The organism is Paraburkholderia jirisanensis (genome assembly GCF_054782355.1).
The window spans coordinates 596324-711666 of record NZ_BAAGSQ010000025.1 but is presented as its reverse complement, the minus strand read 5'-3'; the positions used below and the strand labels follow the sequence as shown (position 1 = coordinate 711666).

The following is a 115343-nucleotide window of genomic DNA, read 5'->3' as shown; positions in this document are numbered from 1 at the left end:
CACGCGCGGCTTCAGCACAATCTTCACATCGCGTTCAACCCACTCGAGGAGCCCCTGATGTCGCCTGTGACCGTTGTCCCTGCCGCAGACAGTGCAGCTGCGCTTGCGCATTTTGCCGCGTCGCTATCGTTCGAAACGGACTGCTCGGACGTGCATGCGGCGTTGACCGCCAACGGCTCGCCGCATACCGCCGGCTTCGTGCTGCTCGATGTGCGCAGCCCGGCGCTTTACGACGCGGGTCACGTGCCGGGCGCGGTGAATCTGCCGCACGGCAAGATCGTCGCATCGAAACTGGAGGCCTACTCGGGCGACACGCTGTTCGTCACGTATTGCGCCGGGCCGCATTGCAATGGCGCGACGCGCGGGGCGATCCGTCTCGCCCAGCTCGGGCGGCCAGTGAAGGTGATGATCGGCGGCGTCACCGGGTGGCTCGACGAAGGCTTCGAGCTCGAACGAGGTGCGACAGCCCAACAACGCGATGGCTGAATGCGCTGCTTTATTGGCTTGTTCCTTCTGGTCATTTCACATGCTGCCGGGCAACCCCGGCAGCTCGCACCACTTGTTTGCCGCAAACGTTTGCCCGCGCGCCGCGTTGGCGCATGCGGGCACCGCGCTGGTGCATCTGAAATCATTCGTTAAAGTGCGCTTATGATGCGCCGTTATGCAGTTGATCCGGCTTTCGCGTTCGTGGAATACGGGAAGCGGATAAGTGTTATAGGTCATATCGGCGCGAGAATCCGCACTACTACATGAAACGTCATCTTATCTTTCGTCTGCTCGCGCGCCTTCGGGTCGGCCGGAAGCTACTGCTGATCTATCTGCTGGATCTGACGGCAGTGGTTTACATCAGCGGCATCCTGATTCACGAGAAGTACATAGCGATCGATTTCTCGAACAAGGAAATCGTCGGCAATGTCTATCTGCGCACCGTGCGCGATGCGCTCATCGAAGTTGCGCAGACCGGTGCGGGCGCACGCCCCACGCCGCAAACCCTGCAGCAGACGGCGCTCGCGCTCGCCGACGCCGAACAGCGCTACGGCGCCGGCATCGAAAGCGCGGAGCTCAACGCGCGGGTGCGCGATGCGCTGGGCGTGCTCGCGCGCGACAAAGAGCCGGACGCCGCTGAAGTCAACCATGCAATGGACGTGGTGCGCGCGCTCATCACGCGGGTGGGCAACCAGTCGAACCTGATTCTCGACCCGGACCTCGACAGCTATTACTCGATGTCGCTGTCGGTGCTGCGCTATCCGGCGCTGCTCGAAGCGGTGAACCAGATCGGTGGCGGGTTGCGCATCGACCGCGAGCCGGCCACCGCCGACGTGATGCGCACCCGCTATCTGGTGCGCGAAGGTCAGCTCGACGCGGTGCTGCAGGGCTTGCGCACCGACTTCGCGGAAGCGGTGGCGGCCAATCACGAGCTCGATCGCGCGCTCGGGCCGTCGATCCAGCGGATGAACCGTTCGATCGAAGACTATCGCAGCGCCGCGCGCGCGATCGTCGATAGCGGCGGCGGCGGCGATGCCGGCCTGATCGCCGCGGCCGACGCCGCCGAGCGGCGCGTGGTGGCCGACGTCGACGGCCTGTCGCGCGACACCGGCTTCCAGCTAGACCGCCTGCTGCACGAGCGCGTGCGCGCGCTGTTCGCGCGCATGTGGCTGCATCTGGGCACCGCGCTGTTCCTGCTGTGCGGCATTCTGAGCATGGTCTACTTCGTTGCGCAGCAGATCTCGCGGCCGCTGCGCCAGCTCGCGCGCGTGATGGATACCGTGCGCCGCACCGGCGACCACTCGCTGCGCGCGCGCTGGCACAGCCAGGACGAGATCGGCGTACTGGTGAACGGCTTCAACGAGATGCTCGAGCAGCTAGACCGCGAGCGCGACGTGCAGAAGGAACTGGCCGCGACCGCGCGCGCGTCGGCCGCGCAGCACGCGCTGGTCGAAGCGACGCCGGTGCCGATGGTGGTGACCGCGGTGCCAAGCCACGAGGTGCTGCATGCCAATCGCCCCGCGCTGTTCTGGCTGAACGGCTGCGTGATCGATCCGTGGGCGCGCGGCCTCGATTCGGGCACGCGTGCGCGCTTTTTCCAGCAGCTGTCGGACCGCGAAGCCGTCGACGAATTCGAAGTGCACTGGAAGGCCACCGAAGAATCGACATGGGCCATGCTGTCCGCGCGGCGCCTGACCTTCCAGGGGCAGGACGCGATCCTGACCGCGTTCACGCCGATCAACCAGATCAAGCTGATGGAGCAGCGCCTCGAACTATGGGGCCGCGTGTTCGAGGCTTCGTCCGAGGCGATCCTGATTCTCGACGAACAGCATCGGCTGCTGACTGCCAACGCGGCGTTCTACCGCACCACCGGCTACCGGACCGAAGACGTGATCGGCCGCGCGCCGGGCTTTATCGTCGACGGTCTGGCGGGCGATGGCGGTTTTGCGATGCTGGCGCGCCTCGTCGATCAGTCGAGCACGTGGAACGGCGAAGCGCAGGTGCGCCGCCGCCATGGCGGCGATTATCCGGCGTGGCTGATGGTGAGCGTGGTGCGCGACCAGAAGAGCCACGTCACGCACTACATCTGCACGCTGATCGACATCAGCGACCGCAAGAAGAGCGAAGCGCGCATCCAGTTCCTGGCCGACCACGATTTCCTGACCGAGCTGCCGAACCGCGCGCTGTTCAAGAAGCGCCTCGCGGTCGCGCTCGGTACCGCGCAGCGCACCGGCAGGCGCGTCGCGGTGCTGTTTATCGACCTCGACCGTTTCAAGGACATCAACGATTCACTCGGCCATCACGTCGGCGACGCGCTGTTGCGCTCGGTCGCCGCGCGCCTCGTGCGTTCGGTGCGGCACGACGACACGGTGAGCCGGCTCGGCGGCGACGAGTTCACGGTGATCCTGAACGGCGCGGCCAATGCGGCCGACGTCGCGCGCACCATCGAGGAACGGATGATTCCGCTGATCGGCGAAGCGCACGAGGTGAACGGCGTGCCGATCCAGGTGTCGTGCAGCGTCGGTATCGCGATGTATCCGGAAGACGGCGCCGATCTCGATACGCTGATGCAGAATGCCGACCTCGCGATGTACCAGGCGAAGGCCGCCGGCCGCAATCTGGCGAAGTTCTTCTCGGCGGACATGATCGAGCACAGCCGCATGCGGCTCGCGCTCGAAGCGTGTCTGCGCACCGCGATCGAACGCGATGAACTGTGGCTCGCATACCAGCCATGCATCGACGCGAAGAGCGGCGCGCTGATCGGTGTCGAGGCGCTGCTGCGCTGGGACAGCGCGGAACTCGGGCGGATGTCGCCCGCGCAGTTCATTCCGCTTGCCGAGGAAACGCGCCTGATCGTGCCGATCGGTGCGTGGGTGATCGACCAGGCTTGCCGACAGATTGCTGCATGGCGCGACACCGAACTGGCGGGGCTGACGCTGTCGATCAATCTGTCTGCGGTGCAGTTGCGCGACGACGGGCTGGTCGATCTGATCCGGCAGAGCCTTGCGAAACATCGCGTGGCGCCCGGCCTGCTCGAACTCGAGATCACCGAATCGGTGCTGCTCGACAGCGCGGAGCGCAACATCGCAACGATCCGCGCGATTCGCGCGCTCGGCGTGCGCATTTCACTCGACGATTTCGGCACCGGCTATTCGAGCCTGAGCTATCTGAACCGTTTCCCGCTCGATCGGCTAAAGATCGACCGCACGTTTGTGCACAACAAGCTCGACAAGCCGACCGATCTCGGCATCGTCGAAGCGATCGTCGGCCTCGGACATATGCTGGGCTTGAGCGTGGTGGCCGAAGGCGTGGAGAGCGAGCGCGAGGCGGGGTTGTTGCGCAGCATCGGCTGCGACGAACTGCAAGGGTTCTGGATTGCACGGCCGCTGTCGGCCGCGCAGCTCGATGAATGGCTGCGCGAGCGTCGCGCGGCAGCGCGCAGCGCGGGGCCGGTGGAGGCGTAGCGGGGGGCAAAGGCGGGGCGGTAAAGCCGCGCTGATGTAGCCGCGGTCGATGCGTATCAGCGGCGTATTCGAACATCGAAACCGGAAACCCGAAAATTCGCTACGCCGCCGTACGCGTCAGTCCCGCTTCATTACGCCAGATTCAGCGTGTTGGTCAGATCGCCGAGCGGCGCGAGCCCGTTTTGCACAAACGCGCGGTCGCGCGACTGCACGCCGTCGAGCGGCGCGAGGCCGTGCACGCGGCTGATAAAACGCAGGATCGAGTTGGTGTCGTACACGCTGTGATCGACGAAGCCCTGCTTGGCGAGCGGCGATACGACGATCGCGGGAATGCGCGAGCCCGGACCCCAGCGGTCGCCCTTCGGCGGCGCGACCGGATCCCACCAGCCGCCGTTTTCGTCAACCGTGACGATCACCACCGTGTTGCGCCACTGTGGCCCGCGCTGGATGCGCTCGATGACCGTCGCGATGTGGCGGTCGCCGGATTCGACGTCCGCATAGCCGGCGTGCATGTTCAGGTTGCCCTGCGGCTTGTAGAACGTGACGGCCGGCAGCCGGCCCGCGTCGATGTCGGCGATCAGCCGGTTGGTCGACGGGTCTTCGCCGGTGCCGGCGTCGCGCAGGTGGCGCGTGCGCGCCGTGGTGCCCGGCGCGTAATTGACGAAGTAGTTGAACGGCTGATGGTGATACTGGAAGTCCGGCACCATGCCGGTGTCGCGATGATCGAGCGCGTATTGCCACGCGCCTGCATACCACGCCCAGTCGACCCCTTTATCCGACAGACGGTCGCCGATCGTCGCGTAGTTCTGCGGCGGCAGCACCTTCGGGTCGGCCGGATTGGCGAGCGCCGGGTTGCCGTCCGGCGCCGGACGCACGAAGCTTGGCTGATACGGCGGCGCCATTGTATTGACGGCGTAGCCGTCCGGCGTGAACAGGCCGTCGTTGACGAACTTCGGCGGGCCGTCGAGCGCGGAAGCGGGCGAATCCGGCGCAGCCTTCAGCCGCGTGCCGAGCGGGTCGTCGCCTTCGACCACCGACACCAGCTTTTTAGCCGGGCTGTTCTGGATGTTCGGGTAGAACGGCGCCTGCGCGGAAATCAGATAGATGTGGTTGAGCCACGAACCGCCGAAGGCGGCCATAAAGAAGTTGTCGCACAGCGTGTACTGCTGCGCGAGGGTCCACATCTTCAGCGATTGCGGGTTGCTGCGATAGTGGCCCATCACGAGCCCGCCGGAATCGGCCCACGCAGCGAACTGGTTATTGCGCCCCGCGTTGATCTGCATCTGGTTCTGATAGAAGCGATGCCACAGGTCGCGGGTGATCACGCTGTTCGGCAGCGGCGCGCCCTGCGCGTCGGTCAGATGGAACGGCTGGTTGGCGAGGCCGGTGATCGCGTTTTCGTTGATCGCATAGCGTTTGCCGTCGATTTCCTGCGCCTGCGGCACGAGTCCGCCCCAGAATTTCGGTAGTGTGGCGAGCGGCGTTTTGCCGTCGCGGTCGAACTGCAGATAGGCTTCGCGCGGCACGTTGTCGAGCGGGTGCAACAGGCCCGGGAAATTGCCGAATAGATTCGCGAAGCTGCGGTTCTCCGCGTAGATCACGACGATGTTCTTCACCTGGTCGGACAGCGCAGCGTCGAGGCGCGCATCGGCGGCGCTGCGCGGCGCGCCGCCTGCCGCGGAACTCTGCGCGGTGGATTGGCAGCCGGCCAGCATCAGCCCCGCACCGACCGCGGCAAGGCCGGTTAGCACACGGCGGCGGTCGGGGTCGTCGGGCAGGTCGGTGGCGGCGTCGGTGGGCGGAAGCGGATCGTGGTCGTTCATCGGCAATTCTCCTTGGCGCGTGGCGCGAGCGGTCGGTAACGGCAGGGATATCCGGTGACCCGCATGGTCGCATTGTTTGCGTCGCGCGCGAAGCATAAAGCAGAAAAGGCGGCGCAAATTGCGTTGCGCTGTCACATGGCGCGTCGCGTTGCGCCCGCCTCGGGTTCGCTCGCGCCGGCTGCGTGAGCCCCGGCTGCGCCGGGCGCCGCCGGATGCGGCGCGGTATGCGGCAGCGCCAGCTCATACGCAGTGCTGCGCCCGCCGCCGTCGGCGCGCCGCAACACGCCGCGCGCGATCAGTTCGTTGATGTCGCGCAACGCGGTATCGGCCGAGCATTTCGCAATCGCCGCCCATTTGCTGCTGGTGAGCTTGCCGTCGAAACCGTCGAGCAGCCGGTTGAGCAGTCTGGTCTGCCGTTCGTTCAGCGGCACGCCAGCCATCTGCCGCCAGAAGCGCGATTTGGCGAGCACCGCGTCGAGTGTCTGTTGCGCCGCTTCGAGTGCGCGTTGCAGGGTCTGGAGGAACCACGTCAGCCAGGCGGTGACCTCCAGCGTGCCTTTCTGCGTGCGCTCGAGAATCTCGTAATAGTTGCGCCGCTCGCGCTGGATCTGTGCCGACAGGCTGTAAAAGCGCTGGTCGCCATGATCGAACTGCGCGAGCAGCATGTCGCCCACGGCGCGCGCGATGCGGCCGTTGCCGTCGTCGAACGGATGCAGCGTGACGAACCACAAATGGGCGAGGCCGGCCTTCAACACCGGATGGTGATCGTAGTTGTTGTTGAACCAGTCGATAAAGCGCGCCATGCCGTCTTCGATGCGTTCCGCGGGGGGCGCCTCGAAGTGCACGCGCTGCCGGCCGATCGGTCCGGACACGACTTGCATCGGGCCGCGCGCGTCGTCGCGAAAAGCGCCGACGCGGATCGGCGTGAGACCGCTGTAGCCGGTAGGAAAGAGCGCCGCGTGCCAGCCGAACAACCGCTCGCGCGTGAGTAGCGCGTTGCAGTGCGTGGTGGCGTCGAGCACCATCTCGACGACGCCTTCGACGTGACGGTCGACCGGCGCCAGCGCGCCGATATCGACGCCCAGCCGACGCGCGATCGACGAGCGCACCGAACGGGCGTCGAGTGCTTCGCCTTCGATCTCACTGGTTTTCAGCACGTCGGCCGTGAGCGCGGCCAGGTTCGCCTCGCCACGCTGCGCGATGCCGACGTCCATCAGACGGCCGAGCAGCAGCCCTTGCGCGCCGGTGACCGCGGCGAGCAACGGGGCCAGCGAGGCAAGGTCGTAGCGCCACTGCGGCCAGTCTGGCGCTGACCAGATGTACAGGTAATCTCCGCTCATGATGCGGAGATTATCGCGGGTATTCACCGCATCCGCAAGTTATTCGCCGCACAAGATGCGGAGAATCGGCACCGATTCTCCGCATGGACGCGGCCGGGCGTACGCCATTAGCCCGACTAAAGCGCATTACTGTGCCGCCGCTAAATCCACAAAGCGCTAAATAGTAGGACTATATCGAGCGTTATGCGTAATCGCACCAGATAGTGGAAAAATCGCCGGCAGGCGTCGCGAAGGCGCCGTGCAGTTGTCGCCCAGTTGTTGAAACGGCAACCCTGGCGCGAGCTATGCAGGCAGGATGCAGCGCTTCCACAAGCGTTGGAAGGCTCGGGAAAACACCAATCACTCGCTGTTCGGCAGGTGGATATAGTTTGGCTATTCAGCGGTCCGCTTCCGGGAGGGCGTGCAGCAGCGCGCACAGGTGGACGGCTGGCGGCGAGAGTCGCATCAGACGTTTCGAGTTGGGCTGTTCAACGATCGAGCAGTGTGGTGAGAGGTGGCGCCGGCATCCGCCGTCACGTCGTACATGCAGGCACGCCGGTAAGCGGTGTCGCGCGCCGAAAATTAAATGAAATAAATCGGAGACAGTAAATGGATCACACGAGACGCCTGACACTTGCCGCGCTGGCCGGCGCGGCGCTGCTGTTCGGGGCCAGCATCAACGGCCACGCCGAAGGCAAGCAGATCACGCTCGGCTTCGCGCAGGTTGGCGCCGAAAGCGCGTGGCGCACCGCCAACACGGTGTCGGTCAAACAGGCCGCGAAAGACGCCGGGGTCAACCTGAAGTTTTCCGATGCGCAGCAAAAGCAGGAAAACCAGATCAAGGCGATTCGCTCGTATATCGCGCAGAAGGTGGACGTGATTGCCTTCTCGCCGGTGGTCGAGTCCGGCTGGGAGCCGGTGCTGACCGAAGCGAAGGCCGCGAAGATTCCGGTGATCCTGACCGACCGCAACATCGACGTGAAAGACACGTCGCTGTACGCCACGATGATCGGCTCGGACTTCCTCGAAGAAGGGCGTCGCGGCGGCCGCTGGCTCGAAGAGCGTTACAAGAACGAAAAAGGTCCGATCAACATCGTCGAACTGCAGGGCACGGTGGGCTCGGCGCCCGCTAACGACCGGCACGGCGGCCTGATGGAAGTGATCAAGAACGATCCGAAGTTCAAGATCATCGCGTCGCAAAGCGGCGACTTCACGCTGGCCGGCGGCAAGCAGGTGATGGAAGCGTTCGCGAAGACCTACGGCAAGCAGATCAACGTGGTCTACGCGCACAACGACGACATGGCGCTCGGCGCGATCCAGGCGATGGAAGAAGCGGGCCTGAAGCCGGGCAAGGACATCAGCGTGGTGTCGTTCGACGCGACCAAGGGCGGCTTCGAAGCGATGATCGCCGGCAAGATCAATGTCGACGTCGAATGCAGCCCGCTGCTCGGACCGCAACTGATGACCGCCGCGAAGGATCTGGTGGCCGGCAAGACGCTGCCCAAGCGCATCACCACCGAAGAAACGGTGTTCCCGATGAGCGTCGCCGCGCAGATTCTGCCGCAGCGCAAGTACTGAGCATTGCACGCAAGTCCGGCGCCGGCCGCGGTTGCGGCGCGCCGGACTTTTCTTTAGTGCCGGTCTTTTTCTCTCCGCTACGCTCATGAGCGCTTCACCGATTCTCGAGACTATCGGCATCAGCAAAACGTTTCCTGGCGTCAAGGCGTTGCAAGGCGTCGATTTCCGGCTGTTCCCCGGCGAGATCCATACGCTGATGGGCCAGAACGGCGCAGGCAAGTCGACGCTGATCAACGTGCTGACCGGCGTGCATGCCTACGATGCCGGCGAAATCCGCCTCGCCGGCACGCCGGTGCAGTTCGATATGCCGCTTGAGGCCGAAGCCGCCGGCATTCGCACGCTGTACCAGGAAGTGAATTTGTGCCCGAACCTGTCGGTCGCGGAAAACATTTTTGCCGGCCGGCATCTGAAGCGGCGTGGCGCGATCGACTGGAAAAGCATTCACACGCAAGCCGAAGCAGCGCTCGCGGAACTGAACGTTTCGCTCGACGTAACGCGCTCGCTCGACGCGTATCCGATCGCCGTGCAGCAGATGGTGGCGATCGCGCGCGCGGTGTCGGTCGATGCGCGCGTGCTGATTCTCGACGAGCCGACCTCGAGTCTCGACGACGGCGAAGTCGCGCGGCTGTTCGACGTGTTGCGCAAGCTGAAGCAGTCGGGCATCGGCATCCTGTTCGTCACGCACTTTCTGGAGCAGACCTACGCGGTGTCGGATCGCATCACGGTGATGCGCAACGGCGAGCGCGAGGGCGAATATCTGGCGAAGGATCTGCCGGTCGAAGAGCTGGTCGCGAAGATGGTCGGCCATGCGCGCATGACCGAGCGGTTAAAGCGCGCGGCCACCGAAGCGCCCGCGCCGGTCGACGCGGCGGCGCCGCTGTTCGAGATGCGCGGCGTCGGGCGGCGCGGCTTGCTGAACCCGATCGACCTCGACGTGCGGCCGGGGCAGATTCTCGGCTTGGCCGGTCTGCTCGGCTCGGGGCGCACGGAGACCGCCAAACTGCTGTTCGGCGCGGAAAAATCCGATGAAGGCACGATGCTCGCGAATAACAAGCGCGTGAAGATGCGCTCGCCGCACGACGCGGTGCGTCACGGCATCGGCTATTGCCCGGAAGACCGCAAGAAGGAAGGCATCGTCGCGGATCTGTCGATTCGCGAAAACATCGTGTTCGCGCTGCAGGCGCGGCGCGGCTGGTGGCGTGCGATCAGCAAGACAAAGCAGCGCGAAATGGCCGACGAATACATCAAGATGCTCGGCATCAAGGCACGCGACGCGGAAATGCCGCTTGGCCAGCTGTCGGGCGGCAACCAGCAGAAGGTGCTGCTCGCGCGCTGGCTCGCGACCGAACCGAAGATGCTGATTCTCGACGAACCCACGCGCGGCATCGACGTCGCCGCCAAATTCGAAATCATGGACCGTGTGCTGGCGCTGTGCGCGAAGGGGCTCGGGATGTTGTTCATCTCATCCGAAGTGAGCGAGGTGGTGCGCGTGAGCCACCGCATCGCGGTGTTGCGCGACCGGCGCAAGGTGGCGGAGGTGGCCGGCAATGCGGTGACCGAAGATCAGGTCTATCAGCTGATTGCAGGGGGCGAACAATGAAGGCAATCAAGGCCGCGTTGCAGCATTCGCTGGTATGGCCGGCGTTGACGCTGGTGCTGCTGATTCTGCTCGACGTTGCGCACCGTGCCGATTTTCTGGCGATCACGATGCTCGACGGTCATCTGTTCGGCGCGCCGATCGACATCCTGAATCGCGCCGCGCCGCTGGTGATCGTGTCGCTCGGCATGACGCTGGTGATCGCGACGCGCGGTATCGATATCTCGGTGGGCGCGGTGGTGGCGATCGCCGGCGCGGCGGCGGCGACGATTCTGGCCGATGCGCCTTCGCAGGTGCCGCTCGCCGTGATCGCGGCGCTGGTGGTGGGGCTTGCGGCAGGGGTGTGGAACGGCTTGCTGGTCGCCTACGTCGGCATGCAGCCGATCATCGCGACACTGATTCTGATGGTGGCGGGCCGCGGCGTCGCGCAGTTGCTGACCGGCGGCCAGATCATTCCGATCGGGGCGCCAGGCTATCTGGTGCTCGGCGGCGGCTATCTCGCGCACGTGCCGTGCTCGGTGTGGGCCGCGATCGGCGTGACCGCCGCGATCGCGATCCTGATGAGCCGCACCGCGCTCGGCCTGTTTATCCGCGCGATCGGCGTGAACCCGGTGGCGACGCGTCTGGTCGGGCTGCGCGCCAGTGCGATCGTCTTCAGCGCGTATGTGTTTTCGGGGTTGACGGCGGCGATTGCCGGCGTGCTGATGAGTTCGAATGTGCGCAGCGCGGACGGCAACAACGCGGGGCTGTTGCTCGAACTCGATGCGATTCTGGCGGTGACGCTGGGTGGCACCTCGCTGACCGGCGGCAAATTCAGCCTCGCCGGCACCGTGCTCGGTGCGCTGATCATCCAGACGCTGACGTACACCACGTATTCGATCGGCGTGCCGCCGGAAGCGACGCTAGTGGTGAAAGCGATTGTCGTGCTGCTGGTCAGCGTGATCCAGTCGGCCACCGCGCGCACGTTCGTGGTCAGACATGTGCGGCGCGCATTCCTGTTCGCGCAATCCAAACCGGTCAGCGAGGCTGCAAAATGAAAAAATTCATGGCCCGTCTGCTCGACCCTCGCACGCTGCCGATCGTCGTGACGATCGTGTTGTTCTGCGTGCTGTTCGGCTTCGGCTCGGTGATGTACACCGGCTTCTTCTCGCTGCAGGTGCTGTTGGGCCTGCTGGTCGACAACGCGTTCCTGCTGATCGTCGCGCTCGGCATGACTTTTGTGATCGTGTCCGGCGGCATCGACTTGTCGGTCGGTTCGGTGGTCGCCTTGACGACCATCCTGTGCGCGGTCGCCGCGCAGTGGTGGCACTGGCCGATCTGGGTGATCGTGCCGCTGGTGCTGCTGTTCGGCGCGCTGTTCGGCGCCGCAATGGGTGCATTGATTCACTTCTTCAAGCTGCAGCCGTTTATCGTCACGCTGGCCGGGATGTTTCTCGCGCGCGGCGCGTGCTTTCTGATCACGACGCAGTCGATCACGATCAATGAGCCGACCTTTCATGCGGTTGCGTCGTTCAGTGTGCCGGTGGGCAGCGGCACGCTCAATTCGGGCGCGCTGATCGGCATCGTTGCGCTGCTGGTGGCGATTTATATCGCGCATTACACGCGCTTTGGCCGCAACGTCTATGCGATCGGCGGCAACGAGCGCTCGGCGCTGCTGATGGGCTTGCCGGTGGCGCGCACGAAAGTGCTGGTGTACGCATTGAGCGGTTTCTGCTCGGCACTCGGCGGTGTGGTGTTCACGCTGTATCTGCTGTCGGGTTACGGGCTGCAGGGGCAGGGCATGGAGCTCGATGCGATCGCCGCAACGGTGATCGGCGGCACGCTGCTGACCGGTGGCGTCGGCTATGTGTTCGGCTCGGTGTTCGGGGTCGGCATTCTCGGCACGATCCAGACGCTGATCACCTTCGATGGCACGCTGAGCTCGTGGTGGACGCGGATCGTGATCGGCACGCTGCTGTGCGCATTCTGCCTGCTGCAACGTGTGATCGAGCGGCATGCGGCGCGCCGCAAGTCGAACGGGACGGGCCTGCATGCGCGCGCGAAAACGGGCCGCGATGCGGAGAACGCGCCGGCTGCCGATACGAAGGACAAGCCGGGGCTGGCCGCGATGATCACGCGGCGGACGTGATCGCGGTGTGAAGAGCGGTTGGTGCTAGCGGTGCGCGGCGCACCACGGGCGGTGCGTGTAGCGCCGGTGCCTGGGTTGTGCTGGCGTTTGCATTGCCGGCGCGCGCATAGTTAGTGCGCGGTTGCCGGTGCGTGCATCGCCAATGCCCGTGCGCCGTTACTGCGCGCTTTGCGTGGCATCGCTCTCGCCGTCGCTGTCGCTGTCGGTCGCGATACCGAGTTCCGCGGCCATCCGCCCGACCAGCGCTTCGAGCCGCGCGAACTTGCCGGCCAATTCGGCGTAGTCCGCGCGTAGCGCATCCAGTTCGTCGCTCGCCGCGCGGCTATCGGTAGCGCCGTACGACGGCGCAGCCGCGCCTCCATGCGTTTCGCCGACATGCACGTCGCCGCACAGCAGATGCACCCAGCGGCTCTCGCGCTCGCCCGGTGTGCGCGGCAATTTCAGCACATATGGCGCATCGCGCGTCGCCAGTTCGTCGAGAAACGCTTCGACCGACGACGTATCCGCGAACGAGTGCAGACGGGTGGTGCCAAGGCGCAATTCCGCCGCGGTCTGCGGGCCGCGCAGCAGCAGGGCGGTCAACAGCGCCGCCGACTGACGCGGAATGCCGAGCACGCGTTCAAGATTGTGCTCGAAGCGCGGCACACGGCTGCTGCTGCCTTCGAACACGAGACTCAGCCGTTTCAGGCTTTCCAGCGCACTCAGCACTTCGGCTTCGCTGGCATTCATGACCGGCGAACGTGAGGTTTTCTGGTTGCAGCCGAGGGTCAGCGCATTCAGCGACAGCGGGTAGGTATCGGGCACCGTGTGCTGCTTTTCGAACAGCACGCCGAGCACGCGCGCTTCGAGCGGGGTCAGCTCGCGCAGTGCCGGGCGCGGTGAATCGTCGACGGTGGAGTTCATCTGATATCGGGTTGGTTGGGGCGGGCAACCGCGATTGTCCGTCAAAACCCGGTCCGGCTTCAAATTCCGGCGCACGGCGAAGCGCAGGCGCGGTCGATCCGCGCCCGCGGCCAGGCAGACCGCGGGCGCGGTGAGCAGCGCTTCGACGCCGCTTTCAGGCAGATGCCGACGGCTTGATGTTCTGGTTAGTGCGGAACAGATTGCCCGGATCGTAGCGATCCTTCACCGCGACGAGCCGCTCGTAGTTCGGCCCGTACGCCGCGCCGACGCGGTCGGTCTCTTCCTCGGTCAGGAAATTCACATACACGCTGCCGAGCGCGAACGGCGCCGCAGCCTCGAAGAACGCACGCGCCCAGGCGATGCACTGCGCGTCGTCGGCCGCGTCGCTCCAGCGGCCATGCACGTTCATCACGTACTGCGCGTCCCGGCTCGAATACGACGTGGCATCCGCGGCGACGCGCATGGTCGCGCCGCCGACCTGGCCAAAGAAAATCTCGCATTGCGGCGACGGCAGTTTGCCGAGCGAATCGAGCAGCGCATCGATCAGGCCGTCGGGTATCTCGGCCAGATTGTGCGACTTCCAGTAGTTGCGTTCCCCCGGCGTCAGCAGCGGATCGAAAGCCTGCTGCCACGCCGCGTACGGCATCGGCCCGAGGTGCTCGCCCCATGGCGTGCCGAAGCGGCGCACCAGTTCGGTTGCGCGCGGGCCGTCCGCGAGCGGACCGGTGTAGCACACGGCGAAGGCGATCATCGGTTTGCCGTGCACGTCGGCCGGCAGGAACGGCAGCGGCGGTGCGAGCCGCAGCACGCTCCATACCGTCAGCTCATCCGGCATCGACGCGACCGCCTCGCGATATTTGACCAGCGCGCTGCGCGCTTCGTCGAGCGGCAGCACCACCAGACCGCCGAATACTTCGGGGCCCACCGGATGCAGCTGAAATTCGAATAGCGTGACCACGCCGAAGTTGCCACCGCCGCCGCGAATCGCCCAGAACAGATCCGGGTGCGAGTCTGCGCTGCAGTGCAAGAGTTCGCCGTCGGCCGTGACGATGTCGGCCGACAGCAGGTTGTCCACCGACATGCCGTAGCGGCGGCTCAGCCAGCCGAAACCGCCGCCGAGCGTCAGTCCGGCGACGCCCGTGGTCGAGTTGATGCCGAGCGGCACGGCCAGCCCGAAGGCCTGCGCTTCATGATCGAAGTCGTGCAGCGTGCAACCGGGTTCGACATACGCGCGGCGCGCTGCCGGGTCGATGCGCGCCGACTTCATCGCAGACAGATCGATCACCAGGCCGTCGTCGCAGATCGCGCTGCCGGCGATGTTGTGGCCGCCGCCGCGCATCGCGAGCAGCAAGCCGTTGTCGCGTGCGAAGCCCACCGCGTAGCGCACGTCGGCTACGCCCGCGCAGCGCACGATCGCCGCCGGACGCCGGTCGATCATCGCGTTCCAGATGCTGCGCGCTTCGTCGTAGCCTGTGTCGCCGGGCACGTAGAGTTGACCACGCAACGTGGCCTTCATTTCATCGACAGCGCTCTTCGACAGATTCGGCATCGCATCTCTCCTGATCGGTGGGTCATTATTCAGACGCTTCCCTGTCACGAACATGGTTCGGAAGCCTGAACGCTTTCAGATCAGTAAACGAGTGCGGTATGCCGGACACAAACTAAGGTTAACCCGCGAGGTGGCGCGCAACCGCGTGCGAGCGGCAGTGGACGCGCGCGAGCGGGTACGTGAAATGCGCCGCGAGCCGTTCTGCATGGCCGGGCGACGGATGGAATGCTTCGGGAAAACAGGGAAAAGTGAATCAACGGTGCGTAGGCCTGCGCCAGCTATGCGCAAGAGCGCCATAGCGATCGCGGCGCGTATCGAACGTACGCGCCGGCGATCGTCACATGCCGCACGTCAGTGGAAAATCAGATAAAGAATCACCAGCACAATCACCGGTACACCTAGCATCCAACCGATCAGGTAAGGCATTTTCTCTCTCCTCCTGCGACTGCCGAAGCCCGACTGGCTTCGCGAACGCAGCGCGTACAGGGCAAGTCGCAAGGCGCGTACCTGCGTCCGGCGCTGGTCTGCACAATGGCGTTTGCCGGCGGGATGAACACAACCTTCATGGCGGCGCGGTGCTCTGGTATGTTGTCGAAGTACCGCCGACAAGGCGGCAAAAAGGAGACGACGATGCCTACAGACGGGTTACCGCAACCAGCATCATCACCGGAATGGTTTCGCGCAGACGGCTGCTCGCTCGCCGATTTCACCACGCAGATCGCCGCTGCCAAAACCGCGCAGCGTGTGGAATTTGCGCAGGCGGTGGCGCACGACATTCCGCTCTACGATTGCCGCAGCCTACGCAGCACACTCGACGACGCGCCAGCACAAGCAGCCTTGTTGACGGAGTGGAGCGCGGTGCTGCGCGACGGCGCGGGCGTGCTGGTGCTGCAGCACGCGTATGAAGATACCGCGCCAATCGACGCCGCCTCTGCGTGCTTCGATGCGATCATCGCCGACGAGCGCGCCGGCGGAGGCAGCGGCGGCGACCACTTCGCAAAGGCCGGCGCCAACGACCGTATCTGGAACGCGCTGGAAAAGCTTTGTCTGCGCGAGCCCGCCACCTTCGTGCGCTACTACGCGAACCGGTTCGTCGCGGCGGCCGCCGACGCCTGGCTCGGCCCGCACTGGCAGATGACCTCGCAGGTTAACGTGGTACGTCCCGGCGGTGCCGCGCAGCAGGCGCACCGCGACTATCACCTCGGCTTTCAAAGCGCGGCCGACGCCGCGCGTTATCCGGCGCATGTGCATGGGATGTCGCCGTTTCTCACCTTGCAAGGCGCGCTGGCGCACTGCGACATGCCGGTCGAAAGCGGACCGACCAAGCTGCTGCCCGGTTCGCAACGCTACGCGCCAGGTTACCTCGCATGGCGGCGCGACGACTTCCGCGGCTATTTCGAAGCGCACTGCGTGCAACTGCCGCTCGCGAAGGGCGACGCACTGTTTTTCAACCCGGCGCTGTTTCATGCGGCCGGCACCAATCGCACGCAGCACATCGCGCGCATGGCGAACCTGCTGCAGATTTCATCGGCCTACGGGCGCGCGATGGAGACGGTCGACCGCGTGCAGATGTGCGAGGCGATCTACCCGGTGCTCGCCGAACATCGCGCGCGCGCCAGCCTCGACGCGGCGCATCTGAATGCGGCGATTGCCTGTTGCGCCGAAGGCTATCCGTTTCCGACCAATCTCGATCGCGACCCGCCGCTCGACGGACTCGCGCCGCCGAGCCAGCAGATGCTGTTGCAAGAAGCGCTGGCGGGCGCATGGTCGCATCAGCAGTTCGTCGCCGCACTGCATCGGCAGCAGTGGCGTCGCAGCAGCGGCGACGTGCGCGAGCAGGTTGCATCGTGATGTTGCAACGCGCGGCAACAAGGTTTTTTCTGCAGTCCACTCTCCCGTCCAACCCACGGTTCCACTCCTAACGTCTATGCAAACCCTCTCTGCTTCAGCCTGTTTACCCGACGATCTCGAACATGCACTGCTGATTGGCCGCGTCTGGCGGCGCGACGGCGCACACGAAGGGCCGTGTGTGATCGCCGTGCGCGGCGGCCAGGTATTCGACATCACGCAAACCGTCTCGACCACCGCCGATCTGTTCGATCGCGACGATGCCGCGCAAGTCGCGCGCGAGGCGCCCGGCGTAGCGCTCGGCCCGGTGCAGGCGCTGGTCGAAGCGAACTTCGCCGCGCCGGCGGCGGACGTGTCCAGCGTGCCGCGGCTGCTCGCACCCTGCGACGTGCAGGCCATCAAGGCCGCCGGCGTCACCTTTGCGGTGAGCCTGCTAGAGCGCGTGATCGAAGAGCAGGCCGGCGGCGATCCGGCCAAGGCGAGAGAAGTGCGCGAGACCATCACCGCACTGATCGGCACCGATCTGTCGAAGGTCAAGCCGGGCTCGGAAGCGGCCACGCAGCTGAAGGCCGAACTCGAACGGCGCGGCGCATGGTCGCAATACATGGAGGTGGGCATCGGGCCGGATGCTGAGGTGTTTTCCAAATCGCAGCCGATGTCGTCGGTCGGCTTCGGCGCGGATATCGGCTTGCTGGCGGCTTCGGTATGGAACAATCCGGAGCCGGAAATCGTGCTGGCCGTCAACGGCGCGGGACGCATCGTCGGCGCGACGCTTGGCAACGACGTCAATCTGCGCGATATCGAAGGGCGTTCCGCGTTGCTGCTCGGCAAGTGCAAGGACAATAACGGCTCATGCTCGATCGGGCCGTTCGTGCGCCTGTTCGACCGGCACTTCACGCTCGACACGGTGCGCGCGGCCAGCCTGTCGCTGCGCGTCGAGGGTGCGGACGACGGCTTCGTGCTGGAAGGCGTCAGCCATATGCGCGAAATCAGCCGCGATCCGCAAGACCTCGTCGAGCAGACCTGCGGCCGGCACCATCAGTACCCGGACGGCTTCATGTTGTTCCTCGGCACGATGTTCTCGCCGATCAAGGACCGCGATGCGCCTGGCGGCGGGTTTACGCATCATCTGGGCGACGTCGTGACGATCTCGACGCCGTCGCTCGGTGCGCTCGTGAATACCGTGCGGCTGTGCACGGAAATCGAGCCGTGGACATTCGGCGTGCGTGCGCTTTATCGGAGTCTCGCCGAACGCGGGCTGCTTCACGCGCGCTGATTCTGCGTTCTGGTCTGGTTTTTAGCGCACTGCTGCGGTCTAGCCTAACCGCAGCGGTGCTGTGAAACGTCGCGGAGGTCTTGCTGCCTGAATCGCGCGTGCTCGACGTTTCGCGTCATACATGGCTTGTTTCCTGATCCCCGCGTTTACCCCTCCATTTGTGCCGCAACCAGGCGGGCGCGTGCCACGCGCCCGTACGCCGCGCATCGTTCAATGCGGTCGAATGCGGCGTCTCTTTCCGATAAGCTAACTTGTGTCTTTCGATATTCATCCTGCATTGCGTGATGCGTAAGGCATATGGATGTTATGTGTTTCAAGTTTGTATGGTTAACCCCGATTTAAACGTAAACGAACAAAAGGGACATTCTCAATGTTGTTTTGATTTCATTTTTGAACATTAGCCGGCGATCGACCGCGACGCACGCCACGCACTGGCAGGACAAAAGCAGCACCTGACAAGCATTAAAAAAAGGAGAGCGATTTGGTCTTGGAACTGGAACGGGTCACCGTTGTGGCAGGCGGTGTGACGCATCTGTATGGCGTCGATCTGCGGCTCGTCCCGGGTGCGATCAACGTGCTGCTCGGGCCGACCCAGGCGGGCAAGACCACGCTGATGCGTGTGATGGCCGGGCTCGACCGGCCGAACAGCGGCCGCGTGCTGGTCGACGGCCGCGATGTGACCGGCGTCAGCGTGCGCGAGCGCAATCTCGCGATGGTGTATCAACAGTTCATCAATTACCCGGCGATGACGGTGTTCGACAACATCGCGTCGCCGCTGAAGCTGCAAAAGACCGAACCCGCCGAAATCCGCCGCCGTGTGCAGGAAGTGGCGGCGCGCCTGCATATCGAACATCTGCTCGAACGGCGCCCCGGCGAGCTGTCGGGTGGCCAGCAGCAGCGTTGCGCGCTGGCCCGTGCGCTGGCCAAACGCACGTCGCTGGTATTGCTCGACGAACCGCTCGTCAACCTCGATTACAAGCTGCGGGAAGAGCTGCGCGCGGAACTCGGCACGCTGTTCACGGGTAGCCAGACGACGGTTGTGTACGCAACCACCGACCCGCTCGAAGCGTTGCTGCTGGGCGGCTATACGGCGATCGTCGACAAGGGCCGCGTGCTGCAATTCGGGCCGACGCTCGACGTGTATAACGCACCGGTCAGCGTCGATGCGGCCGCCGTGTTCAACGATCCGCCGATGAACATGCTGCAAAGCGAATTGACCGGCGACGGCCGCGTGCGGCTGCCGATCGGCATCGAGGTGCCGGTGCGCACCGGGCAGGGCGCACACGGTGCGTGCCGGATCGGCATTCGCCCCGGACATCTGCGCCTTGCGCCGAACCGCGCGCAGGCTGTTGCAGTGCCATGCCGCCTCGAGCTGGCCGAACTGAGCGGCTCCGAAACCTATCTGCATCTGCACACGATGACCGGCGACATCGATCTGGTGGCGCAATTGCAGGGTGTGCATCAGATCGGACTCGGCACGCAGCTGGACGTGTACGTCGATCCGGACGAGCTGTTCATATTCGGCGCGGACACCAAGCTGGTTTCCAGCCCGGAGGCGGCTTATGGCGCGCATTGAATTTCAGAACCTCGCGCACGCATACCGGCCGAACCCCGCTTCGCTCGACGACTACGCGCTGCAGCCGATGAGCATGGTGTGGGACGACGGCGGCGCTTATGCGCTGCTCGGCCCATCCGGCTGCGGCAAGACCACGCTGCTCAATATCGTGTCGGGGCTCATTACGCCATCCGAAGGCAAGGTGCTGTTCAACGGGCGCGACGTGACTACGCAAGGTGCGCGCGAACGCAATATCGCGCAGGTGTTCCAGTTTCCGGTGATCTACGACACGATGAGCGTGTTCGACAATCTTGCGTTTCCGCTGCGCAACCGTCATGTGCCGGCGGCGGAGGTGACGCAGCGCGTGCATGAAGTCGCCGAGATTCTCGACATGACGCGCGATCTGCCGCGCAAGGCGAGCAACCTCGCCGCCGATGCGAAGCAGAAGATTTCGCTAGGACGCGGGCTGGTGCGCAAGGACGTCGCGGCGATTCTGTTCGACGAGCCGCTCACGGTGATCGATCCACATATGAAGTGGATCTTGCGCCGCCAGCTAAAGAAGATTCACCAGCAGCTCAAGCTCACGCTGATCTACGTCACGCACGATCAGGTCGAGGCGCTGACCTTCGCGGACGAAGTGGTGGTGATGACCAACGGCCGGGTCGTGCAGAAAGGCGGCCCGGAGGCGCTGTTTTTGCGGCCTGACCACGCGTTCGTCGGGTATTTCATCGGCAGCCCGGGTATGAACCTGTGTCCGGTCGAACTCGATGCGGATGGCCTGAAAATCGGCGCGCAGCGCGTCGCGCTCGACGCCGATCTGTGCGCCGCGCTCAAATCGGCCAGCGGGCCGTTGCAGCTCGGCATCCGGCCTGAATTCGTGCGGCTCGCGCACGAAGGCGAGGCGGGCGCGGTCCGCGCGCAATTGTTGCGCGCGCAACAGCTCGGCAACTATCAGCTGGTTGCCGCGCAATGCGACGGCCAGCTGTTCAACGCGAAAATCGAACCGCATCTGCGGGTACCCGACGGCGCGCTGTGGCTGAAAGTCGTGGCGCCCGAAACGGTGTTCTTCAGCAGCGACGAACGCATTCCGATTCACCTCGCCGAGAGGGCCGCCCGATGAACAAGCCGATCAACCAGAAGGCCTGGCTGCTGGTCGTGCCGGTGTTTATCTGCGTCGCGTTTTCGGCGATCCTGCCGCTGATGACGGTGGTCAACTATTCGGTGCAGGACATCATCAGCCCGACGCAGCACGTGTTCGTCGGCACCGAGTGGTTCCGCAACACGATGACGGACCCCGATCTGCGCGGCGCGCTCGGCAGGCAGATCATCTTTTCGGTGTGTGTGCTGCTGTTCGAGATTCCGTTAGGCGTCGCGCTTGCGCTGGCGATGCCTGCGTCGGGGTGGCGCGCATCGGCCTCGCTGGTGATTCTGGCGATGCCGCTGCTGATTCCATGGAACGTGGTCGGCACGATCTGGCAGATTTTCGGGCGGCCCGACATCGGCTTGCTCGGCTATTGGCTCAATCACATCGGCTTCGACTACAACTACACGGCCAGCCCGACCGCCGCGTGGCTCACGGTGCTGGTGATGGACATCTGGCACTGGACGCCGCTGGTCGCATTGCTGTGCTACGCCGGTTTGCGCGCGATTCCCGATGCGTTCTATCAGGCCGCGGAAATCGACGGCGCGAGCCGCTTTGCGGTGTTTCGCTACATCGAACTGCCGAAGATGCGCGGCGTGCTGATGATCGCGGTGCTGCTGCGCTTTATGGACAGTTTCATGATCTATACCGAGCCGTTCGTGCTGACCGGCGGCGGCCCCGGCGATTCGACCACGTTCCTGAGCCAGTACCTGACGCAGAAGGCGGTAGGCCAGTTCGACCTTGGCCCGGCGGCGGCGTTTTCGCTGATCTACTTCCTGATCATCCTGCTGCTGTGCTTCATTCTGTACAACTGGATGAGCCGCGTCGGCAAGGGCGGGCCAGCCGCGCAAGGGGACGATCATGCGTAAGGAAGCGCAAAAAAGACGCTGGATACGCGCGCTGGTACTGATCGTCTACATGCTGTTCGCGCTGATTCCGCTGTACTGGATGCTGTCGATCTCGCTGCGCACCAACGAAGAAACGATGTCGGCGTTCTCGACGATCCCGCAGCACATCACCTTCGAAAACTACAAGGTGATCTTTGTCGATCCGTCGTGGTACTGGGGCTATATCAACTCGATCATCTACGTGCTGATGAACACGGTGATGTCGGTGCTGGTCGCGCTGCCGGCCGCGTACGCGTTTTCGCGCTATCGCTTTCTCGGCGACAAGCACATGTTCTTCTGGCTGCTGACCAACCGGATGACGCCGCCCGCGGTGTTTCTGCTGCCGTTTTTCCAGCTGTATTCGAGCCTCGGCCTGCAGGACACGTATATCGCGGTCGCGCTTGCGCACATGCTGTTCAACGTGCCGCTCGCGGTGTGGATTCTCGAAGGCTTCATGTCCGGCGTATCGCGTGAAATCGACGAAACCGCTTATATCGACGGTTATTCGTTTCCGGCCTTCTTCGTGAAGATCTTCCTGCCGCTGATCAAATCGGGCGTCGGTGTCACGGCGTTTTTCTGCTTTATGTTCAGCTGGGTCGAACTGCTGCTGGCGCGCACGCTGACCACCGTCAACGCGAAGCCGATCGCAGCGGTGATGACGCGCACGGTGTCGGCCGCCGGGATGGATTGGGGCGTGCTGTCGGCCGCGGGCGTGCTGACCATCGTGCCGGGCGCGCTGGTCATCTACTTCGTGCGCAACTACATCGCGAAGGGCTTCGCAATGGGGAGAGTGTGATGCTCACATGGATGTACTGGACACCGGAAGTCGCCACTTTCTTCATCTGCGTGGTGGTGATGCTGGCGGGCATGACGGTGTGGGAGTTGCGTGTGCCTACCTCCGAGCGCAAAGGCTTTCTGCCGATCGCAACCACGCGCGGCGACCGCCTGTTTATCGGCTTGCTGGCAGCGGCCTACGTGAATCTCGGCTGGGTGGCGGTGACCAGCGAAGGCGCCAGTTCGTGGCCGGGCTTTGCGCTATCGGTCGTGGTGTTGCTGATCGTGATGTGGAAGGGATAGCAGGGTTAGTCCGCTTCGAAGACCGGTCCCGTTGATGCCCCGTGCGGCCGCCGGCGGAATGCCAAGGGGTGTGGAGACACAGGAGAAGACCATGCAACACAGCAGACGGATCGTCGCGCTCGCGGTGGCAGGCGCCGTTGCAGGCGGCCTGGCGAGCCATGCCGCGCAGGCGGGCACGGCCGAAGCGCAGAAGTGGGTCGACAGCGAGTTTCAGCCCAGCACGCTGACCAAGCAGCAGCAGATGGACGAGATGAAATGGTTCATCGACACCGCTGCCAAGCTCAAGTCGCAAGGCGTGAAGGAAGTCCATGTGGTATCCGAAACGATCGACACGCATATCTACGAGTCGAAGACGCTCGCCAAGGCGTTCACGGAAATCACCGGCATTCCGGTCAAGCACGACATCATCCAGGAGGGGGACGTAGTCGAGAAGCTGCAGACGTCGATGCAGTCGGGCCAAAGCATCTACGACGGCTGGATTTCCGATTCGGACCTGATCGGCACGCACTATCGCTATGGCGTGATCGTCCCGCTGTCCGACTATATGGCGGGCGAGGGCAAGCAATACACGAACCCTGGGCTCGACATCAAGGATTTCATCGGCACGAGCTTTACCACCGCACCGGATAAAAAACTTTATCAGCTGCCCGACCAGCAGTTTGCCAACCTGTACTGGTTCCGTGCCGACTGGTTCGGGCGCAAGGACCTGCAGGACAAGTTCAAGGCCAAATACGGTTATGACCTCGGCGTGCCGGTCAACTGGTCCGCGTACGAGGACATCGCCGAATTCTTCACCAACGACGTGAAGACCGTCGATGGCGAGAAAGTCTATGGGCATATGGACTACGGCAAGAAAGACCCGTCGCTCGGCTGGCGCTTCACGGATGCATGGCTGTCGATGGCGGGCGAAGCGGACAAGGGCATTCCGAACGGCATGCCAGTCGACGAATGGGGCATTCGCGTGACGCCCGACGGCTGCCATCCGGTCGGCGCATCGGTGTCGCGCGGCGGCGGCACGAATAGCCCGGCCGCGGTCTACGCGACCACCAAGTACATCGACTGGCTGAAGAAATACGCGCCGCCGGAAGCGTCGGGCATGACGTTCAGCGAAGCCGGCCCAGTGCCGGCTCAAGGCCGCATCGCGCAACAGGTGTTCTGGTACACGGCCTTCACTGCATCGATGCTCAAGCCCGGCAACGTGACGAATCCGGACGGCACGCCGAAGTGGCGCATGGCGCCGTCGCCGCATGGCGCGTACTGGAAGGACGGCATGCAGAACGGCTACCAGGACGTCGGTTCGTGGACCTTCTTCAAGTCGACGCCGCCGAACCAGCGCGCAGCCGCATGGCTGTATGCGCAGTTCGTCACGTCGAAGTCGGTATCGCTGAAGAAGTCGATCGTCGGGCTCACGTTTATTCGCGATTCGGACATCCATAGCGATTACTTCACGAAGAACGCGGATAAATACGGCGGCCTGATCGAGTTCTATCGCAGCCCGGCGCGCGTCGCATGGACGCCGACCGGCAACAACGTGCCTGACTATCCGAAGATGGCGCAACTGTGGTGGAAGAACGTCGGCACGGCCGTGGCCGGCGAGAAGACGCCGCAGGCTGCGATGGACAATCTCGCGAAGGAAATGGACCAGGTGCTGGCGCGTTTGCAGCGCGCAGGGATGAAGTCATGCGCGCCTGAGCTGAATCCGGAAAGCGATCCGTCGAAGTGGCTGTCCGATCAGCACGCGCCGTGGAAGAAGCTCGCTAACGAGAAGCCGAAAGGCGAGACCGTCAAGTACGAGCAGTTGCTTTCGGCGTGGAAAGAAGGACGGGTGCGGTAAGGCGCTTTAAAGCCGGCGCTTCAAAGTCGAGGCTTTAAAGCCGACGCTTTGAGGCCAGAACAATCAGCAGATCAACCGCGCGGGCGGCACGAAAAGTGCCGCCCGTTTCGTTTTGGATGACGTGAAATCGCGCTCAATCGGTAATTTCTTTCAAATTGCCGACGATGTTTTTTCCAGACATGGTCACAAAGATGCGATTGCAATCGATCGCCAATCATGGAATGATAGCGATTCTCATTTAATTGTAACGCGATATAACAACAAAGCCGGCAGTCGGCGCGGCTCTAGCGAAGTGGTCCCACGCGCAGCAAGGCTGCGCGTCCGGTAACGGCGTTGCACGTCGGCCGGCCAATAAAAATCATGTAACACAACGACAGGGAACCAGTATGTTTAAGACGACGCCACTCGCAGCGGCGGCGGTGGCCTTTTTCGCCTCGCCTTTATATGCGCAAACCGCGGCACCTGCCGCACCCGCCGCAGCGCAAGTTACTTCTCCCGCCAGCGGCGCTGCCGCCGCCACGCCGACCACCACCGCGGAAGGCACGCTGCCTGCGATGAAAGTGACCGGGCAGGTCGACAACAGCAACGATTTCCAGCCGGACGTGTCGAGCGTCGGCGCCAAGGTCCCGGCCCAGCTGCGCGATATTCCGCAAGCGGCGGTGGTGGTGCCCAAGGCGGTGCTGCAATCGCAGGCCGCTTCGTCGTTCACCGACGCGCTACGCAACGTGCCCGGCATCACGATCGCCGCGGCTGAAGGCGGCTCGATCGGCAATAACATCAACCTGCGCGGCTTTTCGGCACGTACGGACATTTACCTGGACGGCTTTCGCGACCGCGGCCAGTACTATCGCGACACCTTCAACCTCGATTCGATCGACGTGCTATACGGCCCGTCGTCGCTGTATTTCGGCCGCGGCTCGACCGGCGGCGTGATCAACCAGGTCAGCAAGCAGCCGACGCTGAAGCCGCGCGCCGATGTCTCGGTGCAGGCCGGCACGCATGACCGCTACCGCACGACGGTCGACCTGGACACGCCGATCACGGACACCTCGGCATTCCGTATCAACGCGTTCGGCCAGGACCAGGGCTCGTCGCGCGACGTGATGAAGAGCAAGGACTACGGCGTCGCGCCGGAAGTGAAGTTCGGCATCGGCACGCCGACTGAAATCACGCTGTCGGCGCTGATCCAGCACAACCGCGATCAGCCGGACTATGGCGTGCCGTCGCTGAACGGCCATCCGGCATCGGTGGTGGGCAAGTCGACGTTCTACGGCTTCACCGACGACCGCACGATCCAGGATGTGCAGACCTTCTCGGCGCGCATCAAGCATCGTTTCAACGAAAACGTCACGCTGAGCAACCAGACGCAGTACAGCCACTACAGCACCGACGTGCGCGCGTCGAACCCGGCTGCGGTGCTGACTGGTCCGCTCGGCACGTCGACGGCGTTGACCAACGGCAACTTCACGTCGCTTGATCCGTCGCAGCTGTTCGTGAAGATGCAGGGCAAGGACCGTGTGATCAACGACCACTCGTTGTACAACACGACCGAGCTGCAGACCAAATTCAACACCGGCTTCCTGAAGCACGATGTGCTGACCGGCGTCGACCTGAGCCACGAAACCTACACCAACCAGACCTACACGGCCACCACGCCGGGCTTGCCGTCGAACACGATCGCGATTGTGCCGCTGCTCAATCCGTCGTACGTGCCGGTGCCCGCGAACACGCAGATCGTCGCGACCAACCTCGCGCAATCGAGCGCGAACGGCCTCGGCATCTACGCGAACGATACGATCTCGATCGGCGAGCACTGGAAAGCGGTAGGCGGCGTGCGCTGGGACCGCTACGAAGCGTCCATCAACAACAGCATCAATGCGCCGGGTTATGCGACGCAAACCAACTACTTCACCAGCGTGCGCGGCGGCATCATCTATCAGCCGACCGACTGGCAGTCGTACTACGTGTCGTACGGCACGTCGTTCGACCCGTCGCTGGAAGCGCTGACGCTGACGAGCGGTCAGCAGAACCTGCCGCCGGAACACAACAAGTCGTATGAAGTGGGCGGCAAGTGGGATCTGCTGGGCGGCGGTCTGTCGATCACGCAGTCGCTGTTCAACATCGAGAAGACCAACGCGCGTACGCAGAACGTCGACGGCACCTACACGCTGTCCGGCAACATCCGCGTGCGCGGCTACCAGCTTGGCGCGGCCGGCCACATCACGAACAAGTGGCAGGTGTTCGGCGGCTACACGTACATGGATGGCGAAATCGTCTCGGCGAACGACGGCACGGCCGGCAAGACGCCGGCGAACACACCGCGCAACATGCTGACGCTGTGGTCCACCTATGCGATCACGCCGCAGTGGGAAGTGGGTGGTGGTCCGATCTACACGGGCCCGCGCTATGCGGCGAACAACAACCTGGTCGAAGTGCCGGGCTACACGCGCTGGGACGTGATGGCCGCGTTTCACCAGAAGCACTACGACATCCAGTTCAACGTGATCAATCTGACCAACAAGCAATACTACGATCAGATCATCCAGTCGGACGGCGGACGCGCGGTGCCGGGTCTGGGCCGCACTTTCCTCGCGACGCTAAACTATCGCTTCTATTGAGCGCCGTACGGCGAACCCACGAATGCCGCGCGCTTTCTTCATGTGACGAATGAAAGCGCGCGGCCACGCAGGAAGCGTTGAACGATGATTGTCACGATCCCGGACGTATTCAGCCCCGCCGATGCCGCCGCGATGCGCGCGCAGCTCGAAACGGCCGCCGCTTCATGGGTGCACGGCCGCGCCACGGCGGGCTATCAGGGCGCGCCTGTCAAACATAACCAGCAGATTGCCGAAGGCTCGCCGGTCGCGCTCGAACTGGGCGACCGGATCATTGCGACGCTCGAGCGCAATCAGCTGTTTATCAGTTCGGTGCTGCCCAACAAGGTGTATCCGCCGCTATTCAACCGCTATGAAGGCGGCATGCATTTCGGCAGCCATGTCGACGGGGCGATCCGGCTGGTGCCCGGCAGCGGTGTGCGGGTGCGCACCGACGTGTCGATCACGCTGTTTCTGACGCCGCCCGACGAATACGACGGCGGCGAACTGCTGATCGAAGATACGTACGGCGTGCAGGAGGTGAAGCTGCCCGCCGGGCACGCGATCGTCTATCCGGGTACCAGCCTGCACCAGGTGCGTCCGGTGACGCGCGGCGCGCGCGTATCGAGCTTTTTCTGGGCGCAGAGCCTGGTGCGCGACGACACCCAGCGCGCGCTGCTGTTCGACATGGACAATTCGATCCAGCGTCTGAACGCAAGCAACGGCGATGAGGCAGCACGCCGCACGCTGGTTGGTTGCTATCACAACCTGTTGCGTATGTGGAGCGATACGTAACGCGCGACACGTAGTAGCTCATGATGCGGGCACGCGCGCGCGCCGCGCGACAGTTTGCCGCGCAGAACTCTTATAATGCGCAAGGCGTATCCGGCAACATGCGTGTGCGGCGCGGTCCCGGTGCACTGCGGCGCCTTCGCCATCATGGTGTCATCGCAGCATCCCATCATCCGGTTCGTTGCAGCCGCCAGAGCGGCAAAAGCGCCGCAAGCGTCCGTTCACCAGTTACCGGATAACTGGCGTCGAATTCATTCCAGACAGCGTCCTTATAATTCGAGGCCTCAAAGGTCTTCGTTTTGCGTAGTCCGTATGCGGCGTGCTGCATGTCGAGGCACACGTTTGCGCGACGGCTGCGCCGCGGCCGCATGCGCTTGCTGTCTCGATGCTAGCCTGCACGCTTCGCCGGACCTTTTCCGCACAGAATGCATCGACGGTGCGGCATAACTACTTATACGACCATGCGATCGGGATACATCGGGGTGTTGTGCGCGGTGGCGTTTTGCCTGCCCGCTCGAGCCGCGCCGGCAGACGTTGCGTTTTCCGGCAGCGATTGTGCGGCGCCAGCGGTGCTGCGCGTGCCCGCACCGCTCGATGGCAGCGGTATGGCCCAGGTGGTCGATACCAGCGCGGCGTCGAGCTGCCGGTTTACACCGGATCAGCCCGACGCGGCGGCCGATACGCCGCCGGGGAGGCCGCTGGCAAGCCGTGAACATGCAGCGGCAAAGGCTCGTGCCACGGCGGCCGCGGCATCGGCCGCCGCAGCGGCGCGCCACGCGCAGGTGCTGCAAGAGGCGAAGCAGCCCTCGCCGGACCTCACCGAACACCCGCATACCGAAGCCGCCACCGACGATCAGGCAGACCCGGCATCCCACACTGCGGCACTATTGCGCATCGGCGGCCTGCTGCTGGGCGCCGCCGTATTGCTGGCGCTCGCGCTGGCCGGCGGCCTGTTCGTGCGTGCACGCTGGTACAGTCCGCGCGCCACACTCGAGCGCGCCGCACGCCGCGGTTTGCGGCGCGACGAATTCCACCTCGAATACCAGCCGGTGTTCTACACGCGCACGCGTCAATGCGTCGGGCTCGAAGTGATGCTGCGCTGGCGCAACACGGTGCATGGCATTCGCGGCGCCGAATGGTACATGGAGCAGCTCGAACGCACCGTGGTGGGCGACGGCATTCTGGGCTTCAAGTTCGACGCGGCTGCAAAGGAACTGGCGGACCTGGACGACAGCGCTTCGATGTACGTGATCGTCGACGTACCGGGTTCGCTGCTCGAATCGCAGGCCTCGCTGGACCGGTTGATCAGGATGGCAAAGCAGCTGACGCCGGTCTGCAAACTGGTGCTGCAGTTTCCGCTCGACGACGTGGCCGGGCGTCTGGCCGAAATCGCGCAGCTGCGCGCGGCGCAGATTCGCGTCGGCGTATCGCATGTGCATGGCGTGTCGCCGGCGCTCGACGCGCTGGCCGGCGCCGGCATTGAATTCCTGAAAGCCGACCGCGAGGTGATGAGCCTCGAAGAAGACGAGCGCGCGCGGCAGCTGCGGACGCTGGCGAGCGCCGGCAAGCGCCTCGCGATGGCGGTAGTGGTCGATGGCGTCGAGGGCGCCAGCCAGTATCAGGCCGTCGGCCGCGCGCACATCGACCTCGCGCAGGGCTTCTATCTGGGCAAGGCGATCGGTGCGGCGCGCCTGCCGGCGTTCCTCGAGCAGGTACGCAACACAAAAAGCAGCGAGCCACCGCGTTTCATGCACGCGTTCCAGTCCCATTGAGGCGGCGTGCCGCGACCGCGCAGCGCCGCACGAACCCGTCCGATGCGAAGCAACGGCTCGTCATGCGAAATTCCCGACGCAGCGCGCATACGACGTAAACCCTTGTCGCAAAAGGAAACCAGTGGGTTGGCCGGCACAATCGGCGCATCTCTCGCTGCCACGGTTACCGCATAACTTCGACCTTGCCCTAAATGGCGATTGGATTGCGCCGTTATCCATTCAAGCGATGTCGGGACAAACGGCAACAGGTTCAAATGGAATGACCGTGGAAAAAGACGCAATGGGATTATCAAACTCCGAAAAGCAGCGACGGTACCGGCAGCGCCATCTGGGGCCGGGCGGAGGAAGCGAACGCCTGTCCATTTTTGTGCGGATTTCGACCAAGCGGAATCTCGAGCGTCTTGCCAGCCATTACGGCAATACGATCACGAACACCGTGGAAAACCTGATCAACGAAAAAACGCTCAGCATTCTCAATGGCTTGAACGAGAGCGAGCAGCACGAGTTCTACAGCGAAGAGCCGGTTCACAAACGGCAAGGCGCGAAATAATGCATGACGCGCGCCGCGCGGCTCATGCGTGAGCGCGCGGCGTGCCGCGACACCCATCCCCCGCATTCTGCTGGTGAGCGCCGGGCTTCGAACTCCGGCCCGGCACCTGTCGCGCCTGTGGCGCACAGCATGGCGAACCAGGCTTTGAAGCAAAACTAAACGCCCAACGCATTTCACTGCGCTACGCTAACGCGCTGCGCGCCAGCACTGGCGCCCCCGCGCCTCTGGTCAGCGCGCGCAGCATTCACATGCGAGGAGCATCGACAGATGGAATACGTAAAATTCGGCTCGACCGGGCTTGAAGTCTCTCGCCTCACGCTCGGCTGCATGACGTACGGCGCACCCGACCGCGGGACGCACCCGTGGACCCTCGACGAAGAAGCAAGCCGCCCGCTGATCCGTCAGGCGCTCGAACTGGGTATCAACTTTTTTGACACCGCGAACACCTATTCGGACGGCACGTCCGAGGAAATCGTCGGCCGCGCGCTGCGCGACTTCACCAAACGCGACGACGTCGTGCTCGCCACCAAGGTCTACAACAGGATGCGCCCCGGCCCTAACGGTGCGGGCCTGTCGCGCAAGGCGATCTTCGCCGAAATCGACAACAGCCTGCGCCGGCTCGGCACCGACTATGTCGACCTGTACCAGATTCACCGCTGGGATCACGGCACGCCGATCGAAGAAACGCTCGAGGCGCTGCACGACGTCGTGAAGGCGGGCAAGGCGCGTTATATCGGCGCCTCGTCGATGTATGCGTGGCAATTCAGCAAGGCGCTGTATCTCGCGCGGCAAAACGGCTGGACTGAATTTATCAGCATGCAGAATCACCTGAATCTGCTGCATCGCGAGGAAGAGCGCGAAATGCTGCCGCTGTGCGCCGACCAGCAGATCGCGGTGATTCCGTGGAGCCCGCTGGCGCGCGGCCGCCTGACGCGTGATTGGGACGAGACGACCGAACGCACCCAATCCGACGCGTTCGGCAGCGGCCTGTACAAGAACATCGGCGATGCAGATCGCGCGGTGGTCGAGGCGGTCGCTACGGTGGCCAAGGCGCGCGGCGTGCCGCGTGCGCAGGTCGCGCTCGCGTGGGTCGCGCAGAAGCCGGGCGTGACGGCGCCGATTATCGGCGCATCGAAGCCGCATCATCTGACCGATGCGGTGGCGGCGCTGTCGCTGAAGCTGACGCACGAAGAAATCGCGGCGCTCGAGGCGCCGTACGTGCCGCACGAGGTGGTGGGCTTCAAGTAAGTCCGATGGGGCCGCGGCGCTCGCTGCGGCTGCTTCGTCGGTGGCCGCTTCTCCCGCGGCCCTGCATGCCGGCAATTTGCAACCACCGGTTGAAAGTCAGTCAATCCGGATCGCTCTAGTTTGCTGATCCGTGGGCTCCTAAGATTCGTGTCATGCACTGCGCCGCGCCATCCACCAACGCAAGGTGACGCGACGCAGCAACTCACGAGCAAGGAGCGAATCATGTCACAAGCGCAAGCAGGCAAAGTCTGGTTTATCACGGGTGCATCGCGTGGTTTCGGCACACTGATCGCACGTGCGGCGCTCGAGCGCGGCGACCGCGTAGTGGCCGCCGCACGCAATCCTCAGGCAGTTATCGATAGCCTCGGCGAGCAGCCGAATCTGCTTGCCGTGAAGCTCGACGTGACCAGCGAAGCCGATGCAGCGCAAGCCGTCGAGCAGGCGCTCGCGCGTTTCTCGCGTATCGACGTGCTAGTCAACAATGCCGGCTATGGCCTGCTCGGCGCGGTCGAAGAATCGAGCGATAGCGAAGTCAAGGCGGTATTCAACACCAACGTGTTCGGCCTGCTGACGGTGACGCGCGCGGTGTTGCCGCAGATGCGCAAGCAACGCAGCGGCCATGTGATCAACATGTCATCGGTCGGCGGCTACGCGGCGTATGCGGGCTGGGGGGTATATGGCGCCACAAAGTTTGCTGTAGAGGGTCTTGGCGAAGCGCTGGCGATCGAACTGGCGCCGCTCGGCGTGCACGTGACCACCGTCGAACCCGGCTTTTTCCGCACCGATTTCCTGAACGACAACTCGCTGGTGTCGACACACGCGCGCATTGCCGATTACGCGCAGACGGTCGGCGCGATGCGCGATTTCGCCGCGGACGCGAATCACGCGCAACCGGGCGATCCGCTCAAGCTGGCCGCGGCGATCCTGAAACTGGCGGACAGCGCCACGCCGCCGGTGCGCCTGCCGCTAGGCAGCGATACGGTGACGAAGATCGGCGAGAAGAACCGCTTCGTCGAGCAGGAACTCGATACGTGGCGCGCACTGGCGATGTCGACCGATCACGACTGAGTGCACGGTGCTGCAGCGGGCTGCACCGCGCGGACGGTCGCTTTCATCTGATCTGATCACTGAAAAAATCGGCTTCCGATGCAAGCGCGCCGGCGCAGGCGCCGCGCGCGCAAGAATTTTTCCGGAACGACGCGACGAAACTCTTAAACCGGGCTTTCCTGGTGACTACAATTCACTTGGTTCGCGATGCGAACCAGACAGTGGCATACCCACAGAAATAGCACTCACGGAGGCCCAGAATGACGATTCGTCTAGGAGAAGAAGCGCCCGATTTCACCGCAGATACCACCGAAGGAAAGATCAGTTTCCACGAGTGGATCGGCGACAAGTGGGCGATCCTGTTTTCGCATCCGAAGGATTTCACACCGGTCTGCACCACCGAACTTGGCTACATGGCGGGCCTGAAGCCGGAATTCGACAAGCGCAACACGAAGATCATCGGTTTGAGCATCGATCCGGTCAGCGACCATCACAAGTGGATGAAGGACATCGAGGAGACGCAAGGGCACGCCGTCACTTACCCGATGATCGGCGACGCAGATCTCACGGTCGCGAAGCTGTACGACATGATCCATCCACATGCGAGCGGCGGCACGCGCACCGCGGTCGACAACGCGACGGTGCGCTCGGTGTTCCTGATCGGCCCGGACAAGAAGGTGAAAGCAATGCTCGTCTACCCGATGAGCGCGGGCCGCAATTTCGACGAAGTGCTGCGGTTGCTCGATTCGCTGCAGCTCAATGCAAAGCATGCAGTGGCCACGCCGGTGAACTGGAAACCGGGCGACGACGTGATCATTCCAACCTCGGTTTCGAATGACGATGCGAACAGGAAATATCCGCAAGGCTTCAAGACGTTGAAGCCGTATCTACGTTACGTCGCGCAGCCGAAGTAACGGGAAACGGCTGCATAGACGCCTGGCCGCGCAGGCGATCGTTGCGATCGCACTGCGTGGTTGCAGACGATTTCGGAGCGCCTTTACTTTTGCGCGGAAGCTGGTTTATAAACAAGTGACTTTTGATTTGAATTCAAATATTGAAGTCACGCATGAAAGTTACGCTCGATGAACTGCAGACCTTCGCCACCGTGGTCGATACCGGTTCGATCACGGCGGCCGCCGAACAACTCGGCCAGACTGTGTCGGGCGCAAGCCGCACATTGGGGCGGCTCGAAGAAAAACTGCAAACCACCTTGCTGCGACGGACCACCCGGCGCCTGTCGCTGACCGAAGAGGGCAAGGCGTTCCTGCAATACGCGCGAGAAATCATCGCGGCAGTCGAAAACGCCGAGGAACAGCTCGCTGCGCGGCGCGAGCGTCCTTCCGGCAAACTGCGCGTCGATGCCGCAACGCCATTCATGCTGCACGTGATCGCGCCGCTCGTGGCCGGCTACCGGCAGCGTTACCCGCACGTCGAACTGGAATTGCACAGCAACGAAGGCATCGTCGATCTGCTCGAGCGGCGCACTGACGTTGCGATCCGTATCGGCAAGCTGAAGGATTCGACTTTGCATAGCCGCGCGATTGCCACGAGCCGCATCCGTGTGCTGGCGGCGCCGGCGTATCTGCAAGGCCACGGTCATCCGAAGCGCGTGGAAGAACTCGCGTCGCACGCGTTGCTGGGCTTCACGCAGCCCGAGTCGCTGAACCTGTGGCCGATAGCAGGCGCGGACCGCGAGTTGTACCGGATCGAGCCGGCGATCGTGTCGTCGAGTGGCGAGACGCTGCGGCAGCTCGCGCTGGAGGGCGCGGGCATCGTCTGCCTGTCGGATTTCATGACCGAACGCGACCGCCGCGAAGGCCGGCTCGTGCAGTTGTTCGTCAGGCAGACACAGGAGGTTCGCCAGCCGATCAATGCGGTCTACTATCGCAACACGGCGATCTCCGCGCGTATCGCTTCGTTCGTCGACTATCTGGCCGAGGCGGTCAAGACGATGGGCTTTGTCTGCTAGCGAGGCGAGCAAGCCGCTGAGGCTTCGGTTCTTCAGTCCTTCAGTCCTTTTCAGTCCGTCACGCGGGCCCGTTTGCCGCCCGGTTTCCTGTCGCCTTCCACCACGTTGCGCGCGCAACCAACCAGCGCCTGCACCAGCGTCGCGCGCACTGCGCCGCGCGGCCACAGCACGCCGAAGCGGCGCGGCTCCGAAGGCATCGGCAACGGCACGCGCGCGATGCGCAGCCCGCGTGTGATCGGCGACGCGATATCTGGCGCCAGCGACACGCCGAGCCCACGATCGACCATCATCGCAATCGCTGCGAGCGAGCTCAGTTCGAAGCGCTCGTGCGCGACGATGCCTTCGCGGCGCAGGTAACGGTCGGCCTCTTTGCCGCCCGCGAGCGAGCGGTCATAGCGGATCAACGGTTCACTGCGCAGCAGTTCGTGCGCGCCGCGTTTGCCGAGCCGCTGCGGCGCAAGCACGACCAGCGGTTCTTCGCGCAACAGCGTCCACACGAAATTTTTCGGCACCGCAAAGCTGGGATGAGTGCATACGGCCGCATCGATATCGCCATTTTTCAACGCGTCGTACAGCTCCATCGACGTGCCCGACTGGATGAACATCTTCACTTGCGGATGCGTATTCACGAAGCGCGCGAGGATCTCCGGCAGCAAACTATGCAGCGCCGTGTTGATGGTGCCGAGGCGCAGCTCTCCTGTTGCGTACTGATCGTTGACGAGGGTGCGCAGATCGGCGAGGTCGCGCAGCAGGCCGCGCGAGCGCGTGACGATGCGCATGCCGGCAGCGGTCGGCGCGACCGTACGCCCCGAGCGCGCCAGCAGCGTTGCACCCAGTTCGCGTTCGAGTGCGCGAATCTGCTGCGCGATAGCCGCGGGCGACACATCGAGCCGCCGCGCGGCCTCCGCCATCGAGCCGGTATCGACAACTAGCAGAAAGCTATGCAGAAAGCTGGTCTCCATAAAGATACTTTTGCTTAATTATGAACGCAGATTCTACCGCTTTATCTTCGGTATCCGCGTGTCTAGACTCGCTTCATGAAAAGCAAACTGTTTGTGCCGGCCTCGCGGCCGGAGCTGTTCGACAAGGCGCTCGCGAGCGCGGCCGATGCGATTTCTTTCGATCTGGAAGATGCGGTTGCGCCCGCCCGCAAGGACGAAGCGCGTGCTGCGCTGCGCAATCTATTGACTACGCATCATGTCTGGCCGCCGGGCAAGACGATCATCGTGCGGGTCAACGCGTATGGCTCGCCGTATTTCGAGGCGGACCTCGCCGCGGTTGCGCGACGCGGCGTTGCGCTGATCAATCTGCCGAAGCCGGACAACGCGGACGCAGTGCGCGCGGTTGCGCAAGCGCTGTGCGACGCGGAGCGAGCGAATGGCGTTAGCGAGCCGATCGGCCTGCTGCTCAACATCGAAACCCCGGGCGCCTTGCGCCGTGCTTACGAACTGGCGAGCGCGCACGAGCGTGTGCGCGGCCTGCAACTGGGTCTCGCGGACCTGTTTGAGCCACACGGCATCGTGCGGCGCGAAACCGTGGCTGTGCAGCAGGCGATGTTCGCGCTGTCGCTTGCCGCCGCCGAAGCGGGCGTGTTCGCTTACGATGCCGCCTTCGCCGATATCGCAGATGAAGAGGGTTTTCGCCGCGAAGCACACCTCGCACGCAACCTCGGCTTTATCGGCAAGAGCTGCATTCACCCACGCCAGGTCGCGCTGGCCAATGCGGTGTTTCGCCCGAGCGAAGCGGAACTCGCGCATGCGCAACGGGTCGTTGCAGCCGCAAGCGAAGCGGATGCGCAAGGGCTCGGTGCTTATGTGGTGGACGGCAAGATGATCGATGCGCCGTTCGTTGCGCGCGCGCGCGTGCTGCTCGCGCAAGCGCAACAGGAGACGCAACCATGACGTCTGCATCGCGCCGGCCCGCAGCTGCTGACGACCACCACGCAGCCGTGCGCGGCCCGCTGTCCGGCATCCGCGTGCTCGATCTAAGCGCCTATATTGCAGGGCCTTACGGTTGCAGCCTGCTCGCTGACCAGGGCGCCGAAGTGATCAAGATCGAGCCGCCTACCGGCGACAACCTGCGCAAATATCCGTCGACGCTCGACAGCGAAAGCCGTGCATTTCTCGGTGTAAACCGCAGCAAGCTCGGCGTTGCGCTCGACCTGAAGCAAGCCGAAGGGCTCGCGGTGCTGCTGCGTCTGGCCGCGCGCGCGGACGTGCTGGTGCACAACTTCCGGCCAGGCGTGCCGGAACGTTTAGGCATCGGCTATGCGCAACTGCGCGAACTGAATCCGCGGCTGGTCTATTGCGCGGTGACCGGCTACGGCGAACACGGTCCGCTGAAAGAGAAGGCCGGCTACGACCAGGTGCTGCAGACCATGACGGGTATGTGCGCGATGCAAGGCAAGCGCGATGGGCCGCCGGAGATCCTGTACGGCTCGGTGGTCGACTACTACGCCGCGGCGCTTTTGCTCGGCGGTGTCAGCTCGGCGCTGTTCGAGCGCGAGCGCAGCGGCAATGGCCAATACGTCGGCGTTTCGCTATTGCGCAGTGCGCTGACGATGCAGTCGGCCCGCATGATCTGGGCCGATGGCGAACCGCGCGAAGTGGGCCGCGATATGCGTTCGGGCGGCATCACCGGCTTGCATCCGACACGCGACGGCTTCCTGTACATCTCTGCGAACACGCCGCATTTCTGGCAGGCTCTGTGCCGCAAGACCGGCCTCGACGAACTGGCCGCAAACGAGCGCTTCGATTCGGTCCGAAAGCGCGCGCAGCATGTCGACGAAATCGTGCCGAAGCTGCACGCCGCGCTGCAGGCGAAGAGCGCGCTCGAGTGGGAAGCGCTGTTTGGCGACGAAGTACCGTGTTCGGCGGCGCGCGCAGTCGAAGATATGTTCGACCATCCGCAAGTTGCGGCGGAAGACATGATCGCGCATTTCGAGCATCCTGCGGTCGGCGGCTATCGCGGCCTCAGGCGTTCGCTGCATTTTGGACGCACACCAGGACCCGAACCGTTTGCGGCGCCGATCTTCGGCCAGCATACCGACGAAGTGCTGGGCAGCCACGGTTTTAGCGCCGAGGAAATCGCCGCGTTACGCGCCAACGGTGTGGTCGGCGAAAGGTAAAGGCAAAGCACCAGCGGCACTGCTGGAGGCTTTGCACGCACGACAGAACGATCTGGATGGAGACGATGAATGGCCGCAACCCGAACCGTGCGCGCGCTTGCGTGCGAGTTTGCCTGCGACTCGCATATGCACGTATACGACGCGCGTTTCGTGCGCGCCGGCGCGCCCGGCAAATTCGTTGCGCATGCCAGCGCCGACGACTACCGCGCACGCTTCCAGCAGCGCATCGGCACGCGCCGCACGGTGATCGTCACGCCACGCCTTTACGACGTCGACAATAGCGTCACGCTCGATGCTATCGCGCAGCTGGGCCGCGAGCATACGCGCGGTGTCGGCGTGCTGCGTCCCGACGTGACCGATCGCGAATTGCAGGCGCTACACGACGGCGGCATTCGCGGCATCCGTTTCACGCTCTACACGCCGGAGCAGGCGGTGGTCGACTTCAGCATGGTCGAGCCGCTGTCGCGCCGCATCGACGAGCTGGGCTGGCACGTGCAATTGCACTGGACCGCCGCGCAGATCGTCGAGCACGAGGCGCTGCTCGACCGGTTGCCATCGCGGATCGTGTTCGATCATCTCGGGCGCTTGCCGCTGCCGGCGGGCATCACACATCCGGCCTTCGCGATCATCCAGCGGCATCTCGAGCGCGGCCGTGCGTGGCTGAAGCTGTCGGGCCCGTATCTCGACTCGCTGGTTGGCGAACAGGGCCGCTATGAAGATGTGGCGCCGATCGCGCAGGCATGGGTGCGCAGCGCGCCGCAGCGGCTGGTATGGGGCAGCGACTGGCCGCACGTGACCGAAGGCGGCGAGGCCGACGATGCGTTGCTGCTCGACGTGCTGTCCGACTGGGCTCATGACCGCGCATTGCGCGAGCGGATTCTGGTCGACAATCCGGCCGAGCTTTACGGTTTCTGATGCGCGGCAATCTTCGGGGCTCGTCAACGCTCACGAAGGCTCGCCCGACGCTCTCAACATCGCAGCATCAAATATAAAACACACGGAGACAACCGCCATGACGACCTCGGCACACGCCGCCCAAGGCACACGATGAAGCCCGCCAGCGCAACGCATGCGCCGGTTGGCCAGGCGCGCTTCACCGACGCGACGATCCGGCTGTTCGAACGCACCATCCCCGACCCGTTCGTGCTGGCGATCCTGATCACCGTGATCGTCGCTGCGGCGGCTGCGCTGTTCGCACCACACGCTTCGTTCGTGCACATCGTCAGCGGCTGGTACAAGGGCTTTTTCGATATTCTGACCTTCGCGTTCCAGATCACGCTGGTGCTCGTCACCGGGCACGCGTTTGCGCATGCGCCACCGGTGCAGCGGCTGTTTCGCGCGATCGTGTCGCTCGCGCGCACGCCGGTACAGGCGGCTACGCTGACCTTTCTGTCGGTGGCGTTCGCATCGTTTTTCAACTGGGGTCTTGGGCTGGTGGTCGCGGCACTGCTGGCGCGCGAAGTGGCCAAACGGATGCGGGTCGACTTCGCGTGGATCGTCGCCGCCGGCTTTTCCGGCTGGGTGGTGTGGGCCAGCGGCATCTCCAGTTCGATCGCGCTCGCGCAATCGACGCATGGCAGCGCGATGAACGTCGTCGAGAAACTGACCGGCAGCGTGCTGTCGTTCGACGAGCTGATCTTCAGGCCATTCAACCTGATCCCGGTGGTGGTGATGCTGGTCGGCGTGCCGATCGTGCTCGCGCTGCTCAAGCCGCACGATGAAAACGCGGTCGTGCTCGACCTCGACAAGAATCCGGACCCGCCCGCGCGCGCGCGTCCCACTGGCAAGCTGTCGCCGGCGAAGTGGCTCGAGTATTCGCCGCTCGGCAGCGGCTTTATCGGCCTGGCTGGCCTGTCGTTCATCGTGCTCGCACGCGTGCAGCACGTGGCCGGCTTTTCCGGCGTGAACGCGGTGATCTTCGTGATGTTTTGCGCAGGCATCGTGCTGCACGGTTATCCGCTTGCGTATGCGGATGCGGTGAAAAATGCCGCGCGCCAGACCGGCTCGATGATGCTGCAGTACCCGCTATACGGCGGCGTGATGGGCATCATGGAAGCGACCGGCTTGCCCGACGTGCTGTCGCATTTCTTCATCGCGATTTCGAATGCGCATACGTTGCCGTTCTGGAGCTACGTGTGCTCGCTGATCGTCACGTTTCTGGTGCCGAGCGGCGGCGGGCACTGGGCCGTGCAGGGGCCGTTCGTGGTGCCGGCCGCGCTCGCGCTGCATGCGTCGGTGCCGGCCACGACGATGGCGGTGGCGATGGGCGAACAGGTATCGAACATGATGCAGCCGTTCTGGGCCGCACCGGTGGTCGCGATGGCGGGCATCGGCGTGCAGCGCGTACTCGGCTTCACCGTGATGACGTTTTTGCTGGGCAGTGTCGTGTTCGGCGTGGCGCTGCTGGTGCTGATCTGAGTTCCGAATTACCGGCTGCATCTGCCGAAAAAAACCGCATACAGGAGACTCACCCAGAATGCAGCGCCGTCATTTCATTGCATCGCTCGGCGCGCTCGCCGCGAGCGCCGCCGCTATCGGGCCCGGATTGGCACCCGCGTTCGCACAGAATGCCGCAACGGGAGCGCAAACCGCACGCAGCGCGGGCATGCCCGAACTTGCGCAACGTCTCGCCGCGTACGCGGCATCGCTGAGCTACGACGATCTCGACGACGCCACTATCGAACTCGCCAAGACCCATCTGGCCGACGCGCTCGGCTGCGGCGTCGCGGCATTGAACGAGAAGCCCGTGCAGATCGCGCGCAAGGTCGCGCTGGCCGAAGGCGGTGCGGCTAACGGCAAGCCGGGCAACGGCACGTCGACGGTACTGGGCACGCGCTTGCGCACCGCGCCCGATATGGCCACCTTCGCGAATGGCGCAGCGTTGCGCTACTACGATCTGAACGACGTGTATGCCGGCAAGGAAATCGGCCATCCGAGCGACAACATCTCGGCGTGCCTCGCGCAAGCCGAAGCGGAAGGCGCGAGCGGCCGCGACCTGATACTGGCGATCGTGCTCGCCTACGAGATCGATTGCCGGATGATGGATGCCGCGTCGATCAGCCAGCATGGCTGGGACCATCCGAATTTCAGCCTGCCGGCGGCCGCGCTCGCGGCCGGCAAACTGATGAAACTCGACGAGGCGGAACTCACGCAGGCGGTGAATCTCGCGATCAACGGACACCTCGCGCTGAACCAGACGCGCGTGCAGACCATCTCGAACTGGAAGGGGCTCGCCGACGCGGACGCCGCGCGCAATGGCGTATTCTCCGCGGCGCTGGCGCGCGAAGGGCTGACCGGACCGTCGCCGATCTTCGAAGGCGATGCGGGTTTCTTCAAACAGGTGTCCGGTCCGTTCACGGTGGATACCGGTGCGTTCGGTGGCCGTGGCCGGCCGTTTCGCATCCGCGATTGTTCGGTGAAGTTCTATCCGGCGCAGGCGCTGACGCAGACCGCGATCGAAGCCGGCATCGACGTCGCGAAACAGGCCGGTGGGGTGGAGCGGATCACCGCGGTCGAGATCAGAACCTCGCACGAAGGCTGGTTTTCGGCCGGCATGGACGCCGAGAAATGGGCGCCGGAGACCAGCGGCACGGCCGATCACAGCTTGCCGTATGTGACCGCGCGCGCGATGTTCGACGGCGACATCACGGTGGCCAGCTACAGCCTGGCAGCGCTGCACGACCCGAAGCTGCGCGCGTTCATGAAGAAGATCAAGGTGGTCGACGATCCGCAGATGTCGAAGCTGTATCCGAAGTATTACGCGACTGTCGTCACCGCGACGCGCGACGATGGGCAGGTGTTCAGCAAGCGGGTCGACGACATTCCGGGCTCCGCGACGCGGCCGATGCAGCGCGTGGATTTCGCCGCCAAGTTCAGGAAGAACGTGGTGCCGGTGCTCGGTGCTTCGTCCGCGGACGAAGCGTTGGGCGTGCTATGGGAACTGGAGCGGCGCGGTAACGCAGCGGATGTGTTCGCGCCGCTGGTGCTGAGAAGCTGACGGACTGAGGCAGCGGTGCACGGCGCAGCACAGGCATGGCTGCCGGTGCCGGCGGTCGCGCCGAATGCTTCGGAAGCAGACGACGTTCGTCGCACTATCGCGGCATGAAGGTGGTTGCACTCGCAACTACCTTCACTGCACACGCTACACAGCCTCGCAGGCGAGGCCGCCGCAAATCCGCCACTATCCACCACTATCCGCGCATCACTGCGCACCTTGCGCATCGAAAAAGCTGCGCGCCGCGAGTGCACAGAACGGCGCCGCCAGCACATGCACGTCCGTCTCCAGCAGCAGCGCTGCACCGGGTTTGCCGGCGAGCGCAGCAGCTTCCTGCGCTCGCGCCGCGGCAAAGCCACCTTGCAGTGCGGCGAACGGTCCTGCGGGCGCGGCCGTACCTGGATCGACGTCGACCACAGTCAGCTGCGACGCATGCACGCCACGTTGCTGGAAGTATTGCGTGGCAACCTGGGTGTTCTGGAAATACACCACGGCATCGGAGTGTGCACCGCACATCAGCAGTGGCACGCGCGGCTTGAAATCGAGCAGCGTGTTACGCAGCGCATCCTGACGAAGGCCGCTAGCCGGCTTGCAGTTCGCGATCGGCTGCCCGCTGCTGCGGTCGCTGCACGGGTTGGCTGCGATATCCGCCGTGAGTGCCGCACGGAAGCTCGTGCTCAGGAAGAAATTTTGCGGATCGAAGCCGGCCTGATTGACGGCCGCGGTGTCCGGATTCGACAGGTCGGGCGGCGGCAGCGAGCCGGACTGGAACAGCGCGTTTTCGGGCAACACGTTATTGGCGAACAGCGTCGCCTCGGACGCCGCGCCGGGCAGCAGGCCGGGCGCGCGCGCCGCGTATTGCGCGGCAAATACATCGCCCGGCTGTGTAAAGACGTTGCTGTACGACGCCTGGTAACTATCGACCAGCAGATCGAACAACAGCGGCGCCTGCGCGCTCGGCGCACCTTCGATTTCCTTGTCGACGGTCAGCGACAGCGCATACGGGCCGCTGCCGGTCGCGACGGCCGCGGGATGGAATTCGAGCGGCAGCCGCTGCATTTCGCGCAGCGTCGCCATGGCCACATAGCCGCCTTGCGAATAGCCGGTCACGTAGAGCTTGCCGTGCACCGCGTTGCGCAGGATCTCCGGAAACGACAGGCGCGCGGCACGCAGCGCGTCGATCATGTCGGCAGCCTGCTGGTTGGCGTTCAGGAACGGCGCATACGGCAGCGACGAACCGGCGTAGCCGGCATAGTTGGGCATCACCACGATATAGCCTTGTGCCGCGAACACTGCAGCGGTCTCGAGCGATTCGATCTGGCCGTCGACGTCGCCGGCCAGATTGGACTGATCGTCGTTTGCGTCCGACGACGTGCCGTGCGCGACCACCACGACCGGATGTGGGCCCGTGCAGCCGGCGCCGGACGGCAGCATCACTGCAGTCTGGGCGGTGGTCGGTTCGCCGTGGCCGCCGATCGTGTGATAGCCGAGCGACGCGATGCCGACCGTGCATTTCGGCGCGCCAATTGCCTGCAGCAGTTGCGGCGCTGCGGTGTTGACCAGCGAGGTCAATGCGGCAGGCGTGACGCTTTGTTTCTGCACCGGCCTGCCGGTCGGAATGCCACGCAGCAGGCTGCGTGCCGCAGTCGTGGACGCAGAAGAGGGCGGCAGCGCCAGCGAGACCAGCGAAGCGGCGGGGCTTGCCGATGCGGATTCGGGACTGGCCGCGCTGTTGCCTGTGGTGTCGCTTGCGCTTTGCGCGTGTGCGCCCGCTGCCGCAACGCACGCGGCGACGAGCACGGCTGCCTTGATCATCGTAGGGACTTTGCTCATGGGAGTTTCATCATTGACAGAAGGGGGGGGCTCGAATCCGCAAACCACGTTCGCAGATTCGCCAGTCAACGTGAATAACAGTTGCCTGCTCGAGGAATTCCATGTGAACTGCGACAATGGCGGTTCTGGACCGAAACGTTCTTTATCGCAGCACTGCCGTCAAGCCCCGCACCAGGCGCCACGCCTGACGAGCCAGGAGACATCCGGATGGAATCGCACGACGACGACCTCACCCAGTTCGCGATGCACGGCGCGCCGGCGCTGCCGGACGATGGCCACACCGCATGGGTGGAGCACGACGGCGCACGCCTGTGGTACGCCGCATTCGGCGCGGGCACGCCGCTCGTGCTGCTGCACGGCGGCCTCGGCCATAGCGGTAACTGGGGTTACCAGGTGAGCGCGCTGGTGGCCGCCGGCTATCGTGTGGTGACGATCGACAGCCGTGGGCATGGCCGCAGCACGCGCGATGCGCAGCCGTATCGCTACGCGCGAATGGCCACCGACCTGTTTGCCGTGATGGACGCGCTAGGGGTGGCACGCGCCGCGCTGGTGGGCTGGAGCGACGGCGCCTGTACGGCGCTGCTCGCGGCGCTGCAGCAGCCCGAGCGGGTGGCGGGCGTGCTGTTTTTCGGTTGCAACGTGAATCCGGATGGCGCAAAGGAATTCGTGCCGACGCCGGTGATCGACCGCTGCTTTGCGCGGCACAAGCAAGACTATGCGCAACTGTCGGCCACGCCGGATGAGTTCGATGGCTTCGTCGCCGCGGTCAGCACCATGCAGAAGACACAGCCCGATTGCAGCGCGCGGGAACTTGCCGCAGTGCGCGTGCCGGTGACGGTCGTGCAAAGCGAACATGACGAATTCATCCGGCGCGAGCATGCGGAATATCTGGCGCGCAGCATTCCTGGCGCAAGCTTGACAGTGCTGCCAGGCGTGAGCCATTTTGCGCCACTGCAAAGGCCTGCGCTGTTCAACCGAGCCGTGCTGGATTTCGCGGTGGCGCTGCGCTGACGGGCAAGCGCAGTCGGCACCGTGCGGCAGGCACCGCACGCGTGACATTGCACGCACTGCATTCAAGCGCATTCAAGCGCGCAGGCACGCACGCGCGCCGCGCACCACCGCGTTCACTTACGCTGCACCGCATCCTTCTCCAGATGATCGACCAGAATGCGCGCCGGCATCGGCAGCGTATCGAAGTTGCGCGCAACGATCACGAGCGGCCGCAGCGACCACGCATCGTCGAGTTCGACGACCGCCAGCCGCGTCGATTCCACATAAGGCAGCACACTGCCTTCCGGCAGCACGCCGACGCCGAGCCCGGCGCCCACCATATTGCGCACGCCTTCGAAGCTGGTCACCTCGATGCGCACGCGCAGCCGTCGGCCGCTGCGTTCGGCGGCCGCGCGGCACAGTTTGGGAATCGACGTGCCATGCGGCATGCTGACGAAGTCTTCGTCCAGCGCCGCATCGAAATCGATATGCGCCCTGTGCGCCAGCCGATGATCGCGCGGCACCAGCAGCACCAGCTTGTCGACGCGATACGGCCGCACCTGCAGATCGCCGAGCGTATTGGGCGCCGGCGCGCAGATGCCGAGGTCGGCCACGCCGCTCTCGATCGCATGCACGACTTCGTCGCTGGTTTTCTCGACCATGTCGACGCGCACTTGCGGGTTCACGCGCAGGAACGAATGCAGCGCGGCGGGCAGATACAGCACCATCGCCGTGAAGTTCACGTAGATGCGCGCGTGGCCGCGCAAGCCTTGCGAATACTCGGACAGTTCATCGGAAATCTGCTGCAGATGCTCGACCAGCCGCTTCGCGTGGTGATAGAGCGCTTCGCCGGCGGGCGTCGCCTGCACGCCGCGGCTGTGCCGATAGAGCAGCGGGGTGCCCGCTTCGGTTTCGAGGTCGGACACGCGCTTGCTGACCGCCGACGCGACCAGATGCGTGCGGCCCGCCGCGGCCGCGATGCTGCCTTCCTCGATCACGGCGACGAAGATACGCAGCGACTCGATGTCGAAGCGCAGCGGGCGGCCTTCGTTGGCGCGCATTTCTGTTACTCCCTATACGGGTTATCCCTGATCTGCTGGGTGCATCCATCACGCTTCGCGATGCCTGCGCTGATGAATCGGAAGTTCTCAAACCGGCTGGCAGGCCCCATTCTATCGCTGTGAAAGAGCGATAACTGCGGCGCCGCGACGCACGACAGGTGGCGCGAGCCATCGCGCACGACGACGGAAGGCCGTATCCATGTCTCCGTGTGTCGATTCGCGCATGGCGACACCGGCATCCGCAGCTGTGCCCTTGGCCCCTTCAACGATTATGTTTCAGGCATCCGCATCTCTATGAGCGCAACCCTTTTCTCCCCCTTGCAGCTCGGCTCGCTCGAGCTCGCCAATCGCATCGTCATCAGCCCGATGTGCCAGTACAGCGCGATCGACGGCTCGGCCAGCAGCTGGCATCGCACGCATATCGGCAACCTTTCGTTGAGCGGCGCGTCGCTGATGCTGCTCGAAGCGACTGCCGTCGAGCCTGACGGGCGCATCACGCCGCTGTGTCTCGGCCTTTACTCCGACGCAAACGAAGCGGCGCTGGGCCGCGTACTCAGCGAAGTGCGCGAATTCAGCAAGATGCCGATCGGCGTGCAATTGAATCACGCAGGACGCAAGGCATCGAGCGAACCGCCGTGGCGCGGCGGCGGCCTGATCCCGGTCGAAGACGGCGGCTGGCGCACGTTCGGGCCCTCGGCGATCGCCCAGCGCGATAGCGAAGCCGCGCCGCTCGAGCTCGACCGCGACGGCCTCGCGCGCATCCGCGACGCCTTTGCGGCAAGCGCGCAGCGCGCCGCGCGCATCGGCCTCGACGCAATCGAATTACACTTCGCACACGGTTACCTGCTGCATCAATTCTTGTCACCGCTGTCGAATCAGCGCAGCGACGAATACGGCGGCTCGCTGGAAAACCGCATGCGCTTCCCGCTCGAAGTATTCGATGCAGTGCGTGCGGTGTGGCCCGCCGGCAAGCCGCTCGGTGTGCGCGTGTCGGCCACCGACTGGGTGGAAGGCGGCTGGGACCTCGAGCAAACCATCGAGCTCGCGCAGCGGCTGAAGGCGCGCGGTTGCGACTGGATCGACGTCTCGACCGGCGGCCTGTCGCCGCAGCAGAAGATTCCGCTTGGCCCGCACTACCAGATGCCGTTTGCGAAGGCCGTGCGTGAAGCGACTGGCATGACGACCATGGGCGTAGGGCTCGTCACGCAAGCCGCCGAAGCGGACAAGGCGGTGCGCGACGGCGACACCGATCTGATCGCGCTGGCCCGTGCGCTGTTGTGGGATCCGCGCTGGCCGTGGCATGCGGCGGCCGAACTGGGCGCGAGCGTCGACGCGCCGCCGCAGTACTGGCGCAGCGAACCGCGCGGCGTCGGCAAGGTGTTCGCGGGCGCGTCGTTCGGGCAGCGCTAGCGTGAGCACGCGCTGGCCGTGGCGCACGGCCGCGGCTGGCAGCAGCACGCAGCAGCGCGGCAATAGCAAGTAGCAGTGCAGTAATAGCAAGTAGCAGCACGCAACACGCAGCAAAAAGGCGCACACCCGGCGACCTCGACCGCACCGAAGGTGCGCCAGTAAAAATCAAGGAGACGAGCAGATGGAACAAGGGCAGGTGGCAGTCCGCGCACGCGGCCGCTGGTACGACGGTTTGACGGCGATGCACTGGCGAGTGCTGCGCGCGAGCTTTCTCGGCTGGATTTTCGACGGCTACGAGGCGCTGGTGCTGGTGGTCGTGCTCGCACCGATGCTGCATTCCGTATTGACGCCCGCCCAGGCGGCCTCGACGCCGGTCTATGCCGGCGTCGTGATCGGCATCACGCTGCTCGGCTGGGGCATCGGCGGCCTCGTCGGCGGGATTCTGGCCGACTACGTCGGTCGCAAGCGGATGATGCTGTGGTCCGTGCTGCTGTACGCCGTGTTTTCCGGTTTCACCGCGCTGTCCGATACGATCTGGACGTTGTGCGCGCTGCGTTTCGTCACCGGTCTCGCAATGGGCAGCGAGTGGAGCACCGGCATCGCACTGCTGTCGGAAACCTGGCCTGAAGAGGCGCGCGCGAAGGGCGCCGGCTTCCTGCAATCGGGCTTCGGCTGGGGCACCTTGACCGCCGCGGTGCTGTGGTACGCGATGTCGTCGTGGCATCCGCTTGGCGCTGAGACCTGGCGCGTGATGTTCGTGCTCGGCGCGCTGCCGGCGCTGTTCGTGCTGTACATCCGGCGCAACGTCAACGAATCCGAAAAATGGCAGCGTGCGGTGCGCGAGAAGCGCTGGAACGCCACGACCGTGCAAGGCGCTGGAGCAACGGCAACGGCAGCGGCACCGGCCGACGGCAAACGGCCGTTTACGCTCACCCAGCTGTTCGTCGAACCCGAGGCGGCGCGCCGCACGCTGATCCTGCTGGTGCTGTCGATCGTCACCACGGTCGGCTGGTGGGCCATCTCGAGCTGGCTGCCGACCTTTACCGTTGCGATTGCGAAGGCCGAAGGCGTGGCCGATCCGCTGTCGTGGGGCTCGAAAGTGTCGATCGCGTACACGATCGGTGCGATTGCCGCGTACATGGTGGCCGGTTTCGTCATCGACGCGATGGGCCGCAAGGCATTTCTGTCGCTGAGCTTCGTCGGCTCGCTGCTCACTACCATCGTTACGTACAAGCTGACCTCGAGCGTCGAAGCGATGATGGTGGTCGCCCCGCTGAACGGCTTTTTCACGCTCGGCTGCGCATACGTATGGATGGCGATCTACCCGGGCGAACTGTTCACGAGCACGGTGCGCTCGACGGCGATCAGCTTCGTGTTCAATGCGGCGCGTCTGATTGCGTGGGTGTTTCCGATTATCGCGGGCAGCATGATCAAGTCGTTTGGCGGCGTCGCGCAGGCTGCGCTTGCGCTTGGCTCGGTGTACGTGCTCGGCATCGTGCTGCCGTGGTTCCTGCCGGAGACGCGCGGCAAGGGTATGCCGGATTGAGCGAAGCCGCGCGCCGTTGCGCGCGCTGTCCGTCGTGTCCGCAGCGTCTTTTAAAACGAGCTTGTCCCCGAACGTTCAACGAACGGGACGCGGTCTGCCGCCCACTGTTTGCATGGATGCGAGTGCGGGCGAATGCGGTAAGCTTGCGACACGCGGGCATGGGCATACAAGACGCTTACGCCAGATGGCTACGCGAGGCGATCGCACGAAGTCATCACACGAAGTACTCACGACAGGGCCCGCTCACAACATAAAAAGGAGACGCAGTGCGTTGCACGCTCATCAAGGCAGCCGCGTGGCTGCTGCTGTTCGTAGCAGCCGCTGCAGGCGCGGCGAACGTAGGTGAACTCCATCGCACCGCATTCGACCGCACCGCGGCGCTGCGCGATGCGCAACAGCGCGCGGTACTGCGCATCACGGTGTGGTATCCGGCCGCTGCGCAAGCCGTCGAGCGAAACATTGCGATCGGGCCTGCGGACCAGCCGCTTTTCGAAGTCGGCACGGCCGCGCCGGATGCACCTTTCGACACGTCGCGCGCCACCTACCCGGTCATTCTGCTGTCGCACGGCTACGGCGGCAGTGCGCGCGTGATGGGCTGGCTCGGCATCGAGCTGGCGCGCGACGGCTATATCGTCGTAGCGGTCGATCATCCGGGCAACAACGGCGCGGAGCCGATGACGGTGGCCGGCGCAGCCCTATGGTGGGACCGTGCCGACGACCTGCGCATCGCCCTCGATGCGATCGCGCGGGACCGTACGGTCGGGCCGCATGCGGATCTGTCGCGGGTCGGCGTAGCGGGATTTTCCGCGGGCGGCTACACGTCGCTGATGGCGGCGGGCGCGCGCATCGAGCCCTGGCGCTTCATCCGGTTCTGCGACACCCATCCTGACGACGACATGTGCAAGCCGCAGCCCGAACTTGCCGTCACGCGCGCGGACTTCGACAAGCTGATCCAGCGTCCCGAGATCAAGGCCGAACTGGCGCATGCCAGCGACGATCATTCGATTGCGCAGGTGCGCGCGGTGTTCGTGATGGCGCCCGCGCTGGTGCAGGCGCTGCGGCCCGCCAGTCTCGAAGCGTTAGCGGCGCCGGTCCAGATCATGGTTGGCGACGAAGACACCACTGCACCGGCTGTGACCAATGCAATGGTGGCTGCGCGGCTGATTCCCAACGCATTGCTGACGCGCCTGCCGGGCGTCACGCACTACGACTTTCTGGCCGACTGCACGGCAGCCGGCCGCACCGCCGTGCCGGTATGCGCGCATGCAACGCATCAGGACGACGTGCATCGCCTCGCGATACGATCCGCCCAGCAGTTCTTCGACGCGCGTCTCACGCCCGCTCACTGACACCGAACGCGGTAAACAAAGCGCGGCAAACAAAGCGCTGCAAAGATAACAAAACGGTAATCTTCGCGACGGCCAGCAGCAAACCGCGCGCACCTATCATCGGGCCCTGTAGCAGTGCATGCATCGCCCGCGGCGGCCGGTTCAGCGGCCGCGCGCGAGCGACGCGTGCGCTACCTTCGAACTTACCCGCAGGTGCGCCCACGCATGTCCATGTCGATTCGTTCCCGTATTGCCACCCGCATGGCGGCCGTTGCCGCGCTGGGTGTTGTGTGCGCGGCCGGCGCCGCCGCCTTCGTCTATTCCGGCGTGTATGACGTGTCCGCCAGCGCGAAGGATGGCCCATTGGTCACGTGGATGCTGCATACCACGTACGAGTCGTCGCTTAAGCGCCACGCGGGTCACGATCTCGCGCCGGCAGACCTGATGTCGCTCGACAACATTCGCGCCGGCGCACGGCTCTACGATGCAACCTGCGCGTTGTGCCACGGCGCGCCGGACCGGCCGTTGAGCGCGGTCGGGCAGGGCATCCAGCCGGCCGCGCCACACCTGCTCGCGGCGCATCGCGGCAATGTGCCGCAGCAGACTTTCTGGGTGATCAAGCACGGCGTGAACATGACGGCCATGCCGTCGTTCGGCAAGACGCAGTCCGATCAGACGATCTGGCAGCTGTCGGCGTTTCTGTACGACGCGCGTGGCATTTCGAAGGAGCGTTACGACACGTTGAAGAGCGCGCAGTGAGCATGCGTTGCGCGCAGGCGACGCGTCACACGCGCTCCAGTTCGTTTGCCTTCGCCACCGGGGCCTGCCCGGTTTGCTGGCGCGAGCGGCCCGAGCTCAGATAGTCGGCGATCGAATCCTGCGTGATCTCGCCGAGATAATTGCCGTCGCCGTCGAGCACTGGCAGCCACGACGAGCGGTACTGGTACAGCTTCGACAGCACCACGCGCAGATTGTCGTCCGGCCCGGCGCTGGCCGGAAACGGGCTCAGCTGCTGATGGCAGACGCCTTGCGCGCCGCGTGCCGCACGCCGCGCGACGAAGCCGAGCGCCCGGTGCCGCGCATCGACCACGGTCAGATAGCGGCTGTCGTTATCGTCCATGGTCGCGAACGCGTCGGCGAGCGGCGTGTCCGGTTGCGCCACCGGCGGCTGTGTGGCGGCATCGCCCGCGCGCACCAGCAACAGGCGCTTCAACGTGCTGTCCTGGCCGACGAACTGCCCGACGAAGTCGTCGCGCGGATGCGCGAGCAGCGTATCCGGATGATCGTATTGCACCAGCTTGCCGCGGCGGAAAACGGCGACCCGGTCGCCGAGCTTGATCGCCTCGTCGATATCGTGGCTCACCATGATCACGGTCTTCTTCAACTGCCGCTGCATCTGGAAGAACTCGTTCTGGATGGCTTCGCGGTTGATCGGATCCACCGCGCCGAACGGCTCGTCCATCAGCAGTACCGGCGGGTCGGCGGCGAGCGCGCGGATCACGCCGATGCGCTGCTGCTGGCCGCCCGACAGTTCGCGTGGATAGCGCTTCAGGTATTGCTTCGGATCGAGCGCGACCATCGCCATCAGTTCGCTCGCACGCGCCGCGCAGCGCTTCTTGTCCCAGCCGAGCAGCCGCGGCACCACGGTGATGTTTTCCTCGATCGTCATGTTCGGGAACAGGCCGACCTGCTGGATCACATAGCCGATGCGCCGGCGCAGATCGACTTCATCGAGCGTGCCGGTGTCTTCCCCGCCGATCAGCACCCGGCCCGAGGTCGGCGCGATCAGCCGGTTGATCATCTTCAGCGTGGTGGTCTTGCCGCAGCCGGACGGCCCGAGGAACACGCAGATTTCGCCTTCCTTCACCTTCAGGCTGACGGCATCCACGGCGCGCACCGGCTGGCCGTCTTTTTGCGTGAAAGTCTTGGTCAACTGGTCCAGTTCGATCATGTCTTTTGCACTCCCTTCGGTGTCAGTGCGCGCTGCAGCGCCTGCAGCAGCAGGTCCACTACGATCGCGAGAATGCTGACGAGCACCGCGCCCACCAGCAGTTTCATCATGCTGCTCTGGCCGATCGCGCGGATGATCAGCGTGCCGAGGCCGCCGGCGCCGATCACCGCGGCAATCGTCATCACGCCGATGTTCATCACCACCGCCGTGCGCACGCCGGCCAGAATCACCGGCACGGCAAGCGGCAATTCGACGAGGCGCAGCCGCTGCCACGTGGTCATGCCGATGCCGATGCCGGCTTCCCGGATGCCGGCGTCGACGTTGCGCAGCGCGAGCCAGGTGTTGCGCAGGATCGGCAGCAGCGAATACAGGAACACCGCGGTGATCGCCGGCAACGCGCCGATCCCTTCGCCGAAACGCGAAAAGATCGGGATCATCAGGCCGAACAGCGCGATCGACGGCAGCGTCAGGATCACCGTAGCGGCACTGAGCAGCGGTGTAGCGAGCCAGTCGTAGCGGCTCATCAGGATGCCGAGCGGCACGCCGGCAACGATCGCGCAGCCGACGGCGAGGCCGACCAGATAGCAGTGCTGCAGCGTCAGCTGCAACAGCTCAGGCCAGTTTGCGGACAGATAGTCAAATAGGCTCATCGGTTATTTCCACTTACTCGTTGATTCATCCGGTGGTTCACGGCAGGCGGTGCGTGCGCAGAAAATCCGCGGCAACGGCCTGTACCGATTGACCGTCGATGTCGACGCGCTTGTTCATTTCCAGCATCGCGTCGTTGTTCAGCGCCGCCGACAGCGCATTCAACTGGTTCGCGAGTTGCGGGTTCTGCTGCAGGATCGGCGCGCGTACTACCGGCGTGGCGTTGTAGGCAGGGAAGTAGTGGCGGTCGTCTTCGAGTGGCACGATGCCGAAGCCCTTCACGCGGCCATCGGTGGTGTAGACGAGGCCGATACTCAGCTGGTTGTTATGCAGCGCCGTGTACACGAGGCCCGGGTCCATCTGTCTCGTCTCCGCGCGCGAAAACTGCATGCCGTAGGCCGCTTCGAGCGGCTTCAGGCCATCGGCGCGATTGGCGAACTCGGCGTCCATGCCGAACACGTGGCGTGTGCCCCGCGGGTCGCTTGCGAGCTTCGCGGCCAGCTGCGAGATCGTGCGGATACCGGTCTTGCGTGCCTGGGCGGCCGGCAGGCCGAGCGCGTACGTGTTGTTCAGCGGCGATTTGTTCAGCCACACCAGGCCCTGTTGCGCGTCGATCTGCTTGACGCGCAAATACATCTCGTCGGGCGTCATCTTTCCGGTGAGCTTGTCGTAGACCAGCGCTGCCGTGCCGGTGTATTCCCATGTGATGTCGAGCTGACCGTTTTGCTGCGCGCTGCGCAACAGCACGCTGCCGAGGCCCGTGCGCGCATCGACGGTATAGCCGCGCGCACGCAGGTATTGCGACGTGATTTCGGCCAGCACATATTGCTCGGTAAAATTCTTGCCACCGACGACAAGATTCGATGACCACGCGGGGGCACTCGCGCAGAAGCCCGCAAGGCCCAGCACCGCGAGGCCGCACAGGCGCGCGGTAAAGCGATAGACGAGGCTGCGCATCATAGGACCACCCCGCGCCGGCTCAACAACTGGCGGCTCGCGCCCAGCATGATCGCGTCGAGCAGCAACGCGAGAATCGCCGTTGCGGCGGCGCCGAGCAGCAGCATCTGGTTGTTGTTCAGATAGATGCCCGGAAAGATCAGCGTGCCGAGACTGTCGGCGCCGATCAGATAGGCGAGCGGTGCGGTGCCGACGTTGATCGCCAGCGCCGTGCGGATGCCGCCGACGATGATCGGCAGCGCATACGGCAACTCCACGCGCAGCATCGATTGCGTATTGGTCATGCCGATGCCGCGCGCCGCTTCGAGCAGGGCGGCCGGCACGTTCTTCATGCCTTCGTACGCGTTGCGCGTGATCGGCAGCAGCGACGCGAGAAACAGCGCGATCACCGCAGGCGTGTCGCCGATGCCGAACACGCCGAGCGCGATGGCGAGCACCGCCAGCGACGGAACGGTGTTGCCGACGTTGAAGATCTGCATGAAGCTGTCGGCCGCGCGGCCGAGCGCAGGCCGGCTCAGCAGCGCGCCGGCGGGTACGCCGACCAGTATCGCGAGCGCCATCGAATAGCCGACCAGCAGCAGATGCCTGCCGGTGTAGTAGACGAGATCGCCCGAGTGCTGGCGCCAGGTATCTGCGTCGATCGCTCGCGCCAGTAACAGCAGCGCGAGCGCGACGGCGAGCAGGCTGCCCGCAAAACGGACAGTGCGTCGAGTCAGCAAAATAGGCCTCCGGTTTTGAAGCGGGGCGGGGCCGGGGCGTCGCGAAAAAAGCTTCGCGATGGCAGCACGCATGGAAGTTTTTACATGGGCTGTGCTGCTCTGGAACTGCAGACACCAGTTCGCTTGCCAGCGGCAGCGAATGGCCGATGCGTTGCGAGAGCAGAGCTGGCGGCCCTTTCCCGCTGGGTCAGTCGGGTAGGTTCAGCGCGCCAGCGGGCCCACAGGTGAGCCATGCCGCGCACTGAACGGTGCAACAGAAGTAAGCCGGGAGCAATCCGCGTGCCTGCGGCGCTGGGTGATGGGAATCTGGGTCACGTCCGCGCGCGCGCGATCTCATCGAGCGCCTGAGCGACGGATTCGATCAGCGGTTGCCAGCCGTGCGCGCCTTGCCGGAACAGGTACATATCCTTCGGATACCACGGCGACTGCGTGCCGGCGCGGTGCCAGCGCCAGTCGACGCCGCGTTGCGGCAGCAGCAGCCAGCACGCGACGCCGAGCGCGCCGGCCAGGTGCGCCACCGCGGTATCGACCGTGACGATCAGGTTCATCTGCGCGACGATGGCCGCGGTGTCGGCGAAATCGCGAATCTGTTCGCCGACGCAGGCCACACGCCCTTGCTCGCAATAGGGCGCCGCTTCGCGTTCGGCCGGACCCGTCTGCAAGCTGATGAAGGAGGCACCGCGCACGGCCAGCAGCGGCTCCAGATCGGCGAAGTGGCGCAGCGAGCGCTCAGCGTCGTTGTCGTGTTTGGGGTTGCCCTTCCAGACCAGTCCGACGCGGATGCCTTGCTGCGCGATACGGGCCTTCCAGAAATCCATCCGCTGCGCGAATACGCCGAGATACGGAATCTGCGCCGGGATCGTCTGCAAGGTCGTGCCAAAGTGCCGCGGCAGGCTCATCAACGATTCCCAGTAGTCGTGCGCGCGCAGTTCGCGAGGATCCGTGACGACCGTGTCGATGCCTTCGACCGTGCGAAACAGGCCGCCCAGTTCCGGTTTGCAGGCCAGTGTCAGCTGTGCGACGCCCAGTGTCTTGAGCAGCGGCGCGTAGCGCACGAACTGGATCGCGTCGCCGTAGCCCTGTTCCGGCAGCAGCAACAGCGATTTCCCCGTCAGCGCCTCGCCGGCCCACTTGGGAAACGGCAGCGTGCCGTGCTCGTGGAACAGCCGGTCGCGCGCTTCGTAGAGCGGCCAGCCTTCCGCATAGCGCCCGTGCGCGAGCAGGATCAGCGCGAGATTGAAACGCGCCAGGTCGAGTTCGGGCCGCAGTTCGAGCGCGCGCCGGTAAGCCGCTTCGGCTTCCGGGGAGCGGTATAGGCTCTCGAGCGTGTCGGCGAGATTCGCGTGAATTTCGGCCGACTCGTTGCAATGCTGCAGCGCGATCCGGTAGTGCTGCTCCGCTTCGCCGAAACGGCCCGCGCGGCGCAGGTCGTTGGCCAGATCGTTGTGATCGATGGCGGCTTGCGGTACGCCGCGCTGCAACGCGTGCATGGCGAAGAACGGCTGGAGTGCGGGGCGGGATACCGGCTGGGTCATGGGGGAACGGCTCCGTTTGGCGCAAGCATGCGCTGAGAGCGTGACAACCTTGTTGTCACAGAGTGCTATGGCACGGCTTGGGTAGGCGCTGCTGCACCGCACATGGTTTGCACGAACGCCCCCATCGAATCGAGCGCCCGGCGGCCCTCGTCGAGTTGCGGGTAATACAGCGTCCACGCGTGAATCATGTCAGGCCAGGTTTCGAGCACGACGCGCACGTCGGCCAGTGCGGCGGCACGCGCGAGCCGCATCGAATCGTCGAGCAGCGTCTCGGCGCTGCCGACCTGGATCAGCATCGGCGGCAGCCCGGCGAGCCCGGCAAACAGCGGCGAAGCGAGCGGCGTGCGCGGGTCCGCGCCGTTCAGATAAGCGGCCGCTGCTTCGAGCAGATACGGCTTCTGGATCAGCGGGTCGACGTCGGCCTTCGAGATCATCGATTCGCCGCTCATCGTCAGATCGCTCCACGGCGAGCTGAGCCACACGCAGCCGGGCAGCGGCGTGCCGGCGTCGCGCAATGCGACCAGCGCACCGAGCGCGAGACCACCGCCCGCGCTTTCGCCGGCCAGCACGATGTCGGCCGGCGCATAGCCTTCCGACAATAGAAAGCGATAGGCGGCCAGCGCGTCGTCGAGTGCGGCGGGGAAAGGGTGTTCGGGCGCGAGCCGGTAATCGAGCGCGAGGGTGCGCGCGCGGGCTGTGCGGCCGGCCTGCGCAACGAGATGCCGGTGGCTCTCGATACCGCCCACGATATAGGCGCCGCCATGCAGGAACAGCATCACGCGGCGCGTGTCGGCCTCGGGCGTGATCGACCATTCGCCTTGCACGCCGCCAGCATCGACGCGTTGCAACTGGACGTCCGGTGCGATCGCGTAACGGCTCGTCAGCGCGACGAGGCGTTCGCGTCGCTCGGCCAATCCGGTTGGCCGCGGCAGCGACGCAAGCAGCGCACGTACGGCAGCGATCTGTGAATCGGCCATGGCTTGTCTCCAGAGAGGGTGTCGCGGCAGTATGGCATGGCGCACTGCGCGCCGGCAGCGTCTGCTAACGCGCGGTACGGCGACGATTTTGCTCGCGAATCGCGTTGCTGCGCACAACGCTTGACCGCGATGCGACGGTCGCTGTATATCGTGCAACGGGCCGCTTGCGTTGCGATATGCGCGGCGGCTAGCGGGATGATCCTGCCTTTCGCAGTAGCGGGCGGCAGTAGCGGGCGCATCGGGTTGCGTCGTCCGCTCGCAACACCGCTCGATGCCGCGGCGCAACCAGGTGCACAAAAAAAAATCAACGCACGGTACCCGCAGTGCGCAACGGGCAGCAGCCCGTAGCGAAGCGGTGCCTGCAAACAAAGATCGGGGGAAACCATGGAAGCGTTGACGTTCAAGGACTGCTTTCGCGATGCATGGACCGATGCCGCGAACGTGGCCAGGAACCGGCCGGTGATGATGCTCGTCGCGGTGGCCGGTTTGCTGGCGTGCGGCGCGATTTCGTTCGCGTTGAGCCACACACCCGGTGCGGCCGCGCGCGGCAGCGCGGTGCCGCTTCTGCTGTTGCCGGTCGCGTTGGTCAGAATGGCGATTCTGACCGCGTTGCCGGTGCAGGTCATCCAGCAGATCTTGCGCGGCAGCACGGGCCGCACCAGCGCGATATTCGGCAGGGAATTCTGGCGCTATCTGGGCTTCGGTCTGCTGCTTGGCATCGGCGCGGCGCTCGTCGCAGGCGTGTTTGGCGTGCTCGGCTATCTGGCCTTTGTCGAATCCGGCAACGCACACGCACCGGTATGGCTGCGCGTGGGGGCGGTAGGTCTCGTCACGCTGGGCGTGCTGCTGTTCGCCGGCTGCCGCATGAGCCTGATGTTCTGTCACATCGCAACAGGTGGACCGATGCGCTGGCGCGCGTCGTGGCAGGATACGCGCGGCCATGTATGGCGCATCATCGTGTCGCATTTTTTGACCTTGCTGCCGATTCAGCTCGCGGGCGTTGGTCTGGGTATCGCCGGCGCATTCTGGATTCCGCGAGGGCATACAGGCGCGCTGGATTACCTGCTTCAGCTGTGCAGCGCGCTGTTCTGGGTCGCCGCGTTGACCGTCGGCGGCGCGTGTTCATGCTGGCTGTACAAACGCCTAGCGCACTCGTTCGGCGCGCGCTTCGCATCATGAGGATCGTGCTCGCCTATATCGACGAGCCGCCGTTTGGCTGGCGCTCCGCCGATGGCCGCACAACCGGCGCCGACGTCGAACTGGCCGGCGTGGTGCTGCGCGCGATCGGCGTCACGCATGTCGAACATCGCCTGACGACATTCGCCGAACTGCTGCCGGGCCTGCAAAGCGGGCAGTGGGATCTCAACGTGCCGTTGTTTGTCACGCCGCAGCGCAGCGTACTGGTCGATTTCAGCGTGCCGGTATGGGCGATCGGTGATGGTTTTCTGGTGCGCGCGGGCAACCCGAAAGCACTCGATAGTTATGCGGCACTGGCGGCGCAGCACGACACGCGGCTGGGTGTGATTGCGGGGCAGGTGCAGGTGCGCTCCGCGCAGGCGGGCGGCGTACGCGACGCACAGATCGTGCAGTTCGACGAGCAGGCCCAGGCGCTCGATGCGCTGGTTGCCGGCCAGATCGATGCGTACGCAAGTACCGCGCTCGGCAACCGGATCGTCGCGCAGCGCATCGGTGCTGCGCATGTGCAGGCGGTAGCGCACCGCGAGTCGGGCGCGCTGCCGGTCGGCGCGTTTTCGTTCAGAAAGGGGAATCGCGCGCTGGTCGATGCGGTTAACCGGCAATTGCGCGCGTATCTCGGCTCGGCTGATCATCGCCAGCGTATGGCGGCGTTCGGGCTGGGCGACAGCGAGATCGATCCGGTGGCACAGGGCTGAGAATCGTAGCGGCGGATGCTGCCGCGGGCTGGGTTTACACCTCCTTTCCTTGCGTTAGCGTTCTGGTGCGCAGCCGGGCGCCTGTCGTCGCGCGCTTTGCGCAAGCGCGTTTTCCATCCAGGAGGTGTGCTCCACGAACTCGCCGGCTTAGGCACCGCAAGGTGCGCTTCGCTTGCTCAAGTCCAGATAGTCTTTTATGATCACATAAACCAATTTATGCATTCACCTGCGGCGCTCCGTATCGCCGCAGGCAACCGGCAGTGTGTTCACGCGCAATGAGCGACGCCTCTCCCACTCCGCTGCAAGTGCGCATCGCGCGCGACATCGTTGCGCTGGTGCGTCGCGACGCACGGCCGCTCGGCCATCACCTGGCGGAGACGCAGCTCGCGCGCGACATCGGCACGTCGCGCTCGCCGGTCAAGGCCGCACTCGGCTATCTCGCCGAGCTCGGCGTGGTCACGCACGACGCGAATCGCGGCTTCTTTCTCGCGTGCGACGCCGCATCGCTGACCGCAGTCGCCGAGCAGTTCGCCGCAGCGTCGCCCGACGAGCCGCTCTATCTGAAGATCGCCACCGACCGCCTCGCCGGCACGCTCGCCGACGAAGTCGGCGAAGCCGCGCTGATGCGCCGCTACGGCGTGGCACGCACCACCCTGCGCAAGGCGCTGTCGCGCATCGCGCGCGAAGGCTGGATCGAGCAGGGCGTCGGGCACGGCTGGCGTTTTCTCGGCATGATCGATTCGCCCGAAGCGTATGACGAGAGTTTCGTGTTCCGTCAGTCGATCGAGGTCACGGGTCTACTCAGCACTTCGTTCAGCTACGATCCGAAGCAACTCGACGAAATCCGCCGCGAACAGCAGCGCATCGTCGACGGCGGCTGGTCGTCGATGACGGCCGCCGAACTGTTCGATGCGAACTGCCATTTCCACGAGGCGCTTGCGAAGTGGTCGGGCAACCGCTTCATCTACGATTCGGTGCGCCGCATCAACCAGCTGCGGCGGCTGGTCGAATACAGCCAGACCAGCAATCGCAAGCCGCGCAAAGGTCAGGCGCAGGAGCATCTGGCGATGCTCGAGGCGATCGTGCGTTCCGATCTGCTGAGCGCGGCCGCGTTGATGCGCAGCCATCTGGATGGCGCGCGGCGTCTGAAAAGTCCCGGCGCGCAGGGCTTCGACGCCGGCCGCCGGTCATGACCGCCACCTCTCGCGTTTTTCCACGGTCCGCTGCGTAACGGCGGGCCCGTCCGGTATTCCGGCCGCGCCGGCCGGCGTTTGATCAAAGGAGTTTGCCAAGTGAGTCACACCGACATCAGCGGATTTCAGCGCGTCACGGCCGATCCGCTGCGCAATTTTGTCAGCGCTGTCTATCAAAGCGCCGGCGCGAATGCCGAGGACGCGTACGTCGCCGCCGACGCGATGGTCGAAGCCGACCTGTGGGGGCATCAGTCGCACGGTGTGCTGCGGCTCGGCTGGTATTACGCGCGCTTGCGCTCGGGCGCGATGCGCACGCAAACGAACCTGTCGTTTGCGGTCGATGCCGGTGCGATCGCGGTGCTCGACGGCGGCGACAGCATCGGCCCGGTGGTGGCGAAGCACGCCGCGCTCGATGCGATCCGGCGCGCGCAGGCGCACGGCATCGGCGCGGTTTCGGTGCGCAACTCGAATCACTTCGGCACCTGCATGTATTTCACGCGGATGGCGGCGCAAGCCGGCTGCATCATGCTCGTGATGACCAACGGCGGTCCCAACATGGCGCCGTGGGGCGGCCTGAAAAAGATGATCGGCACCAACCCGTGGTCGGTCGCAGTGCCGGCCGGCCGTTACGCGCCGATGATCATGGACGTCGCGAACTCCGGCGTGGCGCGCGGCAAGGTTTTTCTGGCGCAGACGCGGCATGAGCCGATTCCGCTTGGCTGGGCGGTCGATGTAAAAGGGCGCCCCACCACCGACCCGACCGAGGCGCTAAAGGGCTTCATTCTGCCGATGGCGGGCCACAAGGGCTACGCGATCGGTGCGATCGTCGACGTGCTGTCCGGTGTGCTGTCGGGCGGCGGTTTCATGGACGAGGTGCATGGCCCGTACGATCCGGTGAATCGCAGCCGCGCCGGGCATCTGATGATCGCGCTGAACGTGGCCGCATTCCAGCCGCTCGACGAATTCAACGCGCGTATGGAGCGCTATGTCGAAACGCTGAAGGCGGTGCCGTGTGCCGAAGGCGTCGACGAAGTGTTTTATCCGGGCGAGAAGGAAGCGCGTGCGCATGAGCAGCAGCTTGCCGCAGGGATCCTGTTGCCGGACGATACGCTGGCCGTGCTTGACAAGGTCGCGCTCGAGGCCGGTGTGGCGCCGGTCGCGCGCGGCGGCTGATGAGGTAGCGGGCGGGCCGCGCCGCGGCCCGCAGCGCGGCGCGGCGCAACGTTGCTGCGCGCCGGCGACCGGCGGCTGGTGGCTAACGGCTAACGGCTAAGCCGCCGATTCACGTCATTCCCCGCATTCGCCGCAGCCGCATCAACCCCGCACTGCGCTCGACGCGACCCTTGCGCGCGCAACGATCGGCTGATGCGTCATCGTCAACGTGATGACGATGCCGGTCAGCAGCAGCACGCCGGCAATGGCAAAAGCGCCGTCGTAACTGCCGGTCAGCGAGATCACGTAGCCGGTCACGATCGGCGCGAGCAAGCCGAACACATTGCCGCCGACGATCACGAAGCCCATCGCCTTGGCGATATCGCGCTGATTCGGCAGCATGTCCGACAGCAGCGAGAAGTTGGTCGCATTCGTGGCCGCGATGCCGCTTAGCGACAACGTCAGCACCGCAACCAGTGCGGCAAAACTGCTTGCCATCGGCACCAGCAGAATCGCCGCGCCGCACAGCATCGACAGGGCGATCGCATGCCGGCGCCGCCCCGACGTGACGCCCGCACGCTTCACGTAGCGGTCGCTCAGCAGGCCCGCCAGCACCGCGAGCACGACTGCGCCGCCGTACGGCACGCTGCTCAGCCAGCCGCTGCTGGTAATCGACACGTGCCGCGTGGTTTGCAGGTACGACGGCAGCCACGTCAAAAACAGGTACTGCGCGAAGATATTGCAGCCTTCGGTCAGCGCGATGCCCCACAGCGTGCGCGAATGCAGCAGGCGCAGCAGGCCGTCGGGCTCGCCTGCGCCGTCGGGCGCCTGGCCATGGTTGCGTTCGCGCACGATCAGCTCGCGCTCGCTTGCCGACAGCCAGCGGGTGCGTTCCGGCGTGTCGAACAACAGCAACCACAGCGCGAGCCATACAAAGCCGACCGCACCGCAGATCACAAACGCCCAACGCCAGCCGAATGCCGAGATCAGCACGCCGACCAGCGCGAGACAGAAGGCCGGCCCGGCGAACGAACCGGCGTTGAAGATTGCATTGGCGAGGCCACGCTCGCGGGCCGGAATCCATTGCCGCACGGTTTTCGCGCAGACCGGGTTGCTGCTCGCTTCGCCTGCGCCCATCGCCAGCCGCGCCGCGAGCAGCAAGCCGTATGCGCCGGCCGCGCCGGTCAGCATGGTTGCAAGCGACCAGACGCCGATGCCCGCCGCCGCGACGCGACGCGTGCCGAAACGGTCGACGAACTGGCCCATCGGAATCAGGAACAACGTATAGGTCCAGATAAAGGACGAAAACAGGTAACCCAGACTGACCGGCGACAGATGAAATTCCGTGGTGATCGGCTTGGCCGCCACCGACAGCACGACGCGGTCCATGTAGTTGATCGTCGTCAGCGAAAAGAGAAAGAGCAATACCCAGCCGCGCCTGAAAGCCACCTGTGTCTCCTGTCGATTGATTGGATTCGTGCGGTGCGCCGCCTGGTTGCGGCCTGGGTTGCAGCCTGCCTGATACCTGAGCGTCTCCAGATCGCGTCGCGCCGTGCTTTGCCGCCGTGCTGCGGCAAAGTAGGTACAATGCGTTTTATGATCACAAAAGTCAATGAAGGGTGACAGGGTCGCTTGCGCGGCCACGTGAAGAGAAGAGGGGGCAACATTGAACGAAGCGATACACGACCCGCGCGCAGCCGCGGCGGATAAGCGCCGCGCGAGCGGCTGGATCGCCTACGTCGGCAGCCGCACGACCGTGGCGCGCAATGCGCGCGGCAAAGGTTTGAGCGTGTACGCGGTCGATGCCGCGTCAGGCGAATGGCGGCTGCGGCAGGTAGTCGAAGGACTCACCAACCCGTCGTTCGTAACACTGAACCGCGCGCAAACGCGGCTTTACGCCGTGCATGGCGACCATGCGGAAGTGAGTAGCTTTGAGATCGGGCAAGCCGACGGCAGCTTGCGCTTTTTGAACCGCCAGCCGTGCGGCGGTATCAATCCGGTCCATCTCGAACTGTCGCTCGACGAACGCACGCTGGTGATCGCGAACTACGCAACCGGGACGCTCGCATCGCTCGGCGTCGCGGCCGACGGCTCGCTCGAGCCGGTGCGTCTGCTGATCGGACTGCCGGGCGCACCCGGCCCGCATCGGATCGAACAGAGCGGCTCGCACCCGCATCACGCGCTGCGTTTTGTCACGGCAGGTCGTGCGAGCCCGTGGCACATCGTGCCCGACAAAGGGCTCGACGCAGTATTCGCGGTGCGCTTTGGCGCAAGCGCGGCCGATACCTCGATCAACCGCTTCCAGAGCCGCGAATCCGCCGGCCCGCGGCACGCCGCGTTTCATCCGCAGATGCCGCTGATCTACGTCGCGAACGAACTCGATTCGACCGTTACGACGCTGTCGTTCGATGCGGACACTGGCAGTTTCGCGTGTATCGGGCACGTGTCGACACTGCCCGGCAACTATAGCGGCGCGAATCGCGTGGCCGGCATCGTCGCGCACCCATCGGGCCGCATGCTGTACGTATCGAATCGCGGACACGATTCGGTGGCCTGCCTGCCGCTTGACGCCGACGGTGTACCCACCGCCGCGCATGAGTTCGCGCCCGCGCTCGGCGCGTTCCCGCGTTTCATCACGCTGACGCCGGATGGCGCCCGGCTGCTGGTTGCCAACGAGCATAGCGACACCATCGTGAGCCGCGCACTCGACGCTCACACACTGTTGCCGCAGGCTGGCACATCGACGATCGGGACGGGCAGCCCGGTATGCATCGTGTTCGGCGCGGCCGCACTCGCTTAACAATAAGAACGGCGCGTGTGCCGATTCACCAGCGTAGTGCGGCATGCACATGTGCCGGCAGCATCGCGATAAAACCCAAATTCAAATGCTCGAATCTGCTCCGGAAAATAATGCCGCGCAATAACGCGGCTATTTTTACGTGGTGATTTTAACGGGCTTGGGAAAATCACGATTTTTTTCGGATTAATTTTATGTTCTGCTTTACTGATATGGGACGAATTATCCGAAGCCATTCCCCGGTAAATCTCGACTCGCACTTTCAGTGACGTCGAACGGCCTGTGATTCATCAAGCATAGAGCCACACGGCATGCGATCAGGCGCTTGACAAAGGCATACGAAACCTCCTATTTTTCCTGTGCTGCCACTCATTACCAAATCTTTCCGAAGCGGCACCATCTCCACGGCTGTATAGATTACCGATAATAGTTAGCCATCTTTAGTACCTGGCGGATTTTGCACGCCCGTATTTTCCGGATGTCAGATAAAAGAAAGGTTCGTATCAGCCGCGTTAGCCGCAAGCTGGTAATGGTTTTTCTGTTTTTGCTTTAAGCGCTGGCGGCGCAGGCGGTCGTTCGATTTAGCGGTAGCTCATTTTGACGACAGGGACAGAAATGAAATCAGACCGTATTTTCATCAATCGCAGCCGGGTATATCCGGGCCGGCTGGCAACCTCGGTTGCATGTGTTGCCGGCGCGGTGCTGCTTGCGGCGTGCGGCGGCGGTGGCGACGGTGCTTCGCCGGTGTCGAGCGTGGCGCGGCAAGCCGCGCAGCAGGACACACCGCCGCCCAACCAGCCCTACGTCGACCCCGTGGCCTATTCGACGCGGGCCAACGCCGGTATCGACGTATCGCAAGTGTCGGAGAATGCCGCGGTGATGCACTACCAGTGGACCGCCGGCCAGAAGACGATCAACTACACGACCACCACCGGCCACCTGACGGTGCCCGACCAGAACGGCGTTCCCGAAGCGACGATGTCGTACGTCGCGTACACGTCGCCGAGCCAGGACGGTTCGCCGCGGCCCGTCACGTTCGTCTATAACGGCGGCCCGGGTTCATCGTCGATCTGGCTGCGGCTCGGCTCGTTCGCGCCGACGCGCGTGGCGACGCCCGATCCGCTGCTGACCAACTGGCCGAACTATCCGATCGTCGACAACGCGGACAGCCTGATCGACACCACCGATCTGGTGTACATCGACCCGCCGGGCACCGGGCTTTCCGAAGCGATCCTGCCGAACACCAACCGCCAGTTCTGGGGCACGGATCCGGACGTCAACGTAATGCGCGACTTCGTGATGCACTACCTGAACGCGAACAATCGCAGCGACTCGCCGATCTATCTATACGGCGAATCGTACGGCACGCCGCGCACCGACATGCTCGCGCTCGCGCTCGAATCGGCCGGCGTGCATCTGACCGGTATCGTGCTGCAGTCGTCGATCCTGAACTACTTCGCCGATTCGGTCGAAGCGGTGGCGATCACGCTGGATACGCTCGGCCTGAAGCTCGATACCGATACGCTGGCCGGCTACATGCCGGGCTATGCCGCAGTGGCCGCGTACTACAACCTGGTGTCGCCGCGGCCGATCACGCCGCAGGTGTATGCGGCGCAGTCGGAGACCTTTGCGACCGGCCAGTACAACCACCTGAAGCAGTACGCGCAGACGTGGGTGTTGAGCCAGTTGGGGATTCCGGATGCGCTCGGCACGCCAATCTATCCGCCCAAGCGCACGCTGCAGTCGTGGGCGGTATCGTCGAGCATGTCGTTGCAGGCGCTGAACGGCTACTTCAACACGCAACCGTTCGGCAACGCGATGATTCCGGGCACCACGATCGGCCGCTATGACGGTCGCGTCTCGCTGCCCAATTCGGATCCGCGCCTGCAGAGCGACTCCGACCCGTCCGACATCCTGATCTCGCAGCCGTTCACCACCGCGCTCGCGACGCAGATGCCGCAATATCTCGGCTATCAGGCGCCGAACGCAACCTACATGCCGCTGAACAACAGCATCATCAACCTGTGGGACTTCTCGCATGGCGGCCAGCCGTTGCCCGATACGCTGCCCGATCTGGTCGGCGCGATCACGCTCAACCCGCAGCTGAAAGTGCTGTCGGAGAATGGCTATCACGACCTGGCCACGCCGTTCTTCACCACCGAAAAGGAACTGGCGCGCATGCAGACCGTGTCGGGCCTGAACCCGAACCTGCAGGTGAATTTCTTCCAGGGCGGCCATATGATCTATCTGGACGACACCGCCCGGCCGCAGATGAAGACCGACCTCGCCAGCTTTTACCGCGGCCAGCCGATTCCGCTGGCGCTGACGCTGTGGAATCTGGCTGCGCCGTGGCCTGATGCGAGCCCGGCGGATACGACAACCGCGACAGCGCAGGCCAATGCGTCGCAGTAAGCTCAACAGCATGCATGAAGTCCCGGCCTTTATCGGGTTCCTTCTTCCTCTTTATTGCGAGTGATCATGTCAACAATGGATATGCTGAAACGTGCCGCCGCGCTGCTCGCGTTCGGCGCGATGCTGGCGAGCGCGCAGGCGGCCGAGACCCAGTCGGTCGCGCCGGTGAACTTACCCCCGGGCGGCCACGGCGTAGATGGTCCGTTTTTCCCGACCAACCGGGTCGCGCCGATGCAATCGACTACCGGCTCGCAGCTGCAGCAGCAGGCGCAGCAGCGCGTCGAAGCGCGTCTTGCCGGCAATACCGCCCTTGCCAGCGGCGGCACGGTGACCAAGGCGCAGGCGCAAAGCAATGGGCTCGGCTTCGTTGCGAAGCACTTCGATGAAATCGATACCGCTCATACGGGCAAGGTTTCGATGAGCGACGTGCGGCAGTTCTTGCAGCAACGGCGGCAGTGATGCGTGGGTAGCGATGGTGTCGGCAGTTCCGCGGCGGCCGGGGTACGGTACCGGCCGCTGCGGATGAGTTGCTTGCCGACGCCTGTTTTGCCGCGTTTGCTGCAGGATGATTCGGCTTCCTGCGCTTCGCACAACCGCATTCCAGCGCACATGTCTCAGCTTTTTTTGTGCGACTTCTGCCACTGCTTGGGCGTCTCGCCGGTGATCAGCCGAAACACGCGCGTGAAATGACTGTGCGCCGTGAAGCCGCAATCTTGCGCGATGCGCGCGAGCGAGTCGTCGCTATGCGCAAGCCGCTGTTTGGCCTTTTCGATGCGCCGGCACATCAGCCAGCGGTGCGGCGTCTCGCCGACCTGCAGGTTGAAGGCGCGCGCGAAATGACGCACGCTCAGTCCCGCGGCATCGGCCAGCGACGCGATCGACAGGTCTTCGTGAAGATGGGCGTTGGCGAATTCGATCACGCGCTGCAAACGCCATGTCGGCATCGCGACGCGGCGCTCCGGCAAGTCACCGGCGCCGGCACGTTGCAGCAGGTGCGCGACTATCGAGATCAGTGCGCCATCGGCGAGCAGCCGGTCGTTCGCCTCAGATTCGAGCGATGCCGCCCACAGCCGGAGCATCGTCTGCGCGATGAACGTATCTTCCGTTGGGTGCTGCGCAAGCGTGTCGAACGTATGCGCCAGATCGGCAGGGAGCGTACAGTCGAGCACGTTTTCGAGCGTGTCTGTCGGCAGCGTCAGCAAGAGCAGCCTGCGTTGCCCGAGCACTCGCCAGCGGCTTTCGATGCCGGGCGGCAGAACCAGCAGATGTCCCGGCGCGGCAGTGGCGTGCCGCCAGCCGTTGCCCATATTCCACGACCAGCTGTTCTGCGCACTGGCGGCGAGCGGCAGCGCGAGCACCGTCTCGGGCACGTCCGGATCGGTGAAATCGTGATCGGACTGCTCGACTTCGATCATATTGAATGACAGCCGCCCGCCGAGACCGCGATGCTGCTGCGGGAAAATGGTGTAGGCCGACTCGCGAAAGAACTGTGCATAGCTCCGCCAGCAGGGCTTCGCAACCCTGAATTCCGGGCCGCCTCCTTGCTCGATGGTGTCGCAGGGCAGTGTTTCTGTTCGCATGACGCTATCGGTTTGCACATGGGCAATACCCGGCATTGCGCCGGTGTACCACCGACGTTAAGCGTCCCGCAAAGGTCAATCAATCAACACCGTCAGCAGATCATTACGCCCGGCGTAATGGTCGTGTGCCGCGTTAGCGCTGCTTCCGGCCGGCAGCGCGGGCAATCGCCCTGCACGCTACGCAGACCTTGAGCAACGTAGGATCGCGTTCGCGAATGGTCAAAAAGGTCAGGCCGATCGTTTGCTTCATCTGGAAGCGCGGATCCAGAGGGATGAAATGGACCCGGTCTTTCAGCAGTCCGCGCACCCTGCCAGGCAACAGCGCGTATCCGACGCCGCCGCTCACGAGGCTCGTCAACGAAAAGATGTCGCCGACACTCATCGTGACCAGCGGCGTGGTTCCGGCTACCTCGAACGCATGGTGAAAGCCCTGATACGTGGCAAACCCTTCATGCAGCGAGACAAACGGTTCGTGCGAACAGGCCTGCAGGTCTATGGTCTTATGTTTCGCATAACGCGAACCGGCCGGCGCGGCGAAAAAGATCTCATCGTCGAACAGTGGGATGGTTTGACATTCCGGTCCCAGTTCAGACGCGGCGAGCAGCGCCGCATCGATGGCGCCTTGCGATAGTTGTTCGAGCAATTCCGAATCGGAGCCGAGCGTCAACTCGACCTCGAGCCCGGTACCGCGTGACTTAAGCTCGGCGATCAAGGCCGGTACGGTATCGAGCGTGAGCGAGTAGAGCGACCCTAGCCGCAACAGCGAAGACGAGTAGCCGGCTACTTCGCGAGTCGTGCGGATGCCGATCGACATGGCCGTCAACACAGTGCGCGCGGTGCTGGCGAGCGTTCGTGCCGCGTCGGTCGGGATCAGCAGTCTTCCTTGCTGCTCGAACAGCTTGCATCGCATGCCTTTCTCAAGCGAATGCAGCGCGCGGTGCACACTGACCGTGCTCACATCCAGTATCTCTGCCGCCTTTCCGAGGCTCCCACCCTCGAGGAAGGCAAGCAGAACTTCAAGCCGACGAAACGTCACTTCCTCGTCAATGCGCTCGTTCATGCGTTGCGGCTCCGAAGTGAAACGGATCCGCCCATTATGCGGTCGCGAGCGCGATGCAGGGAATCTTCATCGATGTTCGTTGCGCACGGCTGGCTGATCGGCGGGGGGCGGGACGAAGCCAGGTCGAAGCGGGTCAGTCGACAAAAAGGAGCTTGAAGGAGTGGGCGGGCTCGGCAGTGTGAGGTCGAATCAACTTTGTTTGTGCGATTGCTGCCAGCGTTTGGGCGGCTCGCCGGCGATCAGGCGAAACACGCGGGTGAAATGGCTTTGCGCGCTAAAGCCGCAGGCTCGCGCGACCTGTTCGAGGGTGTCGTCGCTGTGCGCGAGCCGTTGTTTGGCTTTCTCGATGCGGCGATTCATCAGCCAGCGGTGCGGTGTTTCGCCGACCTGCTGGCTAAAGGCGCGCGTGAAATGACGCACGCTGAGCCCGGCCGCGTCGGCCAGCGAGGCGATGCCCAATTCCTCATGAAGATGAGCGTCGACGAATTCGGTCACGCGCTGCAGACGCCACGCAGGCATCGCCACGCGGCGGCCCGGTTTCTCTGCTGCGCCGGCACGCTGCAGCAGATGGGTGGCGAGCGCGACCAGCGCGCCGTCGGCGAGCAGCTGATCGGTCGGATCGTGCTCGAGCATCGCGCCCCAGAGCCGCACCATGGTCTGGGCGATAAAGGCGTCCTCCCACGGAGATTGCGTGAGCGAATGAAACGTGCGCGCCACATTCTCCGGTAACGCACCGCCAAGCACGCTCTCCAGCGTCGTGGACGGTAACGTGAGCAACAGCAGCTTGCGTTGCCCCTTGACCCGCCAGCGGCTCTCGACGCCGGCCGGCAGCACCAGCAGGCTGCCTGGCGAGGCGCTGGAGTGGCGCCAGCCATGGCCCATGTCCCACGACCAGCGGTTATGCGCGCTGGTGGCGAGCGGCAACACCAGCACCGATTCCGGTACGTCCGGATCGGTGAAGTTGTGATCGGACTGGTCGACGTCGATCATCCGGAACGGCAAGCGTCCCGCGAGGCTGCGATGCTGCTGCGGGAATACCGCATACGCGGACTCGCGATAGAAATCCGAATAGCTCCGCCATTCATGCCTGGTATCACTAAGCTTGCACTTCGGTGCGGCGACGCCTTCCGGCGTGGCGACAGCGCTGCCGGGCGACTCTTCCGCTGTGACGCGATGTTGTGTTTCCTGCTGCGCTGCTTCTTTTGACTGTCTTTCGCTTTGCATCTAATTGTGCGGCAGCGCCGCATGGCCTGGCTAATGCGCTGGACTTTATCGCATCCGCCGTTGTGCGATTTGACTGTAGCGGACACTTGCTGACTGAAAAGGACACCGCGCGATCAGCCTGCGAACAAGCGCGAAATAAGCGCTCCGGGAAGCCGTTTTCCAATGCGAACGGTTCGCCGTACGGGTCTTTGTGTAAGGCGGCGTACGGCATCCGTTATCCGCTCTCGCGTCGGAACGCCAACCGTTCGTCGAGGAGTTTATGCAGCTAGCCAGACTGGCGATGACCGGGTCGGTCTTTCAGTACATCTCAGTGTGAAACGTGCTGTCGGGCGACCGATCCGGCCTCGCCGGTCGCCTTGACCAGGCCGATCGCCCGCGCGGTGCGCCGGTCGTTCAAACCGGCGCCGCGATCAGTTCCGTTGCCCCGCGGCTTCGAGGATCAGCCTGGTGATCTCGTCGGGATGAGAAATCATCGACAGATGGCTCGACTTCAATTCGATGGTTTTGGCGTTCATGCGTTTGGCCATGAATCGCTCGAGATCGGGATTGATCGTGCGGTCTTCCGTCGACACGGCATAGAAGCTCGGCTTCGAGCGCCACGCCGCCTGAGTCGTCTTGCCGGCGAGCAGTGCCTTGTGAAACGGCTCCTGCACTGCGTAGAGAACCCTCGCCTTGTCGGCCGGCAGATCGCCGCCGAAGTCGCGCAGGAAGGCCTCTTCGGTCAGGCGCCCCTCGTCGCCGTCGAACACGATGCCCGCGGAAGCCGGCGGTGTCGGATAGGTCTTGGCCAGCGCCGTATAGTCCTCGCCCGCATCGGGCGCGCGAGCCGCCACATAGACCACGGCCGACACGTTCGGATGCACGCCGGCTTCGCTGACGATCATCCCCGAGAACGAATGTCCGACAAATACGGTGGGGCCGTCTTGCCGGTCGAGTACGCGTTTGGCCGAAGCTACGGCTTCAGGCAGCGTCGTCAGCGGGTTTTGCACCGAGGTGACGTTCATGCCTGCCGCCTGCAGACGCGCGATCACTTCGGTCCAGCACGAGCCGTCGGCGAACAGCCCATGCACCAGCACGACGTTGCGCGCCTTCGGCGGCGCGGCATCGGCCGCGAACGCGCTGGTGGAAATCATCGAGGCGGCAGCGGCGGCAAGCATCGCGGCCGAGAAGTTGCGTCGGTTCATCGTTGTTCTCCTTTTCGTTGGCAGACAAAGCAGACGGGGGTGGTAATCATCATAGACGAGCGTCGATCTTGGGCAATCCATACGATGTGTATACGGATACCTCAAAAGCGTTTCGGCGATAATGCGCCGCCCTCATGCCGTGACCGTTGTGCGCAAGCTTTGTCCGCTTCAGTCAAAACGGATTGCACGACACCCGATAAAGTCGGGTTGCTGTCCGCCACGCAGTTGCGCAGATCGCGCGCGACGCAGCCGGCATGCTTCGGGAGAATGACTGTTGGAACACCATCTGTGGATCACCTATGCATTCGCGTGTTGCGCGATTGCGTTGTCGCCCGGCGCGGGCGCTGTGCTGGCAATGAGTCATGGCGCGTCATACGGCCCGCCGCGGGCCCGTGCGACGATCGTCGGCCAGGAGCTTGGCCTCGCCTTCATCCTGATCGTCGCCGGTGTGGGGGTCGGCTCGCTGCTGATGGCATCGGCGTGGGCCTTTCTCGCCGTCAAGCTATGCGGTGCCGCTTATCTGGTCTATGTCGGCTTGCGCCAGTGGCGCGCACCGGTCGCGACGCAGACGAGCACCTCACGCGCCGCGCCTGAAGCGTCATGGCGCAAACGCTGCGCGACCGGATTTCTGACCAACGCCACCAACCCGAAAGGGATCGTGTTCATGGTGGCGGTACTGCCGCAATTCATCGTTGCCGGCAGGCCGCTCGTGTCGCAGCTTGCGGTGATGACGATCACCATGTGCGTGATCGACGCGACGATCATGCATGCGTATGCGTACGGTGCCAGTGCCTTTGGGAAGGTGTTCAGGCATCCTCGCGCGGTGCGGATTCAAAACCGCGTGTTCGGGACATTGTTGATGGCGGCCGGCACGGCAATCATTTTCGTGCGCCGCGCAGTGCCTGCATGACACAGGCATGACGCGAACATGACACAGATATCGGTAACGGATCGTACCGGTCGAGCCTTGGCTGACCGGGAACCGGAAACATTGTCGAACGGGTCGAGCAGAGCAACATGGAACAGGTTCAGGCAGCCGCGTCACGCGGCGACGCAACCGACCGGCTGCTCGCCGATGGCGCACTGATGACGCTTGCCGCCCATCTGCTGCAGCGCGCCGGCACGCAAGCCGCGCCCGAGCGGCGTGTGGCATTGCCCGCGTGGCGCCTGAAGCGCGTAACCGATTTCGTCGAGCCGCACCTTCACGAGGATCTCGGCATCGTCGCGCTCGCCGATGCAGCAGGGCTCAGCCCACGCCATTTCGCACGCGCGTTTCGCGAGCAGGTCGGCGATACGCCACACCGCTGGCTGATGAGGCGACGCATAGAGAAAGCCAAGCAACGGCTCGCGCACAGCGACGACACACTCGAACAGATTGCGCTGGCATGCGGCGTCAGCGCACAAAGCCACTTCACGCGCGTGTTCAGGCTTACCACCGGCGAGCCGCCGAAGCGCTGGCAGCAATTGCACCGCAGATAACAGATTCGTAATCTTCGCGACGCCCGAGGGTAATCGCCGCTCCCCCACACTTGCATCCCATCAGGTCTGGACACGCCGTATGCCGGCGCGACAGACATAACAGCTGGCTTTACAGCCTGTTGCCGAGGGAATCTGCCATGTGGATCGTCAAGCTAGCGTTGCAGCGGCCTTATACGTTTATCGTACTGGCTGTGCTCCTGTTTATCCTGGGGCCGCTTGCGATCGTGCGTACGCCCACCGACATCTTTCCGAACATCGACGTGCCGGTGGTCAGCATCGTGTGGAGCTTCAACGGCTTCTCCGCCGAAGATATGGCGCACCGTATCACGTCGAATTACGAAAGAGCGCTGACGTCGGACGTCGACGACATCGAGCATATCGAGTCGCAATCGCTGAACGGCGTGGCGGTGGTGAAGGTGTTCTTCCATCCGGGCGCCGACATTAACCGTGCGGTTGCGCAGGCCTCGGCGAATTCCGAGTCGATTTTGCGGCTGCTGCCGCCGGGTACGCTGCCGCCGAACATCATTACGTACAACGCGTCGACGGTGCCGGTGCTCGAGCTCGGCCTGTCGAGCAAGACGCTGCCCGAGCAACAGCTGTACGACCTCGGCAACAGTTTCATCCGCACGCAACTCGCGACCGTGCAGGGCGCGGCGGTGCCACTGCCGTTCGGCGGCAAGATCCGCCAGGTGATGGTCGAACTCGATCCGGCCGCGCTGCAGGCAAAAGGCCTCGCGCCGCTCGACGTGGTCAATGCGGTCAACGCGCAGAATCTGATTTTGCCGGGCGGCACCGCGAAGATCGGCACGCGCGAATACAACGTCGAAATGAACGGCAGCACGGCGTCGATCGCGGCGCTCAACGACCTGCCGATCAAAACGGTGAACGGTACCGTCGTGTATGTGCGCGACGTCGCGCACGTGATCGACGGTTATGCACCGCAAACCAATATCGTGCGCAGCGACGGCAAGCGCGCGGCGCTGCTCGAAGTGGAGAAAACCGGCAGCGCGTCGACCTTGACGATCATCCAGCAGGTCAAGTCGATGCTGCCGAATATCGCCGCCGGATTGCCGAGCGCGCTGCATATCACGCCGCTGTCGGATCAATCGGTGTTCGTCAAATCGGCGATCGACGGCGTGGTGCGCGAAGCAGCCATTGCCGCGTGCCTGACCGCCGCGATGATCCTGCTGTTTCTCGGCAGCTGGCGCGCGACGCTGATTATCGCGGTATCGATTCCGCTCGCGGTGCTGACCTCGCTGATCGCGCTGTCCGCGCTTGGCCAGACCATCAACATCATGACGCTCGGCGGTCTAGCGCTGGCGGTCGGCATTCTGGTTGACGACGCAACGGTTGCGATCGAGAACATTACACATCACCTGGAAAGCGGCGCCCCGCTGCACGATGCGATTCTGAACGGTTCCGGCGAGATCGCGGTGCCTACGTTCGTATCGACGCTGTCGATCTGCATCGTGTTCGTGCCGATGTTTCTGCTGTCGGGTGTCGCGCGTTATCTGTTCGTGCCGCTTGCCGAGGCGGTGGTGTTTGCGATGTGCGCATCGTATTTCTTCTCGCGCACGTTGATTCCGACGCTCGCGATGTATCTGATGCGCGCTCGCAACCGCGCGCAGGATGGCGCCGCTGCACCGCGCGCGGCAAACCCGCTGGTACGTGCATTGACGCGTTTTCAGGCGGGCTTCGAACTACGCTTCGAACGCGTGCGCAATGCGTATCGCCGTGCGCTGACGCGCGCCATCGAACGGCGCCGTCGTTTCGTCGCGCTGTTTCTGCTGCTGTGTCTCGGTTCACTGGTGTTGCTGCCGTTCGTTGGGCGCGACTTTTTTCCCGCAGTGGATACCGGCGAAATCCGCCTGCATCTGCGCGCACCGACCGGCACCCGCATCGAAGAAACGGCTCGCCTCACCGACGAAGTGGAAGCGAAGATCCGCAGCGTGATTCCGGCTGCGCAACAGGCGTCGGTGCTCGACAACATCGGCGTGCCGACCAGCGGCATCAACCTGACCTACGATTCGTCGGACCCGATCGGCTCAGCGGATGCGGACATCCTGATCACGCTGAAACCCGGCCACGCCCCCACCGCCGTCTATGTCGCGAAACTGCGCAACGTGCTCAATGCTGCGTTTCCCGGCGTCACGTTCGCGTTTCTGCCGGCCGACATCGTCAGCCAGATTCTGAACTTCGGCCTGCCCGCGCCGATCGACGTGCAGATCGTCGGCAACAAGCTGGCCGCCAACCGCGCGGTCGCCAAGCAACTGCTTGCGAAGCTGCGCGGCGTGCGCGGTCTGGTCGACGCCCGCATCCAGCAGCCGGGCGACGACCCGACGATCGACATCGACGTCGACCGGACCAAGGCGCTCGAAGCCGGGCTCACGCAACGCGAAGTCGCGCAGAACATGCTGATCGCGCTGTCTGGCAGTTCGCAGACCACGCCGAATTTCTGGCTCGACCCGAAGAACGGCGTCAGCTATCCGCTGGTGACCGAGATGCCGCAGTACGACGTTCATTCGCTGCAGACGCTCGCGAATATTCCGCTCACCACGCAAAAGGTGGCGGCTACGCCGCAAAACCTGCTTGGCTCGCTCGGCACGATGTCGCGCAGCACGCAGCAGGCGGTGGTATCGCACTACAACGTGCAGCCGGTGCTCGATATCTTCGCATCCGCACAAGGCCGCGACCTCGGCGGCGTGGCCGACGACGTGAACCGGCTGGTGAGCGAAGCGCGCGCGCAACTGCCGCCCGGCTCGTCGATCGTGATGCGCGGCCAGGTGCAGTCGATGAACGCGTCGTTCAGCGGCCTGGGCCTTGGGCTCGTGTTCGCGATCGCACTGGTGTATCTGCTGATGGTGGTGAATTTCCAGTCGTGGCTCGATCCGCTGGTCATTGTGAGCGGTCTGCCGGCGTCGCTGGCGGGTATCTCGTGGATGCTGTTCGCCACGCACACGACCTTGAGCGTGCCGGCGCTGACCGGAACGATTCTGTGCATCGGCATTGCCACCGCCAACAGCATTCTCGTGATCAGCACGGCGCGCGACAAGCTCGCGGCCGGCGCGCCACCGCTCGATGCAGCACTCGAAGCCGGGTTTAGCCGTTTCCGTCCGGTGCTGATGACGGCGCTCGCGATGCTGATCGGCATGTTGCCGATGGCGCTGGGTCTCGGCGATGGCGGCGAACAAAACGCGCCGCTCGGTCGCGCGGTGATCGGCGGACTGGCGGCCGGTACGCTGTCGACGCTGATTTTCGTGCCGGTCGTGTTCGGCATCGTGCATAGCTGGCTGGCGCGGCGCAAGGCGGCCCGCGAGGCCGCGGCTGGAACGTCAGCCACCCCTGCCGCGCATGCGTGATGCGCCCACCCTGTCTGCGTTCGTGATGCGATTTGCCAAGGAACTGCGATGAATTCTTCCGATACCACCCGAGCCGGTCGAAACGCCGCTGCGCCGGCCGATACCGCTACGCCGCGCAATACCGATGCCGAACGCAGCGATGGCGCTTCACGCAGCCGCGCACGCCGCTATGCGCTGCCGGTTGCGCTTGCCTGCATCGCCGCCGCGTTGCTGACCGTCGGCGTGGTTCCGCGTCTCGCTGCGCGTACTGCACTGAGCGAACAGGTGGCTGCGCAACGCTCGCTGGCGGTTTCCATCGTGATGCCGACGCACGCGCCGGCGCAGCATCAACTGCTGTTGCCTGCTTCGGTGATGCCGTACGCGGACGCGTCGATTTACGCGCGCACCAGCGGCTATGTGCAGCACTGGTACGCCGATATCGGCACGCGGGTGAAAGCCGGCCAGACGCTCGCGGTGATCGAAACGCCTGAACTCGATGCGCAACTGCGTCAGGCCCGCGCCGACGCGGCGACCGCGCAGGCGAACTATGCATACGCGAAGACAACCGCGCAGCGCTGGCAGGTCATGTTGCAGACGCAATCGGTCGCGCCGCAGGACGCCGACGCGAAAACCAGCGACATGCAGGCCAAAGCCGCCATTCTGGCGTCCGCGCAAGCCAATGTCGCGCGCCTGAACGAAATGGTGTCGTACGAAAAGGTCAGTGCGCCGTTCGACGGCGTGGTGACCGCACGCAACGTCGACGTCGGTGCGCTCGTCACCGCGGGCGGCACGCCGGGGCTCGCGACACCGCCGGGCGAGCTGTTCCATATCGAGCAAACCGGCACGCTGCGCGTATTCATCGACGTGCCGCAGGACGAGGCAAGCCAGGTGCGCGCCGGCACACCCGTGTACCTGACGACACAACAGTATCCGGGCCGCCGCTTTACCGCGCACGTCGCGCGCAGCGCCGACGCGATCGATCCGGCGAGTCGCACGCTGCGTGTGGAAGTCGACGTCGACAACCAGGATGGTGCGTTACTGCCCGGCGCCTATGCGCAGGTGCATCTGCAGGTGACGGAGCCGCATCCGCTGCTCGATCTGCCGGTCAGTGCCTTGCTGTTCCGCGCAGACGGCGTGACCATCGCGACGGTCGGCGCGAACCACAAGGTGCTGCTGAAGACGGTGACGATCGGCCGCGACTTTGGCACGTATGTCGAGATTGCAACCGGCCTGTCGGACACGGACCGTGTGATCGACAACCCCGGCGACGCGATCGTCGCGGGCGAGCCGGTCAGCATCGCGAGCCACGCGCCCGCAGAAACGGCGGCAGCGTCGCACGCTGTCGCACAACGGTGAGCCGATCCAGGAGCTGGAAATGCGCAAGCAACAGGGTTATCTGATCCGCGCGGCCGTGGCATCGGCCACCGCAACCACGATGCTGCTCGCGGCATGCACGACGCTGCCGCCGTATGCGAAACCTGCGGTCGACGTGCCGGCTAGCTATGCCAATGCATCGGCAACCGTCACGCCTGCCGCGCCCGGCTGGAGCGTCGCGGCGCCCGCCGACGGCGCGCCGCGCGGCCCATGGTGGACGCTGTTTGGCGACGACGAACTGAATCGCCTCGAAGCGAAAGTCGACCTGTCGAACCAGACGGTCCAGAAAGCGGTGGCGCAATTGCAGAACGCGCGGGCGATGGTCGCGTACCAGCATGCGGGTTTCTTCCCGACAGTTACCGCGGGCGCGTCGCAGCAGCGCTTTCGCACGTCGCAGAACATCGTGCATCGCGGTCTCGCGGGGCATACGGTGCCGGATTATTCGGTGGGTGTTGCGGCGAGCTGGGAGCCGGACCTGTTCGGGCGTGTCAAGGATGCGACCGTCAATGCGCAGGCCAACGCGCAGGCGAGTGCAGCCGACCTTGCCGGCGTGCGACTCGCGATGCAGACCGACCTGGCCGCCGACTATCTCGACGTGCGCGCAATCGATATCCAGAAGAAGCTGCTCGACGACACCGTGAAATCCTATGCGGCCGCGCTGTCGATCCTGCAGCAGCAGTTCAACAGCGGCGCGCTCGATGCCGCGGCGGTCGCACAGGCGCAGACGCAACTGGAAACCGCGCGCACCCAGGACACGGATCTCGACGTGCAGCGCGCGCAACTCGAACACGCGATTGCGACGCTGATCGGCGTGCCTGCGTCGTCGTTCACGGTGCAGCCGGGTGCTGCCGCGGTGCCGGTCCCCGTGATTCCAGCCGGCCTGCCGTCGCAACTGCTCGAGCGCCGTCCGGACATCGCCGCAGCTGAACGGCGTGTGGCCGCGGCCAATGCGCAGATCGGCGAGGCGCGCGCCGCGTACTATCCGAACCTGACCTTATCGGCCAGCGCAGGGCTGGAGAGCTCGTATTTCGGGCCGTGGCTGACCGCACCGAGCCTGTTCTGGTCGCTCGGCTCGCAGATCGCCGGCACGCTGTTCGACGGCGGGCGGCGCGACGCCGCGCTGCAGGGCGCGCATGCGCAGTACGACGGCACGGTGGCGGACTATCGGCAGACGGTACTGACCGCGTTTCAGCAAGTGGAAGATCAGCTGTCGACGCTGCATACGCTCGCCGATGAAGCGCACAGTGCGCAGCTCGCATCCGATGCCGCACAGCGCGCGCTGCAGCTGACTACCAATCAGTTCAAAGCCGGCGCGGTCAGCTATCTCGACGTCGCGACTTCGCAGACTATCGCGCTCGGCAACCAGCGCAGCGTCGATCAGATCGACGCGCGCCGGGTCGATGCGAGCGTGCAGTTGCTCAGGGCGCTCGGCGGCGGCTGGAACAGCAGCACGCTTATTTCCGCGGGAAATCCAGAATGAAGCGTGTTCCTTGCGCATCGCTTTGCGCCTGCGCACGGCCGCCATGCAGTTCCATGATGGTGCGTACGATTGCCAGGCCGAGCCCGGTGGATGCGGGGCCAAGGGGCGCATGGTGGCGCGCGGGGTCGGCGCGGTAGAAGCGGTCGAACACGCGTTCGAGCGCCGCCGGCTCGATATGCGAGCCCTGGTTCGCAACCGTCACACGCAAACCTTGTGCAGTCGGCTCGGCGTTCAGCTCGATGGCCATGCCACGCGGCGTGTGGCGAATCGCGTTCGCATGCAGATTGCTGACGGCACGCCGGAACAACTCGGCATCCGCGCACACCTCGCCGCTGCCGGTGACGCGCACCTGAACGCCCGCTTCGTCGGCGAGGCCTTCGAAGTAGTCGGCCACGCGGCTCAACTCGGCCTGCGCGTCGAGCGTTTTCATCCGCGTGACGAACTGCGGATGCTCGGCGCGCGCGAGAAACAGCACGCTTTCGATCATCCGCGACAGACGCTCGCATTCCTCGAGATTCGATTCGAGCGTGGCCTGATATTCGTCGGCGCTGCGTGTGCGGGACAGCGCGACTTCGGTTGCGCCGCGCAGATTCGACAGTGGCGTGCGCATGTCGTGCGCGAGGTCGGCGGTGTACTGCGACATCCGCTGGAAGCCGCCGGCCAGACGCGCGAGCATCGAGTTCAGCGATGCAATCAGCGCGGCCAGCTCGCTTGGCGCGTGCTCGGCGTCCATCCGCGTGTGCAGACGGTCCACCGTGACGAGCGCCGCGTTGGCGGCGAGCTGCCGCAGCGGCCGCAGCGATTCGCGCACCAGCATCCAGCTCATCAGAAACGCCAGCAGCATGCCGGCGAAGCCCGCGCCATACAGGCGCTCGCGGTAATGGTCGAGCAACTGCCAGCGGTCGGTCATATCGCGCGCAATGACGATCGTGACGACGCTGCCATCGGTGAGCGCCGCATCGGCGGCGAGGCCGCGCACCGGCGTGCGCAATGCCGGCCCGACCGCGCTCGCCTCGGCGATCGACGTGCCGGTGATGCGATCGCTTGCCGCCACCCGCGCCGGCCACACCAGCGCGCGGATTGCCGCAGGTATACCGTTCTCGACGTTGTGGCCGAACAGCGGGTTGCCGTGCGCATCGTCCACTTCCATCGACAGCGCGCGATCGCCGAGTACCTGGCTGATCAGCCGCGGCGCATGCGTGCGCACGTCGTCGGCGGAATGCAGCTCGTTGGCAAGGCGCCGCGTATGGCGCGCGGCCAGCACGATCTGGTCGTCGTCCTGCTGCGTGACCTGCTTGTCGAGCGCGAAGTACAGCACGCTGCCGACCAGCGCGAACACCGCCATCGTGGTGCCCGCGAAGGCGAGCGCGAGCGTCGTGGTCAGCGAGCGGCGCGCCATCAGTCCGACTCTTTCAGGTCAATCACATAGCCGACGCCGCGCACCGTGTGAATCAGCTTGACGGGATAAGCGTCGTCGATTTTCGCGCGCAGCCGGCGGATTGCCACTTCGACGACATTGGTGTCGCTGTCGAAATTCATGTCCCACACGTAAGAAGCGATCTGCGTGCGGCTCAGCACTTCGCCCTGGCGGCGCGCGAGCAACTGCAGCAGCGAGAACTCGCGTGGCGTCAGATCGATGCGCGCGCCGCCGCGTTTCACGCGACGCCGGTTCACGTCGATTTCGAGGTCGCCGACCCGCAGCAGTTCGCTTTCGCGCGGCGGCCCGCGGCGCGCCAGCGTGCGCACCCGCGCGAGCAGTTCGACAAACGCGAATGGCTTGACCAGATAGTCGTCGCCGCCGAGTTCGAGGCCACGCACGCGGTCGTCGACGTCGTCGCGCGCGGTCAGGAACAGTACCGGCGTCTGGCGCGTCGCGCGCAGCGTTTTCAGCACGGCCCAGCCGTCCATTGTGGGCAGCATCACGTCGAGCACGATCACGTCGTACTCTTCCTCTTGCGCGAGGATCAGCCCGTCGGCGCCGTCGGTGGCGAGATCGACGCTATAGCCCGACTCTTCGAGCCCTTTCTTCAGGTAGGCACCCGTTTTCGGCTCATCTTCGACGACCAGAATCCGCATGTTTCGCACCTTGCGCGAGGTTATTGAACGGGCGTTCCATTGTAGACGCAGTGGCGGGCTGCGCTGTTTCGCGTTTGCGCGGTTCTTTCAACGAATGAAGTTTTTTCATGCCGTATATGAAAAAACACCGTTTGCGGCACCTGTCGCGATGCCTCAGTCTCCGATAAGCGGGGCACCCGGTACGGGCGTCCGCGTAACCTAAAGGATGGAGACGATGAGCACGTTCCAGCAGATTCAGGCTGACGCGCGCGCAGCAGGCTGTCTGGCCGCCGCGCGTTACGCCGTCCCCAGCTAGCCTTCAGGCTGCGCGCGCCGGCCGTGTGGCCCACGCACGCATTCACGCGTTTTTTTCGTTTTTACGGTCACGACTTTCCGCATGCGGCAAGGCTTCGCGGTGCGCCCTGGCGCGCGCGGCGGGCTCGCGCCTGTGCGTTTGCCGTGCACCGGGTTTATGTCGATTTTCACTACCGGGCGATTATGAAAACACCTCCGTCGTTCCAGACCCATCTGCAGGCCCTGGAAGAAAAGGGCTATGTGATTCACGTGCATCGCGAGATCAACAAGGACACCGAGCTGCATCCGCTCGTGCGCTGGCAACTGCGCGGCGGCATTCCGGAATCGGAGCGCAAGGCGTTCGTGTTCCATAACGTCGTCGACGGCAAGGGTCGCCGCTACGAGCTGCCGGTGGTGGTCGGCGCGCTGTCGATCAATCGCGAAGTCTATTCGGTCGGGATGGGCGTGCCGGTCGACCAGATCGGCAAGAAGTGGCAGCAGGCCCGGGTCAACCCGATCGCGCCGGTCGTGGTAGACGATGCCGCATGCCAGGAGGTGTGCTTCATCGGCGACGAGCTCGACGTCGACGGGCAAGGCCTCGAGCATCTGCCGATTCCGATCTCGACACCGGGCTTCGATAACGCGCCGTATACGACGTGTTCGCAGTACATCACGGTGGATCCGGAAAACGGCGTGCAGAACATGGGCACGTATCGCGGCCAGATCAAGGGCAAGCGGCGCGTCGGCTGCAATCCGTCGATCGAGATGGGTCAGGGTATCTACCAGCACTGGCTCAAGTACAAGGCGATGGGCAAGCCGATGCCGGCCGCGCTGGTGATCGGCGGCCATCCGGCCGTGTCGTTCTGCTCGGTGCAGAAGCTGCCGATCGACGTCGACGAACTCGGCGTGGCCGGTGCGATTCTCGGCGAGCCGCTGCGCGTCGTGAAATGCAAGACCGTCGATCTACTGGTGCCGGCCGATGCGGAGATCGTCATCGAAGGCTTCGTGCCGACCGATTCGCTCGAGCCCGAAGGTCCGTTCGGCGAATCGCACGGCCACGTGAACCTGCAGGAATTCAATCCGTACATGAACGTGACGGCGATCACGCGGCGCAAGAATGCGCACGTCGTGTCGATCATCAGCCAGGTCACGCCGAGCGAAAGCAGCCTCGTGAAGAAGGTGGCATTCGAGCCACTGTTTATCGATCACCTGCGCAATACGCTGCGTATTTCGAGCGTCGAAAAAGTGGTGATGCACGAGCCGCTGACGAACCTGCGCAAGCTGTTGATCGTCGTGTTCAATGACAAGGCAACGGAAACCGAAATCTGGCGTGCGCTGATGGGCGCGGCGTCGCTGCAGCCGGCGGTGGGCAAGCTGGTGGTGGCAGTCAGCAACGACATCAATCCGGAAAACAGCGACGCGATTTTCTGGTCGATGAGCTACCGGATGAACGCGGTGAAGGACGTGCAGATCCTGCACGGCCGCGATACCGGGCATGGCCCGCGCACGTCGGGTGCCGAACGCGGCGACGACGCAGTGGACGGCGTGATCCTGATGAACGCGACGCGCAAGGAAAAGCTGCCGCCGATGTCGTTGCCGACGCGGCCTTACATGGAAAACGCCAAGGCGATCTGGGAAGAGCTCGGCCTGCCGACGCTACGCCCGGAATGGCCGTGGTTCGGCGTTTCGATGGGCGACTGGGACGAGCGCAACGAGATGATGGCGCAGCGCGCGACGCAGAGCGACTACTTTGTCACGGGCCGCGAACAGCTGGAAGAGCGGGTTGGGCCGGAGTGGATCAACAAGGATTCCGCGTGGTTCTTCGAGAAGAAGGACTAAGCGCGGTGTAGACGCGACGCCGGCGGTGCGCGACGCGTGCGGCCGGCGCCGCACAGGTCCGCCTGCGCAATGCAGGCAGACCTCGTTCAGACAGGTTGCAGAGGTTGTTGCGCGATAGCGCGGCAACTGCAGACGTAGCAAGGGAGGGTGTAAAGGCATTCCAGGAAACCGGGTTTCAAGTTTCGGGTTACTAAAAAAATTATCGAAATCCGGCGTATTCCAACGGATAACTATGGAGGAGATGTGCGTATCAAAACTGGAGATCAAGCGTTTTATCGCGGGCGTGTGTCGGGTTGCGCGCGCGCGGCATGGGCATTGTCGCTGCTAGGCCTGTGCGCAGGGACCGCGCATGCGCAGAGCAGCGTGACGTTGTATGGCTCGCTGGACGGTGGTTTGCGCCATATCGTGAACGCCACGAAGCCGGGTGGTGCGGCATGGACCATGGCGTCCAACGGCACCTACAACTCGAACCGCTGGGGCTTGCTGGGACGGGAAGATCTGGGCGGCGGCTATCAGGCACGCTTTAACCTGGAAGCCGGCTTCGTACTCAGCACGGGCGCGAACAACAACACCAATAACCAGATATTCCAGCGGACCTCGACCGTCGGCTTGTCGGGGCCGTTCGGTGTGGTGGACATCGGCCATCAGTTCACATTGCAGCACTTTTTGATCAAGGACTTCGAGCCATTCGACTTTGAGTATCTGAGCATCACCGAGGCAACCGCGGTGTCGGGCGGCAACACCGGTCGCGACGACAACGACATCAACTATCGCGGCAACATCGGGCCGTTTATCTTGCGTGGCGAACTGTCGGCCGGCGGGCAGGCGGGTAACATCGGGCACGGTTCGGTGGCTGCAGTGGGGGTGAACTATTCGACGCCGGCGATCAAGTTTGGCGCTGGCTATACGCATCGTTCGAATCCGCTGCCGGCCACCAGCAGCGACTACTTCGGCGACGATCAGTACACGGCGGGCGGGGCGTTTACGCTGGGCGATTTCACGGCGATGGCGGGTTATTCGCTGAATCTTCAGGACACGCCGGTCTCTGCGAAAACCATCACGCGCAATCAGTATCTGTGGGGCGGGTTTCGCTACAAGATCAGCACGCAGTGGGACGTGACGGCTGCTTATTACGACAACAAGAACGTGACCTCGGGCGTGGCAGGGCGCAAGGGCGTGGCGATTGCTGGCGTGACGTATCTGTTGTCGAAGCGGACGATGTTCTACGCGGATGTCGACTATACGAAGTTTACCGGTGGGTACGTGACGAATGCGACGCTTAACCCGTCGCAGCATGCGAGTCAGACGGGGTTTTCGTTTGGGATAAACCACTTCTTTTGATGCGGATTTGACGACTTGAAGGATGGCCGGGTTCCGAAGGGAATCCGGCCTTTTTGTTTGGGCCCGAAGACGGTTCGCCAGAAACGGCTACGCCCAAGACGGGCTTGGGCGTAGCGGTGTAAAGCCTCTTTACTAACCAGCAGCAGCGTCATGCTCAATGATCGTCCAGCGACCCCTGCGCATTAAAGTGCCCACGAATCGTCTTCGTATGATGCAAAAACGCCGGCGTTGCCATCACGTCGAGCTTTCTCGGCCGCGGCAAGTCGATCTCATACACCGCCGCGATCGACCCCGGCCGCTCCGACATCACCACCACGCGATCCGACAGAAACACCGCTTCCGGAATACTGTGCGTGATCAGCAGCACCGTTTTCTTCGATTCCATCCAGATACGCTGCAGTTCGAGATTCATCGTCTCGCGCGTCATCGCATCGAGTGCGCCAAACGGCTCGTCCATCAGCAACACCGAAGGCTCATGCAGCAGCGCACGGCAAATCGACACCCGCTGCTGCATCCCGCCCGAAAGCTGCCACGGATATTTCTTCTCGAACCCCTTCAACCCTGCCATCTCGATCAGGTGCTGCGCCCGCTGCCGCGCCACCCCCATCGGCATGCCGCGCATTTCCGCCTGCAGCAGGATATTGTCGAGCACGTTGCGCCACGCAAGCAGTACCGCACCCTGAAACACGATGCCGACATTCTTCTGCGGCCCGTCGATACGGCTGCCGCCCAAGGTCATCGTGCCGCCCGACAGCGGCTCGAGGCCTGCCACCATCTTCAGCAGCGTGCTCTTGCCGCAGCCAGAAGGCCCGACGATCGAAACGAACTCCTCGGCACGCATCGCGAAGTTCAGCGGCCGCAACGCCTCCATCTTGCCTTCGCGGCTCGCATAGTGCTTGGTCACGTCGCGCAGCTCGATCAGCGGCGCGGTGGCGGAGCGCGCGCCCGATGCTAGCGGCGCCTGGTTCATTTTGAAAACGGTTGTCATGTCGGAATCGCTATCGGATGGCATGGATAAACGGTTGTGCTGGCATCGATGTCAGGGTACGAAGGCACTCGTGTAGTAGCGCGCCGGATCGTTGGCAGCCTTGTCAAGCTTGCTGTACAGCACGATCGCGCTGACCGAGTCCGAGATGTTCTTTGCGGTCACGTGAAACAGCGGGTCTTTTTCCGTCTCCGGCGTGCGGTAGAACGGAATCGTCGCCTGCAGCGTGCGGATCATCGTGTCGCGGTTGCCGGCGGCCGGCAGCACCTTAAGCAATGCGTCGACGGCCGCTGCCGGATCCTTCTCGCTGTCGTTGACCGCTTTGACCGTCGCGCGCATGAAGCGCTTGAGCAGATCCGGGTTGTTCTTGATCGTGTCGTCGTTCGCGATGATGCTAAGCGTCGCTACGTTCACGCCATAGTCGGCAAAACGCAGCGCGCGCGCCGGCTTTTTGGTGGCCTGTTCGACCGAAATCAGCGGAATGGTGGCGAAGCCGACCAGCAGGTCGGCCTGGCCGGTAATCACCGCGTTGATCGTCGTCTGCGGGTTGCCGGTGATCGTCTTGAAGTCGGAGTCTTTCAGGCCGACCTTGTTCATGAACATCGTCCACAGCTGCGACGACGCATCGCCGGGCGCGACCGCCACCGTCTTGCCCTTGATGTCCTGCGGCGTCTTGATGTTCTTGTCGGCAAGGCCCACCACTGAAGTCGGATTCTCCTGCAACAGCACGCCGATCGCCTTCACCGGTGCGCCGATCGCGGCCACCTTCACCAGCGTACTGAAGTCCGCATAACCGAGGTCGACATTGTGCGTGGCGACGGCCTGTACGGTCGGGCCTGAACCGTGACCTTCCTTCAGCGAGAGATCGATGCCTTCGGCGTCGTAGTAGCCCTTGACCTTGCCGAGGTAGAACGGTGCAACTGCGCCATTCACCGTGTAATTCAACAATAGCGTCACCGAGTCCTTCGCGAAGGCCGGTGCACCCGTGCACAACGCAGCGGCCGCCAGCGCCGCGCCAAACACGCGCGTGAAAATTCTTTGCTTCATCTTGTCTCCTGTGATTGTCCGAAAAGGGGCGAGCGGCCTACGCGCGTGCCTGGTTGCGCTGGCGTTGCGACGAATGCCAGGGCACCGCGAAGCGCTCGAGCACGTCGAGCGCGATGAACAACAGCGAGCCGATCACCGAAAGCACGACCAGCGCGGAGAAAATCAGCGGCTGGTCGAAGTTGCCGTTCGCGCGCTGCAACACATAGCCGAGCCCCGAGTTCGCGCCGACGAATTCGCCGACCACCGCGCCCACGACGGCGAGCGTGATCGACACTTTCATGCTCGAGAAAATCGCCGGCATTGCGTGCGGCAGCAGGATCTTGAAGAACATCTTCAGCGGCGGGCTGCCCATCGAGCGAGCGAGGTCGATCAGGTCCCGCTCGACCGACTTGAAGCCCATCACGGTCGATACGACCACCGGAAAGAATCCGAGCAGGAATGCCACCAGAATGCGCGGGAACAGACCGAAACCGAACCACACGACAAACAGCGGCGCAATTGCCACTTTCGGAATGCTTTGCGAAAACACCACAAGCGGATACAGGTAGCTTTCGACCAGCGGCGAATACGCGACCAGCATCGCAATCGGCACGCCGATCGCAACGGAGAGTGCGAAGCCGCCCAGGGTTGCGTTGATGGTGGGCACCGATTCCTGCAACAGCATCGGCCATTGCTGGGCGATCTGCTGGAAGATCGCCACGGGCGTGGGCACCAGGTAGGGTGGAATCTTGAAGATGCGGATCGTCAGATCCCATACGGCGACGAGGATCACGATCAGCAGCAACGGGCGCAGCCATTTCGAATAGAGGGTTTGCTTGAGGAGGTTCACGATCTTCGAAAATCCATAACGTGCAGGGTGAAGAAGGGATCGCGGCCGCGCACGCGCACCGTTGCGCGCAGACGGCCGGCGATCAGCGGGCGGCGCAGCGGGCAGTGACGCTGACGTTGGGACAGGTGGCGCGGCGGGCCGCAGTGCGTTTGCTTGCGGCACTGCGTGGCGGGCGTGGCGAACGCGCAGTGCACCGCACGCGTGAACGATGAATCGTCAAAGTCATCTCCTTTAGCGAGTACAGACGCACAAGCCAATCGGTGTCGGATTTCGCTTATCGCGCGGCGGATTGCGTGGGCGGGGCGGCTTTCGGAACGGCTGCGGCAAACCAGCCGCGATCACCATGCCGAAAGGGACCGCTGCTGCGCGCTTTACGCCGTGCGTGACACCTTTGCATCACAGATTGCATCGTCATGCGGTACCCCGCAAACGGCATTTGTTCATGCGGGGCATGAGCGGATTTCATTCGCCGGGGCGTGCGACGCAAGCCGCGCGCAGGCACTGAGATGTGCAGCCGACGATAGGGCGATGACATACCACGGCAGGCACAAAACGGCGCGGGCGGCGGCGGGCATGCAGGTTTCTCATGCACGTAAACACGTATGCACGCCCGCATAGCGCACATCCGCCCGCTCGCGCGTATAGGCCGCTAAGCCTGCACGCGTCTTCATGTGTTGCGCCCCTTTTAAGGCGCGATTTCCTCAAGGCTGCGTTCGCGCGTCTCGATCATCTTCGTTGCGGTAAGCGCGCCGACCGCGCTGACTGCCGCGAACATCATGAACACCGAAGCGGTACCGCGCGTATGCACGAGCAAGCCCACCAGCGACGGCCCCACCGCAGAAGCGAGCCGCAGCCACGACGTGGCAAGCCCGGTGCTGGTGGCGCGCATGCGGGTCGGGTAAACCTCCGGTGTGTACAGATACAGCACGGCCGCAATCGAACCGATCAGTCCATAAGCGATCGTGCCGACGATCAGCACGCCCCATACGCTGTGCGCGCCGAACAGCGAAAGCCCGGCGAGCAGCACGCCGCCCATGCAGAACGCGGCGACCGCCCAGTTGCGGCGGCCGATGCGGTCGATCGAATACGCGCAGATCAGCAGCAGCGCGACCTGTGCGACATTGGTCATCGACGCGGCGCGCAGCGCCTGTTGCAGCGGCAAGTGGTAGACGGTGCGATAGAGCGTCGGCAGCCAGTTGTTCAGGCTGTTCGCCACGAAGAACGCGCTGGCCCACAGCACCCACACGATCAGCGTGCGCGAGCGATAGAACGGCGCGAGCAGTTCGCGCCAGCCGGCGCGCGATGCGGTGACTTGCGGGCGCTGCTGCGGCGCCCGCACGCCGGGCGCGATGCGGCGCGTGGTGCTCGCTTCCATCGCGCGCACGACGGCTTCTGCTTCGGCGAAGCGCCCCTTGCTGATCAGCCAGCGCGGCGATTCGGGCAGCCGCATCACGAGCAGCGCGATGATGAGCCCCGGTATCGCGCCGATCCAGAACATGATCTGCCAGCCGACCGCGGGCACCAGCCACGCGCCCAACTGGCCGGCCGCCATCAGCCCGACCGGAAAGATCAGTTCGTAAAGCAGAAAGTATTTGCCGCGGCCATGTGCATTCGACAATTCGCTGATGTAGGTCGCCGCCACCGGCATCTCGCCGCCGACGCCGATCCCCTGGATAAAGCGGCATGCGAACAGCAGCGGAAAATTGCCGGCCAGCGCACAGCCGAGACTCATCACCGACATGATGCCGATCGCGGCCGCCGCGCTGCGAATGCGCCCGGTGCGCTCGGCGATCCAGCCGAACAGCAGGGCGCCGATGAACTGGCCGATGTAGCTCGCGCCGATCAACAGGCCGATCTGCAATGGCTCGATGTGCCACAAGCCGATCAGCACCGGCAGCACGAAGGCGATCGACAGCGCGTCGAATGCGTCGAAGAAGGTTGCGCTGCCAACGATGATGCGTGCCTTCGTATGCCAGCGGGAAAACGGTACGCTCTCGATGCGGCGGATCAACGCCGCAGCTTGCGCATCGAGCGTGCTGGCCGGTGCAGTCTCGTCGGGTGCGGCACTGTCGCGGCGCGTTTGCGACGGCAAAGCATTGCTGTCCTGCATCTAGGTCTCCATGATTATTGAATGCCGTGCGCGAATCGGCCAGGGCGATTCGCCCGCACGCTGATGCGCCGCGCGTTTGGCGTCGCTCCTGGCCGCGTCCTTGACTACGCCCTTGGCAGCGTCTTTAGCTGTGTTCTTGACCGCGCCGCTAGCCGAGCTTCGAGTGCCGCTCGTCAGCCGTTTCCGTCATTGCCGCAGCGATGCCCTCCCAGCGGTACACCGTTTCGGTGTCGACATCGAACATGTCGAGCACGCGGCCGACGGTGTGATCGATCATCTCGCGCAGCGATGCAGGGCGTGCATAGAACGCGGGCACCGGCGGATAGACGATCGCGCCCGCCTCGGTGACCGCGGCCATGCTGCGCAAGTGGCCCGCGTGCAGTGGCGTTTCGCGCACCATCAGCACGAGCCGGCGGCGCTCTTTGAGCATCACGTCCGCGGCGCGCGACAGCAGCGAACCAGTGCAGCCGGTAGCGATTTCGGAAAGCGTCTTGATCGAGCACGGCGCGACCACCATGCCGTCGACCCGAAACGATCCGCTCGAAATCGCCGCGCCGATATCGGCGTTCGGATAGAACACATCGGCAAGCGCCTGCACGTCGGCGATGCGCAGATCGGTTTCCTGCGCGAGCGTGACCTGCGCGGAGCGGCTCATCACCAGATGCGATTCGACGTTGGCGGCGCGCAGCAATTCGAGCATGCGTACCCCGTAGATCGCGCCCGACGCGCCGCTGATGCCCACCACGATGCGCCGCCGGCGGCCGCGCACCGTTTTGAATGAACCCTGTTCGTGCATGTCGCTCCTCCTTGTTGTGTGTGGTGCGGCACCACGCATGGCACCGCGCGCGGTGGCGTACTCGGCCTAGTGCATCCGGTACGCCGCGATCGCGGCAACCACCACGACCAGCGCGAGCGCCCACAACCACGTGCGGCCGCTGCCGGACGCACCTGCACGCGCAACTGGGGCAGGGGCCGCCACGCGCGCCGCCGTTGCTGCGTTCGCAGCATCACCTGACGAAGAAGCGGCTGCATCCGCTGGCGGTGCATCCGCTTGCGCGGAACCGGTCAACGCCGTGGTGAAGTGGCCGAAGAAATCCGCCGCCATCTTTTTCGCCACGCCGTCGATCAAGCGCGCACCGACCTGCGCGAGCCGTCCGCCAACCTGTGCATGCGCGTGATAAGTCAGCCGCGTGCCGTCTCCTTCGCTGGCGAGGCCCACTTGCGCGCCGCCTTTGCCGAAACCCGCCGCGCCGCCCGAGCCTTCGAAGCTCAACGAATACGATTCGGGCGCGCGCAGATCGGTGAGCGTCAGCTTGCCGTTGAAGCGGGCCTTGATCGGCCCGACGCTCGCCGCCATTACGACCTTGTAGTGGTTGTCTTCGACCCGTTCGAGGGATTCGCAGCCGGGCACCGAAGCGCGCAGAATCTCGGGATCGTTGAGTGCATCCCACACGCGCTCGCGTGGCAGCGGCAGAAATTGTTCGCCTGTCAGTTCCATCTCAGTCTCCTTGTGCGCAGCGTATGCGCGCGTGCGGCGAGGCACGGCGCGCACACCTGCGGCGCATTGATGTCAGTAAGTCGCGCCGCGCGCTTCAGTCCAGCAGGTGGTGCCACTTCGCACGCACCTTGTCCTGCAGTTCCTTGCTGGCCTCGGCCACTTCAGGGAACTCGCGCAGGTAGTCGTATGGCCGGCACGCGTCGATGATCGCCTTCGAGTTGAATGGCGCCTTGTACGGGTATGCAATCGACATCGGATCGTTTTTCGAGCCCATGCCGCGCTTGATGATGTCGATATCGAGGTCCGGGTCGGTGCGGGTCGCGACGGCCCACATCACTTCCTGCAGGTTCGACGGGTCGATGTCTTCGTCGACGACGATCGTGTAACGCGACATGTACGCGCCCACACCACACTGGTTCAGGATGTGCCCTGCCTGGCGCGCGTGTCCTGCATAGCGCTGGCGGATCGCCACCACGTTGAACATCCGCGCGCCGCCGATCTCGTGCGCCCACACGCCGGCGACGTCGGGCACGCCGGACGCCTGCAGCGCATCGACCAGCAGCGCCGAGCGCATCACGGCCTTCGAATACGAGTAGTCGTTAGGCGGTTTGGCGGGCGGGCTGCCCATGATGATCGGCTGGTTGCGATAGTAGATGCGCTCGATCGTCACCACCGGCGCGGTGGCCGCCTTGCCCGGGTAATAGCCGTGAAACTCGCCGAACGGTCCTTCGATGCGTTCGTCGCCCGGGTGCGCATACCCTTCGATGACGATTTCGGAAGCGCTCGGAAACGGTAGCCCGGTCAGTTGTCCGCGCACCACCGAGACCGGCTGCTTAAGAATCGCGCCGATGTAGTTCAGCTCGCACATGCCGAACGGCACTTCGATGCCCGACACCAGATAGCCGAGCGGATCGCAGCCGATCACGATCGCCACCGGGAACGGCTTGCCGGCCTGCATATGCTTGTCGTACTGGATCGCGCCGTGCTTGCCGGGAATCATGTCGAGGCCGACGTGGTTGCGGTCGTGAATCATCACGCGGTACGTGCCGACGTTGACCCAGTCCGAGTCGAGGTCTTTGGTCACCACCATGCAGCCGGTGCCGATATAGCGGCCGCCATCTTTTTCGTGCCACAGCGGCGACGGAAACGAAAACAGGTCGACGTCGGCACCGCTTTGCTGGTTTTCGAACACCGGTCCGTTATCGACGTACACCGGCTCGTATTCCGGCGCCGCCGCTTGCCACTGGCGCGGCTTGCCGCGCAATGTTTCCACCAGTTCGCGGTGGCTTGCCTGCTTGCCCAGACGCAGGATCGACGACAGCCGTAGCGGGCTCGCGGTACTGCAGGTCAGCACGCGAAAGCCGTGCGGGTAGCCGGGGATGTCGTCGAACAGCAGCGCCGAGGAGTGCGCTTTCTTCACATTGAGCTCGCTGATTGCGCCCAGCTCGAGGTTCCAGTCGGCACCGGGCACGTCCGTCAGTTCGCCGAGTGCGCGGGCTTCGTCTAGCCACGCGCGCAGGTCGAGTGAATGAGCGGTCGGCGGGTTGGTCACGTTGCAATCTCCTTGTTGTCGATGCGTGTTGCGAGAGGGGTGCCGAAAGAGGGGGGTGAGCGTCGCGCTTTACGGGCGCACGGCGGGGCACGCGACGGTGCAACCCAATTTGACGCAACGCGTATCCGTTCGCAAACGACCGTCTTTCATGGCGGGGATGAGGGAAATTCATGCAGCGCGGCAAGCGTATCGCGCAATCGCCCGCTGTGCGAGGCTCACGTGCGGCGGCTCGAATATTTGAAGGTGCCTTGCGCGGTCGCGATCAGCAGCCCCGAATCGACTCGCGCCTCGCCGCGCGCAAAGAAGATCGAACGTCCTTTGCGCTCGACGAAGCCACGCGCGGTGACCGTATCGCCAAGCCCGCGATCGAGAAAATTCAGCGTCAGCGACAGCGTCACGCCGTGAATCTTGCGTGATGGGTCTGCGCTATAGAGGCCTGCGTAGCCGCACGCGGCATCGAGCAGGGTGGCGATCACACCGCCTTGCAGGATCTGCTGGCGATTGAGCAGCGTCGGCTGCACGCGCACCTGGAACTCGGCAAAGCCTTCACGCCATCCGGTGCGCCGGATGCCGAGCGTTTCGAGGAAAGGGTTATCCAGTACGTCGCTATCCAAGTCGTTTCTCCACGCGGGGCGCGTTATGGCGTCACGCCGGCGAACGACAGCGGGAGCGGCGCGCATACGCTTCGCGCGCGTGCCAGTGCAAGCGCACGACGCGCATCGTTCTCGTTGCCGACATGCCGCTGATTTGCTTTGACTTGTGCCATGAGTGGTGTCCGGGCGGTTCCGCAAGCATTCCAGACCATGTCCGGTTGACGGGCGCCATCAGGGTTTTCATCAGGGTGCCCGTTCTGAATTGCGCAAGGGTCGCTGGCAAGAGTGCCAAAGCGCTATACGCGTGCGCAAACTAACTTTTCTCATGCCTGACATGAGAAAGTTTCATTTCCGTGAGTCGCGCGAACAGACCATCATCCAGTACTGAAATTCGCGCTTGTTGCTGCTAGTCGCCGCTTTTTCTGCCCAAGTTTTTTTTGCGCCGCTTCGAAAAGGGCGCGACACATGAAAACGCTGTATGGCGGAGAAAGCTACTACAATGCCTTTCCTGACGAACCTGCTTCGCCTGCCGCCGAATGAGACCGTACATTCCCTCCCTGCAGAGTCTGCTTGCTTTCGAAGCTGCGTCACGACACCTGAGCTTTACGCGTGCAGCGCAGGAACTCGAGCTCACGCAAACCGCTATCAGCCACCAGATCAAAACGCTCGAAGAACGCCTCGGCACCAAGCTGTTCGTCAGGCGGCGCAACGTGCTGACGCTCACGCCTGCGGCACGCGAATATCTCGACTCCGTGCATGAGGCGATCAACCTGCTGTCGATCGCCACCGCACAGGCGCGCAAGAAAAAAACCAAGACCGTGTTGACGGTCACCTGTCTGCCGACTTACGCGGTGAAGTGCCTGATTCCAGCGCTGCCCGATTTTCAGCGCATGTATCCGGACATCACCGTGCACGTGGCCACCAGTTCGACCTTCGACGAGTTCGAGCGCAACAGTTACGACGTCGCGATCCGCTATGGCTCGGGCCGCTGGGCGTCGGTGCGCGCGGACCGTTTGCATCGCGAGGAATTCTTCCCGGTGTGCGCGCCTTCGGTGCTAGAAGAAGCGGGGCCGTTCGAATCGATGGCGCAGGGGCTCGCGCGCTTCCGGCAAATTCGTACGTATTTCTATTCGATGTATCAGGACGACTGGCCCGCATGGCTTGAAGCGGCGGTGCAGGAGCCGGTCGAATTCGCGGGCGAGGCGGTGTTTCATCTGCAGCTCACGTCGCTCGCCGCCGCGGTCGATGGCGTGGGGCTCGCGATCGGCCGCACGCCGCTGGTCGATGCGGATCTGGCAAGCGGAAAACTCGTGCAGCCGTTCGACGTGCGCGTGCCGTCGAGTTCGGCCTACTTCATCACGTCGCCGCACGACAAGGCGAAGTCGAAGAAAGTCGAGCTGTTCCGCGATTGGGCGCTCGAGCATCTGTCCGATCACACGCGCCGCGAAGCCAGCGCCGCGCCGAATGACACGCCGGTCGCGGCGGCGGTCGACCGGCGCATATCTCCATGTCTGACAGCAGCGCTCCGCTAGCCGAACCCGACAGGCCGTACCGGGCTGTCGGCGCGTTGCTCGACGAGTATCGGCAGCGCGCGCCGGACAAGCCTGCGATCGTCGACGTCGAACGCGATGTCGCCATTACGTTCGCACAATTGTCCGACGCAGTGGATGCGGTCGGCAGGCAACTGCTGCAGCGCGGCGCCGGCAAGGGTGCACGCATTCTGCTGGCGGGTGCCGAAGGGCTCGACAAGATCGTGCTGTGGCTGGGCATCTGGCGTATCGGCGCGATCGTGTGTCCGCTCGATGCAAGCTTCGTCGGTGCGGCCGCCGCGGCGCGGCTGCTCGATACGCTCGCGCCTTCGCTGATTTTGCTGCCCGCGCACGCGGATAACAGTGTATTGGCACAGGCGGGCGCGCCGCTGGTGCGCTGCGCGGCGTGGTCCGAGGATAGCGCCGGCAACGCGGGCAACATTGCGGCGGATGCATCGCCCGCTGCACCAGACTCGCACGCGAGCCCCGCGGCGCGGCAAGAAACGTTGCTGCATTTTCGTGTTACCGATACCAGGGGTTTGCCCGCATTGCCGGACACCGGTGCACAAAGCAGCGACGTCGCCGCGATGTGCAGCACCTCGGGCACCACCGGGCATCCCAAGATCGTGGTCTACGATCACGCGTGCTATTGGCTCAACGGGCTCGATACGATCGACATGCTCGCGATCGGCCCCAACGACCGCGCGCTCGAGTACCGCACCTTCGACTGGTATTCCGCGCAGATCCTAAGCCTGATGCCGTTTCTGCAGACCGGCTCGACGCTGTGCGTCGCACGGCGCTTTTCGCGCAGCCGTTTTGCCGACTGGATCGCGCAGCATCGCGTGACGGTGTGCGCGGGTGTGCCTGCGGTGCTGAACCTGCTGCTCGAAGCACCGGTCGACGTAAGCGGCGGGCGGCTTGCGTCGCTGCGGGTGATGACGTGCAGCACCGCGCCGCTGTCGCCGGTGCAATGGACGCGTTTCGAGGAACGCTACGGCATACACGTGTTGAATCTGTATGGCTCGTCGGAGGCTGGCTGGATGTGCGGCAACCGGATGCAACGGCGCAAGATCGGCACGGTCGGCTATCCGGCGCCGCGCGTCGGCTTCGACGTGGTGGACAGCGACGGCACGAGCTGCGGCGTCGACGACGAGGGGCAGGTGCTGGTGAGCGGCCCGAAGCTCGCGCTTGGGCTGCTGCTGGCGGATCAATCGCTCGAGCCGATCCGCGGCCGCGCACTGGCGATGCGCGACATGGCCGCGCGCGATGCCGAAGGCTTCGTGCGTGTCGCGGGGCGCATCGACGATGTGATCATTCGCGGCGGCGTGAAGATCGTGCCGCAGGAAATCGAGGATGTTGTGCTGACCCATCCGGCCGCGCGCGATGCGGCCGCGCTCGGCGTGCCGGATCCGATCTACGGGCAGGAGCCGGTGTGCTTTGTGGTTGCGCAGGCGGGCACTGTGCTGAGCGCGCAGGAAGTGCTGCTGCATTGCCGCGAGCACCTGCCGCGCGAGAAACTGCCCAAACAGGTTTATCTGGTCGATTCGCTGCCGCGCAACGCGCGCGGCAAGGTGTTGCGCGATGCGCTACGGCGCGAGTGGTGGCTGGTGACGCATGCGCAGGGGTTGTAGCGAGTTAGCGCCGCGCTGGCTATAAGCTGGCGACGCTCGCAGACAAATCACGCCGACGCTTGCATCTGCAATTGCGCAATCGTGGTCTGTGCCGCAATGCGCCCGCCTGCGATTGCCGACAGCAGGCCATTGCCTGACAGATATCCCCACACCGCATTGCCCGACACGCCGCGCGCCGCGCCGCCTGCCGCGAGCAGGTTCGGCAGTGGCCCGCCGTCCTCGCGCAGCACACGGCATTGCGCATCGATATCGAGGCCGCCCTGCGTATGAAAGAGCGCACCCGTCACCTTGACCGCGTAATACGGCGCCAGCAGAGGCCGCTCGAACGCGCGGCCATCGGCGGCCCGCGCACCCGGGCGGATTGCCGCGAGGGTTGCGTGCAACGCATCGCCATCGCAGCCGATCAGCGCGGCTAGCCCAGCAAGGTCTGCGCATGTTTTGACCGCGCCAGCCGCTTCAGCTTGCTGGAAGTCCGGAAAGCTGCGCGCCAGCGCCAGCGTTTGCGCATCGAACACGTTCCATGCAAGGCCGTCCGGTTGTGCAAGCACATGGACGGCCGCTTCCGAATAGCCATGCGTTTCGTCATGAAAACGCTGTCCGACGCGATTGATCTGCACGCCGCCATCCATCATCACGGCCCATGAGATCAGCACGCCGTGCGGGACCGCCCATGACCCGTGGCCCTGATAGCCGCCGAGGTCGGCCTGCGCGGCGCGCAACTGGCGCCCCCATAGCAGCGCGCTGCCGTCGTTGCCTTCATGGCCCGCATACACCGCATCCGCCATCTCGGGCAGCAGTTCGCGCCGCAATGCCGGGTTGCCGCCGAAGCCATTGCAGGCAAGCAGCAGCACGTCGCAGCTCAGATACTCGAGTGAACCGTCGGGACGCTCGCCCCCGACCGCGACGATGCGTTCGTCTTCGACCCAGAGCTCGCGCACCAGCGTGCGGGTCAGCAGCGTCGCGTCGCTGGCCTGTACGGCGCGTTCGAGCGCAGCCATCAGCGCGCTGCCGGTGCGCTCGGCGAGGCTATGCATGCGCCGCACGCTGTGGCCCGGGTACAGAAAGCCGTCGAGCACCTCGAACTGGAGGCCATGGCGCGCGAGCGCATCGATAGCCGCACCGGCAGCCTGGGTGTAGGCCTCGACGAGGTGGGTTGCGGCGGTGCCGTCGGTCTTGCCGACGATGTCGGCGGCGAAGCGGGCTGGACTATCGTCGATACCTGCGGCGCGCTGCGCGGCGCTGCCCGCAGCCGGAATGAAGCCGGAAGAAAGCGCGGTCGAGCCGCCCGGTACCGCATCGCGTTCGAGCAGCACGCAATCGACGCCGGCATCCTGCAGCGTCAATGCGGCGGTCAGGCCGCACGCGCCTGCGCCGACGATCACGACGCTGGCATGCACAGCTTCAGGCGTAGGTGGTCGCCCCTGTTTGACTAGCGGTTCGCTCATGCGGGAGCCCGTCCGGTTGGTGTGTGGGGGTGCAGGAGAACAACGTATGAGCACATTCTGGAAGTGTCGCAATGTCGGGTCAATGGCACAAATGCGTGCGCGAAATGTTCCATCGGCAACGGTGGGCTAGTGGCTCGATGCAAGCGCATTAGAACTTGTGCCTCAAGCCGATGTAGTAGCTCATCTGATTGTCCTTGCCGTTCAGCTTCACGCCCGAGCCGCCGGTAAAATTGGTGGTGGTCGTGCCGAACAGCCCCGACCAGCCGCCGTCGACCTTGTCGTAGGCAGCCGCGAAGTAGATGTCGGTGAGTTTCGACAGGAAGTAGTCGAGCACGCCGTATGCGGTTTGCCGCTTGCCGCTGAAGTTGCTGGCCGACGTGTTGTCGTGCATGTACGCGGCAATCACCTGCCATGCCGGCGACAGGAAATAACTCGCGCCCAGCGTAAAGAACTGGTCGCGGCGCGGTGCCGAGAACACCGAGCCGATCCCGGCCACCGTGGTCGGCGTGGCGGCGGTGCTCATGTTCGTGATCGACGCGGAATCGCGACCCCCGTTGGTCGCATCGAAGCCCGCATCGCGCTCGCTTTGCAGAAAGTCGGCATGCAGCTTGACCGGACCTACCGTCAGTTTGGTGCCGAGCGACCACGTGCGTGCCGTGCGATTTTGCGAGTCGTGGGTCTGCTGTATTTGCGCGGTGAACAGGTTGCCGTACTGCTCGTACGACATGCCGCCCGAAGCCGACGAACGCCCGGTGCTCTGTCCGGCGATGCCGCCGAATGCGTATTGCAGATTGACGCCGAAATGTCCAAATTGCTTCGTCCAGGTGAGCGCATTGTCGTAACGCTGACCGGTCAGAAACACCAGCCACGAGTTGGTGGGCGGCGCGCCGATAAAGATCGGATCGACCAGCGAGATCGCCACCACGGCGCCCGTGTACTGCCGCCCTAAAGAGACATCGCCCCATCGGCCCTGCAAGCCGACGAACGCTTGCCGGCCGAACAGCTGGCCTTGCTGGTCGAACGTGCCGGCCTGCGAGTTGAAGCCGTTCTCGAGCGTGAAGTGCGCCTTGATGCCGCCGCCGAGATCTTCGACACCTTGCAGTCCGAAGCGGCTTGCCGACAGAAAGCCCTCGCCGGACTGATTGAGCGACACCACGCGGCCGCCGCTCGGGTTTGCGTGATTCTGCGTCACCACGGCGGCCTCGACGACACCGTATAACGTGACGCTCGATTGCGCGCGAACGGATGGGGCGCAGATGGCGAGCAGACAGGCGGCGCAGGTGGAGGCGAGGGTGTGGAGCGGGCGATGGGTCATGGATTGGGCCACTGGTTCGAAAAAATCGAAGAAAAACGAATCCCGCTGCGCGGCGCGCTGCCGGCTGCAAAGGCCGGCAAAACGCGCAAGCGCACAGGTCCGCAACGCTCGCGTAGGCGGGCGCCGGCTGGCGTGATCTGAATTGGAGTCGGGTGCTACGCGATGCGCGGAACCTGACAGGATGACGAACTACTCGCGCTGGATGCGATGCGTCGCGAAGAGCGGCATGATTTGGGGAAACGAAGTTGGCGTGGCTCCAACTTTAGGAACGCAATTATGTATCGTCAATGGAACAAATGAATGACGATGTTGTTCTATCGGGGGGATTTGATGGGGATTCATGCGCGCTGGGTGCCGCGCATCGATTCTGGCGAGCCAGCTGAACTCGCCTCGAGCGGTGAGCCGCGCGGCGGCGGGAGAAGCGCCGCCGGCTGGCGATGGGTGTTGTGTCGAGGGTGTGTTTCAGCGCTTCAGAGTTTCAGCGTTTCTGAACGCGGCTGCTGAATTCTCTGCTAGCCGCTGCTAGCCGCTGCTAGCCGCTCAGGTCGCTTAAGTCGCTTAAGCCGCGCTTGCGCACGCCACCATCTGCAACTCGACCAGAAACCCATGATGCAGATGCGGCACCGGCACCACCGCGCGCGCGGGACGATGCTCGCCGAAGTACTCCGCGTAGATGCGGTTGAATTCCGGCCAATAGTCGATACCGACGATATACGCGGTGCACTGCACGACGTCGCCCGGCTTGCAGCCCGCGGCGGCCAGCACGTTTTCGCAATGACGCAGCGTGGCACGCACCTGGCGCTCGAAGTTGTCGGGGCCGTCGGTCGCGACGCCCGGCCCGGGCAGCATGCCCGACACGAACGTGAAGCCGTTGGCGCGTACTGCCTGCGAGTAGTGGCCGCCGGGCGTCGGTGCCTGCGTTGTCGAAATGAATTCCATGGTCAAAGCATCTCCGGGAGAGGTTTGCCGCGCGTCTCGGGCAGGAACGGCACGAGCGCGAGGCCAAGCAGATAAATGAAGCCGACTGTCACCGCCGCATGACCATAGCCGCCGAAGCGCGCGATCAGCGTACCGGCGACGAGCGGCCCGGTCCATGCGAGAAAGCGGGGTACGTTGAAGCAGAATGCGATCGCGGTGCCGCGCACGTGTGTCGGGTACAGTTCGGGCAGCCACGTCGGCATCCACGTGTACTGGCCGAGGCTGAAAAAGCCGGTCACGCAGGCTACAGCCAGCAGCGGCAAGACGCTGTGTGTCCAGATGAATAACACGGGCGTGAGCACGAATGCCATCGCGAAGAAAAGAAAGGTTACGCGCTTGCGCCCATACGCGTCTGCCAGAAAGCCCAGGCCAATATAACCGGCGATCGCGCCGACGTTATACGCCATGCCCGCATAACTGGCCCACGTGGCGGCGGGCAGACCGGCGCGCGCTGCCACTGCGCCGACGTACGGCGGCACCCACGTCGAAATGCCCCACCAGCCGAGCGTGGTGGTCAGCGACATCACCACCGCGATCATCGTGCGGCGCCGCAACTCAGGCACCGCGAACAGATCCACCAGCGTGAAGCGTGCAAGCGCCGCGTCGCGGCCTTCGAGCACGGTGCCGGCGCGCCGTTTCGCGCGGGTCTCGCGGCGCTCGTTCGCGACGCGCTGCCATTGCTCCGATTCCGGAATGCCGGCGCGCATCCACAGCGTAGCCAGCCCGGGCAACACGCCAACCAGGTACATGTAGCGCCACGCATGCTGCCCGGTGCCGCTCATGAACAGCCACACCAGCGATGCGACGAAAAAGCCGGTGCCGAGGCCGCATTGCATCAGCCCGGCGCCTTTGCCGCGATGGCGGCTCGGCCACATCTCGGCGGTCATCGCGGTGCCGGTGGCCCATTCGGAACCCATCGCGAGTCCGACTACGAAGCGCAGCACCGCGAACGAGGTCCAGTCCCACGCAAACGCCGATAGCCCGGTGGTCAGCGAGTACGCGAGAATCGCGACGATCATCATCCGCTTGCGGCCGATGTAGTCGGTCAGCACGCCGCCGATCAAACCGCCGATGCCCCAGCCGAGCAGCGTCAATGCGATCACCAGGCCCGCATAGAACGGAATCTGCGCGTGCAGCGCAGGGTCGAGCAACTGGCTGAGCGCGACGCCGACGGTCAGGATCAGGGCGTAGGTTTCATAGCCGTCGAAGAACCAGCCGAGGTTCGATGCGGCGAGGGCGGTCCATTGCTGGCGGTCGAGCGAGCGGTACCACGGCATGGATGCGTCCGCGGCATGCGGTGTGCCATCGGCGCCGCGCGTGCGCGGGCCGTCTGCGGGCTGATGCATCAGCTTGTCTCCTGCGTTGTTATCGTGGGCGGCGCGGCACCAGGGCCGCGCGGGCGTCGTTCCGGAAGCGCGCGCCGGGCACTACGCGTGTGCTTCCTTGCGCCTGCGTGCCGCCAGTTTCACCGCTTCGATAATCTCGGGATAAGCCGCGCAGCGGCACAGGTTGCCGGCCAGGTAGTGGCGGATTTCCGCTTCGGTCGGGTCGGGGTTCTCCTCGAGCAACTGACGGCTCATCAGGATGAACCCCGACGTACAGAACCCGCACTGGAATGCCCCGCATTCGATAAAGGCCTGCTGCACCGGATCGAGCTGGCCGTTCGCATCGAGATGTTCGATGGTGGTGACGGTGCCGCCGTCGGCCATGGCCGCCAGATACAGGCAACCCGAGATGGTCTCGCCGTTCACCAGCACCGTACAGCAGCCGCACAGGCCTTGCCCGCAGCTTTCGCGGGCGCCGTACAGCGCGAACTGGCCGCGCAGCACGTCGAGAATCGTCTGGTGCGGCTCGATCAGCGCGGTGACGGGTTCGCCGTTCAGCTCGAACTGGATCTTCATCGCGGTTTCGCTCATCGCGTTCATCGTGTCACTCCTCGGACAACGGTTCGTTGTTCGCGGCGCATAGCGCGCGAAACACAGCTTCTGGCGTCAGCGGCAGCGATTTGAGGCGCACGCCGCACGCGTCTTCAATGGCTTCGGCAATCGCGGATGCCACCCCGAAGGTCGAGCTCTCGCCGACGCCTTTCGCGCCGAACGGTCCGTTCTTCTGGTACGACTCGACGATCTCGCGGCCGATCGTGTGCGGGATATCGTGAATGCCGGGAATCTTGTACTCGGCAAACGACGCATTGCGCAGCTGGCCCACATCGTCGAATTCCATGCGCTCGTAAATCGCGGTGCCGAGCTGCATGATCGCGGCGCCCGAAATCTGCGTATCGACCACTTTCGGATTGATCGCCGTGCCGCAATCCACCACGTTTTCGAAGCGGATCAGCTTGAAGTGGCCGGTTTCGATATCGACTTCCACTTCGACGCCGCACGCGCCGACCATCCAGTTCGGCGTGATGTTTTCCGACTGGCCGGTCTGGTAGTTCGGCGACTGGTAGCTCGGAATAAAGCTGCCGATGCCGACGATATTGCCCGCCTGCATCCCGTACTTGCGGCGCAGCAGGTCGCCGGCGCGCGCCGGTTGATCCGCGGGCACGCCGAGTTCGTCGGCGAGTTCGCGCAGCTTCTTGCGCGCGTCTTCGGCGGCCAGACGCACCGCGTGGCCCATATGGAAGGTCGAACGCGAGCCGAGTGTCGCCATGTCGTACGGCGTCACGTCGGTGTCGGGGCGCACGACCTTGATCAGCTCGGCTGGAATGTCGAGCACGTCACCGGCTACCAGCGCGATCGCGGTATCGGATGCCTGGCCCATGTCGACCGTGCTCGAATAGACGGTGCAGCTGCCGTCCGCCGACAGGCTGACCATCGCCATCGACGTGGTCGGCGCGACCAGCGCCTTGAAACCGATGCCGATGCCGCGCCCGCGGCGCAGCGTGCCGCTGCCGCGCCCGAACGGCTCTTCCCACTTCATCCGCTTGGCGACGCGTTCGAGTACCAGCTCGAGCGCCGCATCGTGCATCACGGTACCGGTTGCATGCGCGCGGCCTTCACGCAACAGATTGCGACGCCGGAACTCGACCGGGTCGATCTGCAACGCGCGCGAGATCATGTCGGCGTGGCTCTCGTAAGCCCACACCATCTGCGGAATGCCGAAGCCGCGGAATGCGCCTGCCGGCGGCAGGTTCGTGTACACCTGGTACGAATCGATCGACACGTGGTCGATGTCGTACGGCCCCGATGCGGTGAAGCCCGATTTCTGCGTGACGCGCGGGCCGATATCGCCATATGCGCCGCCGTTCCACCACACTTCGCATTTGCGCGCGGTGATGCGGCCGTCGGCGGATACGCCGGTTTTCATGCGGAAGGTGGTTGCGTGCTTGGTGATCGTGAAGAACTGCTCTTCCATCGTCAGCGACACTTTGACCGGCCGGCGTGCGAGCAGCGCGCCGGCGGTGACGAGCGCCTCGAGCTTGATGTACAGCTTCGCGCCGAAGCCGCCGCCGAGCAGCGCGGATTTCACGCGCACGCGGTTTTCCGGCCAGCCGAGCAGCCGCGCAATCTCGATGCGCACGAACGACGGGCTTTGCGACGCGGTGTGAATCGTCATCGTGCCTTCGCCGGGTTCGGCAATCGACACCATCGGCTCGAGCGGCGTGTGCATCACCTGCTGGGTCGTGAAGGTGTCTTCGAACACGTGCGCGGCCGCCGCGAAGGCGGCATCGACGTCGCCGCGGCGCAGCTGGAAATCGAGTGCGATGTTGGTGCCCTTGCGGCCGGCCAGATGCTTGAGGTCGGGGAACGTGCCGGCCGGGCGCAGCACTTCGTGCACCAGCACCTTGTCGGATTGCGCGGCTTCGACCTCGTTGAACACGGCCGGCAGCTCTTCGTAGTCGACCATGATCAGGTGGGTCGCTTCCTCGGCGACGTGCGGGTCTTCGGCCAGCACCAGCGCAACCGGCTCGCCGACATAACGCACTTTCTCGACGGCGAGAATCGGCTGGTCGTGAAACGCCGGCCCGTAGTACGGCTCGGGAATCACGCGCATCACGTCTGCGGCGGTGTACACCGCGAACACGCCGGGCAACGCGCGCGCCGCGCTGGTATCGATGCCCAGCAGGCGGCCGTGCGCGACGGTGCTGCGTGCCACCTTGCCGTACAGCATGCGCGGCAGCACCAGGTTGTGAATATATTCGGCGCGCCCGGTGACTTTCGAGCGCGCCTCGAGGCGGGTCAGTGACCGGCCGACCTGCCTTGTCGGCTGTGCGGTATCGTCGTTGCTCATGAATGGTCCTTATGGCGCGTTCCTGCAGCCGAGGCAGCGACGGCCGTGCGGACCGCGCGCCCGAGATAAACGGTCAGCAGATGTTTTTTATAGCTCGCCGAGCCGTGCGGGTCGCCGACGATCTCGAGTTGCGCGGCGCCGGCTTCGCCCGCGCGGCGCAGCAGCGCGTTGTCGTCGAGCGTCGCGCCGCGCAGTTCCTGTTCAGCGGCCGTGAGGCGCGTCGGCTTGTCGGTGGCGGCGCCGACGATCACGCTGGCTTGTCTGATCTGCGCGCCCTGCATGTCGAGTACGACGGCCACGCCGAGCGCCGGCCAGTCGTGCGCGGCGCGCGTGGTGACCTTCATATAGGCGGCTGGGCGGCCCGCCTGCGGCGGCACGATGATCTTCGAGATCAGCTCGTCGCGCGCCAGCACGGTTTCGTAGTAGCCGGTGCACAGCTGCTCGACCGGCAGCGTGCGTTCGCCGTGCGGGCCGGTCACCACCACGCTCGCGTGGAGCGCGGACAGCACCGGCGGCATGTCCATATGCGGGTCGGCGTGCGCGAGATTGCCGCCGAGCGTCGCGACGTTACGCACCCGCACGTTCGACAAGGTGCGCAGCGTGCGCGCGAGCAGCGGCCAGCCTTCCTTGATCAGCGATGCATGCTCGAGCGTCGACAGGCGCGTCATGCCGCCGATGTGCAGATCGCCATTCGCGCCGACCGATAGTTGCGCATGCACCGGTTCGATTGCGCGCAGGCTGACGAGCCGCGTCGGACGCAGCACGCCGGCCTTCATCATCAGCATCACCGCGGTGCCGCCGCCGACCGGCCGGATATCCGGGTCTTCTGGGTCGAGCAGCCCAATCGCTTCCTTTAGCGAGCGGGGCGTGGCGAGTTCAAACGGTGCCATCCGGAGCACTCCTGGTAATGGGCTTGAAAGCGGGGCTTTAAGCGGCGCTTCAAAGCGCGGCTCTAAAGCAGGGCTTCAATGCGACGCTTCAAAACGGATTTCAATGCGGGTTTGGCTGCAGCCGTGCCGGCAAGCGCCGCGATCAACTGCGTACGTTGCACGTTGCACGGCGGCATGACCGATTGCCTTGTTTATTGCGCGGCGCCGCAACGCTCGAGCAGTTGCAGCAGTTCGCGGGAAATGATGTCCGGCGTTTCGAGCGGCGTCAGATGGCGCGCCGCCGGGATCACCGTCAGCGTCGAACCGGCGATGCCTTCGTGCAGTGCCTGCGACATCGCGGGCGGCGCCGCATAGTCTTCTTCACCGACGACGATCGCCACCGGCACCTTCACGTTCTGCATCAGCGCGCGGCCGTCGAACGCGCCGAGCATCCGGCCGGTTGCCGCGAACGCGTGCACTTCGTTGCGCAGGAACGTATCGATGCAGCGCTGCAGGACGTCCTTGTGCTCCGCGCGGAACGCGTCGCTGAACCAGCGGGTGGCCTGAAAATCGACCAGCGTCGCAAGGCCTTCCTTCTCGGCCTTGCTGGCGCGCACGTTCCAGTCGTGCGGCGCGGTTTCGCCGTACCACGCGGTGGTGTCGATCAGGCCGGCGGCGCGCGTGAGTTCCGGGTACGAACCGGCGAACTGCAGCGACACGCAGCCGCCCATCGAAGCGCCGGCGATCAGCACGCCGCCGAAGTCGAGCTTTTCGACCACGTCGCGCACGTCCTGCGCAAAGCTTTCGATCGTGTAAGGGCCGGCCGGCTTGTCCGACGTGCCATGACCGCGCGCGTCGAGCGCCAGCACCGATGCGTGCGGCGCGAGCTGCGCGATGACGGGATGCCAGAAGTGGCGGTCCATCGCGAGCGAATGGATCAGCACGACGCGCGCCTTGCGCGCCGGGTTGCGGTGCAGCGTGTAGCCAATGCGCGTGCCGTCGCGCACGGCCACATGTGAGGACACGACGTTATCGGTGGAATTCGGCTGGTTGGTCATCGGGTAATGCTCCGCAGGATCGTGAGACGCAGGGGGATTAAGCGGATATTGCAAGCGCACCGGAAGTGCGGCAAACGACGATCTTTCATAGGTTGCATGAAAAAGTTTCATGCGATCTGCGCGTGCTGCCGCAAGGCGCGGCGGCGGGTCGGCGACGCTGGCGAGGGGCCCCGCGCGCGGCTTGCAAAGATTGCGTAAAGGTATGAAGCGGGCACGAAGCGGGCACGAAGCGGGAACGAGCGGCGAAACCCCGGCGAACCCCTCGCGATAAACAGAACAGATGGCTTCGGATGGCGATTCGCGTACCTGCGGCAAGCGTGCGGCTTCTAGAATCGTCAGGCTGGAAAAGTAATCTGAGGCGCTTTTTCGCGCATTTTCCCCGTATCGTCCCTATCGGAACAACGGTTGCCGCCGCGCGGCGACCGTGCAAGTGGAGCACGCATGGCAAGCATCGAGAACGTAGCGCTGATCGGCTTCGGTGAAGCGGGCGGCATACTGGGCACCGCGCTGGCGGCCAAGGGCGTGCAGGTTGCGATGTACGACCGGCTGCTCGACGACGCGCAACAGGCGCACGCGATGCGCGACAAGGCGCAGAAGGCCGGCGTGCGCGCGGCACCGGACCTCGCGCAGGCGCTGGCCGGCGCGCAACTGATCGTGTCGGCGGTGACGGCCGCCTCCGACGTCGAAGTGGCGGAAGCCGCGAGCCGTTGCATCGTTCGCGGCCAGACCTATCTGGACATCAACTCGGTGTCGCCGCATACGAAGCAGCATGGCCAGCAATGCATCGAAGCGGCGGGCGGCCATTACGTCGAATCCGCGGTGATGGCGCCGGTGCCGCCGTACGGGCTCAAGGTGCCGATGCTGCTCGGCGGCAGCACCGCTGAAGCGCTCGCACCGCAGCTGCAGGCGCTCGGCTTCAATGCGCGTGCGGTGTCGCCGAAGGTCGGCGTCGCGTCGGCAGCGAAGATGTGCCGTAGCGTGATGATCAAGGGGATCGAAGCGTTATCGGTGGAGTGCCTGTCGGCGGCGCGGCGCTACGGCGCAGAAGAGATCGTGCTTGCATCGCTGAAAGAAACCTTCAGCAAGATGCAGAACGATACGGACGTGCCCGGCTATCTGATCAGCCGGGTGGCCGAGCACGGGCGCCGGCGCGCGGAGGAAATGCGCGAAGTCGCGCAGACGCTGCGCGATGCGCAGCTCGAGCCGCTGATGAGCGAAGCGTGCGCGCAGCTGCAGGATGGCGTGGTCGATGCGATGCAGGCGCGCGGCATCCGTTATGAAGAGGTGGTGCCGTTTGCGTGGCGCGACTTTGTGGATCTGCTCGCGCGCTGACAGGCTGCGACGCATGCACAACGGCGATGGCGCTACACAGGCCGCCGCTGTTCTTTTCACGCGCCTTGCACGGCGGCCACGCGCATTGAGTGCCTTGCGTGCATTGAGTGCGTCGAATGCGTCGAATGCGTCGGGTTCATCAAACGCTCACGCCGTTCCTGCGCTGGCGTTCCGAACGATACAGCGGAAACAGCTCGCTTTCGATCATGGCCATCGCCTGCGTGGCCAGTTGCGATACCGGATGCTGGCTGCTGGTGGCGATCGTCAGACGGCTCAGCAGCGTGGGGCGCACGATACGCGCGATCGAAAATTTGCGCTGCAGCGGATCGCTGGCGGCCGCATTGAGCGGCAGCACCGCGTAGCCGTAGCCCTCGCACACCAGATCGAGAATCGACGGAACCGCGTCGACCTCCAGCGCGATGGTCAGCTTTGCGCCGACCTCGGCCGCGCGCGCTTCAACGACGCTGCGCATCGAATGCATGCGGCCCGGAATCACCAGCGGGTAGCGCGTGATCTCGTTCAGGCGGATGCGCGGCAGCGTCTTGAGATCGCGGGTTGCGTCGCGATTACCCTCAGCGCTGCCGGTCTCGTGCACGCCATCCGCGCCGGCCATGCCGATCAGAAACAGTTCTTCTTCGAACACCGGCCGCTTTTCGATCAGCTGCGTGCCGGGCGTGTCGTACATCACGGCGGCGTCGATGCGGCCCATCATCAGCCATTCGGTCAAGTAAGTAGACAGGCCCTCGGCCACCGAAATGGTCGCGTCGGGAAAGCGCAGCCGGAAGCGCCGCACCAGTTCCGGCGTGATGACTTTCGCGAAACTGGGCGCGAGCCCCACGCTGAAATGCCCGCTGACCACGCCGCGCAACTTCTGCAAGTCGTGCCGCGCGCGTTCGGCCTGCTGCAGCATGCCCTTCGCGTGGCCGAGCATCACCTGGCCGGCGTCCGTCGCGGTAACGCCGCGACCGTGCCGATGCAGCAGCGTCTGCCGCAACTCCACTTCGAGCTGCCGCACGAGCCGGCTCAAGGTGGGCTGGTTGGTATCGAGGATGGTGGCCGCACGCGAAAAGCTGCCCAGTTCGACGACGTGCACAAACGCTTCCAGCTGCTTCAGTTCCATACTGCCGTCCTATTCACTTTCCGTATAGCAGGTAGTCCGATATGCCGATTGTATCGATCGCGGCAAATCGGGACAATCATTGTCGACCGATGGCTCCGGCCGCCCGTATCCGCGCTGCGGATCGCGCCCGGTGCTCCTTTACAGGCAAGCCGCCCCCACTACTGAACGCCTTCGATGAAAACCTGTCTTCCGCCCGATCCGAACCCTGTCAAGCCTTCGTTTGCCTTGCCGGCCGGCGCGTGCGACGCGCACTGCCACGTGTTCGGCCCGGCCGCCACGTTTCCGTACGCGGCCGATCGCAGCTACACGCCGCCCGACGCGCCGTTCGAATCGCTGGTGGCGCTGCATGACCATCTGGGTCTGCAGCGCGCCGTGATCGTGCAGGCAAGCTGCCACGGTACCGACAACACTGCGATGATCGACGCGATCCGGCGCGGCAACGGCCGCTATCGCGGCGTGGCGATCGTCGACGCCAGCGTCACCGACGAACAGCTCGCCGAGCTGAACGCCGAAGGCGTGCGGGGCGTGCGCTTCAACTTCGTCGCGCATCTGGGCGGCGCGCCGGACCTCGACGTGTTCGAGCGCGTGCTGCGCCGGATCGAAGCGCTCGACTGGCACGTCGTGCTGCATCTGGACGCGCAGGACATCGTCCAGTACACGCCGCTGATCAACCAGATCCGCGTGCCGTTCGTGATCGACCATATGGGCCGCGTGCGCGCGGAAGCCGGTCTCGAGCAGGAGCCATTCAAGCAGTTGCTCGAGCTGATGCGCAACCCGCTCGCATGGGTCAAGGTGTGCGGCTCGGAGCGCGTATCGGTGGGCCGCGCGCCGTTCGACGATGCGATTCCGTTTGCACGCGCGCTGATCGAAGCCGCGCCGGACCGCGTGTTGTGGGGTACCGACTGGCCGCATCCGAACATCTCGAAGGACATGCCGAACGACGGCGAGCTCGTCAATCTGCTGTTCCGCATTTGCGACGACCCGGTGCTGCTGCGCAAGCTGCTCGTCGAGAACCCGGAACGTCTGTACGATTTCAGCCCGCTCTGAGCGGGGCAATGCGCGGCCTCTTGTCGGGGGCCGCAACCGACGGCCCTGCGAGAGGCCGCGGTACACATCCAGTTTGGAGGAGACACACGATGGGGTCATGCAACAATCGTCAATGCCGCGTGCGGCGCCAGCAGGTGCCGCAATGAACGCGAATGCGGGCACACCCACGGCGGTGACACACAAGGCAAAGCTGCCGTTTTACCGGCAGCTGTACGTGCAGGTTTTCATTGCGATTCTGATCGGCGTCGCGCTCGGCCACTTCGACCCGCAACTGGCGGTGAAGATGAAGCCGCTCGGCGATGCGTTTATCAAGCTGATCAAGATGGTGATCGGCCCGATCATCTTCTGCACGGTCGTGACCGGCATTGCCGGCATGGGCGATATGAAGAAAGTGGGCCGGGTGGGCGGCAAGGCGCTGCTTTATTTCGAAGTGGTGTCGACCTTCTCGCTGATCATCGGCCTGATTGCCGGGCATCTGCTGAAGCCGGGCGCGGGCTTCAATCTCGATCCGGCCAAGCTCGATACGTCTGCGCTCGCGGGCTACGCGACCAAGGCGCACGAGCAGAACACCGTCGACTTTCTGATGCACATCATTCCGAACACCGTCAGCGACGCGTTCGTGACCGGTAACGTGCTGCAGATCCTGCTGGTATCGGTGTTGTTCGGCGCCGCGCTTGCGGCGCTTGGTGACCGCGGCAAACTGGTTAGCGATTTCATCAGCGGTATTGCGCATACGTTCTTTGGCGTCGTGCACATCATCATGAAGGTGGCCGCGCTGGGCGCATTCGGCGCGATTGCGTTCACGATCGGCACGTACGGTGTCGGTTCGGTGTTGCCGCTGCTGAAGCTGATCGGCGCGTTCTATCTGACGCTGGTGATCTTTATTGTGGTGGTGCTCGGGCTGGTGTCGCGCCTGATGGGGTTCAGCATCTTTCGCTTTATGAGCTATATCCGCGAAGAAATCCTGATCGTGCTTGGCACCAGCTCGTCGGAAGCGGCGCTGCCGCAGATGCTCGAGAAGCTCGAACGGCTTGGCTGCTCGAAGCCGGTAGTAGGGCTGGTGATTCCGGCAGGTTATTCGTTTAACCTCGACGGCACCAATATCTATCTGACGATGGCGGTGCTGTTTATCGCGCAGGCGTTCAATATCGATTTGTCGTGGTCGCAGGAGCTGACGCTGATTCTGGTTGCGATGATCACGTCGAAGGGCGCGAGCGGCGTGGCCGGTGCGGCGTTCATTATGTTGACCTCGACGCTGCTGGTGTTTCCGGTGATTCCGGTGGCGGGGATGGTGCTGATTCTTGGTATTCACCGCTTTATGGGTACTGGGCTCGCGATCGTCAACACCATTGGGAATGGCGTGGCGACGCTGGTGGTTTCTGCGTGGGAGAAGGAGCTTGATCGCGACAAGCTGGATGCGGTGATGAAGGGGCGGGCGCCTTGATGGCGGTTTAAACCGATGGGCTGCGGGAGCTGCTACCCGCGCCCATTGGACGCAGCGGTATGTGTCACTACGGACTGTGAGTTACGTGTGCTTTAAGGCGGATCAGATCTGAAGACTCCAGGCCAGGTTGCCGAATGGGAGGCTGCTGCTGCCGGGAATGTAAATGCTGTTGTTCTGAATCAGCGTTCCGTCGCCGGAGTATTTGGACTGCGCCGTCAGGTAACCTGCTGAGTCGTAGGAGCTCGAAAAGTACGTACCGTCGTTGTTGTACGTGAACTTTGAGAACCCGGTGAGCTTGCCGAGAGAGTTAAAACGATCGGCCTCGGTCTGACGACCCAGGCCATCGAACAGGTCGCGCTCGAACAGATTGCCGGACGAGTACTGGAAATAATCGTGAATGATGTGGTTGGTGCCAAACAGACCGACCAGTTCCTGTGATCCGTTGAAGGTGTGCGAGGCATAGCTACCATCGATGGAGAAGTCGTACAGTTTCGTCGCGTTGCCGTTCGCACCGTAGTAAATATCCTGGGTTTTGAAACCGCTGGCGTCGAAGGTCGCGTACTCGGTCATCAGGCCGTTGGTGCCGAAGAGCGCCGCGAACTGCGAGCCGTTGCTGTTAAACACATGCGAAGCGTAGCTTCCATCGAGGTTGAAGTCGATCTGCTTGGTCGCCTTTCCGTCCGCGCCGAAGAAGATGTCCTGCGATTTGGTGCCGCTGGCGGTGTATTTCGCGTACTCGGTGACCTGGCCGTTGACGCCGAACAGCGTCGCTGTCTGTGAGCCGTCCACGTTGAAGTCGTACTTGGTGAAGCTGTTGTCGAGTTTGACGTCGTATTGCTGGGTCATCTTGCCGTTCGTGTAGAAGATGTCCTGTGTCTTGAAGCCGCTGGCGTTGAACTTTGCGTATTCAGTGACCTGGCCCGTGGTGCCGTATAGCGTCGCAGTCTGTGAGCCGTCGGCGCTGAAGTCGTACTTCGTGAAGCTGTTGTCGAGCCTGAAGTCGTACTGCTGGGTGATCTTGCCGTTTGTGTAAAAGAGGTCCTGTGTCTTGAAGCCGCTGGCGTTGAATTTTGCGTATTCGGTGATCTGGCCAGTCGTGCCGTATAGCGTTGCGGTTTGTGAGCCGTCGGCGCTGAAATCGTATTTGGTGTAGCTCTTGTCGAGCCTGAAGTCGTATTCCTGGGTCATCTTGCCGTTGGTATAGAAGATGTCCTGTGTCTTGAAGCCGCTGGCGTTGAATTTTGCGTATTCGGTGATCTGGCCCGTGGTGCCGTACACCGTTGCGGTTTGCGAGCCGTCGGTGCTGAAATCGTACTTCGTGTAGCTGTTGTCGAGCTTGAAGTCGTATTCCTGGGTCATCTTGCCGTTGGTATAGAAGATGTCCTGTGTCTTGAAGCCGCTGGCGTTGAATTTTGCGTATTCGGTGATCTGGCCCGTGGTGCCGTACACCGTTGCGGTTTGCGAGCCGTCCGCGCTGAAATCGTACTTCGTGTAGCTGTTGTCCAGCTTGAAGTCGAACTCCTGGGTCATCTTGCCGTTGGTGTAGAAGATGTCCTGTGTCTTGAAGCCGCTGGCGTTGAACTTGGCGTATTCGGTGATCTGTCCGGTGGTGCCGTACAGCGCCGCGGTCTGCGAGCCATCGGCGCTGAAGTCGTACTTGGTAAAGCTGTTGTCGAGGTTGAAGTTGTACTGCTGCGTCGCCTTGCCATTCGAACCGTAGAAGATGTCCAGGGTTTTGAAGCCGCTGGCGGCATATTTTGCATATTCGGCAATCTGCCCGTTTGCGCCGTATAGCAGTGCCGTGCTTAACGCCGTACCCTCGTATTGACTGATCTGTTGTTGACCGGTTGAAAACGTGAACACAACGGATTTGACGAGTCCGCTTGTGAAATCGAATGTATAGGTAAGGTTGATGATTGGAGCCTGAGCGAGATGCTTTGATGTCGCGCCGTAAGAAGACCCATAGTATTGATAGTATGTCATTCCCGGTGTGCCGCCCGGATTTGCTTGTGCCAGATAGCCTCCAGCCGCTTGAATCATGCTCTGCTTCAAAGCATCTGCCGACATCTTGCCGATATTAGCCTCATACATCTTCGTCAACATGCCGTTCATGTCATAGCCCGGCGTAGTAGCATAATCGGGGCGGTCGCCCAGTACGGTGATTTGCTGTCCCCCATGTTGGACGATTTCACGGGCAATTAGCCAGTTGTTATAGGCAGCCTCAGCTTCCATGTTCACACCAATAATTGCCGCCAGATCGAAATCATTGCGCATGGCGGAGGCATACTGAGTATTGATCGCGCTGTCATGCGCATCATTTATGTAATGTCCGATCTCATGGCTCAACACGCCAACGAAGATACGCGGATCGAGTTGATCGTAGGTCGTATTGCCATATTTCCCAAACTCGATCACCTTCCCGTTGGAGTCCCAATCTATTCCCTGGCCATCCTTCCTTATTTGGATAGCGCCAACCTGGTTTGTTGCTACGTCTCTGTCGTACTTTAAAAGCTGGTCGACAAGCGTTGGGCTCAGATTGATCAAGTCGATTTCTGTCTGGGTCAATTTGACATTGGAGAACATCGATTCCTTGCCAGTGATAACTGCCATCTTGTTTATCCTTGTTCGGTGGTTATGAAAAATCCAAATTTATAAAGACACCCATATTCTTCGAAGCGAAAATAGCTTTCGCTTTTCGCATTTTTTGCATTTTTGTATGTGTACCCGACTGATGAGGTATGTGGATCTCGATATCGTGTGGATTCTCCAAATTGATTGACGAGATCGGTCGATGTGACGCAAAGTGTGTCTGGGTTGACTGATATGGAAATTCGAAGCCTTTTAAAGTGGCGATTTACGGGGGTAAATATTGAATATTGAAAATTCTGTGATCGATATTCCTTCGTCGCTCCTTTTTCTTTGACGTCGATTACATAGCCGAGGAGGGTTGTTCCGTCTGCGTCATAGACGGCTTTCTCGGGTTCAGGAACCAGATTGATTCTTAGTTGCCGCGCGACACGATCGACATCGGCAAGATCATCCGCATCGGCAACAGACTTGATGTCGAGCAAAAAATCGCGTGGTGTACGCGGAGGCAATTGGTCGATCGGTAAAGATGAACAGGCTCCGAGCAGAATGACGGTCACTTCGATCAAGGCAAGCGTGACGTTTTTCATTCGGAATTTATGCATTTTGAAATTTAAAAATATCCTGGTGTATTCGAAAGAGAGTAGTCATCCGAAGCCATTGTTGATATACGAGAACCTCTGGATTAAGTTGATTTCCATTTCGCATCAGGCGATCGGCATCCAGATTCGGGGCAAGGTGCTTGTTGCGCATGACCAGACTTGAGCGACCCAATACCTGCCAGTAGTAATAGAGGTATCGATAAACCTCCAGACATTCTCATTTTCATCACAGATCGCCTAAATAGACATCGTTGAAAACCTGGTGCACATGCGGCGTCAATCCCGCATCGATTTACGAATTCCATCTCTCACCGGTTCCAGCAGATAATCAAATGCCGAGCGCGCATGCTTGCGGATATACACTTCAGTGCGAAGTCCCGGCCCGAGCACGACCGTCTCCCTCGCGAGCCGGTTAGCTTTCTCTAACGCCTGAGTCGACACCTCAACCCGCACCACATAGAAATGGGCGTGCTTGTCGCTATCGGTCAATGCATCCGCGGAAATGTAGGTAACCTGGCCGTCAAGCATCGGTGTGGTGCGCGAGTTGTACGCCGTCAGCCGCACGTCGGCGTGGCTTCCCAGCGCGATCCCCCTCACATCGTCGGGCCGGATGTTCGCTTCTACGATGAGCGGCGCGCCGTCCGGCACGACATCGACAATCGGTTCGCGAGGCCCGACGACTGCGCCGATCGTATGCACCTTCAGTCCGACGATAACGCCGGCAACCGGTGCGCTCACTCGCGTACGCGCCGACAGATCGTGCGCAGGGCGAAGCCGCTCACCGATCTGCACCGCCCGGTTGGTGGCTTCCTTGAGCTCGTCGTCGGCGGTCTTCACATAGTCGTTGCGCAGCCCGGCGATGCGCAATTCGAGGTCGGTCTGCCGTTGCTTCGCGCGGCTGAGATCGGCGGCGCCGGATTGGACTCGCGATAACGCATCGGCCTCGGCGCGCTGCAAATCGAGCACCTTCGTTTCAGCCACGAACCCTTCCTGCTGCAACGCTTCGTTGGTCCGCCGCTGCTGGCTCGCCATCTCGTGACTGCGGCTCATGGTCTGGACCAGTTGCGAGCTGAGTGCAATCTCTTGCCGCGTCTCGGCAAGTTCAGTACGCAGCATCGCGCTCTGGTCGACGAAGGTGCGGCGACGTGCTGCGAACAGCGATAGTTCGCGCTCCAGCAGTTCGGCGATGCGTGGATCGCCACGTTGGCTGACGAGCGCGGCCGGAAACGTCAGCGTGTCCTTCAACTCGCGCTCGGCCGACAGCCGCGCGATCTTCGCCTGTTCGGCGTCGAATTGCGCCTGCAATGCGGACAGTTCAGCCGCCGGGATCACG

General features: G+C 63.9%; 92 protein-coding genes (1 of these 92 cut by a window edge). 52 read left to right on the top strand and 40 right to left on the bottom strand.

What is annotated here, in order from left to right; all coding sequences use genetic code 11:
- Positions 1-57 precede the first annotated feature (57 nt).
- Positions 58-486 (top strand): rhodanese-like domain-containing protein, encoded by a 429-nt coding sequence (locus tag ACYVNQ_RS14885; RefSeq protein WP_460903261.1) that lies wholly within the window; start codon positions 58-60, stop codon positions 484-486.
- A gap of 263 nt (positions 487-749) precedes the next feature.
- Positions 750-3950 carry an EAL domain-containing protein gene (locus ACYVNQ_RS14880; RefSeq protein ID WP_460903260.1) on the top strand — a complete coding sequence of 1067 codons (3201 nt, stop codon included), beginning with the start codon at positions 750-752 and terminating at the stop codon, positions 3948-3950.
- A gap of 131 nt (positions 3951-4081) precedes the next feature.
- Here ACYVNQ_RS14880 and ACYVNQ_RS14875 read toward each other — a convergent pair whose 3' ends face one another.
- Positions 4082-5773 (bottom strand): acid phosphatase, encoded by a 1692-nt coding sequence (locus ACYVNQ_RS14875; protein WP_460903259.1) that lies wholly within the window; start codon positions 5771-5773, stop codon positions 4082-4084.
- 131 nt (positions 5774-5904) lie between these two features.
- The gene (locus ACYVNQ_RS14870; RefSeq protein ID WP_460903258.1) at positions 5905-7113 is read right to left on the bottom strand and encodes a Fic family protein; all 1209 of its coding nucleotides are present in this window, start codon (positions 7111-7113) and stop codon (positions 5905-5907) included.
- Between the two features lie 588 nt (positions 7114-7701).
- On the opposite strand from ACYVNQ_RS14870, the gene ACYVNQ_RS14865 reads away from it, so the two are divergent.
- The 4 genes from ACYVNQ_RS14865 (at position 7702) to yjfF (ending at position 12395) form a co-directional block, all read left to right on the top strand.
- Positions 7702-8670, top strand: coding sequence for an ABC transporter substrate-binding protein (locus ACYVNQ_RS14865; RefSeq protein WP_460903257.1), 969 nt, complete (start codon positions 7702-7704; stop codon positions 8668-8670).
- Between the two features lie 85 nt (positions 8671-8755).
- Positions 8756-10270, top strand: coding sequence for a sugar ABC transporter ATP-binding protein (locus ACYVNQ_RS14860; RefSeq protein ID WP_460903256.1), 1515 nt, complete (start codon positions 8756-8758; stop codon positions 10268-10270).
- On the top strand, positions 10267-11304 hold the full coding sequence (locus ACYVNQ_RS14855) for an ABC transporter permease (protein WP_460903255.1): 1038 nt from the start codon (positions 10267-10269) through the stop codon (positions 11302-11304). Before ACYVNQ_RS14860 ends, ACYVNQ_RS14855 begins: the two co-directional genes overlap by 4 nt.
- Complete coding sequence (gene yjfF / locus ACYVNQ_RS14850) at positions 11301-12395, top strand: galactofuranose ABC transporter, permease protein YjfF (RefSeq protein WP_460903254.1); 1095 nt, start codon at positions 11301-11303, stop codon at positions 12393-12395. Before ACYVNQ_RS14855 ends, yjfF begins: the two co-directional genes overlap by 4 nt.
- 156 nt (positions 12396-12551) lie before the next feature.
- Here yjfF and ACYVNQ_RS14845 read toward each other — a convergent pair whose 3' ends face one another.
- On the bottom strand, positions 12552-13298 hold the full coding sequence (locus ACYVNQ_RS14845) for a YceH family protein (RefSeq protein ID WP_460903253.1): 747 nt from the start codon (positions 13296-13298) through the stop codon (positions 12552-12554).
- A gap of 154 nt (positions 13299-13452) precedes the next feature.
- Positions 13453-14847, bottom strand: coding sequence for an FAD-binding oxidoreductase (locus ACYVNQ_RS14840; protein WP_460903252.1), 1395 nt, complete (start codon positions 14845-14847; stop codon positions 13453-13455).
- A 630-nt stretch (positions 14848-15477) separates the two neighbouring features.
- Between ACYVNQ_RS14840 and ACYVNQ_RS14835 the strand changes: the two genes are divergently transcribed.
- The 16 genes from ACYVNQ_RS14835 (at position 15478) to ACYVNQ_RS14760 (ending at position 34437) form a co-directional block, all read left to right on the top strand.
- Positions 15478-16698, top strand: coding sequence for a phytanoyl-CoA dioxygenase family protein (locus tag ACYVNQ_RS14835; RefSeq protein ID WP_460903251.1), 1221 nt, complete (start codon positions 15478-15480; stop codon positions 16696-16698).
- 76 nt (positions 16699-16774) lie between these two features.
- On the top strand, positions 16775-17971 hold the full coding sequence (locus ACYVNQ_RS14830; protein WP_460903250.1) for a fumarylacetoacetate hydrolase family protein: 1197 nt from the start codon (positions 16775-16777) through the stop codon (positions 17969-17971).
- Positions 17972-18452: 481 nt separating this feature from the next.
- Positions 18453-19547 (top strand): ABC transporter ATP-binding protein, encoded by a 1095-nt coding sequence (locus ACYVNQ_RS14825; RefSeq protein WP_460903249.1) that lies wholly within the window; start codon positions 18453-18455, stop codon positions 19545-19547.
- On the top strand, positions 19534-20646 hold the full coding sequence (locus ACYVNQ_RS14820) for an ABC transporter ATP-binding protein (RefSeq protein ID WP_460903248.1): 1113 nt from the start codon (positions 19534-19536) through the stop codon (positions 20644-20646). Before ACYVNQ_RS14825 ends, ACYVNQ_RS14820 begins: the two co-directional genes overlap by 14 nt.
- Positions 20643-21536 (top strand): carbohydrate ABC transporter permease, encoded by an 894-nt coding sequence (locus ACYVNQ_RS14815; protein WP_460903247.1) that lies wholly within the window; start codon positions 20643-20645, stop codon positions 21534-21536. Before ACYVNQ_RS14820 ends, ACYVNQ_RS14815 begins: the two co-directional genes overlap by 4 nt.
- Positions 21529-22350 (top strand): carbohydrate ABC transporter permease, encoded by an 822-nt coding sequence (locus ACYVNQ_RS14810; protein WP_460903246.1) that lies wholly within the window; start codon positions 21529-21531, stop codon positions 22348-22350. Before ACYVNQ_RS14815 ends, ACYVNQ_RS14810 begins: the two co-directional genes overlap by 8 nt.
- On the top strand, positions 22350-22631 hold the full coding sequence (locus tag ACYVNQ_RS14805) for a DUF2160 domain-containing protein (RefSeq protein WP_460903245.1): 282 nt from the start codon (positions 22350-22352) through the stop codon (positions 22629-22631). Before ACYVNQ_RS14810 ends, ACYVNQ_RS14805 begins: the two co-directional genes overlap by 1 nt.
- 91 nt (positions 22632-22722) lie before the next feature.
- Entirely contained in the window at positions 22723-24465 is a 1743-nt protein-coding gene (locus ACYVNQ_RS14800; RefSeq protein WP_460903244.1) for an ABC transporter substrate-binding protein, read from the top strand.
- Between the two features lie 386 nt (positions 24466-24851).
- Positions 24852-27083, top strand: a complete 2232-nt coding sequence (locus tag ACYVNQ_RS14795) for a TonB-dependent receptor (RefSeq protein WP_460903243.1) — start codon at positions 24852-24854, stop codon at positions 27081-27083.
- An 84-nt stretch (positions 27084-27167) separates the two neighbouring features.
- On the top strand, positions 27168-27854 hold the full coding sequence (locus tag ACYVNQ_RS14790) for a Fe2+-dependent dioxygenase (RefSeq protein ID WP_460903242.1): 687 nt from the start codon (positions 27168-27170) through the stop codon (positions 27852-27854).
- Positions 27855-28429: 575 nt separating this feature from the next.
- Complete coding sequence (locus ACYVNQ_RS14785) at positions 28430-29623, top strand: EAL domain-containing protein (protein ID WP_460903241.1); 1194 nt, start codon at positions 28430-28432, stop codon at positions 29621-29623.
- Between the two features lie 121 nt (positions 29624-29744).
- Complete coding sequence (locus tag ACYVNQ_RS14780; protein WP_460903240.1) at positions 29745-30173, top strand: hypothetical protein; 429 nt, start codon at positions 29745-29747, stop codon at positions 30171-30173.
- Between the two features lie 267 nt (positions 30174-30440).
- The gene (locus tag ACYVNQ_RS14775; RefSeq protein WP_460903239.1) at positions 30441-31421 is read left to right on the top strand and encodes an aldo/keto reductase; all 981 of its coding nucleotides are present in this window, start codon (positions 30441-30443) and stop codon (positions 31419-31421) included.
- Between the two features lie 222 nt (positions 31422-31643).
- Positions 31644-32489 carry an oxidoreductase gene (locus ACYVNQ_RS14770; RefSeq protein ID WP_460903238.1) on the top strand — a complete coding sequence of 282 codons (846 nt, stop codon included), beginning with the start codon at positions 31644-31646 and terminating at the stop codon, positions 32487-32489.
- A 239-nt stretch (positions 32490-32728) separates the two neighbouring features.
- Positions 32729-33382, top strand: a complete 654-nt coding sequence (locus ACYVNQ_RS14765) for a peroxiredoxin (protein WP_460903237.1) — start codon at positions 32729-32731, stop codon at positions 33380-33382.
- A gap of 152 nt (positions 33383-33534) precedes the next feature.
- On the top strand, positions 33535-34437 hold the full coding sequence (locus ACYVNQ_RS14760; RefSeq protein ID WP_460903236.1) for a LysR substrate-binding domain-containing protein: 903 nt from the start codon (positions 33535-33537) through the stop codon (positions 34435-34437).
- A gap of 50 nt (positions 34438-34487) precedes the next feature.
- Here ACYVNQ_RS14760 and ACYVNQ_RS14755 read toward each other — a convergent pair whose 3' ends face one another.
- Positions 34488-35399: a LysR family transcriptional regulator gene (locus ACYVNQ_RS14755; protein ID WP_460903235.1), complete on the bottom strand. Its 912-nt coding sequence runs from the start codon at positions 35397-35399 to the stop codon at positions 34488-34490.
- Positions 35400-35474: 75 nt separating this feature from the next.
- Here ACYVNQ_RS14755 and ACYVNQ_RS14750 point away from each other — a divergent pair, with 75 nt between their 5' ends.
- The 5 genes from ACYVNQ_RS14750 (at position 35475) to ACYVNQ_RS14730 (ending at position 41561) form a co-directional block, all read left to right on the top strand.
- Complete coding sequence (locus tag ACYVNQ_RS14750; RefSeq protein ID WP_460903234.1) at positions 35475-36338, top strand: HpcH/HpaI aldolase/citrate lyase family protein; 864 nt, start codon at positions 35475-35477, stop codon at positions 36336-36338.
- Positions 36335-37564: a CaiB/BaiF CoA transferase family protein gene (locus tag ACYVNQ_RS14745; protein WP_460903233.1), complete on the top strand. Its 1230-nt coding sequence runs from the start codon at positions 36335-36337 to the stop codon at positions 37562-37564. The genes ACYVNQ_RS14750 and ACYVNQ_RS14745 overlap by 4 nt, the downstream gene beginning before the upstream one ends.
- Before the next feature lie 69 nt (positions 37565-37633).
- Entirely contained in the window at positions 37634-38479 is an 846-nt protein-coding gene (locus ACYVNQ_RS14740; RefSeq protein WP_460903232.1) for an amidohydrolase family protein, read from the top strand.
- Positions 38480-38611: 132 nt separating this feature from the next.
- Positions 38612-39982 (top strand): short-chain fatty acid transporter, encoded by a 1371-nt coding sequence (locus ACYVNQ_RS14735; protein ID WP_460903231.1) that lies wholly within the window; start codon positions 38612-38614, stop codon positions 39980-39982.
- 58 nt (positions 39983-40040) lie between these two features.
- Positions 40041-41561, top strand: a complete 1521-nt coding sequence (locus ACYVNQ_RS14730; RefSeq protein WP_460903230.1) for an MmgE/PrpD family protein — start codon at positions 40041-40043, stop codon at positions 41559-41561.
- A 204-nt stretch (positions 41562-41765) separates the two neighbouring features.
- Here the strand turns inward: ACYVNQ_RS14730 and ACYVNQ_RS14725 are convergent, their stop codons facing one another.
- A complete protein-coding gene (locus tag ACYVNQ_RS14725) occupies positions 41766-43391 on the bottom strand; it encodes an alpha/beta hydrolase family protein (RefSeq protein ID WP_460903229.1) in 1626 nt (541 codons plus the stop codon).
- Positions 43392-43598: 207 nt separating this feature from the next.
- Between ACYVNQ_RS14725 and ACYVNQ_RS14720 the strand changes: the two genes are divergently transcribed.
- A complete protein-coding gene (locus tag ACYVNQ_RS14720; RefSeq protein WP_460903228.1) occupies positions 43599-44402 on the top strand; it encodes an alpha/beta fold hydrolase in 804 nt (267 codons plus the stop codon).
- A 113-nt stretch (positions 44403-44515) separates the two neighbouring features.
- Here the strand turns inward: ACYVNQ_RS14720 and ACYVNQ_RS14715 are convergent, their stop codons facing one another.
- The gene (locus tag ACYVNQ_RS14715) at positions 44516-45442 is read right to left on the bottom strand and encodes a LysR family transcriptional regulator (protein ID WP_460903227.1); all 927 of its coding nucleotides are present in this window, start codon (positions 45440-45442) and stop codon (positions 44516-44518) included.
- Positions 45443-45736: 294 nt separating this feature from the next.
- On the opposite strand from ACYVNQ_RS14715, the gene ACYVNQ_RS14710 reads away from it, so the two are divergent.
- From ACYVNQ_RS14710 to ACYVNQ_RS14695, 4 genes are all read left to right on the top strand, one after another.
- Positions 45737-46852 carry an NADH:flavin oxidoreductase/NADH oxidase gene (locus tag ACYVNQ_RS14710; protein ID WP_460903226.1) on the top strand — a complete coding sequence of 372 codons (1116 nt, stop codon included), beginning with the start codon at positions 45737-45739 and terminating at the stop codon, positions 46850-46852.
- Between the two features lie 181 nt (positions 46853-47033).
- Positions 47034-48398, top strand: coding sequence for an MFS transporter (locus ACYVNQ_RS14705; RefSeq protein ID WP_460903225.1), 1365 nt, complete (start codon positions 47034-47036; stop codon positions 48396-48398).
- A 266-nt stretch (positions 48399-48664) separates the two neighbouring features.
- Positions 48665-49747: an alpha/beta hydrolase family protein gene (locus ACYVNQ_RS14700; RefSeq protein WP_460903224.1), complete on the top strand. Its 1083-nt coding sequence runs from the start codon at positions 48665-48667 to the stop codon at positions 49745-49747.
- 204 nt (positions 49748-49951) lie between these two features.
- Entirely contained in the window at positions 49952-50485 is a 534-nt protein-coding gene (locus ACYVNQ_RS14695) for a c-type cytochrome (RefSeq protein ID WP_460903223.1), read from the top strand.
- Between the two features lie 25 nt (positions 50486-50510).
- Here the strand turns inward: ACYVNQ_RS14695 and ACYVNQ_RS14690 are convergent, their stop codons facing one another.
- The 6 genes from ACYVNQ_RS14690 to ACYVNQ_RS14665 all read right to left on the bottom strand — a co-directional run bounded on the left by ACYVNQ_RS14690 (position 50511) and on the right by ACYVNQ_RS14665 (position 56513).
- A complete protein-coding gene (locus tag ACYVNQ_RS14690) occupies positions 50511-51677 on the bottom strand; it encodes an osmoprotectant ABC transporter ATP-binding protein OsmV (protein ID WP_460903222.1) in 1167 nt (388 codons plus the stop codon).
- A complete protein-coding gene (locus ACYVNQ_RS14685; RefSeq protein WP_460903221.1) occupies positions 51674-52327 on the bottom strand; it encodes an ABC transporter permease in 654 nt (217 codons plus the stop codon). Before ACYVNQ_RS14685 ends, ACYVNQ_RS14690 begins: the two co-directional genes overlap by 4 nt.
- Positions 52328-52364: 37 nt before the next feature.
- Complete coding sequence (locus tag ACYVNQ_RS14680; protein ID WP_460903220.1) at positions 52365-53285, bottom strand: glycine betaine ABC transporter substrate-binding protein; 921 nt, start codon at positions 53283-53285, stop codon at positions 52365-52367.
- Positions 53282-53998, bottom strand: a complete 717-nt coding sequence (locus ACYVNQ_RS14675; protein WP_460903594.1) for an ABC transporter permease — start codon at positions 53996-53998, stop codon at positions 53282-53284. The genes ACYVNQ_RS14680 and ACYVNQ_RS14675 overlap by 4 nt, the downstream gene beginning before the upstream one ends.
- 314 nt (positions 53999-54312) lie before the next feature.
- Positions 54313-55536 carry a tetratricopeptide repeat protein gene (locus ACYVNQ_RS14670; protein ID WP_460903219.1) on the bottom strand — a complete coding sequence of 408 codons (1224 nt, stop codon included), beginning with the start codon at positions 55534-55536 and terminating at the stop codon, positions 54313-54315.
- A gap of 65 nt (positions 55537-55601) precedes the next feature.
- Positions 55602-56513: an alpha/beta hydrolase fold domain-containing protein gene (locus tag ACYVNQ_RS14665; RefSeq protein ID WP_460903218.1), complete on the bottom strand. Its 912-nt coding sequence runs from the start codon at positions 56511-56513 to the stop codon at positions 55602-55604.
- Between the two features lie 384 nt (positions 56514-56897).
- On the opposite strand from ACYVNQ_RS14665, the gene ACYVNQ_RS14660 reads away from it, so the two are divergent.
- The 4 genes from ACYVNQ_RS14660 to ACYVNQ_RS14645 all read left to right on the top strand — a co-directional run bounded on the left by ACYVNQ_RS14660 (position 56898) and on the right by ACYVNQ_RS14645 (position 60771).
- Positions 56898-57692, top strand: coding sequence for a hypothetical protein (locus tag ACYVNQ_RS14660; protein ID WP_460903217.1), 795 nt, complete (start codon positions 56898-56900; stop codon positions 57690-57692).
- Entirely contained in the window at positions 57689-58405 is a 717-nt protein-coding gene (locus ACYVNQ_RS14655) for a transporter substrate-binding domain-containing protein (protein ID WP_460903216.1), read from the top strand. Before ACYVNQ_RS14660 ends, ACYVNQ_RS14655 begins: the two co-directional genes overlap by 4 nt.
- Before the next feature lie 275 nt (positions 58406-58680).
- The gene (locus ACYVNQ_RS14650) at positions 58681-59598 is read left to right on the top strand and encodes a GntR family transcriptional regulator (protein ID WP_460903215.1); all 918 of its coding nucleotides are present in this window, start codon (positions 58681-58683) and stop codon (positions 59596-59598) included.
- Between the two features lie 99 nt (positions 59599-59697).
- On the top strand, positions 59698-60771 hold the full coding sequence (locus ACYVNQ_RS14645; RefSeq protein ID WP_460903214.1) for an Ldh family oxidoreductase: 1074 nt from the start codon (positions 59698-59700) through the stop codon (positions 60769-60771).
- A 141-nt stretch (positions 60772-60912) separates the two neighbouring features.
- On the opposite strand, the gene ACYVNQ_RS14640 is transcribed toward ACYVNQ_RS14645, so the two are convergent.
- Entirely contained in the window at positions 60913-62199 is a 1287-nt protein-coding gene (locus ACYVNQ_RS14640) for an MFS transporter (RefSeq protein ID WP_460903213.1), read from the bottom strand.
- Between the two features lie 217 nt (positions 62200-62416).
- Here ACYVNQ_RS14640 and ACYVNQ_RS14635 point away from each other — a divergent pair, with 217 nt between their 5' ends.
- The 3 genes from ACYVNQ_RS14635 (at position 62417) to ACYVNQ_RS14625 (ending at position 66418) form a co-directional block, all read left to right on the top strand.
- A complete protein-coding gene (locus ACYVNQ_RS14635) occupies positions 62417-63550 on the top strand; it encodes a lactonase family protein (protein WP_460903212.1) in 1134 nt (377 codons plus the stop codon).
- A 612-nt stretch (positions 63551-64162) separates the two neighbouring features.
- Positions 64163-65959, top strand: a complete 1797-nt coding sequence (locus ACYVNQ_RS14630; RefSeq protein WP_460903211.1) for a S10 family serine carboxypeptidase-like protein — start codon at positions 64163-64165, stop codon at positions 65957-65959.
- A 66-nt stretch (positions 65960-66025) separates the two neighbouring features.
- Positions 66026-66418, top strand: a complete 393-nt coding sequence (locus ACYVNQ_RS14625) for a 2-oxoglutarate dehydrogenase (RefSeq protein WP_460903210.1) — start codon at positions 66026-66028, stop codon at positions 66416-66418.
- 155 nt (positions 66419-66573) lie between these two features.
- Here ACYVNQ_RS14625 and ACYVNQ_RS14620 read toward each other — a convergent pair whose 3' ends face one another.
- From ACYVNQ_RS14620 to ACYVNQ_RS14605, 4 genes are all read right to left on the bottom strand, one after another.
- Entirely contained in the window at positions 66574-67539 is a 966-nt protein-coding gene (locus ACYVNQ_RS14620) for a helix-turn-helix domain-containing protein (protein WP_460903209.1), read from the bottom strand.
- 133 nt (positions 67540-67672) lie between these two features.
- Positions 67673-68599 carry a LysR family transcriptional regulator gene (locus ACYVNQ_RS14615; protein ID WP_460903208.1) on the bottom strand — a complete coding sequence of 309 codons (927 nt, stop codon included), beginning with the start codon at positions 68597-68599 and terminating at the stop codon, positions 67673-67675.
- Between the two features lie 189 nt (positions 68600-68788).
- Positions 68789-69823: a helix-turn-helix domain-containing protein gene (locus ACYVNQ_RS14610; RefSeq protein WP_460903207.1), complete on the bottom strand. Its 1035-nt coding sequence runs from the start codon at positions 69821-69823 to the stop codon at positions 68789-68791.
- 410 nt (positions 69824-70233) lie between these two features.
- A complete protein-coding gene (locus ACYVNQ_RS14605) occupies positions 70234-71007 on the bottom strand; it encodes an alpha/beta fold hydrolase (RefSeq protein WP_460903206.1) in 774 nt (257 codons plus the stop codon).
- Positions 71008-71281: 274 nt separating this feature from the next.
- Between ACYVNQ_RS14605 and ACYVNQ_RS14600 the strand changes: the two genes are divergently transcribed.
- The 5 genes from ACYVNQ_RS14600 to ACYVNQ_RS14580 all read left to right on the top strand — a co-directional run bounded on the left by ACYVNQ_RS14600 (position 71282) and on the right by ACYVNQ_RS14580 (position 78678).
- Positions 71282-71917, top strand: a complete 636-nt coding sequence (locus ACYVNQ_RS14600) for a LysE family translocator (protein WP_460903205.1) — start codon at positions 71282-71284, stop codon at positions 71915-71917.
- A 107-nt stretch (positions 71918-72024) separates the two neighbouring features.
- Positions 72025-72486, top strand: a complete 462-nt coding sequence (locus ACYVNQ_RS14595; protein ID WP_460903204.1) for a helix-turn-helix domain-containing protein — start codon at positions 72025-72027, stop codon at positions 72484-72486.
- A 137-nt stretch (positions 72487-72623) separates the two neighbouring features.
- Entirely contained in the window at positions 72624-75845 is a 3222-nt protein-coding gene (locus ACYVNQ_RS14590) for an efflux RND transporter permease subunit (protein ID WP_460903203.1), read from the top strand.
- Between the two features lie 48 nt (positions 75846-75893).
- On the top strand, positions 75894-77180 hold the full coding sequence (locus tag ACYVNQ_RS14585; protein ID WP_460903202.1) for an efflux RND transporter periplasmic adaptor subunit: 1287 nt from the start codon (positions 75894-75896) through the stop codon (positions 77178-77180).
- A gap of 19 nt (positions 77181-77199) precedes the next feature.
- The gene (locus tag ACYVNQ_RS14580; RefSeq protein ID WP_460903201.1) at positions 77200-78678 is read left to right on the top strand and encodes an efflux transporter outer membrane subunit; all 1479 of its coding nucleotides are present in this window, start codon (positions 77200-77202) and stop codon (positions 78676-78678) included.
- On the opposite strand, the gene ACYVNQ_RS14575 is transcribed toward ACYVNQ_RS14580, so the two are convergent.
- Both ACYVNQ_RS14575 and ACYVNQ_RS14570 read right to left on the bottom strand, forming a co-directional pair.
- A complete protein-coding gene (locus tag ACYVNQ_RS14575) occupies positions 78653-80077 on the bottom strand; it encodes a heavy metal sensor histidine kinase (protein WP_460903200.1) in 1425 nt (474 codons plus the stop codon). The two genes, ACYVNQ_RS14580 and ACYVNQ_RS14575, sit on opposite strands and share 26 nt — an antisense overlap.
- Entirely contained in the window at positions 80077-80754 is a 678-nt protein-coding gene (locus tag ACYVNQ_RS14570) for a heavy metal response regulator transcription factor (protein ID WP_460903199.1), read from the bottom strand. The genes ACYVNQ_RS14575 and ACYVNQ_RS14570 overlap by 1 nt, the downstream gene beginning before the upstream one ends.
- A gap of 477 nt (positions 80755-81231) precedes the next feature.
- On the opposite strand from ACYVNQ_RS14570, the gene ACYVNQ_RS14565 reads away from it, so the two are divergent.
- Together ACYVNQ_RS14565 and ACYVNQ_RS14560 are read left to right on the top strand one after the other, a co-directional pair.
- Complete coding sequence (locus tag ACYVNQ_RS14565; RefSeq protein ID WP_460903198.1) at positions 81232-82866, top strand: UbiD family decarboxylase; 1635 nt, start codon at positions 81232-81234, stop codon at positions 82864-82866.
- 243 nt (positions 82867-83109) lie between these two features.
- Positions 83110-84207, top strand: a complete 1098-nt coding sequence (locus ACYVNQ_RS14560) for a porin (RefSeq protein ID WP_460903197.1) — start codon at positions 83110-83112, stop codon at positions 84205-84207.
- Between the two features lie 154 nt (positions 84208-84361).
- On the opposite strand, the gene ACYVNQ_RS14555 is transcribed toward ACYVNQ_RS14560, so the two are convergent.
- The 8 genes from ACYVNQ_RS14555 to ACYVNQ_RS14520 all read right to left on the bottom strand — a co-directional run bounded on the left by ACYVNQ_RS14555 (position 84362) and on the right by ACYVNQ_RS14520 (position 92842).
- A complete protein-coding gene (locus tag ACYVNQ_RS14555; RefSeq protein ID WP_460903196.1) occupies positions 84362-85195 on the bottom strand; it encodes an ABC transporter ATP-binding protein in 834 nt (277 codons plus the stop codon).
- 51 nt (positions 85196-85246) lie between these two features.
- Entirely contained in the window at positions 85247-86239 is a 993-nt protein-coding gene (locus ACYVNQ_RS14550) for an ABC transporter substrate-binding protein (RefSeq protein ID WP_460903195.1), read from the bottom strand.
- A 37-nt stretch (positions 86240-86276) separates the two neighbouring features.
- Positions 86277-87071 carry an ABC transporter permease gene (locus tag ACYVNQ_RS14545; RefSeq protein WP_460903593.1) on the bottom strand — a complete coding sequence of 265 codons (795 nt, stop codon included), beginning with the start codon at positions 87069-87071 and terminating at the stop codon, positions 86277-86279.
- 682 nt (positions 87072-87753) lie between these two features.
- Complete coding sequence (locus ACYVNQ_RS14540) at positions 87754-89178, bottom strand: MFS transporter (RefSeq protein WP_460903194.1); 1425 nt, start codon at positions 89176-89178, stop codon at positions 87754-87756.
- A gap of 148 nt (positions 89179-89326) precedes the next feature.
- Positions 89327-89974 (bottom strand): UbiX family flavin prenyltransferase, encoded by a 648-nt coding sequence (locus tag ACYVNQ_RS14535; protein WP_460903193.1) that lies wholly within the window; start codon positions 89972-89974, stop codon positions 89327-89329.
- 66 nt (positions 89975-90040) lie between these two features.
- Complete coding sequence (locus ACYVNQ_RS14530; protein ID WP_460903192.1) at positions 90041-90676, bottom strand: CoxG family protein; 636 nt, start codon at positions 90674-90676, stop codon at positions 90041-90043.
- 94 nt (positions 90677-90770) lie between these two features.
- Positions 90771-92228, bottom strand: a complete 1458-nt coding sequence (locus tag ACYVNQ_RS14525; RefSeq protein ID WP_460903191.1) for a UbiD family decarboxylase — start codon at positions 92226-92228, stop codon at positions 90771-90773.
- A 215-nt stretch (positions 92229-92443) separates the two neighbouring features.
- Complete coding sequence (locus ACYVNQ_RS14520) at positions 92444-92842, bottom strand: PaaI family thioesterase (RefSeq protein ID WP_460903190.1); 399 nt, start codon at positions 92840-92842, stop codon at positions 92444-92446.
- A 515-nt stretch (positions 92843-93357) separates the two neighbouring features.
- Between ACYVNQ_RS14520 and ACYVNQ_RS14515 the strand changes: the two genes are divergently transcribed.
- Together ACYVNQ_RS14515 and ACYVNQ_RS14510 are read left to right on the top strand one after the other, a co-directional pair.
- Positions 93358-94353, top strand: a complete 996-nt coding sequence (locus tag ACYVNQ_RS14515) for a LysR substrate-binding domain-containing protein (RefSeq protein ID WP_460903189.1) — start codon at positions 93358-93360, stop codon at positions 94351-94353.
- Positions 94329-95981: a class I adenylate-forming enzyme family protein gene (locus tag ACYVNQ_RS14510; RefSeq protein WP_460903188.1), complete on the top strand. Its 1653-nt coding sequence runs from the start codon at positions 94329-94331 to the stop codon at positions 95979-95981. Before ACYVNQ_RS14515 ends, ACYVNQ_RS14510 begins: the two co-directional genes overlap by 25 nt.
- A 47-nt stretch (positions 95982-96028) precedes the next feature.
- Here ACYVNQ_RS14510 and ACYVNQ_RS14505 read toward each other — a convergent pair whose 3' ends face one another.
- Both ACYVNQ_RS14505 and ACYVNQ_RS14500 read right to left on the bottom strand, forming a co-directional pair.
- The gene (locus tag ACYVNQ_RS14505; protein ID WP_460903187.1) at positions 96029-97426 is read right to left on the bottom strand and encodes an FAD-dependent oxidoreductase; all 1398 of its coding nucleotides are present in this window, start codon (positions 97424-97426) and stop codon (positions 96029-96031) included.
- A 148-nt stretch (positions 97427-97574) separates the two neighbouring features.
- A complete protein-coding gene (locus ACYVNQ_RS14500) occupies positions 97575-98741 on the bottom strand; it encodes a porin (protein ID WP_460903186.1) in 1167 nt (388 codons plus the stop codon).
- A gap of 300 nt (positions 98742-99041) precedes the next feature.
- On the opposite strand from ACYVNQ_RS14500, the gene ACYVNQ_RS14495 reads away from it, so the two are divergent.
- Positions 99042-99245, top strand: a complete 204-nt coding sequence (locus ACYVNQ_RS14495) for a hypothetical protein (protein ID WP_460903185.1) — start codon at positions 99042-99044, stop codon at positions 99243-99245.
- Between the two features lie 54 nt (positions 99246-99299).
- On the opposite strand, the gene ACYVNQ_RS14490 is transcribed toward ACYVNQ_RS14495, so the two are convergent.
- From ACYVNQ_RS14490 to ACYVNQ_RS14465, 6 genes are all read right to left on the bottom strand, one after another.
- Positions 99300-99680, bottom strand: coding sequence for a RidA family protein (locus ACYVNQ_RS14490; protein ID WP_460903184.1), 381 nt, complete (start codon positions 99678-99680; stop codon positions 99300-99302).
- A 2-nt stretch (positions 99681-99682) separates the two neighbouring features.
- Positions 99683-101065, bottom strand: coding sequence for an MFS transporter (locus ACYVNQ_RS14485; protein ID WP_460903183.1), 1383 nt, complete (start codon positions 101063-101065; stop codon positions 99683-99685).
- An 81-nt stretch (positions 101066-101146) separates the two neighbouring features.
- Complete coding sequence (locus ACYVNQ_RS14480; RefSeq protein WP_460903182.1) at positions 101147-101644, bottom strand: (2Fe-2S)-binding protein; 498 nt, start codon at positions 101642-101644, stop codon at positions 101147-101149.
- A 4-nt stretch (positions 101645-101648) separates the two neighbouring features.
- Entirely contained in the window at positions 101649-103952 is a 2304-nt protein-coding gene (locus tag ACYVNQ_RS14475; RefSeq protein WP_460903181.1) for a xanthine dehydrogenase family protein molybdopterin-binding subunit, read from the bottom strand.
- A complete protein-coding gene (locus tag ACYVNQ_RS14470) occupies positions 103949-104842 on the bottom strand; it encodes an FAD binding domain-containing protein (protein WP_460903180.1) in 894 nt (297 codons plus the stop codon). Before ACYVNQ_RS14470 ends, ACYVNQ_RS14475 begins: the two co-directional genes overlap by 4 nt.
- 191 nt (positions 104843-105033) lie before the next feature.
- Positions 105034-105879 carry an alpha/beta fold hydrolase gene (locus ACYVNQ_RS14465; protein ID WP_460903179.1) on the bottom strand — a complete coding sequence of 282 codons (846 nt, stop codon included), beginning with the start codon at positions 105877-105879 and terminating at the stop codon, positions 105034-105036.
- Between the two features lie 441 nt (positions 105880-106320).
- On the opposite strand from ACYVNQ_RS14465, the gene ACYVNQ_RS14460 reads away from it, so the two are divergent.
- Positions 106321-107211, top strand: a complete 891-nt coding sequence (locus ACYVNQ_RS14460) for an NAD(P)-dependent oxidoreductase (protein WP_460903178.1) — start codon at positions 106321-106323, stop codon at positions 107209-107211.
- Positions 107212-107350: 139 nt separating this feature from the next.
- On the opposite strand, the gene ACYVNQ_RS14455 is transcribed toward ACYVNQ_RS14460, so the two are convergent.
- Positions 107351-108331 (bottom strand): LysR substrate-binding domain-containing protein, encoded by a 981-nt coding sequence (locus ACYVNQ_RS14455; RefSeq protein WP_460903177.1) that lies wholly within the window; start codon positions 108329-108331, stop codon positions 107351-107353.
- Positions 108332-108505: 174 nt separating this feature from the next.
- On the opposite strand from ACYVNQ_RS14455, the gene ACYVNQ_RS14450 reads away from it, so the two are divergent.
- Together ACYVNQ_RS14450 and ACYVNQ_RS14445 are read left to right on the top strand one after the other, a co-directional pair.
- Positions 108506-109378 (top strand): amidohydrolase family protein, encoded by an 873-nt coding sequence (locus ACYVNQ_RS14450; protein ID WP_460903176.1) that lies wholly within the window; start codon positions 108506-108508, stop codon positions 109376-109378.
- Between the two features lie 142 nt (positions 109379-109520).
- Positions 109521-110822, top strand: a complete 1302-nt coding sequence (locus ACYVNQ_RS14445) for a dicarboxylate/amino acid:cation symporter (protein ID WP_460903592.1) — start codon at positions 109521-109523, stop codon at positions 110820-110822.
- A gap of 102 nt (positions 110823-110924) precedes the next feature.
- Here the strand turns inward: ACYVNQ_RS14445 and ACYVNQ_RS14440 are convergent, their stop codons facing one another.
- The 3 genes from ACYVNQ_RS14440 to ACYVNQ_RS14430 all read right to left on the bottom strand — a co-directional run.
- A complete protein-coding gene (locus ACYVNQ_RS14440) occupies positions 110925-113432 on the bottom strand; it encodes a hypothetical protein (protein WP_460903175.1) in 2508 nt (835 codons plus the stop codon).
- A 5-nt stretch (positions 113433-113437) separates the two neighbouring features.
- Positions 113438-113998: a hypothetical protein gene (locus tag ACYVNQ_RS14435; protein WP_460903174.1), complete on the bottom strand. Its 561-nt coding sequence runs from the start codon at positions 113996-113998 to the stop codon at positions 113438-113440.
- Positions 113999-114286: 288 nt separating this feature from the next.
- Positions 114287-115343, bottom strand: partial view of an HlyD family type I secretion periplasmic adaptor subunit gene (locus tag ACYVNQ_RS14430; protein WP_460903173.1) — the 3' portion only. It continues 323 nt past the right edge of the window; the window shows 1057 of its 1380 coding nt (coding positions 324-1380); its start codon lies beyond the right edge, outside the window — the gene reads right to left on this strand; it ends in the stop codon at positions 114287-114289.

What these genes read in the sequence shown, in the direction of transcription:
- ACYVNQ_RS14885 (WP_460903261.1), top strand. Translation starts at nt 58, where the DNA reads ATGTCGCCTGTGACCGTTGTCCCTGCCGCAGACAGTGCAGCTGCGCTT.
- ACYVNQ_RS14880 (WP_460903260.1), top strand. Translation starts at nt 750, where the DNA reads ATGAAACGTCATCTTATCTTTCGTCTGCTCGCGCGCCTTCGGGTCGGC.
- ACYVNQ_RS14875 (WP_460903259.1), bottom strand. Translation starts at nt 5,773, where the DNA reads ATGAACGACCACGATCCGCTTCCGCCCACCGACGCCGCCACCGACCTG.
- ACYVNQ_RS14870 (WP_460903258.1), bottom strand. Translation starts at nt 7,113, where the DNA reads ATGAGCGGAGATTACCTGTACATCTGGTCAGCGCCAGACTGGCCGCAG.
- ACYVNQ_RS14865 (WP_460903257.1), top strand. Translation starts at nt 7,702, where the DNA reads ATGGATCACACGAGACGCCTGACACTTGCCGCGCTGGCCGGCGCGGCG.
- ACYVNQ_RS14860 (WP_460903256.1), top strand. Translation starts at nt 8,756, where the DNA reads ATGAGCGCTTCACCGATTCTCGAGACTATCGGCATCAGCAAAACGTTT.
- ACYVNQ_RS14855 (WP_460903255.1), top strand. Translation starts at nt 10,267, where the DNA reads ATGAAGGCAATCAAGGCCGCGTTGCAGCATTCGCTGGTATGGCCGGCG.
- yjfF (WP_460903254.1), top strand. Translation starts at nt 11,301, where the DNA reads ATGAAAAAATTCATGGCCCGTCTGCTCGACCCTCGCACGCTGCCGATC.
- ACYVNQ_RS14845 (WP_460903253.1), bottom strand. Translation starts at nt 13,298, where the DNA reads ATGAACTCCACCGTCGACGATTCACCGCGCCCGGCACTGCGCGAGCTG.
- ACYVNQ_RS14840 (WP_460903252.1), bottom strand. Translation starts at nt 14,847, where the DNA reads ATGCCGAATCTGTCGAAGAGCGCTGTCGATGAAATGAAGGCCACGTTG.
- ACYVNQ_RS14835 (WP_460903251.1), top strand. Translation starts at nt 15,478, where the DNA reads ATGCCTACAGACGGGTTACCGCAACCAGCATCATCACCGGAATGGTTT.
- ACYVNQ_RS14830 (WP_460903250.1), top strand. Translation starts at nt 16,775, where the DNA reads ATGCAAACCCTCTCTGCTTCAGCCTGTTTACCCGACGATCTCGAACAT.
- ACYVNQ_RS14820 (WP_460903248.1), top strand. Translation starts at nt 19,534, where the DNA reads ATGGCGCGCATTGAATTTCAGAACCTCGCGCACGCATACCGGCCGAAC.
- ACYVNQ_RS14815 (WP_460903247.1), top strand. Translation starts at nt 20,643, where the DNA reads ATGAACAAGCCGATCAACCAGAAGGCCTGGCTGCTGGTCGTGCCGGTG.
- ACYVNQ_RS14810 (WP_460903246.1), top strand. Translation starts at nt 21,529, where the DNA reads ATGCGTAAGGAAGCGCAAAAAAGACGCTGGATACGCGCGCTGGTACTG.
- ACYVNQ_RS14805 (WP_460903245.1), top strand. Translation starts at nt 22,350, where the DNA reads ATGCTCACATGGATGTACTGGACACCGGAAGTCGCCACTTTCTTCATC.
- ACYVNQ_RS14800 (WP_460903244.1), top strand. Translation starts at nt 22,723, where the DNA reads ATGCAACACAGCAGACGGATCGTCGCGCTCGCGGTGGCAGGCGCCGTT.
- ACYVNQ_RS14795 (WP_460903243.1), top strand. Translation starts at nt 24,852, where the DNA reads ATGTTTAAGACGACGCCACTCGCAGCGGCGGCGGTGGCCTTTTTCGCC.
- ACYVNQ_RS14790 (WP_460903242.1), top strand. Translation starts at nt 27,168, where the DNA reads ATGATTGTCACGATCCCGGACGTATTCAGCCCCGCCGATGCCGCCGCG.
- ACYVNQ_RS14775 (WP_460903239.1), top strand. Translation starts at nt 30,441, where the DNA reads ATGGAATACGTAAAATTCGGCTCGACCGGGCTTGAAGTCTCTCGCCTC.
- ACYVNQ_RS14770 (WP_460903238.1), top strand. Translation starts at nt 31,644, where the DNA reads ATGTCACAAGCGCAAGCAGGCAAAGTCTGGTTTATCACGGGTGCATCG.
- ACYVNQ_RS14765 (WP_460903237.1), top strand. Translation starts at nt 32,729, where the DNA reads ATGACGATTCGTCTAGGAGAAGAAGCGCCCGATTTCACCGCAGATACC.
- ACYVNQ_RS14760 (WP_460903236.1), top strand. Translation starts at nt 33,535, where the DNA reads ATGAAAGTTACGCTCGATGAACTGCAGACCTTCGCCACCGTGGTCGAT.
- ACYVNQ_RS14755 (WP_460903235.1), bottom strand. Translation starts at nt 35,399, where the DNA reads ATGGAGACCAGCTTTCTGCATAGCTTTCTGCTAGTTGTCGATACCGGC.
- ACYVNQ_RS14750 (WP_460903234.1), top strand. Translation starts at nt 35,475, where the DNA reads ATGAAAAGCAAACTGTTTGTGCCGGCCTCGCGGCCGGAGCTGTTCGAC.
- ACYVNQ_RS14745 (WP_460903233.1), top strand. Translation starts at nt 36,335, where the DNA reads ATGACGTCTGCATCGCGCCGGCCCGCAGCTGCTGACGACCACCACGCA.
- ACYVNQ_RS14740 (WP_460903232.1), top strand. Translation starts at nt 37,634, where the DNA reads ATGGCCGCAACCCGAACCGTGCGCGCGCTTGCGTGCGAGTTTGCCTGC.
- ACYVNQ_RS14735 (WP_460903231.1), top strand. Translation starts at nt 38,612, where the DNA reads ATGAAGCCCGCCAGCGCAACGCATGCGCCGGTTGGCCAGGCGCGCTTC.
- ACYVNQ_RS14730 (WP_460903230.1), top strand. Translation starts at nt 40,041, where the DNA reads ATGCAGCGCCGTCATTTCATTGCATCGCTCGGCGCGCTCGCCGCGAGC.
- ACYVNQ_RS14725 (WP_460903229.1), bottom strand. Translation starts at nt 43,391, where the DNA reads ATGAGCAAAGTCCCTACGATGATCAAGGCAGCCGTGCTCGTCGCCGCG.
- ACYVNQ_RS14720 (WP_460903228.1), top strand. Translation starts at nt 43,599, where the DNA reads ATGGAATCGCACGACGACGACCTCACCCAGTTCGCGATGCACGGCGCG.
- ACYVNQ_RS14715 (WP_460903227.1), bottom strand. Translation starts at nt 45,442, where the DNA reads ATGCGCGCCAACGAAGGCCGCCCGCTGCGCTTCGACATCGAGTCGCTG.
- ACYVNQ_RS14710 (WP_460903226.1), top strand. Translation starts at nt 45,737, where the DNA reads ATGAGCGCAACCCTTTTCTCCCCCTTGCAGCTCGGCTCGCTCGAGCTC.
- ACYVNQ_RS14705 (WP_460903225.1), top strand. Translation starts at nt 47,034, where the DNA reads ATGGAACAAGGGCAGGTGGCAGTCCGCGCACGCGGCCGCTGGTACGAC.
- ACYVNQ_RS14695 (WP_460903223.1), top strand. Translation starts at nt 49,952, where the DNA reads ATGTCCATGTCGATTCGTTCCCGTATTGCCACCCGCATGGCGGCCGTT.
- ACYVNQ_RS14690 (WP_460903222.1), bottom strand. Translation starts at nt 51,677, where the DNA reads ATGATCGAACTGGACCAGTTGACCAAGACTTTCACGCAAAAAGACGGC.
- ACYVNQ_RS14685 (WP_460903221.1), bottom strand. Translation starts at nt 52,327, where the DNA reads ATGAGCCTATTTGACTATCTGTCCGCAAACTGGCCTGAGCTGTTGCAG.
- ACYVNQ_RS14680 (WP_460903220.1), bottom strand. Translation starts at nt 53,285, where the DNA reads ATGATGCGCAGCCTCGTCTATCGCTTTACCGCGCGCCTGTGCGGCCTC.
- ACYVNQ_RS14670 (WP_460903219.1), bottom strand. Translation starts at nt 55,536, where the DNA reads ATGACCCAGCCGGTATCCCGCCCCGCACTCCAGCCGTTCTTCGCCATG.
- ACYVNQ_RS14665 (WP_460903218.1), bottom strand. Translation starts at nt 56,513, where the DNA reads ATGGCCGATTCACAGATCGCTGCCGTACGTGCGCTGCTTGCGTCGCTG.
- ACYVNQ_RS14660 (WP_460903217.1), top strand. Translation starts at nt 56,898, where the DNA reads ATGGAAGCGTTGACGTTCAAGGACTGCTTTCGCGATGCATGGACCGAT.
- ACYVNQ_RS14655 (WP_460903216.1), top strand. Translation starts at nt 57,689, where the DNA reads ATGAGGATCGTGCTCGCCTATATCGACGAGCCGCCGTTTGGCTGGCGC.
- ACYVNQ_RS14650 (WP_460903215.1), top strand. Translation starts at nt 58,681, where the DNA reads ATGAGCGACGCCTCTCCCACTCCGCTGCAAGTGCGCATCGCGCGCGAC.
- ACYVNQ_RS14630 (WP_460903211.1), top strand. Translation starts at nt 64,163, where the DNA reads ATGAAATCAGACCGTATTTTCATCAATCGCAGCCGGGTATATCCGGGC.
- ACYVNQ_RS14625 (WP_460903210.1), top strand. Translation starts at nt 66,026, where the DNA reads ATGTCAACAATGGATATGCTGAAACGTGCCGCCGCGCTGCTCGCGTTC.
- ACYVNQ_RS14620 (WP_460903209.1), bottom strand. Translation starts at nt 67,539, where the DNA reads ATGCGAACAGAAACACTGCCCTGCGACACCATCGAGCAAGGAGGCGGC.
- ACYVNQ_RS14615 (WP_460903208.1), bottom strand. Translation starts at nt 68,599, where the DNA reads ATGAACGAGCGCATTGACGAGGAAGTGACGTTTCGTCGGCTTGAAGTT.
- ACYVNQ_RS14610 (WP_460903207.1), bottom strand. Translation starts at nt 69,823, where the DNA reads ATGCAAAGCGAAAGACAGTCAAAAGAAGCAGCGCAGCAGGAAACACAA.
- ACYVNQ_RS14605 (WP_460903206.1), bottom strand. Translation starts at nt 71,007, where the DNA reads ATGAACCGACGCAACTTCTCGGCCGCGATGCTTGCCGCCGCTGCCGCC.
- ACYVNQ_RS14595 (WP_460903204.1), top strand. Translation starts at nt 72,025, where the DNA reads ATGGAACAGGTTCAGGCAGCCGCGTCACGCGGCGACGCAACCGACCGG.
- ACYVNQ_RS14590 (WP_460903203.1), top strand. Translation starts at nt 72,624, where the DNA reads ATGTGGATCGTCAAGCTAGCGTTGCAGCGGCCTTATACGTTTATCGTA.
- ACYVNQ_RS14585 (WP_460903202.1), top strand. Translation starts at nt 75,894, where the DNA reads ATGAATTCTTCCGATACCACCCGAGCCGGTCGAAACGCCGCTGCGCCG.
- ACYVNQ_RS14580 (WP_460903201.1), top strand. Translation starts at nt 77,200, where the DNA reads ATGCGCAAGCAACAGGGTTATCTGATCCGCGCGGCCGTGGCATCGGCC.
- ACYVNQ_RS14575 (WP_460903200.1), bottom strand. Translation starts at nt 80,077, where the DNA reads ATGGCGCGCCGCTCGCTGACCACGACGCTCGCGCTCGCCTTCGCGGGC.
- ACYVNQ_RS14570 (WP_460903199.1), bottom strand. Translation starts at nt 80,754, where the DNA reads ATGCGGATTCTGGTCGTCGAAGATGAGCCGAAAACGGGTGCCTACCTG.
- ACYVNQ_RS14565 (WP_460903198.1), top strand. Translation starts at nt 81,232, where the DNA reads ATGAAAACACCTCCGTCGTTCCAGACCCATCTGCAGGCCCTGGAAGAA.
- ACYVNQ_RS14555 (WP_460903196.1), bottom strand. Translation starts at nt 85,195, where the DNA reads ATGACAACCGTTTTCAAAATGAACCAGGCGCCGCTAGCATCGGGCGCG.
- ACYVNQ_RS14550 (WP_460903195.1), bottom strand. Translation starts at nt 86,239, where the DNA reads ATGAAGCAAAGAATTTTCACGCGCGTGTTTGGCGCGGCGCTGGCGGCC.
- ACYVNQ_RS14540 (WP_460903194.1), bottom strand. Translation starts at nt 89,178, where the DNA reads ATGCAGGACAGCAATGCTTTGCCGTCGCAAACGCGCCGCGACAGTGCC.
- ACYVNQ_RS14535 (WP_460903193.1), bottom strand. Translation starts at nt 89,974, where the DNA reads ATGCACGAACAGGGTTCATTCAAAACGGTGCGCGGCCGCCGGCGGCGC.
- ACYVNQ_RS14530 (WP_460903192.1), bottom strand. Translation starts at nt 90,676, where the DNA reads ATGGAACTGACAGGCGAACAATTTCTGCCGCTGCCACGCGAGCGCGTG.
- ACYVNQ_RS14515 (WP_460903189.1), top strand. Translation starts at nt 93,358, where the DNA reads ATGAGACCGTACATTCCCTCCCTGCAGAGTCTGCTTGCTTTCGAAGCT.
- ACYVNQ_RS14510 (WP_460903188.1), top strand. Translation starts at nt 94,329, where the DNA reads ATGTCTGACAGCAGCGCTCCGCTAGCCGAACCCGACAGGCCGTACCGG.
- ACYVNQ_RS14505 (WP_460903187.1), bottom strand. Translation starts at nt 97,426, where the DNA reads ATGAGCGAACCGCTAGTCAAACAGGGGCGACCACCTACGCCTGAAGCT.
- ACYVNQ_RS14500 (WP_460903186.1), bottom strand. Translation starts at nt 98,741, where the DNA reads ATGACCCATCGCCCGCTCCACACCCTCGCCTCCACCTGCGCCGCCTGT.
- ACYVNQ_RS14495 (WP_460903185.1), top strand. Translation starts at nt 99,042, where the DNA reads ATGACGATGTTGTTCTATCGGGGGGATTTGATGGGGATTCATGCGCGC.
- ACYVNQ_RS14490 (WP_460903184.1), bottom strand. Translation starts at nt 99,680, where the DNA reads ATGGAATTCATTTCGACAACGCAGGCACCGACGCCCGGCGGCCACTAC.
- ACYVNQ_RS14485 (WP_460903183.1), bottom strand. Translation starts at nt 101,065, where the DNA reads ATGCATCAGCCCGCAGACGGCCCGCGCACGCGCGGCGCCGATGGCACA.
- ACYVNQ_RS14480 (WP_460903182.1), bottom strand. Translation starts at nt 101,644, where the DNA reads ATGAACGCGATGAGCGAAACCGCGATGAAGATCCAGTTCGAGCTGAAC.
- ACYVNQ_RS14475 (WP_460903181.1), bottom strand. Translation starts at nt 103,952, where the DNA reads ATGAGCAACGACGATACCGCACAGCCGACAAGGCAGGTCGGCCGGTCA.
- ACYVNQ_RS14470 (WP_460903180.1), bottom strand. Translation starts at nt 104,842, where the DNA reads ATGGCACCGTTTGAACTCGCCACGCCCCGCTCGCTAAAGGAAGCGATT.
- ACYVNQ_RS14465 (WP_460903179.1), bottom strand. Translation starts at nt 105,879, where the DNA reads ATGACCAACCAGCCGAATTCCACCGATAACGTCGTGTCCTCACATGTG.
- ACYVNQ_RS14460 (WP_460903178.1), top strand. Translation starts at nt 106,321, where the DNA reads ATGGCAAGCATCGAGAACGTAGCGCTGATCGGCTTCGGTGAAGCGGGC.
- ACYVNQ_RS14455 (WP_460903177.1), bottom strand. Translation starts at nt 108,331, where the DNA reads ATGGAACTGAAGCAGCTGGAAGCGTTTGTGCACGTCGTCGAACTGGGC.
- ACYVNQ_RS14450 (WP_460903176.1), top strand. Translation starts at nt 108,506, where the DNA reads ATGAAAACCTGTCTTCCGCCCGATCCGAACCCTGTCAAGCCTTCGTTT.
- ACYVNQ_RS14445 (WP_460903592.1), top strand. Translation starts at nt 109,521, where the DNA reads ATGAACGCGAATGCGGGCACACCCACGGCGGTGACACACAAGGCAAAG.
- ACYVNQ_RS14440 (WP_460903175.1), bottom strand. Translation starts at nt 113,432, where the DNA reads ATGGCAGTTATCACTGGCAAGGAATCGATGTTCTCCAATGTCAAATTG.
- ACYVNQ_RS14435 (WP_460903174.1), bottom strand. Translation starts at nt 113,998, where the DNA reads ATGAAAAACGTCACGCTTGCCTTGATCGAAGTGACCGTCATTCTGCTC.